Source organism: Morganella psychrotolerans (genome assembly GCF_001676155.1).
Classification (GTDB): domain Bacteria; phylum Pseudomonadota; class Gammaproteobacteria; order Enterobacterales; family Enterobacteriaceae; genus Morganella; species Morganella psychrotolerans.
Genome location: NZ_LZEW01000023.1, coordinates 230,686 through 346,028, shown reverse-complemented (window position 1 = coordinate 346,028; position 115,343 = coordinate 230,686). Strand labels below are relative to the sequence as shown.

The window sequence follows — 115,343 nt, the reverse complement described above, 5'->3', positions numbered from 1 at the left end:
GAAAGAGGCGTGGGTGAATATGGATCAGAAAGAAATTGAAAATGTGGTCAAAGCAGTTCTGGCCAGCATGAGTGCAGGCGCACAACCGGCTGCATCAGCAGCACCACAGCAGGCGTCAGCCTCACAGAATAATGGTTCCGGGGTTTTCGACTCATTAGATGACGCCGTACTTGCCGCAAAAGAAGCACAAAAATCATTAAAAACCGTCGAAATGCGCAAACGTTGCATCGATGCTATCCGTCATGCTGCTGCTGAACATGCCCGTGAACTGGCTGTTATGGCAGTTGAAGAAACCGGCATGGGTCGCGTGGAAGACAAACTGGCAAAAAACTTAGCACAGGCAAGCGGTACACCGGGTGTTGAGTGTCTGCGTCCGGAAGTCTTAACCGGCGACCGTGGCTTGACCCTGATTGAAAATGCACCGTGGGGCGTTATTGCCTCTGTTACGCCGTCAACTAACCCGGCGGCAACCGCAATCAATAATGCGATCAGTATGATCGCGGGCGGTAACAGTGTGGTCTTCGCACCGCATCCGGCAGCAAAGAAAGTATCACAGCGCACTATTACTGTTCTGAATCAGGCGATTGTCGCCGCAGGTGGTCCGAACAACCTGCTGGTTACTGTTGCAAATCCGGACATTGAAACCGCGCAGCGTTTATTCAAATACCCCGGAATTGGTCTGTTAGTCGTGACCGGCGGTGATGCAGTTGTTGAATCTGCCCGTAAACACACGAACAAACGTCTGATCGCAGCCGGTGCCGGTAACCCGCCGGTGGTTGTTGATGAAACGGCTGATATTGAACGTGCGGCAAAAGCTATCGTTCACGGCGCATCATTTGATAACAACATCATCTGTGCTGATGAAAAAGTGCTGATCGCGGTTGACAGTATCGCCGACAAGCTGGTCACAGAAATGCAGCGTAACCACGCGGTATTACTGACCCGTGAGCAGAGCGAAAAACTGATCCCTGTTCTGCTGAAAAATGTGGATGAGAACGGACACGGCACCGTAAGCCGTGACTGGGTTGGTCGTGATGCAGCGAAAATTGCTGCCGCTATCGGCATGACAGTTCCGGCGGATACCCGTCTGCTGATCGCAGAAACGGATTGCAAACATCCGTTTGCCGTCACTGAACTGATGATGCCGGTTCTGCCAATCATCCGTGTGAAAGATGTGGATCAGGCAATCGATCTGGCGGTGAAACTGGAAGGCGGCTGCCATCATACAGCAGCAATGCATTCCAATAACATCAGTAACCTGAACCGCATGGCAAATGCCATCGACACCAGTATTTTCGTGAAAAACGGACCGTGTATTGCGGGGCTGGGTCTGGGCGGTGAAGGCTGGACAACCATGACGATCACCACACCAACCGGTGAAGGTGTGACCTGTGCGCGGACATTTGTTCGTCTGCGCCGCTGCACCATGGTGGATTCGTTCCGCATCGTGTAAGCGACTGCGGTGAGATCTGCGATCTCACCGCCTTTTTTATTAAAACCGGAGGAACCGATGGTTCAACGCAATCAGGAATGGCTGGCATCACGCTTACAGCAGGCAGCGACAATCTGTAATCAGCCGGCAACGGATGAGAAGAAAGATGCGCCGTTATGGCTGGGGATTGATCTCGGCACCTGTGATGTGGTGTCCATGGTGGTCAATGCAGAAGGTCAGCCGGTCGCGGTGTGCCTCGACTGGGCAGATGTTGTCCGTGACGGCGTTGTCTGGGATTTCTTCGGTGCGGTAACTATCGTCAATAAACATCTGGATACGCTGGAAAAACAGTTAGGTTTCCGGTTTGAGGTCGCCACCACTTCTTTTCCGCCGGGAACCGACCCGCGCATTTCAGTCAATGTGCTGGAATCAGCCGGGCTTACTGTTTCAAAAGTGCTGGATGAGCCGTCTGCGGTTGCTGACATGATGGGGCTGGATAAAGCCGCTGTTGTTGATATCGGCGGGGGCACCACCGGCATTGCTATCGTGCAGAACGGGGAGGTTGTCCGTTCCGGTGATGAAGCGACCGGCGGACATCATATTTCTCTGACCCTGGCGGGTAATCAGCGTATTGAACTGGAAGTCGCTGAGCAGATGAAACGTGAGCGCGGTGAAAGTATCTGGCCGGTGATCCGTCCTGTATACGAGAAAATGACGGACATCGTTGAACATCATATTCGCGGTGAAGATGTGACCGAACTCTGGCTGGCGGGCGGCTCTTGTATGCAGCCCGGTGTGCAGCCGTTGTTTCAGGCGCGTTTCCCGCATCTTAATGTAGTACTACCACAGCAATCTATCTTTATGACGCCGCTGGCGATTGCCGTCTGCGGTGTATCTCAGGGGGAAAAGCATCATGCCGGATAATAAATTACCTGCGGACGCGATGCAGTCCGCAATCTATCAGGCACTTGACCTGGTCAATGCCCGTCAGGTGCGCGAATTTTCTGTTCCGCCAACCACATTAATCGGTCCGGGTGCGGTCGGGCGCAGCGGGGATGTTCTCGCTGAGCGCGGTATTAAGCACGTTTTCATTATGGTTGACGGCATGTTATTACAGGCCGGACTGACCGACGTGCTTGAACGTAATCTGACCCGCAGCGGCATAGCCTATGAAATCTGGTCGTGCCCGCCGGGTGAGCCGATGGACAAAGATGTCTTCAATACTGTTGAGCATCTGCTGAAAGTGAAATGTGACGGGATCATCGCCCTCGGCGGCGGTTCTGTTCTCGATGCAGCAAAAGCAGTTGCTGTTCTGGCAGCGAATCCCGGTCTGCCGCTGGCAAATTTAATGCCGGGTGCGGCACTGAATCCGCGTCTGCCGTTTATCGCTATCCCGACCACTGCCGGAACAGGCTCTGAAGCCACCAATGTTTCCGTCATTATTGAAGCACAAAATCATATCAAACAAGTGCTGGCACACAGCCAGTTACTGCCTGATCTTGCCATTATCGATGCCTGTCTGACACTCGGCGTGCCACCGCACATCACTGCGATGACCGGAATCGATGCCTTAACACATGCCATCGAAGCCTATGTTGCCAGCAATGTCACTCCGCTGACACAGGCGCTGGCGTTGCGGGCGATCACTATGATCAGCCACGCCCTGCCGGTGGCGGTTGGTCAGGGTCATGATATTAAAGCACGCGAAGACATGATGCTGGCGTCTTATATGGCCGGTATGGCGTTTTCCAATGCCGGTCTGGGATTGTGTCACGCGATGGCGCACCAGATTGGTGCGGCGTACAACATTCCGCACGGCAAGGCGAACGCCATTCTGCTGCCGTGGGTGATGCGTTTTAACCGCCTGGTGTGCAAACAGGCGTACAGCGAAATTGGTCATGCCCTGACTCAGCGTCAGATGACCGACATAGAGGCCATCGGGGCCGTGGAACAACTGATTAGCGACGTGGAACTTGCGCAAACGCTGCCGGCTCTGGGCGGGAAACGTGAGGATTTTGATGGTTTTGCAAAAGCAGCATTGCAGGATATCTGCATCAAAACCAACCCGCGTGCGGTCACAGCGGCTCAGATAGCGGCGATTTACGAATCTGCCTGAGTCAAATAAGAACAGCCTGCGCGACAGGCACGGAAGGAGTAAGGTATGGGCATTAACGAAATTATCATGTACATCATGATGAGTTTTATGCTGATAGCCGCTGTGGATCGTATCTTTAATCAGTTCGGCGGTTCAGAAGCTATCCTCGGTAAAATTGGTCTGGGTAAAGTCGGGAAAGGCATTGCCGGTTCCGGTGAGCAGTTTGAAGAAGGGTTCATGGCAATGGGTGCGCTGGGTCTGGCAATGGTCGGTATGACTGCGCTGGCACCGGTTATTGCCATGTTGCTGGGGCCGCTCATTATCCCTGTATATGAAATGCTGGGCGCGAACCCGTCAGTATTTGCAGGTAGTATCCTGGCTATCGACATGGGCGGTTTCTTCCTCGCGAAAGAGCTTGCCGGTGGTGACGCCGCAGCATGGTTATATTCCGGTGTGCTGTTAGCCTCCATGATGGGTGCCACTATGGTGTTTTCCATCCCTGTTGCACTCGGCATTATCGATAAAAAAGACCGTCGTTTTCTGGCACTCGGTGTGCTGGCGGGTATTGTCACCATTCCGATTGGCTGTATTGCGGGCGGACTGGTCGCGAAGTTCTCCGGTGTTGAATATAACGGCGAGATTGTTGATTTCAGCATGACCATGTTACTGGTCAATATGATCCCCGTGATCATTGTGGCTGCGCTGGTTTGTCTGGGTCTGAAATTTATCCCTGAAAAAATGATCAACGGCTTCCAGATTTTCGCCAAAATCCTGGTCGGCATCATTACTATCGGCCTGGCGGCTGCGGTGGCTAAATTCACTGTGGGCTGGGATATTATCCCGGGGCTGGACCCAATCTTTATGACAGAAGGGGATGTACCGGGACAAGTGATGCGCGCCATCGAAGTTATCGGTTCTATCTCTGCGGTACTGTTAGGGGCTTACCCAATGGTGCTGCTGCTGACCCGCTGGTTTGACAAATCCTTTATGAAAATCGGCAGCCTGCTGAAAATTAACAATATTGCAGCCGGCGGCATGATCGCGACACTGGCGAACAACATCCCTATGTTCGGCATGATGAAAAACATGGATACCCGCGGCAAAGTCATTAACTGCGCATTCTCTGTTTCAGCGGCGTTCGCACTCGGTGACCACTTAGGTTTCGTGGCAGCGAATATGGCACCGATGATTTTCCCGATGATCGTCGGCAAAATTGTGGGCGGTATTACGGCGATTGTTGTTGCCATCATTATGATGCCGAAAAATATTGAGCAGGAAGATATCGCAGCAGACGCTGAAGCACAGGCTGACAATGCAGCGGAGGAAAGCCGCGCATGAAAACCCTCGAACTCTTAAGTGTCGGTATTGATGTGGGCACGACCACCACTCAGGTGATCTTCTCCCGTCTTGTTCTGGTAAACCGCGCGGCGGTGTCACAGGTGCCGCGCTATGAGTTTGTGGATCGCTCGATTATCTGGCAGAGCCCGATATTATTCACGCCGGTGGACAAAGATGGTCATCTGCGTGAAGAGGAGCTGCTGGCGCTGGTGCTGGCACAATATAACGCCGCCGGAATGGATCCTGCGACGATAGATTCCGGTGCCATCATCATTACCGGTGAAACGGCAAAAACCCGCAATGCGCGTCCTGCTGTGGTGGCGTTATCCCAGAAACTGGGGGATTTCGTGGTAGCTACTGCCGGTCCGCATCTGGAATCGGTGATTGCCGGTTTCGGCTCCGGCGCACAGACACTCTCTGAGCAGAAGATGGCGCGGGTGCTGAACATTGATATCGGCGGCGGCACAGCAAACTATGTGCTGTTCGAAGCCGGTCATGTTATCAGCTCTGCCTGTCTGAATGTCGGCGGGCGTCTGTTTGAAACGGATACCAACGGGCGTGTCAGTTATGTGCATGCGCCCGGTCGTCTGATTGCCCGCGATTGTTTCGGGGAGCAGACAGATCCGATGTCACTGACTGTCGCACAGCTCAATATCATTGCCGATCGCATGAGTGAACTGCTGTATGAAGTGATCAGCGGGAAGTTATCGCCGCTAGGTCGTGAATTACTGATGACGGATGGTTTGCCGGAAAACAGTTCCTATTACGCAGTCACACTTTCCGGCGGTGTCGGTGAGTGCTACAGCAATCCTGAAACCGGTAATGATTTCCGTTTCGGGGATATCGGTCCTCTGCTGGCACAGGCTATCCGCCGCGATGCCAATTTCAATGCATTACCAATGCAGACCCCGGCGCAGACTGTCCGCGCGACAGTTATCGGAGCCGGTGCGCATACCTTATCACTCTCCGGCAGCACTATCTGGCTGGACAGCATCACCTTGCCAATCCGCAATATCCCGGTTGTCCACCCGGCACTCGGTCGTGCGGATGATGAAGATCTGGTCAATACCTGGAGCCGTGCCCTGACGCAGATGGATCTTAATCCGCAGCAGGATCTTTACGCACTCTCTCTGCCGGACTCTCTGCCGACCAGTTACGCCTCGGTGCAGTTCTGCATTGATGCCCTGGAACGCTTTACAAAAATGTACCCGAACACCATGCCGCTGCTGGTGATCGCCGGTCAGGATTTTGGTAAGGCGCTGGGTATGCTGCTGCGCCCGCTGATGAACGGCCGCGAACTGGCTGTCATTGACGAAGTTATTACGCGTACGGGCGATTATATCGATATCGGCTCACCGCTGTTCAGCGGTTCGGTCGTCCCTGTTACTGTTAAATCACTCGCATTTCCTTCCTGAGGGAACGTTATATGAAATTAAAAACAACGCTGTTTGGTCAGACCTATCAGTTCCGGGACGTCAAAGACGTCCTCGCGAAAGCTAACGAACTCCGCTCCGGTGATATCCTGGCGGGTGTTGCGGCAAGTAACTCGCAGGAACGTGTAGCGGCAAAACAAGTGCTCGCTGACCTGACTATTGCAGATGTCCGCAATAATCCGGTTGTTCCGTATGAAGAAGACTGTGTTACCCGTCTTATCCAGGATGATATTAATGAGACGGAATATAACCGTGTCAAAAACTGGACTATCGGCGACCTGCGCGAGCATGTACTGAGCGACACCACGACTCTTGATAACATCAACCTGCTGCGCAAAGGGCTGACGTCTGAAGTTATCGCCGGTGTGGCGAAAATCTGCTCTAACGCTGACCTTATCTACGGCGCGAAGAAGATTCCTGTCGTAAAACGTGCGAATAACACCATGGGTCTGCCGGGTCACTTCAGCGGACGTTTACAGCCGAATGACACCCGTGATGAAGTGCAGAGTATTGTTGCACAAATCTATGAAGGTCTTTCTTATGGTTGTGGTGACGCGGTTATCGGCGTCAACCCGGTCACCGATGATGTGGATAACCTCAGCCGCGTGCTGGATGCTATCTACGGCATCATCGACAAATACGACATTCCGACACAGGGTTGTGTGTTATCACACGTTACTACTCAGATGGAAGCGATCAAGCGCGGTGCGCCGGGCGGTCTGATTTTCCAGAGTATTTGTGGTAGTGAAAAAGGTCTGCGTGAGTTTGGTGTTGAGCTGGAAATGCTGGATGAAGCCCGCCACGTAGGCGCGCAGTATAACCGCATTGCCGGACCTAACTGCCTCTATTTTGAAACCGGACAGGGTTCTGCGCTGTCAGCAGGCGCTCACTACGGCGCTGACCAGGTCACTATGGAAGCCCGTAATTACGGACTGGCGCGTCATTACGATCCGTTTATGGTTAATACCGTTGTTGGTTTTATCGGACCTGAATATCTCTATAACGACCGCCAGATCATCCGTGCCGGTCTTGAAGATCACTTCATGGGTAAACTGAGCGGTATCTCCATGGGTTGTGACTGCTGTTACACCAACCATGCGGATGCAGACCAGAACCTCAACGAGAACCTGATGATCCTGCTGGCGTCTGCGGGCTGTAACTTCATCATCGGGATGCCGCTGGGTGATGACATCATGCTCAACTACCAGACTACCGCGTTCCACGATATCGCCACCGTCCGCCAGTTACTCGGTCTGCGCCCTGCGCCGGAATTCGAAGCCTGGCTGGAAACGATGGGGCTGATGGAAAACGGACGTCTTACCAACCGTGCCGGTGACCCGTCACTGTTCTTCTGATTGTTGAGGTAAATCATCATGGATCAAAAACAAATTAATGACATTGTACGCAGCGTGATGGCTCAGATGGGGCACACGGGTACCAATGCAGAAGCGGTTGCTGCGGCGACACATGCGGCGCTGAATCAGGGTAATACCTCTGTTGAGTCAGTTGCATTAGATCTCGGCTCTCAGGAAGCAAAACAGTGGATCGGGGTTCAGAACCCGCACCGCGCCGAAGTGTTACAGGAACTGCGCAACAGCACCGGTTCACGTGTCTGCTCCGGTCGTGCCGGTGTGCGTCCGCGCACACAAAGTCTGCTGCGTTTCCTGGCAGATCACTCCCGTTCAAAAGATACCGTTCTGAAAGAAGTCCCGGCTGAGTGGGTGAAAAAACAGAATCTGCTGGAACTGCAATCTGAAATTGCTGACAAAAACCAGTATCTGACCCGCCCGGATATGGGGCGTATTCTGAATAAAGAATCCATCGAACTGCTGAAAACCAAGTGTGTGCAGGCGCCGGATGTGCAGGTCATTATCTCTGATGGTCTGTCTACGGATGCTGTCACAGCGAACTATGATGAGATCCTGCCGCCGCTGATGAAAGGTCTGGAGCAGTCCGGTCTGAAAGTCGGCACGCCGTTCTTTGTCCGCTATGGTCGCGTGAAGATTGAAGACCAGGCCGGTGAAATACTCGGCGCGAAAGTGGTTATCCTGCTGGTGGGCGAACGTCCGGGTCTGGGACAGTCTGAAAGTCTTTCCTGCTACGCGGTGTACTCACCGACGGTTGCGGGCACAGTAGAAGCTGACCGCACCTGTATCTCGAATATCCACCGCTCCGGTACACCACCGGTTGAAGCGGCCGCGGTTATCGTGGATTTAGCCAAACGTATGCTGGAGCAGAAAGCATCCGGCATCAACATGAATCGCTAACGGGGAATTTACTATGCCTGTATTAGATCTTATCCGTCCGAACATCACTGCAATGCGTCTGATTGCTAATGTGCAGCAAGATTTCTGCCGTGAACTGAATTTACCGAAACACATCCGCAGTCTGGGTCTTATCACTGTTGACTCTGATGATGTGGCGTATATCGCTGCTGATGAAGCAACCAAGCAAGCGATGGTGGAAGTGGTATTCGGGCGCTCCCTGTATGCAGGAGCGTCAAACTCACCGTCACCGACTTCCGGCGAAGTGATGATTATGCTGGGTGGTCCGAACCCTGCGGAAGTACGCGCGGGTCTGGACTCAATGATGGCAACAATCGAGTCAGGTCCGGCATTCCGCTGGGCAAATGACAAAGAAGATACCGCATTTCTGGCGCATCTGGTGTCCCGTACCGGGTCATATTTATCGGGTGATAAAATCCGTGCCGGTGACCCGATTGCGTATCTGGTGGCTCCGCCGCTGGAAGCGACATTTGGTATTGATGCCGCACTGAAAGCCGCCGATGTACAGTTAGCAACCTATGTGGCACCGCCATCAGAAACTAACTACTCAGCAGCCTTCCTGACCGGCAGCCAGGCTGCATGTCAGGCCGCGTGTAATGCCTTTACCGAAGCGGTTCTGGATATTGCCCGCAACCCGATTCAGCGCGCCTGAGTCCGGGAGTACCCGACGTCATTCAGGATGCAGGCAGGCGGCTGTCTTCACGCCGCCAAAGCACCTGCAGTCTGAATGAATAAGGGTATAGTCAGTTCAGTCATTAATACAGGAGAGAGGTCATGATCGATTCGTTGGGATTACTGGAAGTGTACGGTCTGGTGTCCGGCATTGATGCGGCGGATGCGATGCTCAAGTCGGCCAACGTCCGCATCCTTAATTATGAAATGGTGATCCCGGGGATGGTGACCCTTGTTGTTGAAGGCGATCTGGCGGCATGCCGCGCTGCTGTTGATGCGGGCATTGCCGCCGCGTCACGCACCGGCAAAGTGGTTGGTCATAAAGTGATCGGACGCCCTGACAGTGATACCGAATGGCTGGTCACCGGGTTCAGCGGCGTACCGGTTAAGGTCAAACCGCAGTCTCCGGCACCGGCGGCTGCACCTGTTGCCGCGCCGGTTTCCGCACCTGTGGCTGAAGCCGTAAATGCACCGGATACGGATGCTCTGCTGGCGTTTACCGCGAATGCACAGCATCGTCATGGTGTGACCGCCGGTGAAGCCGCTATGCACTTCAGTTGCCTGATTGAAGAGAGCCGCGATGCGCTGGAAAGCCTGTTTAAACAGGGAAAACTGCGCAAACGCGGCAGTCGCTACCGGATGAAACAGGAAGGAAACCGCGATGAGTAACCTGACTGCGGGTCTGCATGAGTGCGGACCCGACATTATTCGTCAGCGGGTGCAGGATGCAGGTGTCGTCGGCGCAGGCGGAGCGGGGTTCCCGACTCACGTTAAGCTGGCGGCGCAGGCTGAAATTTACCTTGTGAATGCGGCCGAATGTGAGCCGCTTTTGCAGGTGGATCAGCAACTTGCTGTCCGTGAAGCTGATACCCTGATCCGTGGCTTGCTGTATGCCATGCGGGCGACCGGCGCAAAAGAAGGCATTATTGCCATAAAGGGTAAATATCAGGCGGCTATTGATATCCTGAATGCCAGGCTGCCTGATACCCTTCGTCTACATATTTTACCGGATGTCTACCCGGCAGGTGATGAAGTGATCACCATCTGGCTGGCAACCGGACGACGCGTACCACCTGCGGCACTGCCGCTCGCGGTTGGTGTGGTGGTGAGCAACGTCCAGACACTGATCAATGTGGCGTATGCCGTTGAAAAAGAACAGGCAGTGATTTACCGGGTCTTAACCGTCAATGGTGCGGTTCATCATCCGGTCACGCTTTCCGTCCCTGTAGGCACCTCACTGCGTGAAGTGCTGGCGCTGGCAGGTGGCGTAACCATCAGTAACCCTGCTTATATTAACGGCGGGCCGATGATGGGAAAATTACAGACATCACTCGATGATGCTGTGACCAAAACGACCGGCGGGTTATTAGTGCTGCCGGACGATCATATTTTAATTCAGCGCCGTACGCGCTCAGAGCGCACGGTGATTAACCAGGCGCGCACAGTGTGCGAACAGTGCGGAATGTGTACCGAGCTTTGCCCGCGCCATATTATAGGTCACGAACTGCCGCCGCACCTGATTGTCCGCGCGGTGGGTTACGAGCAAATTTCGTCTCCGTCAGCGGTCGTGGCAGCACTGACCTGCTCGGAATGTGCGATTTGTGAAGCCTGGTCCTGCCCGGTTGAAATCTCCCCGATGCGCCTGAATCAGATGCTGAAAGTGAAGCTGCGCGAAGAAGGGATCCGCTACGAAGGCGAATTGCGCCCGGAAGATCCGATGGCACAACACCGGATGCTGCCGGTAAAACGGCTTGTCCGCCGCCTGGAACTGACGCAGTACATGCACAAAGCGCCGATGACAGATGATATTTACGCGCCGCAGCAGGTCATTATTCCGCTGCGCCAGCACATTGGCGCACCGGCAGTACCTGTGGTCAGTGCCGGTGATAAAGTTACCGCCGGTATGCTTATCGCCGCGATCCCGGAAAAAGCGCTGGGCGCACCGGTTCATGCCAGTATCAGTGGTGTAGTCCGCCATATTGACAGCACCGCTGTCACGATAGAGAGAGAATAAATATGCACAGCGCAATTGCGATGGTTGAGCTTTCCAGCATCGCCAAAGGCATGGAAGTGACAGACTTTATGCTGAAAAGTGCCGATGTAAAATTGCTGATGGGCAAAACAGTCTGCCCCGGCAAATATGTTGTCATGGTCGGCGGTGATGTGGCAGCCGCGCAGCAGGCGATGCAGTGCGGTGTTGAAAAAGGTGGCGCACAGGTAGTGGATGAATTTTTGCTCAGCAATATCCATCCTGACGTTCTGCCCGCTATCGGCGGTGTGACAGAGGTAAATGCCCGCGAAGCCGTGGGAGTAGTGGAAACCTTTAGTGTTGCGACCTGCATTGAAGCGGCAGATTTTGCTGTTAAAGCAGCCGGCGTCACGTTAATACGTCTTCACATGGCGTATGGTATTGGCGGTAAGTGTTACTTTGTGATGAGCGGCGATGTGGCAGATGTCGAAACCGCGAAAAAAGCGGCATCACAGGTAGCTTCTGATAAAGGTGCGCTGGTCTACAGCATGGTCGTACCTAACCCTCATCCCGATTTCTGGCAGCAACTGGTCGCAGGTTAATATGATGACGGCCGTTCATTTTGGGGACAAACTGATGAAGAAAATCACGCCTGATTTACATCACCTTAATGATGACGTGCCACAGGACCGCGATCTCAGCCCTATTGTGATCGAGCAGAATTTTACCCAGCGCTACACCCATGATGCCTATGATCAGGCTTGTGCTATCACCGCTTGGCAGCAGTTGTATGATCAGCTTACGCCGGGCCGGTTCGAGGGTGAACTGACAGAAACCCTGTTTGACGGGCTTCAGGTGTTCCATGAATACACAAACCTCTCTTTGCGCCAGTCCTGTATGGTCTGGCCGAACGCGTTCTGGTTTGGTATTCCGGGAGAGCAGCAGAATACCGGTTACATCGGCAATCAGATGCTGTGCAAACAGAAAATCGCCGTGCGTCCCGGTGGTAAAGAATTTGAGCTGAGCACGCCGGATGATTATCATATCCAGGGCCTGGTTATCTCCTACGATATCCTGAAAAAACATTCGGTTGTGCTGCAAAACCCGGAACGGCTGATGAACCTGCTCAGTGAAAATCCGGCAATCGGTGTGAATCCATTCAAAAAAGAAGCGATCTGGCAGTATATCCGCCATGCACTCTGGCACGCAAAAATAGAGCAGGAACGTAACCAGAATGTCAGCCGCGTGCTGAGTCACAATCTGCTGACCTCTTTCCTGGGATTACTGGAAGATGCCAGTACGGTGGCGGATGAACATTACACCAACCGCGTCAACTACCTGAAACTGGTCTCCAAAGCCCGCGAATATCTGTTTGAAAATGCATCAGAGCCGGTCACTGTGCTGGAATTGTGTAATGAGCTTTATGTCAGCCGCCGCACATTGCAGAATGCCTTTCAGCAGGTGCTGGGAATTGGTCCGAATGCGTATCTGAAAACCATCCGCCTGAATGCAGTGCGCCGTGAACTGATAAGCCCGTATTCAAAGCAGACCACAGTCAAAGATGCCGCCATGCAGTGGGGATTCTGGCATTTGGGTCAGTTCGCCACAGATTATCAGCGCTTATTTAATGAAAAACCGTCGGTGACATTAGGTAAGCGATTGATGTAATCAATTATTTTTATACCCTTATTCATTCAAACTGCAGGTTCGTTGGCGAAGCAAAGCCTGCATCCTGAATGACGTTGGGTATAGTCCGTTCTCCGGGATCGGTATTGTTTACTGTGTCCCTGATTTATTTCCTTCCTGATTATTTTCATCACTGGTTTTTTTGCTACCCATCCCATTTTCGATATTTTTTCATGATTATTTACCCTACCTCACATTTTAATATCGCACTTATTGCTTTTTAAGCTAATAATTTATTGGAAAATATTGTTTATTAATGGGGTTTACGGCATGAAAAATAGCAATAAGGCATTATTGGCGACATTGATCTCACTATTTATGGCTCCGGCACTGGCATTACCATCCGTCACCATACTGGCGACCGGCGGTACGATTGCCGGCAGCGGGGATTCTTCAACCTCTTCCGGCTATCAGGCAGGAAAAGTCGGTGTGGATGCACTGATTAATGCCGTGCCTGAAGTGAAGGCGCTGGCGAACCTCAGCGGTGAGCAGGTCGTGAATATCGGGTCACAGGATATGAACGACCGGGTATGGCTGATGCTGGCGGATAAAATCAATCAGACGTGCGATAAGACTGATGGATTTATTATTACCCACGGTACCGATACGCTGGAAGAAACAGCGTATTTTCTTGATTTGACTACGGCGTGTAAAAAACCTGTCGTATTGGTGGGGGCGATGCGTCCGTCGACCGCACTGGGTGCGGATGGTCCGCTCAATCTCTATAACGCGGTTGTCCTTGCCACCGATAAATCGGCAGCGGATCGTGGTGTTCTGATGGTCATGAATGACAGCGTTATCAGCGGGCGCGATGTTGTTAAAATGAATACAACAGAGGTTCAGGCATTTGCTGCTGTTAACGCAGGTGCGCAGGGATTTATTCATGACGGTAAGGTGACTTATTATCACGCTGCCGTCCCGCGTGAGTCCGGCGCGGCATTTGATGTCAGTAAACTCAGTGCATTACCGGATGTCGGGATTGTTTATAACTATGCAAATGCTTCCGCCGCGCCGGTAAAAGCGCTGCGGGAAGAAGGTGTGAAGGGAATTGTCAGTGCCGGTGTGGGTAACGGCAATATGTATAAAAGTATTTTTGATGCACTGGCGACAGCGGCAAAAGAGGATGTTGTTGTTGTCCGCGCCAGCCGTGTGCCGACCGGTTATACAACACGCAATGCCGAAGTGGATGATAACGCTTATGGGTTTGTGGCATCAGAAAGGCTGAATCCGCAAAAAGCACGCGTATTGCTGCAACTGGCGCTGACGCAGACAAAGGATCCGAAAAAGATCCAGTCGTTGTTTGAAAAGTATTAATTGACCAGACCCGGCCGCAGTCATCAGTAATATGATGATTGCGGTTTTTTTTCGGGTGTGAAACAAAATAGTTACTTTTTATGATAGTTAACAAATGAAACAAAAAAAGACACAGATGGCTACAGGAATTTAAAGAAAAACAAGCCTGAATCTGTCTGTATTCACAAAGCAGGAAAAAGAATTGTTCTCATATTTACCCTTTGAATTTGTTCAGTATATTGGCTGACTATAAGTCAGGGATGATTTTTAATCTGCCATATTGATCACGATAAAATAAAAATGAGAAGGGTATGACACCGACTAAATTTGTACTTGCACCATTGGCAGCAATGGTGATTTTACCGCTTTATGTGCAGGCGAAAACACCTGAGAAAAATGACACTATTGTTGTCAATGCATCGACGATTGAATCGACAAAAGTGAATGAACTGGCAGATTACGGTAATAAACTGCATGTCATTACCCGTGATGAAATAGAACGCTCCGGACCCTCTTCCGATTTAAACCAGGTATTACAAAAATATGTTCCCGGCTTATATGTCTCTATGGGACAGGGGGCTTTCGGTTACGGAAAATATTCGTTTATGGGCGGACGCCCGGATGACACCTTAATTTTAATCGATGGTGTCCGTCTTAATAATCGCCTGTTCGGCGGGATCTATCTTGATACTCTGCCGCTGGTCGCCATTGATCGCATTGAAATTCTTCAGGGTGCGCAGAGTCTCTCTTTCGGGACGCAGGCAATCAGCGGTGTGATTAACATCGTGACTAAAAAACCCACCTCTGAAACCTTGTCCGGTGAATTCAGTACGGGTGCGGATACAGACAAAGGTCGCTCCGGGGAAGGTTATGTTCAGAAAGCGTTTGATAATGACATTGGCAAAACCGGGCTGATGGCGTGGGTCAGCCGTCATAAATCTGAGGGCTATCAGCCATACCGTGATCGTGATTATAACGGCAGAATCGGTGATAAAAAACGTGGCTATGACCTGACCTCTGTCGGGATGCAGGTCACACAGGTCTTTACGGATAAAGCACAATTACAGGCATTTTATCAATATACCGATGCGGATCTCGATATGGTGTCTCCGAATAATCACCGCAGCGCGGTAAACAAGCGCGACCATCATCTCGGTACACTCTCTTTCGAGCACTTTCTGACTGCCGACACCAGTTATTCCCTGCGCGCACACATGAATGACTGGAACACCCGCTATGACCGCAGCCGGTATCTGGCGGACGGCTCAGTCGAGGTGCAAAACGATGATTCGTATTGGGGATTCCGTGATTACGGCATCCAGGCGCAGTTAAAAAGCTACCTGTTTGGTGAGAATGAATTTGTCTTAGGCTCTGATAACCAGTGGTATAAGGGCAAAGATGAGGTGATGAAAATTGAGACGGATACAGCAAAAGCCAATGCGCTGTATTTGCAGGTGCGCCCGGCGATTACCGCTCTTCCTGAATTAAAACCGAGCCTGGGTGTGCGCTATGAACGCTTTGAGGGCGGGCAGGACGCAACTGTCTGGATGGCAAGCACGGCTTATGAAGCGAGTGATAACCTGACACTGCGCGGGCAGGTAGGAACCGCCTTCAAACTGCCGAATGCGGAGCAGTTATTTGTCAGTGATGCAAACAAGCAGGTGGTGGGCGACCCTAATCTGAAAGCCGAGAAAAGTAAGAATATTGAAGCCGGTTTTGATTATCTGACACAGTGGGAAAATGGTGGCGCATGGCAGTTTGGTGCCACCGGATATGCCCGTGAAATCAACGATTTGATTACAACTGTTAAAGTCGGGAAAGTCGATCGCTGGGTGAACGGAGAAGGTGAAATCCGCACTAAAGGCGTGGTGCTCGCTACCAAGCTGAATTTCAGTGAAGAGTGGTATGTCTCCGCAGACATGACCCGCAACTGGCTTGATACTAAAAACGGCGCGACACTCAATGATATACCTGATGTCTTTACCCGCGGGCGTGTTGGTTATGATGCCCCGGCGAAACAGTGGGGGGCGGAGTTGTCCACCCGCTATGTCGGTGAGCTGAAATCCGGCGGGGTATCTTATGGTCATTACACTGTGTTTGATGCCGGCGCATATCTGTATGCCGATCACGCGCAGCAGCACAAACTCTCTCTGTTAGTGGAAAACCTGCTTAACCGCGATTATCCGGCAGGGCTGACCAGTAACGGTCTGGTCAAAGTGGATAACCTCGGGCGTCCGTTAACCGCAGAATTGCGCTATACCTACCGTTTCTGAGGAGTTTGAAAAATGGGAAAGAGCATCACACTGTATCTGGATACCTTACAGAACGCAGATTTTTTATCTCCGGATTTCTGGGGTGCACTCAGTGAGAGAGGCTTTCCCGGTAATATAGCCCGCTGCTCTGACAGCGGGGCGGTATTGCATCAGTTAGCAGAGCAGATAACGGAGGATACGCGGCATCTGTTGCTGCTGGTGTTTACCGGCGCGGAACAATCCGGTGAGGCGCTGATATCTCTGACATCGGTGCTGGAGCAGGAAATAACGGCGCAGCACCCGCAATTACGGGTTCACCGGAGTTTGTGTGTACTCACCGGGGCGGATAATGCACTGAATTCAAAACAAGCCGCAGAGCTGCTGGCAGATCTTGAAAAGCAGTCACACAGCCGTGAGCCGAAAGCAGAATCCAATCCTAACTGGGAAAAAACACCGCCGCACCGCTATCACCTTTTCTTCTGTATGGGGCCGCGCTGTGTTTGCCGGGGAGCTAAATCCCTGCTGACACAACTGCGCCATCAGCTTGCGGCGCGTAATCTGTTTGAAAATGAAAAAGGGGTATTACTGACCCGCTCACATTGCCAATATCCCTGTAATCAGGGGCCGCTTGTTACTGTTTATCCTGATAATTTATGGTATCGGCTGACCACACCGGAAGAGATACATCTGTTTGTTTCCGAGCAGATTGAGCAGGGAAGACCGGTGCCGTCTTTGCTGGTGGAGCATAAGTAACATTATGTATATTCAGCATTTTATCAGGATGGTAATCAGTGCGGGGCTTCTGTTTCTCTCTTTCACTGTGGCTGCTGAAAAACAGTGTGAGCCGCTGTGGACAAAAGCCACGCCGCCGCAACATATCATTGCGATGAATCAGCACGCCGCAGATATGCTGCTGGCACTGGATGCCGGAGAGCAAATGCTGGGCGTCAGTTATATTGATGATTCTGCCGAAGCCATTAAAACCGGGTTCTATCATCAACTACCTGTTTTTTCGGTTAAATATCCGGGATCGGAAAAATTAATCGCCTCCGGTGCTGATTTTGTTGTTGCCGGGTTTTCTTCCGCATTTACGGCATCGGTGAGCAGCCGTACTGATTTGCAGCGGGCCGACATCGGCAGCTATTTACTGACCTTTGCCTGTGAGCGTCAGGCATACAGCGGGTTTGACGGGATCAAAATTGATTTACGTAAACTGGGTGGCGTTCTTCACCGGGAAAAAGAGGCTGATGCTGCCATAGCCCGCGTCGATGCAACGCTTGCGCAGGTAAAAGCATTGCCGCCGCTGCCGCGTAAGCCGGTGATTTTTTACCTCGACAGTCAGAGCGACACGCTGATGTCGCAGGGAAAGAAAGGCTTTATGACGGAGATTATCCGGCTGGCGGGCGGTGAAAATTCGTTTATAAACATGCAGATGGCAGGTATTCAGGTGTCCCCGGAGATCCTGCTCAGCAGTCAGCCGGACTATATTATCCTGGCTGATGCGGTTTGGTCGCCGGCAGAGAAGAAAAAAGCCTGGCTGGCAAACCATCCCGCACTTTCTCACCTGGAAGCAGTTAAAGCACAGCGCTACATTGTTATTCCTTTCAGCGCAATCTACCCGAATATCAAAAGCCCGGACGCACTGCTGACAGTGGCAAAGGCTATTCGTCAGTAAGTGGTTACTTACTCTTCATCTGTTTCCAGATTGCGGATAAACCGGTAATCCTTCGAGGCCGGTTTTAAGCGGTACAATGCCGCCGGACGCCCGCGATCAGCCCGTTTTTCTCCGGTTTCAATCAGTAAATCAGCCTGCTCCAGACGACGGCGGAATGATTTTTTCTGAATCGGTTGCCCGATAAGAATTTCATGCACCTGTTGCAGCTCCGGCAGAGTAAAGGTTTCCGGCAACGCAAATCCCGGAACAACGGAATAGAGCGATTTCTGCCTCAGGCGCGCTTTCGCCTGTTGAATCAGCGACTGATGATCAAATGCCAGGCTCAGTTGTTCCGCCTCTTTCAGCGATACCCATTTCACATTACTGACGGTATCAATATGTTTTTCACATAACTGGTGCGCGATCAGCGCGGTATAGCAAACCGTGACTGACCAGCCGCGTTTATCCCGCTGGTCATTGCCGGCGGTGCATAACTGTTCGATATAAGGCGGCAACACACCTGTTTTCTCGCGCAGTTTGCGCATCACGGTATCTTCCAGACTCTTATCCTGTGATTCATCGATAAACCCGCCCGGCAGTCCCCACTTACCTTTATCCGGGTGCTCCGCGCGCTCAACCAGTAATACTTTGAGTGTCTCTTCGTGACAGGTAAAAAGAACGGCATCCACCGTTATCAGCGGGGAGATAAAGTCACGGCGCTGATAGTGCGCAAGGTAAGTTTGTTCATCCATAGGGCTGTCCTGCTCAGGTCTGAGAATTATTTATACCCTTATTCATTCAAACCGCAGGTTCGTTGGCTGCTGTCAGCCAGCCGGGTCACATACTGATGTATGCTCCCCGTCCGTCTTCCCTTGCCGCCTTCCTGCGATTTGAATGACGTTGGGTATATACCTTTGTTTATTCAAACTGCCGGTTCGCTGCCTGCATCCTGAATGATATTGGGTTTATTGTAAGGCGCCTGCGACAGATTGCAAACTAAATGTCATTGAGACACTAATTCTGCTTGACATCAATAGTGTCCATAGGTCACTATTGTATTATTGTCATAAGGACACTTAATGGAGCGATATCATGTTAAATCTCAGATTCTTTAAAGCAGACCCGTCCACGTTTGTTATTAAATCCGTCAACGGCACTATCCGTCAGCAGGGGAAAGGGTTGAGTTTCTGGTACAACACGGCGACAACCTCTGTTTCTGCATTGCCGCTCAATGCACAGGAAACGCCGTTTATCTTTAATTTTCAGACTGCTGATTTTCAGAGCCTGCGCGTGCAGGGACAACTCTCATTTCAGATAAGTTCGCCGGAAAAAACCGCCGCGGTGCTTAATTTCACACTGAATAAGGATGGCAAAACCTATGCCTCAGAAGATCCGATGAAACTGAATGACAGGGTTGTCCGTGCCGCCCAGACCATTATTCAGGCCGAAATCCAGGCAACGCCTCTGCGCCACGCATTGTTACTCAGTCAGTCTCTTGTCGCACTGGTGCAATCGCGTTTATCACAACTGACTGCACTTGAGGCTCAGGGGCTGGCGGTACTGGATTTTTCTGTCACCGCTATTACGCCGACACCGGAAACGGCAAGAGCACTGGAAGCCGAAGCCCGCGAATCCCTGATGAAAGAGGCTGATGACGCTATCTATGCGCGGCGCAAATCCTCTGTAGAGCAGGAGCGTACCATCAAAGAAGCGGAGCTGGAGACGGATCTCTCTATACAGCAAAAAGAGCAGGAGATTGAAGAAGCCCGGCTGGAAAATGAGCGCACATTGTTACGCGAACAGGCAGAAATGGCGCAGGAGCGCCTGGCTGCGGAGATCGGGGAAGAGGAGCAGCGCCGGACACTGGTTTCACTCAGTGCCGAAAATCAGCGCGTTCAGTCAGAGGCTGATGCGTATTCCATTGAAACAAAAATGAAAGCATACCGCGAATTGCCGGTGGAGAATCTCAAAGCGCTGGCATTAAGCCGGATGGCACCGGAGCAACTGATGGCGATGGCATTTGAATCCCTGGCACAGAATGCCGGAAAAATTGGCGAACTGAATATTTCGCCGGATATGTTCAGCCAGATGATGAACAAAGGGAGCAAAGCATGAGTATAAAAGAGGATGTCCGCGTGGTGCTGGTCACCAGGAAAACCCGTTTACAAGAGCTGACCGAACGTTTCAATACCTGGCCGCAGGCAAAGTTTTATCTGGAACACAGCGGGGTATCAGTCAGTGATTATCTCGCGGAGCATGACCGTTATCAGGCGCAACTGACGCAGGCAAAACAGATCCTGCAACCGTTTGGTCACTTTCAGTTACTTGAGCGCGCATTGCTGCCGGGTTATCAGTTTTCTGCCCGTGATCTTGTGGTGGTGATAGGCCAGGACGGGCTGGTCGCCAATACACTGAAATACCTGAACGGACAGCCGGTTATTGCCGTTAATCCTGATCCGCAGCGCTGGGACGGACCATTGCTGCCTTTTGAGCTGGCGCAGTTGCAGGATGTGGTGACGAACACGCTGAACGGAAAAATGGATTGGAAAACCCTGAGTTTTGCACAGGCGACCACCAATGACGGGCAGCAGATGCTGGCGGTAAACGATTTGTTTATCGGACCGAAAAGTCACACCTCCGCGCGCTATGTTCTGAGCTGGTCAGGCGACAGTGAAACACAGTCATCTTCCGGGATTATTATTTCGACGAGTCTCGGATCAACCGGCTGGCTGCAATCCATTCTTGCCGGTGCGCTGGGTGTGACCGGTCAGGTATCTCACCCGTTACAGCAGGGAGTAAGCTGGGCAGATAAGCGGCTGCGCTTCAGTGTGCGTGAGCCGTTTCCCGGACGCACGACCGGCACCAGGCTGGTATTCGGCACAATTGATGATACCGCACCGCTGCAACTGGAATCGCTGATGCCGGAGAACGGCGTGATTTTCTCCGATGGTATCGAATCTGATTTTCTGCACTTTAATGCAGGCTGTATTGTTACTATCGGGACAGCAAAAACAGAAGGGCGGCTGATATGGGGATGAAATTGTCTGCCGCTTCTGTTGTACTACAAATGGAGCGCTATTTTTTTTCCGTCCGGTAAGGTGATATCAAGAGCCAGTTCACCGCCGAGTGCTTTCACATAGCGTCTGAGAGTTGATAATTTAGGATCACTGCCTACCCGCTCCATTTTTGCCACAGCAGGCTGTCTGACACCCAGGCTTATTGCAAGCTGAGTCTGAGAGATCGCCAGTTCTTCGCGTAGTGTTGCCAGAGTCAGTTCACGGCGGATTTCTTCTGTTCTTTTTTCTACCCGCATCCTGCTTTCAGGTGTGCGTTTTGCCAGCATTTCGTCTAACGTTGACATGTTTCCTCCAAATGCGCTTTATACTCTGCCTCAGCCTCTTTTATCAGCTTCTTATAGAAGCGTTTTTCATTCTGACCTTTTTTATTTCCTGCACATAAAATAACTGCTCTGCGGATAGGGTCGAAAGCAAAACAGATCCTTACCGGGTGCCCGGCAACCTGTATTCTGAGCTCTTTTATGTTGCAATAGCAGGAGCCGGTTAGTGTATCAACCAGCGGACGACCAAGATGAGGCCCGTCTTTTCTCAGAATACAAAGGATAGCTAATATTTCTTCCTGTACGGCATTCGGCTGTATTTCAAACCAGTTATCGAAATGCACTCTCGTTATGATAGACCACATCTGAGAAGCCATAACCTCTGAGTTATATATTATAACCCTGAGGTTATAAAATGAGTATCAAAAATAAATCTGATTAACTAACATTATTAATTAATCTAATTTATTAACAATGAGTTAGATTAGATTTCTATTTTAGATTTATTATTTTGGTGAAGCTATACCGGAAAACGTAGTCAGAGGTGGATTTTAACTATCGGGACAGCAAAAACAGAAGGGCGGCTGATATGGGGATAAAATAACAAGAGGGACTTTAATTACGTAAAGTCCCTTTATAAAAGCAGCGGATTAATACGGTATCAATATTATTTACGGCTTGCTTTAACCCATGATGAAATCAGGGAAACAGATTGATCTACGATAGTACCGATAGTTTCACCAAACTGTGAACCAATATCAGCGCTCTGCTCTGTACCTTTGTAGTGACCTACGATAGTACCAACACCGCGACCAATTAACGCACCTGCATCAGAATAGACACCAGCACCGGAAACCATATCAATTTCAACTACGCTTAATTGTTTCATTTTATATCCTTATTAAATGTTTATTATTTAAAATACACTACCCTTTATGTGGTGGGTATATATTAGCGTAACTGTTTTAAATTAATTTCGTTGAGAGGGAGTTGCAAAAAGTGCTAATCTGGATATACGGGATTAAATAAAATATAGACTCTGTTTCTTGTTTTTTTATTTTGTAAATATGAATGTATCATGAAGGTGATACCTTTGTGATAATAAATAATAACCAGGAGCCCTGTCCATGGTGATGTTTTTTTTAGTCATAAAATCATATCGATATGAAGCAATAATATATTGAACAAGCGTGCTGTAAGGAATGAAGTGTGGAATATAAGGTATTTCAGAAAAATCTGTTTTATCAGGAGAGAAATACTGAAAGGGGCCGGAGATATCCGACCCCTGAGATAGCACGGTTATGGAACAACGTTTTTTTAATACGCGGTGCGTATTATTTTTTGACAGATTTAAACCATGAAGAAATCATAGAAATGGATTGGTCAACGACACCACCAATGGTTTTACCAAGATCTAATCCAATCTTTGAACTCTGCTCTTCAGTACCTTTGTAGTGACCAACAATACCACCGATAGCCTGACCAATTAATGTGCCTGCATCAGAGAAAATACCAGCACCGGAAACTGCCTGAATTTCTGCTACGTTTAATTCTTTCATTTTATATCCTTATGAATTTGTCCATTTTTAAAATAAGCTGCTCTGTACGCACGTTGGCGTCACAGACAACACCTTATTGTCTGACTTAAAAAATCACAAATCAATTGGTAAGAGTTGTTAAAGAATTAATAAGAAGATTAAATTTGTCATCGCTATATAATAAAAACCGGTACTTTTCAGCACCGGTTCTTATATAAATAGCTCAGAAAAAGGTTAAATCGCCCAGCCTCCGGCATAGAACGCGACTAACACAATCGCGATAATGACAGTACCGGCATTCAGTTTTCGCCACTCTCTGGCAACCAGACGCCCGATAACCAGGGTGACGTAGCCCAGCATGATCCCGGTGACAATATTACAGGTCAGCACGATAAAAACAGCGCATACCAGTCCGGACATGGCATCCACAGAGTCATCAAAATCCAGTTTTGCCACATTGCTCAGCATCAGCAGCCCGACATACATCAGTGCCGGTGCGGTTGCATAGACCGGGATCAGATAAGACAACGGTGAGAAAAAAAGGATAAGCAGGAACAATACGCCGACAGTGACGGCTGTCAGCCCGGTTTTCCCGCCCGCCGCCGTACCGGCTGCGGATTCAATATAAACCGCCGCAGGCGATGCGCCGACACAGCCTGAAATAATGGAGCTGACGGAGTCCACTGTTAGCGCTTTGCCGCCATTAATTATCTGATTATCTTCATCCAGCAGATTTGCCTGACCGGCAACGGCGCGGATAGTCCCTGTGGCATCAAAGACGGCGGTCATCACCAGCGCAAGGACACTCGGCAGAACAACGGGCTGTAATGCTCCCATAATATCCATACTGAATATCAATGAATTACCATTGTCATCATTCAGCGACGGCATTGCGATCAGACCCTGATAAGTGACATTAGGGTCAACAATCAGCCCGATAACGGAGATCCCGACGATAACCAGCAGGATGCCGCCGGGAACGTGCATTTTTTCAAGGCTGACAATCATCGCCAGCCCGATCAGCGCCATCGCAACCGGGAAAGAGGTAAATGCGCCCATTGCCACCGGAAGACCTTCCAGCGGGTTTTTGATAACCAGTCCGACACCATTGGCAGCGATCAGCAGCAGGAACAAGCCAATTCCTATCCCGGTGCCGTTTGCTATCCCCATCGGGAGATTGCGCAGTATCCATTTTCGCACGCCGGTGACAGAAATCAGGGTAAAAATAACCCCCATCAGAAATACCGCGCCGAGGGCGACAGGGATGCTGATGTGTTGACCAAGTACCAGGCTGAATGCCGTAAAGGCGGTGAGTGAGATAGCACAGCCGATTGCCATCGGCAGATTCGCCCACAGCCCCATCATGATGGAGCCGATACTGGCGACGAGACAGGTTGCGACAAAAATAGCACCCGGCGGAAACCCGGCTTTGCCGAGCATGGAGGGCACGACGATGACAGAATAGACCATGGCGAGGAACGTGGTCACGCCTGCCAGGATCTCCCGTTTGACACTGCTGCCGCGGGAGGAAATTTTAAAGTACGTATCAAGTGCGCCTTTGGCAGCAGCACCTGAACTATCCGGTGTTGTATTATCAGACATAATTGCAGACCCCGAGAATGAAATGAAAAAAAAAGTTTTTTTATTCACTACGCCGGTGTGCGTCAGGTCCGTTCATAGACCAGGCGTCCATCGATATAAGTCCGGTAAATCGTGCGGTCATCACCAAGCGCAATCAGCACAAATAATTTTTCTGCCAGCGTGCGGGAGTTGTCATAACGCAACTGCTGGAGCGGGGTCGCGGTCGGTTCCAGTACCACAAAGTCGGCTTCTTTGCCGATATCAAAGTTACCAATGCAGTTATCCAGTCCCAGTGAATGCGCGCCGCCGAGAGTGGCGAGGTAAAAGGCTTCAAAGGCGGATAAACAGGTTTTCTGCAACTGCATCACTTTGTAAGCTTCACTCAGTGTTTGCAGCATATTGAAGGTCGTTCCGGCACCGACATCAGTACCAATTCCTACTTTTACTTTTTTGGCGAGCGCTTTTTTCAGATTAAACAAGCCACTGCCGAGATACAGGTTTGAGGTCGGGCAAAATGCCACGGCGGAGCCTGTTTCGTGCAGGCAATCCCACTCTTCTTCCTCAAGATGAATACAGTGGGCAAACACACTGCGCTCACCGGTTAAACCATAATGGTGATAAACATCCAGATAGTTTTTACTGTCCGGATAAAGCTCTTTTACCCAGGCGATTTCATCTTTGTTTTCATTAAGATGCGTATGTACCCAAGTATCCGGATATTCTTTGCGCAGGCGCTGACAGACAGCAAGTTGTTCCGGGCTGGAGGTCGGGGCAAAGCGCGGGGTGATGGCATAGAGCAGACGCCCGTTTTTGTGCCAGCGTTCGATAAGCGTTTTGCACTCTTCATAGCTGCTTTCCGGCGTGTCGGTCAGATAATCCGGCGCATTTCTGTCCATCATCACTTTGCCGGTGATCAGCCGCATATTGAGCTGGCTTGCCGCATCAAACAGGGCATTCACCGATTCCGGGTGAACAGTACTGAATACCAGCGCCGTTGTGGTGCCGTTACGTAACAGTTGTTTGATAAAAAACGCAGACATTTCCCGTGCGTAATCAATATCCTGATACAGTTTTTCAGTCGGGAAAACGTGCTTGTTCAGCCACTCAAGCAGTTGTTCGCCGTGGGCGCCGATCATTTCACTTTGCGGATAGTGGACGTGGGTATCGATAAAGCCCGGAATGACCAGTTTTCCGGTGTAATCACGCACGCGGACAGATTCAGGGATAAGGTGTTTTCCCTCTTCCCACTGACCGAACCACTCAATTTTTCCGTGGCGTAGAAGCATTAATCCGTCGTCAATCAGGCGGACTGCGCCGGGCAAATCATCCATTGAGGTTACTACACGGGTGATATCGAGAAACTTCCCGCGTACCGCCTTGACGGTATGTTCCGAAGACATAGCTGACTCCTCTGCTTACAAAAAGCCCTCACCGGAACCGGTGAGGGCGGGTGTTGGCCGGATTACATTTTGCCCATGCCGCGCAGAATTTTTTCCGGTGTGAAGTGCCATTCACGCAGCCAGACACCACAGGCGTCATGGATAGCGGTGGCGATTGCAGGAGAAGCCCCGTTGACGGCAATTTCAGAGATGGATTTCGCACCATACGGACCGACTTTATCATCACTCGGTACCAGGAATGCGCGGAAGTCACGCGGGATATCCCCGATTTTTGGTGCGCCGTAAGTTTTCAGGTCGCGGGTCAGCGGTACGCCTTTCGCGTCGTAGCGGATTTCTTCTGACATACTGTGACCAATGGCACGCATGGATGCGCCGTAAATCTGACCTAATGCCAGATCCGGATTCACCGGGGTACCGCAGTCGAGCAGTGCATAGAATTTATCCAGACGAATTTCACCGGTGCGGGTATTCACTGATACTTCAGCAAAGTTTGCGCCATACGGGAAAGCAAAGTCCGGCGTGATATAACTGGCGTTCGCCACCAGCACACCAAACCCGGTTCCGCCTTCGGCGGCATGTGCCAGATCCCCGAAAGAGATTTCCCCTTTCTTACCACGCACCACACCCGGAGCGGCAAGCGCGACATCTTCCACCGGTTCGCCAAGCTGTGCCGCGGCGTGGAACAGGATTTTTTCACGCAGGTTTTCTGCCGCCATTTTCGCCGCGTTACCGGAGAAGCAGGTCCCGGATGAGGCATACGCGCCTTTATCAAACAGGGCGTGGTCGGTATCCCCTGAAATGACATGGATGTCATCAAGGTCACAGCGCAGTACTTCGGCGGTCAGTTTTTTCACCACAGTATCAAGACCGGTACCGATATCCGCCCCGCCTGAGTGGACGATAAAGGTACCGTCAGATTCCAGTTTCACCATACAGTTTGCCTGGTCGATATCCGGAATACCGGATTTCTGCATGATGATGGCAACGCCGCGTCCGGTTTTCCAGTCACCGTTTTGTTTGCGCGGAGAATCCCAGTTAATCAGTTCGCGACCTTTTTTCAGGATAGGACCGAGGGCGCAGCTTGCCGCACGTGGAACGGAGGTCGGCATTTTCCCTTCCCCGATAGCGCCGAGGATCTTCAGTTCCTGACCTTCATGCACACGGTTTGTTTCGATCAAATCAAGCAGGTCGATATTCAGCTCTTTTGCCAGTTCCGCGAGGATCATGGTCAGCGCAAAGTTACCTTTTGGTGCGCCGTATCCCTGATAAGCCCCGGTCGGGCAGATATTCGAGTAATAGGTGGTTACCTGAAAATCGACGTTATCACACGGATAAAGTGGCAGTGATAATGCAGGGCCGTTACTCGGTACTGTCAGTGAGTGGTTACCGTAAGGACCGGTATTTGCCAGGAATTCCATATTGATGGCAGTGATTTTACCGTCTTTGGTGGCACCGAGCTTAATTTTGACTTTTGCAACGTGGCGGCTGGTATTGGCGATAAACTCTTCTTCGCGGGTGTAGCGGAAAGAGACTGCCCGCCCGGTGACATAAGTCGCCCATGCGCAGACTTCTTCCAGCAGGATATCCTGCTTGGAGCCGAAGCCACCGCCGACGCGCTCTTTGATAACATGCACTTTATTTTGTTTCAGACCGAGGATACGCGCCACCTGGCGGCGTAAGTGCCACGGCACCTGAGTGGAGGCATGAATAACCAGGCGGTCGTCGTTCATATAGGTGTAACAGATGTGCGGCTCGGTCGGACACTGCTGAACCTGGCGGGATTCGTATGTGCGTTCCAGTACAACATCCGCTTCTTTAAAGCCCTTATCCAGGTCGCCGATATGACCATGCACACCTGCGGCGATGTTTTTGCACGGTTTTGCGCCGATAGGGAAGTTAATCTGCATGTGCTCGCCGCGATCAACAGCATTCTTGTTTTGTTCAGCCAGATCAGCGGGTGCGCCGTTAACATAAATAACCGGCTCATCATGCACCAGCGGTGCGCCGTCTGCTTTGGCTTCATCAATATTCAGCACAGGCTTGAGTACATCATATTCCACACTGATCAGAGATAATGCTTTCAGCGCGATAGCTTCATTTTCAGCGACAACAGCAGCAACACGGTCGCCGACGTGACGAACTTTTTTACCGAACATGCGCCGGTCAAGCGGCGACGGCTCCGGCGCACTCTGTCCGCCCGGGGTGTAATAGATATCCGGACAGTTTTTATGTGTAATAACATGTACCACACCCGGCAAGGCTTCTGCCTTGCTGACATCGAGATGGGTTATCAGCGCGTGTGCGTGCGGGCTGCGCAGCATTTTAATGACACAGGTATTGGCAGGAATACGGTCTTCCACATAGCAGGGTTTTGCCTGCACCATAACGGCGGCATCGGTTTTCGGTGTGACTTTCCCGACAACAGTCAGGTCGTCGCGGAATTCCGGTGCAGTATCAGCTTTATAATGAGGGTCTTGGCGGCGTTTGACCAATAATTCGATAACCTGATAAAACTGCTGATAACCGGCATCACGGCTGAATAAACCGGAAAGTGCATCATCTATCTGAGCACGATTAGGTTCCGGAATACGGTTGATAAGATCAGTCAGGATCAGTGCTGCAGCAGGATCGTTATAACCGGACTGGATCACACCGACATCCACCATTGCCTGCTGCACATCACTCAGCTCATTCCATTTACCGAGGGATTCGGCGGTTTCGATTACCGCTCCTTCTAACTGGGCGGCGATCAGCAGTGAGGCATTAACAATATTGCCGTTGAGTAAAATGGCATCAGAGCCGGCGAAACCAAAGCCGTCATCACTGTTACGCACTGAGTGCATTCCTAAACCAAACAGAATATCGCGGACATTTTCGCCCGGGATACAATCAAGTGAATGCGGGGTGCCGTTAAGTATAAAATGGACGTTCATCTGTTATTTCTCCCCCATTTGCCGGCAGTCTGTCAGCAGGTCTGATACTAAAATTCCGGTGATATAGCGTTTGTACTCTTCGCTGCCCGTCAGGTCAGCTTTCGGGTTTATTGCCTGACTGACCGCTTTTTCCAGGGCTTCGCCACTGAGTTGTTTTGCTTCAATTTGTGACAGACGGGAAATCGCGCAACCAACACCATCCACCGCAATTCGTTGCTCATTGTTGCCGGTCAGTGCGACAGCGGCGGTAACAACAGACCAGCCATCGGCGGTTTCACGGATTGTCCGCGTCGCGCAGCGGCGGAACGGATCCTGTAGCACCAGGTGCGTGATCAGGCGCTCATCCGGTTTAGCGAGGTAGCTTTCCAGCGAAATAACATCATTGCTGTTGGCGAGCTGTACCTGTGCATCCAGCACCAGCAGAACCGGCAGCAGCGCATGCTCGCGCTGGCAGGCGGCAATTTCCCCGCCGATAGTTGCCTGGTTGCGGATATGGCGTGAATAAACAAAACCGAGTGCGTCATACAGCGCGCGCGGGATCAGCGGGCTTTCACGCAGTGCTTCCAGTGTGACAGTAGCTCCGATACGCAGAATGCCATCCTGCCATTCAATGGTTTTCAGCGGCAGCAGAGACAGCGAAATCGCGATATTGCGGCTGGTTTTTGTGAGTAAGGCATTCAGTTTACTGCCACCGGCAAGCCAGACTGCACTGTCCTGAAACCGGTTTTTCAGCTCGGTTGCCTGCGATAAAGTGGCAGGACGGAAAAATTGTTCGATCATGGGTTACCCCTACATTGCTCTTCAGGCCTGCGGTATAACCGCAGGCCATGGTTTTATTTATTTCAGTGCGTCCATCCGGGCCCACATTTTCTTCGCGGCTTTGCGCGCATCGGCAAAAATTGGTTCGATATCAAACGGGAACTGTCTGTCTTCATAGACCATCACACCATCCACCATCACACTGTGAACGCTTGACGATCCTAATCCGAACGCCAGATGACCCGGCAGATTGTCACCGACAAACGGGGTCGGCGGCATGTAATCGCAAATGGTTAAATCTGCCTGATAACCGGCTTCCACCCGACCAAACTGTTTACCGAAGTTGCGTGCCAGCAATCTGTTGCCGTTCCACAGGAAGCGGGTAAAGCTATCCGGCCACATAGAACCACCTGCATCGCGGTGTTTGAAGAAGGCGAATTTAAGCTCTTCAAACATATCAGAGCCGATACCGTCTGTGCCGAGCACCACATTGTTGTAATCACCCAGGCGGTGGTTATAGCCGACATGGTTATTCATATTGGAGCGGGCGTTGTGAACAAGGAAGCCATCTTTTTTTATTCAGCAGGTCAATATCTGCGGAAGATAAATACAGTCCGTGTGCGACAAGAGTTTTTTCATCAATAAGATCAAACTCATCCAGGCGGATCAGCAGGTCTTTGCCGTATTTGTCATGACTGAATGAGACATCGTAGCTGTCTTCCGCCGCATGAATGTGCAGCCCGCGCCCGGTCTTTTTAATCGCATCGCGCAGCATTGCCAGACCTTCATCAGCAACGGTGAACGGCGCGTGCGCCCCGATGTGCGCTTCCACCAGATAGCGGGATTTACCGCTTTTGCGCTCACTGTCGATAAGCTCTGCGAAGGCGATATTTTCTGCCACACCGGCTTCCAGTTCTTTCAGTCCGCCGTTGCGATCAGTGGTTTCATAACAGGTTATGCCGCGCAAACCGGCTTTCAGGAAGCCGTCACGCAGGGTTTTCAGGGAACCGGCGATATAATCAGGTGACGCATGGTGATCGACCACCGCGGTACAGCCGCTTTTAATCGCCTCGAGTGAGCAGATAAGCCCGCTGTAATAAAGAGACTCTTCATCCAGCGCGCGATCCAGCCGCCACCACAGATTTTTCAGTGTGGAAATAAAATCCGGGCTTGGTGCGATATTCGCCATGATCCCGCGGGATAAACCGGAATAAAAATGGTTATGGGAGCAGACAATCCCGGGCATCACCAGGCGCCCGTTCATCTCTTTGGTTTCCGACCCCGGATAGCGGGAGCTCAGCCCGCTGCCGGTGGCGACAATTTTGTCGCCGTCGATGGCGATATCTGTCCCTTCGCGGACAGATGTTGGTTCAAACTCAACAATAGTGGCATTTTTCAGGATCAGCATGGTTTATACCTCCACCCGGCCTAACAGATAGTGATAGTGCTTGTTGACGTGACTCATAATGCGGCACATCGCTTCCAGCTCCGGCGGAACATCAGTAAATTCACCATTACCGTTCAGTTTCATCTCGCAGACATTGCCGTCCAGACGCACGGTAAATTTATCGCCGTCAGCCAGGAAACCCGGGTTGGTGCTGTTGGTGAAATCTTCCGGCAGGCTGAAGATAGTGACTTTGTCTTTGTAAGGCTTACCCTGCCACGGACAGAACTGCGCACAGTTGCCGCACTCATTACACATCGCGTCGAGGTGAAGTGTCTGATAACGGTCACGGAAGCCCGGGATTGCCAGTGACATATTGGCGCGGTTCGGGCAGACATCCACACATTTCGCACAAACGTAATTACATTCCAGGCAGCGCTGTGCTTCCTGCTTCACAAAGGCTTCGCGGTCGTCACTGTTTACCATCTGCACGGCTATTGCACCTTTGCGGTCAGTGATTTCCTGCGGGTCAGCATTGAGCCAGTATTTATTACCATAGTGAGAAAGGATGTTTTCGCGCTCAAGAATGGTATCCACCGCATGTCCGGCGTCACCGATAGCGGCAACAATTGAGGACGGACCGCTTTGCACATCACCAATCAGGAACACATTCGCGCGGGTGGTTTCGCCGCTGTTGCGGTATACCGCAGGCCAGCCGTCATCACCCATCGGCACGCCGATTTGTGATAACGCTTCGCAGTCCTGCTGCTCGCCGATGGCGGTTATCACGCTGTCAATTTTCAGAGTGACCGTTTCGTCAGTTGCCACAGGGCGGCGGCGACCTGACTCATCCGGCTCACCGAGTTTCATGGTGCGCACCAGCAGTGTGCCGTCTGCATTAAACTGTTCCGGATTGTGCAGGAACATAAATTTCACATCATCTTCAACCGCTTCTTCATACTCTTCCGGCCAGGCAGGCATTTCAGACTGAGAGCGGCGGTAGATAACCGTCACATCCTGTACACCGGCGATACGTTTGGCTGCGCGGGCGCAGTCCATCGCGGTATTACCGGCACCGATAACCGCAACGTGTTTACCCATCTGTAATGGCGCGTTGTTGTTGTAATCGTGCAGGAACGGCAGAGATTTGTAGACATTGCGGTTATCACCGGCGAGTTTCACGCCGCTGTTTTTATCTGTTCCGATCCCGACCAGCACATAATGGAAACCCTGCTCCAGCAGTTTATCGACAGTCAGTGTCGGGTCGCAGCTGTATTCAAATTTTACACCGTGGTCGGCAACAAACTGAATATCATGTTCGATGGTTTCACGCGGAATACGGAAATGCGGAATAATATTGGCGACGACACCGCCCGCATTGGCTTCTTTTTCAAAAATAGTCACCTGATGACCTGCGCGGGCGAGGAAATACCCTGCAGCCAGACCCGCAGGACCGGCACCAATCACCGCGACAGGGTTTTTATCACCGGTTCCGGCGGGTTTATGCCAGCGCGCTTTATACTCTTTCCAGCCTTTTTCCACGGCGATTTTTTTCAGCTCGCGGATATTCAGCGCACTTTCATAATCCAGGCGGGTACAGTTGTACTGGCACTGGTGATCACAAATATGACCGGTGATGGCAGGCAGGGCATTGCGCTGATAAATCAGCTCCAGTGCATCGGCGTAGCGGCCTTCGCCCAGCAGGCGGATATACTCAGGAATATCCTGCTTAATCGCACAAGCGGTTACGCAAGGAGCGACATAACAGTCTGTCATCGGCAGCGGACCACCGGCATCAATTTCCTGGTCTGATTTCCAGTGTTTCTGGGTATATTCCATGCTGACAGAGCGCTCAGCAAGTGCATTCAGTTTGCCCACATCAACCTGTGTCATGCCCCAGGCATCTGAGTCTTCCAGTGCATTCAGACACTCTGTCTGGCGCATGTAACCACCTGGTTTCAGCAGGTCAGTTGCCATGGTGATCGGACGGATACCGGACTCAAAAATATCGCGGATATTAAATTTACTGGCACCACCTGAATAGGAAATAGGCAGTTTGCCGTCAAAGTGGCGGGAAAGCAGGGCGGCAACATTAATAGAGAGCGGGAACAGAGCACGCCCTGACATATACATCTCTTCACCCGGCAGACGACCTTTGTGATTCACTGTGCCGAGGGTATTGGTCAGCTTCACGCCGAAGCCGCGTTTCACTTCTTTCCCGAGATCCAGCAGACGCTGTAACATTTCCAGGGCGCGATCCAGTTTCAGATCATGTGAAAAAGACTCCTCACTCAGCCCGATATAATCAAATCCGCAGGTATCGAGAATCTCACGCACGCGGGAAAAGCCGAGCAGTGTCGGGTTCAGCTTCACATAAGTATTGATGTGCTTCTCTTCCAGCATATAGCGGCAGATAGCTTCAATTTCATCCGGCGGGCAACCGTGCATGGTGGAAAGTGTCACACCTTTGGATAAATCACCCGGAACCAGGTCGGCGACTGCCAGCAGATCAGCTTTGCGGCTCTCTAATCCCAGTTCTGCCAGGAAACCCGGACGGGAGATAAAGGCTTTCATTTCGTCACGGTACTGCGCGAAAGACGGTAACTGAGAGGAATCCATCATGGCGTGAATATACTGCTGCATGCGCGGCTGTTTAATTCCGTCAAGGTTATACCCGACACTCATATTAAAGATGAAGGATTTGGCTTCGCCTTTGGTGCGCGGGTCAAAAATGGCTTCTAATAAATGAAGGGCAAACCAGGCTTTCAGATATTCATCGTGGGCTTTCGGCAGGGTAAATTCAGTGGACCATTCAGTGTTGAAACATTCATCCTGCGCATCAATGCAGGGTTTTTCCAGCTCCAGGGTATCGATTATCTGAACGGTTTTCACCTCGATAAAGCGACCGCCGGTAAGCCATGACACCACAATATTTTGTGCAAGCTGAGTATGGGGACCGGCTGCGGGGCCGATCGGCGTCTCATAGGTTTCACCAAATACGGACAGAAGTGGGTGCTGCTGTGCTTTCCGGTAAAATTGCCGTTCATTGATCCCAAAAATAGAACGACTTGCCTTATATTCTTCAAAGATCCGGTTCAGAAGTTCACCGAACGGAACGGGACGCATTATATCTCCCATAAATACTCTCCTTGCTGCAATGTGAGGGGGCATGCCGGTGGAGCGGGACATGCAGCTGTATACACTCAACGGTTGCAACAATTACGCCAGATAGCGCAATTCATCATCGGGGAGATAAAAAAAGTGTGAGACAAATCTAATATTAATGACAAAGTGTGAAACAGCTCGCACCATGCTAAATGCGAATATGAATCAATAAAAAACATCTTGATTACTATGGGGTTAACATATGAATGAGATTCTCAAAAAAAAAGAAAATCTGTATCAGATTGATAATGGCAAAAGCATATTAACAGTTAATGTTATTAATGAGACGGATGTAATAGTGTGCAAATGCCTTACACGCGATAATGCTGCTGATAAACATCCCTGGTGTCGATGTCGGTTATCACCGCATCGCTGTCCATATCAAGGAAGTAATGGGGTCCGGCAAGCAGGCGTTTTTTCATATTACTGCCCTCCGGCAATGCCAGAGCATTCAGCAGGCAGTCGCGGGAGAGCAACACGGGATGGCCCGGAACTTGCTTGTATCTGGGGAGCAGCGCGGCATCACTGCGCAGCGCCCATAACTGCTGCCAGATATCAGGGGTGAGAAACGGCACATCACCGTGAGTCAGAAAACAGTAGTGAGTACTCACAGCCTGCGCAGCAAGGCGCTGTGAGGAGAGCAGACCGGTTTCAAAATCCGGATTATGCAAAATCTGAATCCGGCTGACTGACTGATAACGCGCTGCCAGCTCTGTGCCCCGGTAGCCGGTCACCAGGATGATGTGGTGACAAAAATGCAGTGCATTGTACAGACTGGTATCCAGCAATGTATTGGTGCCATCGCCCCACGGCAGCATCATTTTCCACTCACCCATCCGTGAGGAAAGCCCGGCGGCAGTCACAATGCACGTTATTTCCTGCGGACAGAGCGGCGCGGGCAAATCATGCAGCCAGGGTACAGAAGATGATGCAGAAGAGGATAAATAAGACAACGCGGTATCGGCTGAAGCCGTGTGAGACGGCATAATAGGTGTAAACTCCGCTGATGGTTTTTAAAAAGTTACCGACATTCAAAGGCTTAGAGATGACAATGACAAGTGCTCTGAACACCCGGATACCTGCCCGTAGTTGCGCCACTATACCTGAACCGCTGCGCCGGTTATGTGATACACATCCGGGCGGACACGCCATGGTGATAAGTATTGTCGGCGCAGGCGGCAAAACCAGTTGTCTGTTCTGGCTGGCGTGCGCTTTTTCTCAATTAGGGAAAAAGGTGATGATCACCACAACGACCCACATGTTTCTGCCCGACGAGGGCTTTCCCGTCATTTTTGCCTGCCACCCGTCCCGGTTACCGGATTCGGTCATCAAACGGGGATCGTTTGCCTGTTATGCAGGCTGGAGCCCGCAGAATAATAAGGTTTGCGGCTTCTCCCCTGACGAAATTAATGCGCTGGCAGAAAAGAATTCGGTTGATGTTATTTTGACCGAATCTGACGGAGCCCGCGGTTTTGGCATAAAAGCGCCGGGTGAGCATGAACCTTGCATACCTGAATACAGTGATTGCGTTATTGCTGTAACGGACGGGCAGCTCCTGGGCGCGGCCGTCGGGCCTGATAATGTTCACCGGTGGTCACATTTCTCTGCCGTAACCGGCTTAAACAGCGGTGATACACTGGATTTGAGCGCAATAAGCCGCCTGATCCGGCACCCGCAGGGGATGTGGAAATCAGCACCACAGGACGCATTACGGATCTGGCTGATAAACCGTTTTTCTCAAAATGAGAATTTCTCGCCGGATGCGCTGGCAGACTGGATACGCGGCACGTCACTGGATGCTGTCTGGTTCGGTGCCGTCAGGGAAAACCCCGCAATCACACATATTTTGCAGCGACAATAATATCAATGATAAATGCAGGGTATCCATTGAGGTCTGTTTATGAAAATTTTTACCGAAGCAGCGAAATTGGTTGAGAAAAACTGCCCGTTTGCCATGGCAGAAATTATCGAATGTTCAGGTAGTACGCCACGTCACAGTGCACAAATGTTGGTGATGGGGGATGGAAAAACCATCGGGACTATCGGCGGCGGTATGGTTGAGCGCAAAGTTATCGAAGAAGCGGTAGAGGCACTGCACGAAGGCCGCTCACGAATGTTCCACGGGCGCATGGCCCGTAACGGGCAGCATGCGGTTGGTTCTGACTGCGGTGGTGCGATGTCGGTTTATATTGCGGTACACGGCGTGCGTCCGCGACTGATTTTACTTGGCGGCGGGCATGTGAACCGCGCCATTGCCCAGATGGCGGCATTTCTTAATATCGATATTCATGTGGCGGATGTTTATGCGGGCAGCCTGGAGCCGGACTTGTTCCCGCCGTCCACCCGCCTGTGGCATGTCCCTTCCTTTACCGATGCGGTTTCTCAACTTGATCCTCAGCCTGAAGACTATGTGATTATTGCCACCAACAGTCAGGATCTGGAATCCCTCAATTGCCTCATTGATAAGCCGCTGAAATACCTGGGATTACTCGGCAGCCGCCGCAAAGTTCAGACATTCACCAAACAATTAAGTGAATCCGGGGTATCAGAAAATCAGTTAGCGAAACTGTATGCACCGATTGGCTATGATATTGGCGCAGAAACCCCTCATGAGATTGCTGTCAGTATTCTCGCAGAGTTATTGCAGATTATGCATGGCGCACCGGGTGGCGCGATGAAACAGAATCCGGCGGAAAGCCGCAGACCAAAACGGGTGGTTATCCGCGGGGCGGGCGATCTTGCCACCGGCGTGGCGCTGCGCCTTTATCACAGCGGCTTTGATGTGATTATGCTTGATATCAGCAAGCCGACTGTTATCCGCTGCACTGTCTCTTTTGCCCAGGCACTTTACGATGGTGAAAGCTGTGTGGAAGGGGTCTGCGCCCGTTATGCACATGATATTGATGAAGTAACCCGCTATCTGAAAGAGGGTACTATCCCGGTGCTGGCGGACGAAAACGGTGAATTATTACCGGCACTCCAGCCGGATGTCGTGATCGATGCTATTATTGCCAAGCGCAATATCGCCGGGACGCACCGTAAAATGGCACCTTGTACAATTGCACTCGGTCCCGGGTTTGAGGCGGGTGTGGACTGCGATGCTGTAATTGAAACTCAGCGCGGGCATCATTTAGGGCGCGTGATTACCCACGGCTGCGCGGCACCCAATTCCGGTATTCCCGGCAATATCAACGGCAAAACCACAGAGCGTGTACTGCGCGCACCGCACAGCGGCATGATGACCCGGCACATTAATATCGGCGATGTCGTTCATGAAGGTGATGTCATTGCGCGCATAGGCGAAACAGAAATTCTCTCCCCGATGGACGGCATGGTACGCGGTCTGCTTAATGAAGGATTATGTGTTCCGGAAGGTTTTAAAATTGCGGATGTTGACCCGCGCGGCGCACTGGCGGATTTCAATTCTGTCTCTGATAAAGCCCGTGCGATTGCCGGTGGTGTGCTGGAAGCCATAATGACCCGTCTGAATAAGATGGATAATGCAAAGTCCTGCTGACAGACAGCCGTAAAAGAAACAGCCGGGATCTTATCCGTGATCCCGGTTTTTTTATGGCTGTAATCCCTGAACTCTTCAGATTTCAGAGGATGCCGACTTCTGTTTTTTGTGTAATACGCTACCCTCATACACAGTAATATCTGCGTAAGAGATGAATAATGAAAATCGGCAAATATACAGTCTACGCGCCGTTTCTGGCTGATGATAAGCCCAGCGAGGCGGAGATTTGGGGGGCAGCAGTCTGGTTATGGATGCTCTCTCCCCGGCACAGTAAAACGCCGCTGCGTTCATTGGGAAAGCTGCTGTTGCCGCTAGTGAAACAAAAACAGTATGTGCTGGCGCTGGATAATAATCAGCCCTGTTTTTTCCTCAGTTGGGGCGCTTTGAGCGCGGAGGTTGAACAGCGCTATTTAGGCGGCTGTGATGAATCAGACCTGTATCAGCAACTGCGCACAGGTGAGCGCATCTGGTTATTTGACTGGATAGCGCCTTTTGATGATGACAATGAAATGTCCGCTATTTTAATGAACTCTGTTTTTCCGGATCGCTGTTTTCGCATGCTGCGCCTGAATGAAATAGAGAAAAGTATAAAAATCATTGAATTTAAAGGAAATAATCTCAGTGAACAGCAGGCGCTGGCGTGGCGGGCGGCGCATCCGGTTACGTATCCTGATAAAACAAGTCCGGAGAAAATAAAACAGTGAAAAAAATATATCTGATCATTGCACTGTTATCCGCCGGGTGTGCAGATGAATCCATTTACCCTGCCTATACCTCTGATTCGCTGATGATGCATGCTAACGTGGCGATAACAAAAGACTTCTCCGCGAATGATATTTCAGATCTGACCATTACGAATATTGTTGAAAGCCAGCCGTCATTCAGCGGAAAAAGAGAAATCCGTTTTACTGTTTCTTCCGGTATGACAAAGAAAACGTATGACTGTGTCCGCTCCGATTATGCTGTCCGCCGGTTTGGTGAGCAAGCCATGAACCCGGTATCGCCGGGTAACATGGAATGTATACCCTTATTCATTCAAACTGCAGGTTCGTTGGCTGCGCTCAGATAGCCGGGTCACATACTGATGTATGCTCCCCATCTATCTTCCCTTGCCGCCTTCCCGCATCTTGAATGACGTTGGGTATAAAATAAAAAAATAATCAAGGCTGAACACTTTTCAGCCCCGGACGCGATATTTAGTTTATCGTAAAGAAAACCAGTGAAATACCCAGCAGCATCAGCAGAACGCCAATGACTTTATCCATCAGTAACTGGTGATTAAGAATTTTATTACGGATAACCGGATTAGAAAAAAACAGCGCAATCAGACTGAACCACAGCAAATGGACAAACGAAATAAATAATCCGTAACTGAAATTTATCAGCAGGGAATTATGACTGCTGATAACTTGTGTATAAACGGACACCACAAAAAACATAGTTTTCGGGTTCAGGGCATTAACAAAAAAGCCATTGCGGAATGCCCCGACAGCGGACAGCGCAGCACTTTCCGTATTATTCACCGAAATCCGCGTTTTATTGGTGAAGGATTTAAACCCCAGCCAGACCAGATAAATAATCCCGAACGATTTAATGACGGTAAATAAGAGCGGGGATTGCATAATTAACAGCGTGATACCAAAAACAGTGTAAATAACATGAACCTGCACACCAAACGCAATACCCAGCGCGGAGAATAATCCGGTCCGCGTGCCGTACAGATAACTGTTGCGCGTCACAGCGGCAAAATCCGGTCCCGGGCTGATAACAGCCAGCGTGGTAATAACAGCAACTGCAATAATTTCATTCATTCTGACGATCCCTGATAAAAACTAACCTGAAAGATGAAGTGTCAATTCATCATTTTCTGTCTGCAGGAACTATTATCACGGGTTTGTATAAGAGAAAAAAACGATATATCCTGACAGAAACAGGTTAGCTTTTGTGACAGATATGAAACTTCCGCCATTATCATCATTACGCTTTTTTGATGCCGCCGCGCGAACCGGCAGCTTTATGAAAGCCGCGCAGGAACTGCATGTCACTCATGGTGCCGTGAGCAGACAAATCCGCCTGCTGGAAGAGGATTTAGGTGTTTTTCTGTTTGAACGGCGCAACCGGGCTGTATTTCTGACCCCGGCGGGTCAGACATTGTTTCAGACCACCGGGCAGATCTTCAGCCAGCTTGCGCAGACAGTGGAAAAAATACAGCATCAGCAGCAGGACAATGTGGTCAGTATTTCCTGTGAACCGACGATTGCGATGCGCTGGCTTATTCCTCGTCTCAGTGATTTTTATCAGCGTTATCCTGCCATTACTGTGCATCTTATTACTGCCGGCGGGGCTATCGACTTTGCGAAAACCGGTGTCAGTATCGCGTTGCGCCGTAACGATTTTAAATGGCATCATGATATTCATTCAGTGGAATTATGCCCCGAATGGATTGGCAGGGTGCAGCGCCCGATGGTATCGCAGGATACTACCGGTTCCGTCCTGCTGCTTCCGGCGACGCGTCAGGATGTCTGGCAGACGTGGCAGCAATTATCCGGTGATTCAACGGATTGGCAACGCACTGTTTCCTATGAGCATTTTTATATGTGCATTCAGGCGGCGCTTGCCGGGCAGGGTGTCACCGCCGCTTCTTTTCTGATGGTGGCGGATGAATTGCTCTCAGGACAGTTAGAGGCATCTGCCGGATTTATGACAGACAATACCGCGTATTATCTGCTTTTCCCGTCAGTGCCGGAAAAAGAGAGTCCTGCATGGGTTTTCTCTCTCTGGCTGCGTGAAAAAATTAATGAAAGCCTGACAGCATTGCATATCCGCAGTCTCCCGCCGGAGAGTGATACTATCGGGTAAGATATCTGTTTTTCGTCGTATTACCGGAGAAAACCATGACACCACATCTTTTTCATGTTGATGCATTTACCAAAGAGTTGTTCAGAGGAAATTCAGCTGGTGTAGTGCTGAATGCTGATGAGTTAACTGAAGAACAAATGCAATTGATTGCCCGCGAACTGCGCCACTCTGAAACAGCGTTTGTTCTGAAAAGTGAAGAAAGTGATATACGTATCCGTTATTTCACACCATCAGCGGAGGTGCCGATTTGTGGTCATGCGACAGTATCGGTTCACTATGTCCGGGCAAAAATGCTGGGACTGAAAAGTTGCACACTGTATCAGTCCTCTCTGGCAGGTCGCCATCGTGTTGATATTGATTATAAAAATGATGACTACATCATCACGCTGGAGCAGGGGGAGCCTTTATTTGAGCCGCCGCTTGAAGGGGATATCCGTACCCGGATCATCCGTGCGCTTGGTTTAAGTGAAGATAATATTCTGACCGGATTGCCGGTACAGATTGTTTCCACCGGACATTCTAAAGTGATGATCCCGCTGAAATCTGATGTGTCTGTTGATAATATCAATCCTGATTTAGCCGGACTTGCAGCGATCAGCGGCGAAATTGGCTGCAACGGATTTTTTGTTTTTTCCATCCGTCCGGGCATCTGTGAAACTGACGGGCGAATGTTTGCCCCGGCGATTGGGATTGCTGAAGACCCGGTGACCGGCAATGCTAACGGACCGATGGGCGCATGGATTGTCCGCTACGGACTGATGCCGCATGATGGCAAAACATTGCGGATCCGGGGGCATCAGGGACGGGCTATCGGGCGCAGCGGGACTGTGCATGTGACTGTGAATATTAAAGACAATCAGCCGCAGAAAGTCAGTATCTCAGGGGAAGCAGTTATTTTATTTGATGCGCCATTGCCGTTGTTGGGTTGATTTGACTCATCAGCTGATATTTTGATGTATACCCTTATTCATTCAAACTGCAGGTGCGTTGGCCGCACTCAGATAGCCAAGTCACATACTGGTGTATGCTCCCCGTCTATCTTCCTTTGCCGCCTTCCTGCATCTTGAATGACGTTGGGTATATACTGTGGGGTATTATGGAAAAGTTAATTGAGATATATGATTTCATCGCATCAAGCGCCATATTATCGGCGGTATTTTTGTTTGCGGTTTTATTAGTCACCTGGTTTCTCGGGCGGATGATTTTTTTGCGGGTGGCAAAACGTCTGCTGTCATTATTTACCAATCTGACTGATGACGAGACTATCCACAGCGTTGCCAAAAAAAAGTGCCTCTGTCGTTTCTGTCACGCTTGTTCTCTATATTAATAAAATGCTGCCGACATTTTCAGCCGAAATGAATATTCTGTTCAACACGGTATGCAGTGTTTTTCTTATTATCAATCTGGCATCACTGGTTAATGATGGTCTGGATATTTTTATTCTGCGCCATTCCGGACGGGTATCTAACCGAAACAGCTCAATAAAAGGCTATATTGAGATTGCAAAAATCGGGGTATGGGTTGTCACATTCATCTTGATAATAGCCCTGATGACATCTCAGTCACCCCTGATTATTATTTCCGGTTTTGGTGCTATTGCCGCTGTACTGATGTTTGTTTTTCAGCATACGTTATTATCATTTGTGGCAAATATTCTGGTTTCAAACGGTAAAGTATTGAAACTGTATGACTGGATAGAACTGCCCAACAGTAATATCAGCGGGGAAGTGATTGATATTGCACTGCATACTATTACTATCCGTAACTGGGATAATACCATTTCCCGCATTCCGACCAAGGATTTCCTGACGGAGAAATACACCAACTGGCAGCCGATGTTCTCTTCCGGCGGACGCCGTATAAAACGCAGTTTTTATATTGACCAGTCTTCAGTTTCATTTGCCACAGAAGATCTGCTGGCGGAACTGCGGGATTCTGAACCGCTGCGCCGTCCGCTGGAAGCTATGTTAGAAGAGAGCAATCATAGCGGTGATATTAATGAGTGGATGGTAAGCAACGGAGTGACTAATTTACAACTCTTCCGTAAATACATTCTTAACTGGATAAAGGCGCGTGGTGATGTGCGGGCTGATATGTATCTGGTGGTCAGAACGATGCCGCCGACCCCGAACGGGCTACCGGTTGAGATATATTGCTTTACCCGTTCAACAACCTGGGTGGATTATGAGGAAACACAGTCGCAGATTTTTGAGTATGTGAATGCGTCAGCAAAATATTTTAAACTTGATATTTATCAGCATCCGTCAGGAAACGATCTGTCAAATATAAGACGCTATTTGTGATAAATAATATATAACAAGACACCGGCAGATGTACAATATCGTGCCGGTGTTGATTTCAGTCTGCATTAAAAAATAAAACAGACTTAATGTATTAAATGCCGTTGGTTATTTCATCGAATTTAAGGCGGAATACGGATTTCATCTGTACTCTGCATTTAATATCGACTTTGCCATTTCCGGCCTGGCGGATACGGTTAGCCATTTTCCCTAATTGTGATGCGATGTAGCCGATACCTGGCATCGCGCCTGCGGGGGTCGGAACATATGCCATCATATTTGTGCATTTTTCTGCTTCAGACAGCATTTCCCAAATGACAGTAACCGCTTCATCGGTCATCGGCACTCTGCCCGCATAGACCGGGTCGTAGAAATTAGCTAAAATCACGCGTGCATTATTTCTGTCAATATCTGTAAACTGTGACATATTATCAGCTTCCTTTATATATATGATAATAAAAATAATTCATCCATGTTGTATTGCTGTCACATGTTAATTCATTAACTGTAAGTCAGTCAAAATATAAAAATATTATAAGTTATAATTGCAATTGGTAATAACATTTACGTATCCGGTCGTCGGGTTTGTATTATTACTGATAACATACCGTGCATGCCCGGATGATATTCCGGCTCACTGATGATGTATTATTTCCCCCCGGCACCCTGCTGACCTGCGCTATACAGCCGGCGGTATTGTGCGGTATGGTTACGCCATCCGTGCTTACCCTCTGTGAGCCTAAGTTGATAAAGGAACCGTTATGAAATCACGCGCAGCCGTTGCCTTCGGGCCGGGGTTACCCCTTGAAGTTGTTGAAATCGATGTTGCTCCGCCGAAAAAAGGTGAAGTACTGATTAAAATCAGCCACACCGGCGTGTGTCATACGGATGCTTATACCCTTTCCGGTGATGATCCTGAAGGGCTGTTCCCTGTGGTACTGGGTCATGAAGGTGCCGGGGTGGTGGTTGAAGTCGGGGAAGGTGTGACCAGTGTGGTGCCGGGCGACCATGTGATCCCGCTGTATACCGCGGAGTGCGGTGAGTGCGATTTCTGTACCTCCGGCAAAACTAACCTGTGTGTTGCTGTGCGCGAAACTCAGGGGAAAGGGGTGATGCCGGACGGCACCAGCCGTTTTTCTTACAATGGTCAGCCGCTGTATCACTATATGGGCTGCTCCACATTCAGTGAATACACGGTGGTTGCTGAAGTCTCTCTCGCGAAAATTAACCCAAAAGCGAATGCGGAGCAGGTTTGTCTGCTTGGCTGTGGCGTGACCACCGGCATCGGTGCGGTTCACAATACCGCGAAAGTGCAGGAAGGGGAGTCAGTTGCCGTATTCGGTCTTGGTGGTATCGGGCTGGCGGTTGTACAGGGCGCACGTCAGGCAAAAGCCGGACGCATTTTTGCCATTGATACGAATCCGTCAAAATTTGAACTGGCAAAACAGTTCGGCGCAACGGACTGCATCAATCCAAATGATTATGACAAGCCAATCCAGCAGGTGCTGGTTGAGATGACAAAATGGGGCGTTGAGCATACCTTTGAATGTATCGGCAACGTCAATGTGATGCGATCCGCGCTGGAAAGTGCGCACCGTGGCTGGGGACAGTCCGTGATTATTGGTGTGGCAGGGGCAGGGAAAGAGATCTCCACCCGTCCGTTCCAGCTGGTGACCGGGCGTGTCTGGAAAGGCACAGCATTCGGCGGCGTGAAAGGGCGGACACAATTGCCCGGCATGGTCGAAGATGCCATGAGCGGAAAAATTGAGCTGGCACCGTTTGTCACACATACCATGGAACTGGATAAGATTAACGACGCGTTTGACCTGATGCATGAGGGTAAGTCTATCCGCACGGTCATCCATTACTAAGATACCCTTATTCATTCAAACTGCAGGTTTGTTGGCTGCGCTCAGCTAGCCGCCTGCCTGCATCCTGAATGACGTCGGGTATATACGTGTCACAGATATTATTTAAGGGAATATTATGGAACGGATTGAACACCACCAGTGTTTCGGCGGGAGCCAGGAAGTCTGGCGTCATCATTCAGAGACGGTGAATACGCCGATGACGTTTTCTGTGTTTCTGCCACCGCAGGCAAAAACGGAAAAGTGCCCGGTGCTGTACTGGCTCTCCGGGCTGACCTGTGACGAGCAGAATTTTATCACTAAAGCCGGTGCGCAGCGCTACGCCGCCGAACACGGCATTATTATTGTCGCACCTGATACCAGCCCGCGCGGCAGCAATGTTGCGGATGATAAAGAGTATGATCTGGGACAGGGAGCCGGGTTTTATGTGAATGCCACACAAGAACCGTGGAATGAACACTATCACATGTATGATTATGTTCTGAATGAATTACATGAGCTGGTTACTGCACACTTTGGAACATCGCCAAAACGCAGTATCTGCGGGCACTCAATGGGCGGTCACGGCGCATTGGTTCTGGCATTGCGTAATCCGGATGCTTTTTGCTGTGTCTCTGCGTTTGCGCCGATTGTTTCTCCGTCACAGGTGCCGTGGGGGGAGAAAGCATTTTCAGCTTACCTCGGCGCAGATACGGCGGCGTGGGAGCAATACGACGCGGTAAAACTGATCGAATCCGGGCATAAAGTGGCGGATATTTTTGTCGATCAGGGGCTTGCGGATCCTTTTTTCAATAAACAACTGAAAACCGGATTACTGAAGTCTGCCTGTGAAGCCAACGGGATCCCGCACAATATCCGTATTCATGTCGGATACGACCACAGCTATTACTTTATTGCGAGTTTTATCCCGGAGCATATTGCGTATCACGCCGCACGGCTGAACGCATAAATCTGCGCAGTAATCTTAACCCGGCTCAGCCGGGTTTTTTCTATGAGAAGTATTTGATCGGGACATGCGGTGTCTGCCAGACGCCGTCATCCGCCAGATAAAACGGATATCCGGTTTTAAACATTTCACCTGCCGCAATGGTCAGCACAACAGGATCGCCGTGGCGCGCACCGGCTTCCAGTGCCGTGCTTTTGTCAGCACTGAGATGCACATTGTTGCGCTTTCCGGCTATCAGACCTAACTCACAGATATCACTGATAAAGCGGATCGCGGTGCCGTGAAACAGAATGTCCGGCGGGGTCTGCGGCGGATGGTCAATTGCTGTCTGTGTGGCGCAATGCCCCTGTGCCGAGCGGATAAACAGCCCGTCCGATGAAATCGTGAAAGGATCTGTATGGTTATCCTGAACAATTTGCTCAAGCATCTCCCGGCTGAGTGGCGTGCCGTGTATCTGCATCTGACGGAGCAATATGACGATATCAGTCCAGCCGTCATTATCCGGGTGAATATCAATGGATTCAGGTTCATGTCTGAGGACATGGCTTAATAATTTGCTGACTCTTTCGTATTCATTCATCTTATTTTTTCTGTTATTCGTTTTCCGGCAAAATAAGCGGGTATTCATTTAAGGGCGCTATTGTGTGCTGAGTATACCCCTTTGTCGTTGTAACATATTGATGCCGGTCAGATTGAACTCAGCACCCGGTTTTTAGTTTCCTGCCCGAGGAAGATAACCGCGAGGACAGCGATCACGATTGCCAGACTGAAAATCATGAAGATACTGCTGACAGCAAACTGATACTGGATCATATATCCCGCCAGCAACGGGCCGATGATCCCGCCTATCCGCCCGACAGCCGTTGCTGTACCTGTGCCGGTTGCCCTGACGCTGTCCGGATATTGTTCCGGCGTATAGGCGTACAGTGCGCCCCATGCGCCGAGGTTAAAGAAAGAGAGCAGCATTCCGGCTATCACCAGCATGGTGGCAGAGTCCGCACAGCTAAACCAGTAAGCACTCACTGCGGTTCCGGTGAGATAGGTGACTAACACAAATTTTCGTCCGTATCGTTCAATCAGCCAGGCAGCGCTGAAATAGCCCGGTAACTGCGCCAGGGTCATAATCAGAACATACTGGAAACTCTTGATTAAGCTGAACCCTTTGAGCATTGCCACACTCGGCAGCCAGAGAAAAATGCCGTAATAGGAAAAGACCACACAGAACCAGAGGATCCACAGCATCAGGGTGGCACGGCGGTATTGCGGTGACCAGATAAGCGACATGGATTGAGCGATGGTGAGTTTCGGGCGGGTTTGTGCCGCATAACGGGATGTCGGCTCCGGCAGTTTTGCCCGCAGCCACAGGGCATACAGTGCGGGTAGTGCGCTGAGCAGCATGGCGGCGCGCCAGCCGTAATCCGGAATGACGTAATAGGCGATCAGCGCCGCAATCAGCCAGCCGACTGCCCAGAAGCTTTCCAGCAGCACAACAATGCGTCCGCGTTCATGAGGCGCGACACTTTCACTGACCAGTGTCGAGGCAACCGGCAGTTCACCGCCCAGCCCCATCCCGATAAAAAACCGCAGAACCAGGACAACAACAAGCGAGCCGGCAACAGCGGTCAGACCGGATCCCAGACTGAACAGCAGCAGTGTCAGGATAAAAACCGGTTTGCGTCCTTTCCGGTCCGCCATAATGCCGAATACAAACGCGCCGACTGCCATTCCGGCTGCATTCATACTGCCTATCCAGCCGAGTTGTGCCGCACTCAATCCCCAGTCAGCCTGCAACGCCGCCAGCAGGAATGCCAGTAATCCCACATCCATAGCATCAAATGTCCAGCCCATCCCGGCTATCCATAATAGTTTGTTCCGCGAGAGTGTTGCCGGTGCCTCTGGTGTATTTGCCATCGTCATGTGTATTGCCTTTTCCGCCTATCCGGATGAGTGTGTTTAGTATACTAAACAAAAAGTGAGGTGATGTTAATACTAAAATATAGTTTTAAAAAAATCAGTAACATGTTTACAGGTGTGGAAGTGTCACAGGTTGCTTATTTTTAAGGTTATTCCGTTATCTTCCGGCAGGTTGCTGACCTATTATAAAAGGTTATTAACAGTGAACGGATGGTAATTCTGATAACCGGGGAGTCAATGAAATGGCATTAACGTACAGCGTAAAAAGTACGCTTCTGGTGGCCGGTATGGTGATGTCGGCAGGTGCGGTGGCAGAAGCACAAAATGTAATTGTTCAGGATGTAAAACTTAACAGTGCGACGATTTTTCTGCGTGGCGCAGAACTGTTTAACAGTGCCACACTGACACTGCCTGCCGGAGCAAGCGAAATTGTGCTGTCAAATGTGGCAAACAATATTAATCCCGCCAGTCTCTCTGTCATATTAAATAATGATGATGTGACGATTCAGTCAGTCAATTTGCGCAGCGAAGCAAAAGAACCGGTTTATCCGGCAGATATCAATGCTCTGAAAGCACAGATTGACACCGCTGAGCAGGCGGTTGCGCAGCTGAATATGTTTATTCAGGTAAATAATGAACAGCTGGGATTACTGCGGGATCAGGACTTTTTCGGCAGCAGCGGGGCATTATCCACGGAGCAATCCGTGCAGAAGCTGGCGTTTATCCGTGAGCAGATGATAAAAATCTACGGTGAACAACTCAGTTATCAAAAACAAATCAGTGATAAAACAGAAGAAATCACCCGGCTGAAGGCACTGTTTGCAGAAAAAACCGCCCGGTTTGACGGACGACAGCCACAGATTGTCGTCAGTGTGGCGGCGAAAAAAGCGGTTACCGCAGAGCTGGATATTGCTTATATCACCGCCGATGCCGCCTGGGCGCCTGCGTATGATATCCGCACCACCGGGCTGGATAAGCCGGTAACACTGACATATAAGGCAAATGTTATTCAGAATACAGGCATTAACTGGGATCAGGTAAAACTGACATTATCATCGGCAGACCCGGTACAGACTATTGCACCGCCACAGCTTTTCCCTTGGTATCTGGCTCAGGTTCAGGACTATGAAACCCGGAATATGATGGCAGATATGGTCGCTGCACCTGCTCCGATGGTGATGGCGGGGGAGAAGTCAGCGAAAAATAAAAAAGTAAGCCGTGGGATAGCTGACTTTGTCAGCACCGACAGTAATGGTATCAGTCTCAGTTATACCATCGCGCAGCCGTATTCACTGCCATCATCACAAGAGTCGCGTTCGCTGACCATCAAACAGACAGAGTTGACCGGGAAATACCGCTATATCACCAGACCTAAGCTGGATGAGCATGTTTATCTTCAGGCGGATATTGATAATGCCCCGGCACTTAACCTGCTCAGCGGCAACGCGAATATTTACTTTGCAGACCGGTACATCGGTACCTCGTTTATTGATGCTGCTACTCTGACGGATAAACTGGCGGTTCCGTTCGGGATGAATAAAGATATTCAGGTAACGCGCACAGTGAATGCGAAACTGAAAAAACAACCGGGTATTCTCGGCTCTGCCGTTGAGCAATCCGAAGGCTATATTATCCGCCTGAAATCGGTTTACAGTGAACCTGTTACTGTACATGTGTTTGACCAACTGCCTGTCAGCCAGGACAGTAAAATTCTGGTAAAAGATATGGAATTTGGTGATGGAAAACTGGATAAGAAAACCGGTGAGATTGAGTGGGAAGTGACACTAAAACCACAGCAGGAAGTGGAGTTACCGCTGAATTACACCCTTAAGTATCCTAAAGATACCCAAATTTACGGGTTATAATATATATACCCTTATTCATTCAAACTGCAGGTTCGTTGGCTGCGCTCAACCAGCCGGGTCACATAGTTTATCTATGCTCCCCGTCTGTTTTCCCTTGCCGCCTTCCTGCATCTTGAATGACGTTGGGTATATGAAAAGTCGGTTAAAATAACCGGCTTTTTTATGATTAATTAAATGTGATGGCAACTTCTGCGGTCGCATTTACTTTTCCGTAGGGTAACGGATCTGATTTATTCCCTGCGGAGCACAGTCGCCATGTTACAGGTGTATCAACAGATTTAGTCTTTTCGGCTGGTGTGATAGTGGCTATTTTTATTTTACCCTGATTAAATTTGATACCATTAGATAAATTACACTGCCCGTTAAAATTAGCACCGACAGAGTTTTTTATTTCACCGGTAATATATCCGCCACCTTCTTTTAATTTCAACCTGGAGTAGTCACCATTATATATTCCGGATACGGCTCTGAATTCCAGGTTCATATTATAATTAGAGCCCTGGCCATTCTGCGAACAGCTTGCATTAATCACTGAGGTTGTTTTACCCAGTTCTTTACCTGCTTCATTACTGTAGGGAACATCGCCGAAGTTGATGGTTGCCGGTGTACTGACATTACATTCCAGAGTAGATACTTTGATGATAGTTTCAGGGGTGAATAATGATTCAACCTGTGTATTTGCTGCCCATAACGTGGCATACGCCCGGAAGTCGGTGATAGTGGTATTTTTTTGTGTACCATCACCGTGAATAGACCAGCTTCCGACCATCCATACCCGCCGGGTTGGTGAACCATGAAACGGAGATACCGTATTTACATCACCAAAGTTTGCACAGTTTGCATATTTTTGTGAGAGCTGAAGTGGCGGAGAGCTGGCGATGTTGGCTGACAGAAATGGAGTCGGACCAAATTCACCGCCAGCTTCTACTACTCTGCCGGCGGTATTGGTGTAAGTGACCTGAAAACTGGCCTGGGGAACGATAATAATACCGGGAGCCAGCCTGACCCCCTGGGCTCCGTTTACCATGGCAGAATAATTTTTTTCGGCACAAAAAATATAATTACCGCCAAGACCCATTGCAACATTAGGGAAGCCGAGATTAGGTGCCATACTTGTTACGCCAGTTCCCGTCATTGTTATGTTGAACGTCTTACCCGACCAGAGTTGCCCCTTTCCGCCATTAACTGTAATGGTTTCAGCGCGTGCCGCAGAATAAAGTGTTAATGACAGTATGCCTGCCAACATTAAACATTTAGTTATACTTCTTTTTATTGTTGTCATTTTTTCACCTGAAAAATAATAATTACTATTGGCTGCAATCAGATATAGTTTGTTTTTCTGATGGTGTTATCCAGCCACTTTCATCAATTAGTGTCCATTCCGCTTGCTGATGATTTAAATCACTTTGAATTTTATACGGATAATTTTCATGCGGTGGTACCATATGGCGTAATTGCTCTTCGCCGATATTTTCTTTATCTGTTTTAAGAGAACTGAATACCAGCCAGTATGGCGTATTGTTTTTTGCAATCAGTATATTGCCTTTTTTACATAACACCGGTAATGAAGATGATGCATAAATGAAATCCCGGGTTAATTCTTTTGGCCGATAAAATAATTTTAGATTAATAACAGTAGCCAGAACAATACTATTATCAGCAGCATCAGGTTGCTCGGTAACCGGAATTGCTTTTAACGAAATAAAGAAAGCCGATTCATTCTTATCTGACAGAGTAATACTGTTTATCCTGCGAATATGCAGTGTCTTTTCACTGTGTGCAGCAAATTTATCAAGCGGTGGTGTGATGATAAATGGCATCTTTTTACGTTCTGACTGACTTACGCCTCCTGTTTGCGGATCAATATCACGGACAGCAGATTGAAGAAGGTAGTCATTATCTGAGTTATTTATAATGTTGAGCGTAACGCCTTTCCGGTCATCTTCATGAAAAATAACCCGGGTAACATGTAAGGATAATCCGCCGCTATTATCAGGTGCTGCCTGAACATTTGTCAGCGAACTTAATAAAATACATAATGTTATAAAAAGATATTTCATAATAAGTACCATTTTCTGATAAGTTTTACTGACACTGTAGTGAAACTTCTTTAATAAAATGATTATCGTCATCAATTGATGTACTGTCTTTTTTCAGGTTGTAATTGCTGCGACAGGACTGATTAGCCGAATTACCCCATTTTGCCAGTATAGTTCCTTCAGCGGGAAGACCGGAAAGATAAACCTGTCCGCTGTCACCGACAATCCCGCTATTTGTATTATCACCTTCAGCGGAGACAATTGTGCCAAATGGTAATTCACTTCCGTTATGGCTTAATGTAAAGAGTACCTGGTAGCCCTGCTTCGTTTTAAATTTCGCGAGAACAACGGCATCTTTTGTCGGATAAACATTAATAACAGAGCTGTCCACTTCCACATTATCCGGCAGTGTTGTGACATCTAATGCAACTGAATTTTTATTATAGGGATTACCGGCAAAAACTAATGCCTGTCCACGACTATTAATATCGGAAAGCCCGGTATTAATTTTTTGTACCACCGGCGCCGGGTGCATCAATAAGGACTAATGCCGTATTGCCCGCCTGTTTAGAAAAAATCACGCCTTTTTCATGGAGAACAACAGTACCGTTAATGTTGGCATTCAATGAGTTATAATTATTTCCATAACTATAACCAACACTGCTGTTTGTTATGTTTCCGGTATAATTAGCATTTAGGTTTGTATTATTAGTCTGGTCGCTGTTATGTGAGTAGTCCTGATTTAATGACAAACCCACTTTATTATCAAGAAAAGAGGTTCTTAAACCAAGATTGTTCGTTGTCGATGCGTTCCTGCTGCCATTGAGTGAATAGGAAGCTGATGAATTTTTTGCAAATTCATTATTACTCATCACAGATAAAGGGATCTGTATATTGGCAGTCCAGCGCCTGTCTTCCGGCCAGGTATTGTTATCGCCTTTCTTTTTTTTCAATACTGTAAGAAAGCGAGTAATTTATATTATTGAGCGATCCGTTATAACCCATTGATAAATTGTTATTTACGGTTTTATTATCCCAGAAGTCTTCACGGTTACCGGCAACAAAAACAGATCCATATTTACCCAGCTGCTGGCTGACACTCAGGCGTAAACTTGAGCGCTGTTTTCCGTTTGCCCATGCATTATCTGTATACTGAAAATTATTAATTTCATTGAAATCATGATAGTTTTCAGTCGAGTAACGGTACGCCGCCAGGTCAATAGTAGTCCCGGTAGATAACATGTTTTTTGCATATTTTATCCGGTAAGACTGACCTTTTTCCCGCTGATGTGTATTTTCCGGTGTTGTATCTGATGTCGTAATATCAACAGACAGCGCGCCGAATTTACCCAGTGATGTACCAACCCCCATAACAGTGGAGTAATATTTTTCTGAAATCAGGGCGCCACCATATACGGTGATATTTTTTGGTAAACCATAACTGAATGCACCAAGAAGGAATGACTTCTTCTTTGAGTTTTTACTGTTATATTCCCCTGACGACGCTTCATACTTAAATCCGCCTTCCCGCTCCATAACCGGGAGTCCGCTGGATGCATAAAGCTGTTTTCTGACCGTACCGTCGGCTTCTGTTATTGTTATTTCTAACTCACCGGATAACTGCGATTGCCGGATATCATCAATCGAAAAGGGACCGGGAGAAACATAAGTCTGATAAATGACATTATTATTCTGGCTGACCGTGACGGTAGCATTACTGTTGGCATAACCGGTGATAGTCGGCGCAAATCCGCGCAGTGACTCCGGGATCATGTCGTTACTGCTTGATAATGATATTCCTTTGATAGGAAATGACTCAAAAATATCTAAGGAAGGAAAAATTTCACCAATTTTAAGATTGGATTTTAATGATTTAATGTCACGGTATAACCTGACATTATTAATATCATGATTGTTATTGGATGTGGTTTTTCCATCTGAAGTTGATTTATAGTAGCTATTACTGGCATTCATCCTCAGTCGCCATGCCTGAAAATTTAAACCACCATATAGTTGTGTAAATAAATTTTCAGATTTAGTACCATTTGATCCAGTTTTCCCACCCATAATATTATAGTTTAGTATCAGGGCAGGTACTCCGTCATCCCAAAGCAATGGGTCAGTTGATCCATTATCTTTGTTTCTCATTACAATCTGAGGAAAGCTGAACAGCAGATCCAGTTTGTTTTCATTAAATGTAAATTTATAGTCAGGTATTAATTCAGATAAATTGATAACAGGTTTATCTTCGGGTAAATCTTTCAGATAAGGCGTATCTTTTATATTGACACCGAAGCTCATTAACTGTAATGGCGTTAATAGAGGCGCTAGTTTATTTTCTTTATCCTGGTAGAACGTAATTAGTTCTTCACTGTTAAATCTGCTATTAACACTAATATTGACGTAATATTCACCCAGAGGGAGTTGGTCATCTTTTTCATAACTGGATAAATCCAGGTCAGATACGGTATTCTCACCAAAGGATAAAAAGGCAGGATCAAAGAAATCATCTGCAAAAGCCTGGTTTACAGATAAAAACACAGATACCGGTATTATTGTTAATACAAAAAAATGCTTATTTTTCATTTTATATTTTTTCATTTTTAAGTATTCCCTTGTGTTAAAAATAATATCTTTTATTAATTGTGTTTTATCCGGGCATCGCAGTACTCAGAGGAGGTTCCATAGTCATTGATATATCTCCATTTTATTTTTTTGTATTTCCGGAGCTATATTTATTTTGACATTGTCAAAAGGGTAAATCATTACGGGTCTGTCTAATATGTTTTCGTTATCATTAACTATTACTTCACTTATGGTGATGAAATAAGCGGTCGTGTTGGTTGTGGTAACCTGTTTATTCGTTGTTTTCTCAAAGTTCAGGTTGCATACTGAATGATGAGTGAGTTCAGGTAATGACGCGGGTCTTATAAATACTTTAATAACACTTCTTAATCCAACTGAAATATAATCATTATTAATATGACTTTCAGGCGTTGACGGGATCGCAAGAACAGAGAGATAGGCAATATCTTCACGATCTGATACATGATGTTTCTTTTTCCATAGTTTTATGGTCTTTGTTTCATTTCCCTTTATTTTTAGTAACGGAGGCGAAATGATGATGCTATCATTTTTTTTTGTCGTTAATTTCAGGCCCTGTCAATATATCGCTTTTTATAAGATATATATTATCGCTATTATTCTTTATTGATAAGCTATCAGTATCATTGACGATAATGACTCTTGTTTTATTAAGTATTATCCCGTTTGTGTTGTTTTGTGCATGACAATTAAATGCGAATAGGAATAATGTTGTAAAAATAATGTTATTAAATATATGTTTTTTCATTTAGTCATATCTGAAATCAAAATAAACAATGGCTTTCATTTCACCCGGTTCTTTTTGTGCTTTATTACAGGTTATGGGATCTCCACACGTAAGCCCGGCATGAAAATTTATGGACTCACCTATAGGGAAATCCTGTCCATTGTAGTTAAATTCAATTCTGTCTCCGGGCTTTAATTCTTTGTCCTGGTATGTTGGCGACTGGTTTTTATGAAATATCATCGCGCCAATATTTTTGAGTTTCGAATTATCCTGTCTGAAAATCCACTTTCCATCCTGACTTTTAAATCCATTTCCGGAGATAACCACCTGTGGTTTCAACCCGGTTCCGGGTAATCCGGTGCAATTTTTAATATTGACCGAAAATTGTTTTATATCTGACAACTGTGATCCTTTCAGTTGTGACGCTATTACCCGGTTAAATCGTATACTTGAATTTGATACTGATAATTCACAGGATAAACGTAAGATATTTGCTGTAAAGTTTAACTGGGCAGTCGTTGCTGCCTTAGCTTGGAAAAATGGTAATAATATCAATAAACTGATAATTGTTTTTTTTATGTTAACGGGTAAATTCCAGCAAGCCACCAGCATCATTGATAATTGTCCATTTTATTTTTTTGTCAGTGAGCATTTTATTCAGCAGGTATGAATGCTTTTCAAATGGCGCAAGCATTGGTTTTTCTGAAATGACAATATTTTCACTGCCTACTTTTACATTGATTAAATTAATGTAATAAGGTGATGGGTTTGTAATAGTAAGTTTTTTTATCAGTGACGGAAAATGTAAGGTTTTTTTTGTGCGTCATCTACTGTTACCGGAAGGTTAGCTGGTCTGTAAAATAGTTTAATAACAGATGCGATTCCGATATTAATGCCACCACCTACAGCGCTATTCTCATCATTATTTTTATTCGCAGCACTCAGTGCTTTGCTGTTTATATAAAAAAGTGATTCCCTGTCCGCAGGCAAGTTCCTGTTTATCTGGATTATCTTAATCTGATTAGATGATCCCGGTAATACTTTAGTTAATGGCGGAATAACTTTGAAGTCATTTACTGCTTTTCCTTTCGGATCATCAGTAATTATCGTCTGTGTCAGAATAGGCGTATCCGGAGAGTTGTTAATGAGATCCAGCGGAGCACTTTTTTTGCCCCTCATTATAGACAACCCGCAGTGCGCCTAACTGGAATGACATGCCTGCTGTGTTCGCATGAGCAGATAATGTCATAAGTAAAAGAAAAGGGATTAATATATATTTCATTTTTTTTTTCGTATTAAAGAGGGAGGGATATACACAGTCTTCCGGGTAATCCGGACAATGTGTATATCCTCCCTGAAAATTAATTACTGATAAACAAATGAGAACAGAACAGGTGCGTTGAAAGTACCGACTGTCACGTTTTGTGCTGTTGCAGTTGATGCATACGCAGCGGTTAAGGTAACGGTATTATCAGTTAAAGGATTTAAGGCGCCTCCTTCCCCTTCAGTTACTTTACCAATTTCAACGAGTGAACCGTTTTCTACAGGATTTGCACCATTCATCAGCATTACACCGACATTACTGGTTGGGTTTTTAGATTTCTGCAGGAAGATATTATTGGTACCTGATACGGTATCACCGCTCACTTCCAGTGATGCAGTACCTGCGGCAGCAGGTGTGTCACAGCCGGTTAATGCAATCTGAAATTCTTTCTGCCCGGCAGTGATAGCGCTGTTGGCAGTTGCAAAGTCAGATGTTTTTACTGTACCCAGAGAGACCTGGCTCTGACCATTCACGTTAATATCACAGCTGATTGCCTGAACGTTACCTAAAAACTCGACACTTGTCTGGTTTGCAGCCTGAGCAGCGGTAGTACCAAATAAAGCAGCAATAGATAAAACGATTAATTTCTTATGCATAATATACCCCAGTTTGTTTATACAAATAATAAACGGATTGTTGATTTTTATTTCTTTAAGGAAATAAAAATAGATAAATAAATTAAATATATATTTTTACGTGTTTTTAAAATATTTAAATCAATATTTAAAAATAATTAATTTAATGTTTTCGGATGATTTCAGGTATTCGATTATACGTATTAAATTCCCCATTGATATATATTAATTATTTTTACTTATTATTTGTGTGGTTTTGTTTATTGTGTTTCGGTTATTTTTATCATTGCAATCAAGATCTTGACTGTAGTTGTGTTTTTTTTGTTATTATTATCTGGTTTTTTATCTAGAATTTAATCACAAAAAGAATGCAAATAAGTCATTTGTATCTTATATATTGATTTTATTGGTTGCATAAACCACCGTAGCCGTGTTGTTACAATTGGTGCGAGTAATCTGTTTCAATGTGTAATATATTATTGCGATTAATTTTAATTATGTCGTTTATATATTAATGTTTTATTTAGTTGTTTGAATTTAATCAGGTTTTAAATGAAGTTGTTTTTTTATCTGATGGTTTTGTTTTTTTTTCTTTATATGTTTCATTATGTGTCGGATGAACACAATAAAAAACATTAGGTGAAAAAACTTATTGTTTAGTTAAGAATAAAGTAAAGGTCATTATTCAGATGATGAAAAAAAATGACCGGATATCCGGTCATTTAGTTATTAATGATTTTTGTACCATCAATAAAGAGGGAATTTAACGGGAGATCTATTCGTCACTGATAACCGTTCCTGTTTTTCCTTCAATTCCATCTTTTGCTTTGCTCAGCAGGGTGATCAGGGCTTTACGTCCTTTGCGGCTGCGGCTGAATGACAGCGCCGCTTCCACTTTCGGCAGCATCGAACCCGGTGCAAAATGTTTTTCATCGATATAGCGCTGCGCATCGGTGGATGTCAGTTTATCCAGCCACTGTTCATTTGGTTTGCCGAAGTTAATCGCAATTTTTTCAACGGCGGTCAGGATGATCAGCATATCTGCATCAATCATTTCTGCCAGTTTGGCGCTTGCCCAGTCTTTGTCGATAACGGCATTTGCACCGCGCAGGGTATTGCCTTCACGGATAACAGGAATACCGCCGCCGCCGACAGTGATAACCAGTTGATCGGCATCCAGCATGGCTTTGACGGTTTCTTTTTCAATAATATCAACCGGTTTTGGTGAAGAGACAACACGGCGGTAGCCACGTCCCGCATCTTCGCGCATTTCAAATCCTTTTTTGGTCAGCGCATCCGCGTCTTCTTTGCTATAAAACGCGCCGATAGGCTTGGTCGGGTTGAGGAATGACGGGTCGTTTGCATCCACTTCGACCTGGGTCACAAGAGTGGCAACCGGTTTATGGATACCTCTGTTCAGAAGTTCTTCACGCAGCGCATTTTGTAAATCATAGCCGATATAGCCCTGGCTCAGTGCCACACAGACAGACATCGGCAGAACCGGCGATTTGGCTTCGGTCTTGCTCGCGGCTTCAAAGGCCTGAGTTATCATGCCGACCTGTGGTCCGTTACCGTGTGTGACCACAACACGGTATCCCTGTGCGATAAGGTCGGCAATAACAACGGAGGTGGTTCTTACTGCTTCTCTTTGCCCCGGAAGGTCATTTCCCAGTGCGTTGCCGCCCAGTGCTAATACGATTGTTTTTTTCATTCTTACTTACCCGTATTGAATTAGTTGAAACGATAATCGGACAATGATTAATAGTGCCGGAGCGGTGCCTGAAACGGACGCCGTTTCAGGAAACGGCCGCGACCGGGCTCAGCGGTAAATTCGCCATCACGGTAAATAACATCACCGCGTGATAACGTGCAGCGGATGGCACCCTGTAATGTCATGCCCTCGTACGGGCTGTAATCGGCATTATCATGCAGATCCGCGTGGCGGATAGTGGTTATCTGCGCCGGATCGATAATGGTAATGTCGCCGTCAGCACCCGGGCGGATAACGCCTTTTTCCGGCCAGACCCCAAACAGTTTCGCCGGCATGGCACTGGTCAGAGACACGAAGCGCTCCGGTGAAATCCGCCCCTGCATCACACCGGCTGAAAACATCAGTAACATGCGGTTTTCCACGCCGGGCAACCCGTTAGGGCAGCGGGTGAAATCTCCGCCGGAGAGTGCCTGTCGTTGCTGATACGGGAAGGTGCAGTGATCTGTCGCCACAACATCCACAGAACCGTCATTTATCCCGACCCACAGCGCATCAAGTTCCCGCTGATTACGCAGCGGCGGACTTAAAATAAATTTCAGGGCATCACTGCGCTCATAACAGCGCTCATCCAGAAACAGATACTGCGGACAGGTTTCTATCCAGACCGGCTGATGCCGGGCTTTTGCCATTTTCAGATAATCCAGACCCAGCCCGTTGGACAGATGCACAATATAGAGCGGCGCATTGCCGGACAGTTGTGCCAGGTTGATCATTCTGCTTATCGCTTCCGCCTCACATTCGGCAGGGCGGCTCAGGGCATGGAAAATCGGTGCGGTCTGACCTTTTTTCACAAATTCAGCTTTACGCTGTGCGATCACGGCATCATTTTCCGGATGCACAGTGGTCAGTGCGCCTGAGCGGTTAAGCTGTTGCAGTGCGCGTAAAATATCGGGGTCATCCAGTTTGTACTGATAAGTCAGATAGAGCTTAAAACTGCTGATCCCGTCCGCGACCATCAGCGGAATTTCATTGAGGATATCATCATTGATATGCTGAATAACACCATGAAAACTATAATCAATAACAGCGCGACCCCTGGCGTAGCGGTGATAATTCTCAAGCTGATGGTGCAGTGAGCAGCCGGCAGGACCAAATCCCATATGATCGATAATGGTGGTTGTTCCTCCACAGGCCGCCGCACGCGTACCGGTATAAAAATCATCACAGCTGCGGGCAAGTCCGACATCTATATTAAAGTGGGTATGAACATCAATTCCGCCGGGAAAGACATAACATCCCTGCGCATCAATGACCTGACAGTCATCCGGAGGGTTAATTGACGGAGCAAGCTGTGCGATAAGACCATTCTCTATCAGTACATCCTGCCGGTATTGTCCGTCAGCATTGACGACGGTGCCGTTGATAATGAGTGTGCGCATGGGGGGTACTCCGGAAAAAAGCCCCGCACATGAGTGCGGGGCAGAGATTGCTGACACGATTATTTTTTCAGCTCAGCCATGTAACTTAACGGAATGGCAGCGTACATTGCCGCACAGGTAACCAGATGGTCTTTCCAGGTTTTTTCATTTGGTGCGTGAGCTTCAGGCTCTTTACCAGGACCAAAACCGATAACCGGAATACCATGACGACCCATGATAGACACGCCGTTAGTGGAGAATGTCCATTTATCAACAACCGGCTCTTTGTTAAACAGACCACGGAATGCGCGATCCAGCGTTTTCACAGTGAAATGATCTTCTTCCACTTTCCAGGTCGGGAAGTAGCACTCTGTCGGATAGACCAGACCGGTCCAGGACGCGCGCTCATAAGTGTACATAGTCACCACGCCTTTTGCGGCTTTCACTGCCGGTAATGCGCGGATTTCTTCCAGCGCACCTTCCCAGGTTTCGCCCCAGGTCAGACGGCGGTCGATAGACACGGCGCAACTGTCAGCCACGGCACAACGGCTCGGAGAGGTATAGAAAATTTCAGAAACGGTTAATGTCCCCTGACCCAGGAATTCGTCAGTTGCCAGACGTTTACCCAGTTGCTGCAATTCACCCAGGATCGGCCCCATTTTAAAGATAGCATTGTCGCCGCGCTCTGGTGCAGAGCCGTGGCAGCTTATCCCCGGAACATCAATGCGGATTTCCATACGCCCGCGCTGACCACGGTAGATCTGGCAGTCTGTCGGCTCGGTACTGACCACGAACTCAGGTTTGATTTTGTCCTGCTCAATAATATACTGCCAGCACAGACCATCACAGTCTTCTTCCTGAACAGTCCCGGTCACTAACAGGGTGTATTGATCTTCCAGACCTAAATCTTTGATTATTTTACCGGCATATACCATGGAAGCCATACCACCTTCCTGGTCTGATGTACCGCGTCCGCCGATAATTTCGTCGTTTTCCATTCCTTCGTACGGGTCGAATTCCCAGTTTTTGATATTACCGATACCCACGGTATCGATATGCGCATCCATGGCAATCAGGTGCGGACCATGACCGATATAGCCGAGGATATTACCCATCGGGTCGATATCCACTTTATCAAAGCCAACTTTTTCCATTTCTTCTTTGATGCGGTGGATCACGCGTTTTTCATCACAACTTTCGCTGGGAATTGCCACCATATCGCGCAGAAAGCGGGTCATGTCTTTTTTATAGTGTTCTGCTTTTTCGACAATTTTATCAAACGGGATTTGCTTAGCCATCTTTCAATTCTCCAATCAGTTAAATTCGCAATCAGTTAAATTCGTCACGACGGATACACGCGGCACCGCCGTAAGATGCTTATTTCTGCGCCGGGTTTTTACCTTCCCAGACCACTTCGCGGTAATGTTTTGTATCTGTGTCACCTTCGGTGTTGATAACGAGGATGACGGAATCACTGTTAAGACCGAGTTTTGCCATCAGTTCCGCGCGTTTCGGGTGATGATGAACCGCTGCCAGTACGCCCAGACCCACCGCACCGGACTCACCGGAAATCACACGGGTATCACTGCCGTACGGGTTACCGAGAACACGCATACCGAGGGCGGCAACCGCATCTTCACAGGAGATAAACTGCGTCGCACAGTTGCGCATCAGTTCCCAGCCAATCGGGTTTGGTTCGCCACAGGCAAGACCTGCCATAATGGTTGCCATATCCCCGCCGACATTGACGATTTCGCCTTTCAGGCTTGAACGGTAGAGGCAGTCTGCCAGTTCCGGCTCAACAATAATGGAGTGCAGATCTTTTGCGCCGAACTCATCAACCAGATAGCCCAGCACGCCGCCTGCCATCGCGCCCACACCCGCCTGTAACAGAACGTGGGTCGGGCGTGTGATCTTCATTTCTTTCATCTGGGCGACGGCTTCGGCAGCCAGCGTTGTGTAGCCCTGCATAATCCAGGTCGGGATCTTGGTATAGCCTTCACAGGCGGTATCCTGCACCACGAGCCAGCCATGTTTTTTGGCATTTTCCATGGTGAGACGAACGGTATCGTCATAGTTCATATCGGTGACGATACACTCAGCGCCAAGACCGGTGATGTGATCCACGCGCTCCTGTGCGGAGCCTTTCGGCATATAAACAACAGCTTTCTGACCTAATGCACGGGCAGCCCATGCCACACCGCGTCCGTGGTTACCATCAGTTGTGGTGGCAAACGTCATTTTTTCGGTCAGCGTGCTTTTGAGTTTCTCAAAGGAGAAATCATCAATATTCATGTTGTACTTTTCGCACAACAGGTGGGCGATAGCATAAGAGCCGCCCAAAATTTTGAAGGCATTGAGTTCAAAACGCTGTGATTCATCCTTTACCAGGATGTTGCCCACACCGAGTAATCCGGCGAGATCTTTCATGTCATACAGCGGGGTAGGATGGTATCCCGTAATTTTCTCATGAAATTTCAGCGCTTTGTGAGCTTCAGCGCGGGAGAAAAGCGGAGAATGTTTTCCGTTAAAGAAACGGTTATCTGAAATATCTAACTTTAGTGAGAAGACAGACATATTGCCTCACCTCATATCATCGGGAAAACGACCCGGCCGTTACCGGCCGGGTTCCGGATTACAAAATACGTTTACGTGCGTTTTTCAGCAGTTGCTCAAGCACAACGGCAGGCTGCGGGAATTTGCGGGCCAGGATCATGGCGGAGATAATGTATGGCTTCCAGCTTGCTTCTTTGTAAGTGGCGATACGGTATTTCTCAAATACAGCCTCTTCCACTTCGCCCTCTTTACAGGAAACACCGGAGATATCCGCAGGCAGACAGTGCATATAAAGCGCTTCGCCACCTTTGGTCAGCTTCATCATCTCTTCAGTACAGTGCCAGTCTTTGTGATTCGCATTCTGTGCCAGGCAGCGTTGTTCCAGGGCTTTCAGTCCGTCATGGTCATCAGCACGCAGCAGACCGGTACGGGCTTCCATCACTTTGTAAGGTGCCCAGGATTTCGGATACACGATATCCGCATCTTTGAACGCTTCAGCCATAGACGTTACTTGTTTAAAGCTGCCGCCGGATTGTTTGGCATTATTTTTTGCCACATCGATGACATCAGGGATCAGGTCATAACCTTCCGGATGCGCCAGAGTCACATCCATGCCGTAGCGGGTCATCAGACCGATAATGCCCTGCGGAACAGACAGTGGTTTGCCGTAGCTTGGTGAGTACGCCCAGGTCATGGCGATTTTTTTGCCTTTCAGATTTTCCAGTGACCCGAAGTGCTCACGTAACCAGGCCAGATCCGCCATTGATTGTGTCGGGTGGTCGATATCACATTGCAGATTAACCAGCGCAGGGCGCTGTGGCAGAACGCCTTCTTCAAAACCTTCATCCAGCGCGGCACCGACTTCACGCATATAAGCATTACCGGCACCGAGATACATATCGTCACGGATACCAATCGCATCTGCGCAGAAAGAGATCATATTTGCGGTTTCACGCACGGTTTCACCGTGGGCAATCTGCGATTTTCCTTCATCAAGATCCTGCTGTGCCAGACCGAGCATATTCAGTGCGGATGCATAGGAAAAACGGGTGCGGGTGGAGTTATCACGGAAAACAGAAATACCAAGGCCATTTGTAAACACATTGGTTGCGATATTATCGGCACGCAATCCTTTCAGCGTCGCCGCAATATCAAGCACCATCGTCAATTCATCCTGACTTTGCTCCCAGGTGAGTAAAAAGTCTTTCTGATGAAGATTCGATTTCAGTCTGGCGATATCTTTCAATAATTCATTAACGTTTTTCATCTTTAAGTCCTATGTGAAATGGCCGGTGACAATTGAATATGCAGTGAGACGAAGGCATTTCTGCATCTGTACTCTGACTATTAACAATAAGCATGCCAGGTAAGCCGGGAAGGCTGTTTTTGGTCTGAATGCAGGGTGAAGTTGGGATAATGATCACAAATGTAAGGGGGGTTAAGGTGGCTTATGTCAGACAAATGCGAATAAAAGTTATTTTCAGTAACCGCAGAACAGGGTCAGAATCAGACAGGTGAGAGGGCAAAACAGAGGGAACGGGGCCAGAATGATAAAGTCAGCGCGGTGATTATCATATTGATAAAATAAAGTGACCGCGCTTCCATTTTCATTATCAAAGCTAAAGAAAAGTGTGATTTTCGTACATGTGTTGGAGTTTCGGCGGGAGATATCTGGCAATGTGCAGTCACTATACCCTTATTCATTCAAACTGCCGCCAGTCTGCATCCTGAATGACATTGGGCATACAATATATAACTATAATAAAATTAATAATTTATCGCGTTATGTACTTTCTTTCATATATGTCATTTGAAGAGCATAGGAAGTCGTAAGCATGATCACTGAAAAATCACTGTCTGTGCTGATGCAGATACAACCGACGATCGTTCATTTCAGCAAGATGCTCGCCAGCGTGCTGCAACTTGATGTGGAAATCGTTGATGACAAACTGACAAGGATTGCCGGAACCGGGCTGTTTAATCAGCATCTGGGGCATCGTCTGACGAACAATTCGCAGCTTCTGCGCTATGTGCTGGAGACAAAAAAGGAAAAAATTGTCACCCATTCCTGTTTTGATCCCCTGTGCCTGAATTGTGAGGATAAAGATAATTGTAAGGAGAAAGCCTTTATCGGTACGCCGATCATTTTCCAGGATCGCTGTATCGGTGTGATTAGCCTGGTGGCGGTCACGTCAGAACAACAGGAGCGGATCCGCGATAATATTCATGATTTCTCGGATTATGTGCAGCATATTTCGAATATCTTTGTCGCTAAATTGCTGGATGAACAAGAAGGCCGCAGCGGGGCGCAAAAAGTCTTACTGAGCCTGATTGAATTTATGGATCAGGGCGTATTGATCCTTGATGATTCTAATCATCTGAAGTTTGCCAATCCTCATGCACTGAAAATTCTCCATATTCCGTATGAAAAAATCTCAGGAAAAATCGTGACCATCCGTCCGCTGACTTACTTCAAGAGCCTGAACAGCGGGCATTTACAGCACATTGTGTCATACGATGGTGAGAGCAATATTATTATCGGTCAGTTGCATGTGGTGAACGGCTGTCAGATGTTCCTGATGGCATTTCATCAGTCCCATGCGGCGATTGATATGAGTGAGGCACGCGCGGGTGAGAACGGATTGTTTATTGAACATCTGGTCGGAAAATCCGAACCTGTCCGCCAGCTTAAACACCTGATTTCCCGTGTGGCACCCAGCCCGTCGAGCATTCTTATTACCGGCGAAAGCGGCACGGGGAAAGAAGTGGTGGCGCGCGCTATCCACAAGCTGAGCAACCGCAGCGAAAAGCCGTTTATTGCAATTAACTGTGCCGCCATTCCTGAGCAGTTACTGGAAAGTGAGCTGTTTGGTTATGTGAAAGGCGCATTTACCGGGGCATCCGCCAACGGGAAACAAGGGCTGATTCAGGCGGCAGACAAAGGCACCTTATTTCTTGATGAAATAGGGGATATGCCGCTGCTTGTTCAGGCGAAATTGTTACGGGCAATCGAATCCCGCGAAGTGCAGCCAATCGGGTCAAGCCGGACCATTCCGGTGGATATCCGCATTGTGTCCGCAACTAATCAGAATCTGGAGCAGTTTGTCAGTGAAGGTAAATTCCGGGAAGATCTCTATTACCGCCTCAATGTTATCCCGATTGCCCTGCCGCCGCTGCGTGAGCGCTATGGTGATGTGGAACTGCTGGTGCATCATTTCCTCAATGTGCATACCAAGCGCCTCGGATTGGTCTATCCGGGTATTTCGGATGAGGTGATGGCGGTGATTAACGCCTGGCCGTGGCCGGGTAACTTGCGGGAACTGAGTAACCTGATGGAATATCTGGTGAATGTGGTGCCGCCGGGCGAAGTGATTGATATCTCACTGCTACCGCCGAACTTTGCGAAACATGCCGGACAAACAATAAATGCACCGGCGTTGCCGGGTCAGACCGGCGGGGATGTGTATCAAAGCGACATAACTATTCCTGTTAAAAGCATTCCGGTAAAAAGCATTCCTGTTAAAACGATTCCGAACAGCGCGGTGCCACTCAGAGGCATTCCGCCGCTGCCGGCAGATGACCCTGTATTACACGGGGAAACCATGCTGGAAGAGATGGAAAAGCAGATGATCCGCGAAGCACTGCAACGTTATGATAATAAACGTCAGGCGGCGGAAGAGCTGGGAATAGGCATTGCCACACTGTACCGGAAGATTAAAAAATACGAATTATCAGCAGACTAATTATGATTATGTCAGCCTGATACAAAAAAGCCGCCGGGGTAATTTTACTTCCCGGTGGCTTTTTTTCTGTTAAATTATGCTGTTAAATCATGGAGATAATCTGCTCTTCCGGAAAACGGGATTTTGGCAGGGCGGCATTGAAATCATCCGCACTGCGGTAGCCGAGAGACACGACGGCAACCGGGGCTAACCCTTTGGCAGACAAACCAAATTCATTATCCAGCGTATCAAAATCCATACCTTCCATCGGCACTGCATCCACTCCCAGAGCACCGGCACCCAGTAACAGCGCGCCAAGGTTCAGAAAGGTTTGCTTTTCCAGCCAGTGCGGCAGGTCACCGAGTTTTTCTTTATGAAGATTGACAAAGAATGTCCGTCCGCCGTTATTCATTGCTTTGTGCTCTGGCGTGGCAAAACGTCCGTCTTTGTCTTCCTGCTCCAGCACGGCATTTATATGGGCGTCATCAATATCTGTTTTTGCGCACAGCAATACAACATGGGAAGCCTGTGTAATTTTCGCTGTATTAAATTCATAGCCCGGCTGAGTGGATGTCGCAATACGCTGCTTGCCTTCCTCAGTTTGCGCAATAATAAAATGCCATGGCTGAATATTGACGCTGGACGGGCTGTAGCGCAGCAGGGTTTTGATCTCTTCCATAACGTCCGCGCTGATTTTCTTTGCAGGATCAAATGATTTGGTGGAGTAGCGGTGCATTACAGCCTGTGTGATTGTCATAACGGAGTCCTTGTTGATTAATATGTGCTGATTAATTTGTATTGCTGATTTTTCAATGGTGCTTATCATAAGCCATGATGTATTTTTAACAAGTACGCACATTTTTGGTATATAGGTACAAAATGGATACTGTAAAAAAGACCCGCTACGAGTCATACGCTTATGAAGCCTGTCCGGTGGAAGCATCACTGGAACTGATGGGCGGAAAAGGAAAAGGGATGATCCTTTATCATCTGATCAGTGGAACAAAACGGTTTAATGAACTGCGGCGGCATCTGGTATTTATTACGCCGCGTATGCTGACAAAGCAGTTACGTGAGCTGGAAGCCGCTGAACTGATCCACCGGGAAGTGTATCCGCAAGTGCCGCCGAAAGTGGAATACAGCTTGACGGCAGCAGGTGAATCACTGACGCCGATATTACTGATGCTCAAAAGCTGGGGAGAAGCGCACGCGCTGCCGGTACTGATGAAAAGACAGATGCCACAGCCCTGAAACCGGCTGCGGTTTTTATACCCTTATTCATTCAAACTGCAGGTTCGTTGGCCGCACTACGCCCGCCGGGTCACATACTTATGTATGCTCCCCGTCTGTCTTCCCTTGCCGCCTGCCTGCATCCTGAATGACGTCGGGTATCACTTATTTTATTTATTTTACTGATTTTTCTGAAGTTTATCGGCTGCATCTGCGACCATCTGATAACCGGTACAGCGGCACAGGTTACCGGCAAGTCCGTGGCGGATCTGGCGGATAGTCAGGGGATGCCCCTTATGTTTCTCCAGAAGTCCGGTGGTCATCATAATCAGTCCCGGTGTACAGAACCCGCACTGTACGGCACCGCTTTCAGCGTATGCCTGCTGCACTGCGGACGGTTTGCCGTTTTTCATTTCGCCTTCTGCTGTGCGGATCTGTTTTCCGTCTGCCCAGACAGCGAGATACAGGCAGGTATCAATAGCCACATCATCAATCAATACCGTACAGGCACCGCATTCGCCCACGGAACAGCCGTGTTTCACGCTGATCAATCCCTGCTCCCGCAGAATATCAGACAGCCTTGCTGCCGGAGAGACTGTCAGCTCGCGTAATTGCCCGTTCAGTGTGCAGTTGATAGTTATCCACTCTTTCATATTCATGCGATTTTTTCTCCCAGGCGTTCAGCCGCCGCGCGGATCACCCGTTCACTCAGAACACGGATGAGATGTAAGCGGAACTCTTTTTCGGCGCGCCATGAGGTGCGCGGTGCAACATCCTGCTCAATGGCCTGGCTGACGGCTTTCAGTGTTGCTAATGTGACCGGTTTCCCGACAGCTGCCGCTTCAGCGTGCTCACAGCGTACCGGTGTGGGTGCGGCAACACCAAAGGCAAGGCGCAGTTCTTCAAAGCGTCCGTCGCGGATATCACACAGTGCCGCACAGTTGATTGTGGCAATATCCATCGCACCACGCATGGCGTATTTATAGCTCGCCGCACCTTTGTTTTGGTAATTTTCCGGCGAGAAATGGAATGCAACCAGCAGTTCGCCCGGCTCAAAGGCTACTTTACCCGGACCGGTATGGAAGCCGCGCAGTGGTCTGCGGCGGATGCCGTCCGGTGTGGCAATTTCCAGCTCTGCCTGATAAATCAGGGAAGGGCAGGCGGAGTCGCCGCTGGTGGCGCCGTTACAGATATTTCCGCCGTAAGTTGCCACATTGCGGATTTGTGGTCCGGCAATGGTTGCCGCCGCTTCGCTCAGTGCGGGAAGGCACTGATTAATCAGCGGGCTGTCAATCAGTTCGGAGAATGTTGTGGCAGAGCCTATCCGGATATGACCGTTATCATCAGCGCTTATTCCGCGCAGTGCCGGTAAGTCATGGATATCCACAATATGACGGAAGCGCTCATTCAGATGATGTAACTGAATTAAGACATCTGTTCCGCCTGCCAGTAGTTTTGCCTGCGGGTTTTCAGCAAGCAGGGCGACGGCATGAGTGATGCTCTCAGCGCGTTTGTAAGTTTCAAAATCATACATCGTCATTATCCCCTGATTAGCCCGGCGTTGACAAATTCCCGGAACAGCCGTTTTGGTGTCATCGGAATTTCATTGATGGAAATACCTGTCGCCATCCGGATAGCATTACGGATAGCGGCAGCCGGGGAAATAATCGGCGGCTCTCCCAGTGATTTATGACCATAGGCAGATTGCGGCTCGTACGTCTCGACAAAACCGCATTCCAGATCCGGCAGATCAACCATTGTCGGCATTTTGTAGTCGAGCAGATTAGGGTTATGGACAACACCGGATTTTTCGTTGATCAGCATCTCTTCAAACAGCGCCCAGCCGATCCCCATTCCCATCCCGCCGTGAACCTGACCGGTGGCCAGTTGCGGGTTCAGGATCTGACCTGAATCATGCATATTAATAATGCGGTTTATTGTCACCTGACACATCGGGATATCGACCGTGACATCAACAAACGTACAGCCGAATGCCGGCGGATTGGTTTGTGTCTTATAAGAAGATTCAGCTGAGAGCTGCCCGCCGATTTCCTGATGATAAAAACTGTGCATTGCGACTTCGGCAACCGTGGTAATGACGATTTCCGGTTGTGCCTCCAGAACAACATCCCCGTTGAGGATCGTCATATTAAAGGCGGCCTGGTGAGTCATCTGCGAGGCATGAGCCAGGATCTTCTGCCGTAATGTCAGAGCTGCCTCTTTCAGTGCGGGAGCCGTAACATAACTCTGACGTGACGCAAATGCGCCCGGGTCAAACGGTGAGATATCGGTATCCTGTGTGGAGATCAACTGAATGGTGCTGACGGGCACGCCGAGGGTTTCAGCGACCATCTGGGAAAATACCGTGTCAGATCCCTGCCCGATTTCGGTTGCACCGACCTGCACATTGATGGTGCCGTCCTGGTTCATCAGCAGGCGCGCACTGGCAATTTCCACACCGACTGGGTAGGTGTTGGAGGAATAACTGAAGCAGGCAACACCGACACCCCTGCGGATATCGCCTCTGGTTGCCAGCGCCAGCGCCTTGCGTTCATCCCAGCCGAACAGTTCTCTTCCCTGTTTCAGGCACTCAATTAAGCCCGCGCTGTAAATCGTTTTTTTTATTGACCGGGTTGCAGTCTCCGGTTTGTGCTGCATTACGCAGGCGGATCTCAACCGGGTCGATATTCAGCTGAGCGGCGGCATCATCCATCAGGCATTCAAGTGCAAACGTGACCTGCGGCGCACCATAACCTCGCATAGCACCGGCTGCCGGGAAATTGGTATACACAGTTGCGGCAGAATAACCGTAGTCGCAGCGGGGATAAAGGTACGGGATTTTATTTCCCCCGGCGGAGGCAATGGAGTGTCCGTGAGAGGCGTACGCACCGGTATTGGAAATCACATCCAGATGATAACCATTAAGCGTGCCTTCTGCGGTCAGCCCCATTTGCGCATCGATATGGAAAGCATGGCGTGTGCGCGTGGCAAAAAAGCACTCTTCGCGGCTCAGTTCCACTTTGACAGGAATGCCGCCGAGTTTGAGTGTCAGCCAGGCTGCCATCGGCTCTTCCAGCACATCCTGCTTGTTACCGAAGCCGCCGCCGATATACGGCTTAATCACACGAATGTGTGACCAGGGCACATCCAGCGCCTGTGCGACGACCCGGCGGACAATATGCGGGATCTGTGTGCTGGATACGATAGAAATTTTATGATCATTTTCCTGCCATGCGTAGCAGGTAACGCCTTCCATGTGGCAATGCTGGACAACCGGCGTATCAAAATGACCACGGAACTGGTACGGCGAACGGCTGACCGTCGCTTTTGCGCTCTCTGCATTGATGGACGTGCGTTTGAGCAGATTGCCGCAGGCATGGATCGGTGGCGCATCAGCGGCGAGTGCCGCTTGTGGTGAGGTAATCACCGGCAGTTCGTCATAAGTGACTTTCACCCGCGCTGCCGCTTTTTCTGCGCTCAGTTCATCACGGGCAACCACAATAGCCACACCGTCGCCATGGTGGCGAACATGGCGGTTGAGCAGCAGGCGGTCAGCCACATCGCGTTTGGCAGGCTCCAGTGACCAGGCGTGTCCGGCGGTCGCAAACGGAATTGGCGGCACATCGTCACACGTAAAGACGGCCACCACGCCCGGCATCGCGAGCGCCTCTGCGGTATCAACGGAGGTGACTATACCGTGTGCAATAGTGCTGCGGACATATTTGGCGTAATGCATACCCGGCATGGGCATATCATCGGTATAGCGGGCACGCCCTGACGTTTTACTCAGAGCATCGACGCGCAGGTAAGGTGTACCCACGGCGTGTTTTCCGACTGCTTCAGACATTATTGTTTCTCCGGCTTTCAGGAAAAGAGTGCATACCTGAAAACAAGCAATAAATACGCCAGCAGGGAGAAATAGCGTAATTTACAGAGGAATTTGTGACTGAGGTAAAAAAAATAAAGCGGAGTGCGGCAAAACGCCATTTTATTTTCCGGTGCTCTCTCATATTGAGAGAGAAAATACCGTCATTATTGATAATCCGGCACTAAGCAGAGACATAATGATAATCTATTCCCTGAATAATTCGGGCTTTGAGTAGTCAACGACCAGGCATCCTGAAGTATGACGGGTATATCGTTTGATAGGGATATCAGTCGTATTAAGCGTAATAAACCTGATAAATCCTGCTAATTTTAAATTATGTACGGATAATGGCTTTATCATTAAATAATAAGGAAAATAAGCAGGTAAGGCGGAACACAAGCGCTGTCGCATAATTAAGAAAAAAAGAGATAACACACACAAAATATTCATTTATACTCCGGCTGAGAACTCAGGATAACATCAGGTTGCGCACTTATCCTGTAATCATCGTAATGCTTTCAGATTTACAGCAGAGTTGTCTGTGGCGGTTAATCGATTTTATTCGTGGATAAGATATAATAGCCCATCAGGGATAGTTTCATTTTGTATGTTCTTTTTTTGGACGTATACACATACCCTGATACATGTTTTGATTAATTATTACAGAATTTCCGGCAATTATCCGGAACGTATCCTGTAAAATAAATTGGCTGATTTATGTTCTCGGTCTGCAACAACAGACCTGCAGAGCAGAATAATAACGAAGAAAAATTGTTAGCGCGATAAGCATGAAAATTCAGATTGTGCGGCTGTGGTAAGGTGTTCGGATAACAAAAAACGAATAGTTAAGACTCACCCGCGGCGTAATGTATGTTATATAAGCCTGAGTTGTGACAGGTTAGAGTTTATTTTCAGAAGCTCTGGCTATACAATTGGTGCCTATTTTTGCACAACGCAGCAGTGGCCAAATTATTTCTCTAAGGTGAAACTATGTTATCCAAGACAGCACTGAACAAAATGACGGGGATACTCCTGTTAGGAGGCGTGGTAACCCTGTCAGGTTGTTCATTATATACTCCGCCTGCCCCGGCACCAGTGGCACAACCGGTTCAGCCGGTTCAGCCTGAGCCGGTGAGAACATCAGCACCTTTGCCAAGACCTGAATTGCAGCACTCTTCCGGACCGATCTCCCCTGAGCTGAGTATGTGTGTAAAAGAACTCGATTCACTGAAAACGATTTCACCGAAAGACTATAGTCAGATGGTGTCTGCGTTCAGTGAAATCAGCCAGATCAACGGACTGTATCGTCAGCTTGAAAAAACTGCCAGCCCGGATACGCTTAAACTGTTGAAAATGACCGTTGAAGCGAAAACCAAAGTCCTGTGCGCGCAGGTTCGTTATTACTCTGTTCTGTCTATTGAGAATACCCTGGAGAAGGTTAACGGGTTATGAGACTGAACATTAGGTTGTGTATTACGGTAGCATTGTTTGCGGTAGTACAACCGGCAACGGCATCTGAATTTAATCAGGTTATAGAAGATTTTGATCGTTATATTCAGACTGAGAAAGATTCAGGCAGTTTTCCTGCTTCCGTTCAGCAACCTAACAAGTATCCCGCTCAGCGGGTTGACCGGGCTCCGGCAGTAAAATCTGCGGGAAAAACCACCGGGTCGTCACGCAAAGGCACACAAAAAGTGTCCCGCGCAGAAAGAAATTCTGTCCCGCCTGCGTCTGAACGCGCAACACGGACAGTGAGTACTCAGAAAGCGGAAACAACAGCCCCGGCAATCTCTGTGCCGGCACAATGTGAAACCATTGTGGTTAAGGAACCGGTTGTTGTAACCAACCCTATTCCTGTCGGATACCCTCAGTGGTCACCGGCTTATCTGGTTCGCGACAGCCAGAAATGGAGCGGAAAACACAAGGGATTTGTTTTCTCACCAATCCCCGGACGTCAATCCTCCTCACTCATTCTCACACCGGAAATTATGTTCTCCATGTTGGGTGAACCTTTCCGTTCAATGACTTATTTCTCCGAACTGCCGCTGACTGTGGCCCGTGTGCTGGAACCTGAAAACTGGTTTAAGCCGACGGATACACAGAAACAGCTGCGTCTCACCCGTATAAAACTACAGGATGTGAGCCGTGAACTGGCGGCATTGAACGAAAAGTACCAGCAGGTTAAGCGCGACTATGACGATTCCCTCATTGAGATTGCGAAAAATGAGATGACGTTAAAATCGCTGACTCTGGCAAACAATCAGCTTAAAGCCGCCGCAGAGGGTGGTAATGCACAGTTAGCCGCTGAACTGGATCAAAACAGAAAAACGATTGATTCACTGAATCAGCAGATAAGTGAAAATTTATCACGCTATGGTCAGTCAGAAAGTCAGATTACGGCACTGACCGGTGAAAAAACAGAGCTGGAAAAACAGATTTTATCTCTTAATAAAGAGAAAGAACTGTCGGATAAAAATATTGCATTGCTGGAAGATAAAAATGCCGATGTGGCAAAAATATCACAGCAGCTTATTGAATTAGAAAAACAATTAGCTATCCGCGATACTGAGAAATCAGCACTGACTGAACAACTTTCACAGAAGAATGCGGATAACAGCAAACAAACTGAGTTGCTGAAAAAAGAGTTACTGGCGCTTGCCACAGAAAAAAAATGCGTTAGATAAACAGATAGCCACACTGACGGCTGATAACCTTTTGTCAGAGAAAAATCTGGCGCTGTTGCAGGACAAAAATGCCGACATGGCAAAAGTGTCACAGAAACTGACCGGGCTTGAGAAACAGCTTGCGGTTCGTGATGCAGAGAAAGAAAGCCTGACGGCTCAGTTACGTCAGCAGGCGGCAGATAACAGCAAACAGAGCGAACAGCTGAAAAAGGATTTGCTGGTACTGACCACAGATAAGACGTTGTTAGTAAAACAGATTGCGCAACTTAATACAGATAAAGTCCTGTCAGAGAAAAATATGGCTCTGTTACAGGACAAAAATACTGATATGGCGGCTGTTACGCAAAAACTGACCTCGCTGGAAAAACAGTTACAGCAGCGGGAAGCGGATAAGCAGCAACTGACTGAAAAAATGCTGGCGCTGACAACGGATAAAACAAAAGAAAGTGATGTCCTGAAACGGGATTTACTGGCACTGACGGCAGATAAAGCCGGGCTGGAAAAACAAATTACCAAACTGACATCAGACAGCGCTGTAGCAGAAAAAAAATATTGCTCTGTTGCAGGATAAAAATGCGGATATGGCAAAGGTGTCGCAAAAGCTGACGGAGCTTGAAAAACAATTACAGGCACAAGACGCTGAAAAACAGCGGCTTACTGCAAAACTGCAATTACAGGATACCGAAAGCAGCAAACAGAATGCGCAGCTGAAAACCCGTATTGCAGCATTAACGACAGAAAAAGCAACACTTGAAAAACAGGTTGCACAGATGAGTACGGATCAAAATCTGTCGGAAAAAAAATATTGCCTTACTCAGCAGCAAGAATGCAGATATTGCAAAAATATCACAGCAACTGGCCGCGACTGAAGACAAATTAAAACAAAGTGATACGGAAAAATCGTCGCTGACGGCTCAACTGGCCAGCCGCGGAACAGACAGTGATAAACAGAGTGCTCAACTGAGAAAAGAGCTGACTGCCCTGACAGCGGATAAAGCCGGGCTGGAAAAACAGATTGCAACGCTGATGGCAGATAACGCGGCATCAGCAAAAAATGCCGGATTGCTGAATAATAAAAATGCAGATATGCAGAAAATGACACAGCAACTGGCGGATTTAAATAAACAACTTCAGGCAAGAGATGCTGAAAAGCAGGTGCTTGCTATGCAGTTGTTACAAAAAACGACAGATAGTCAGCAACAAAATTCGCAATTGAAGAAAGATGTGTCAACGCTGACAGCAGATAAAGCCGTTCTGGCTGAGCAGATTGCCCGTCTGACCGAAGAACAGGCTCAGGCCGGTAAAAATATCACGCAGCTGAATAACAAAAATGCGGATATGGCTGTAGTCACTCAAAAACTGAGTGCGCTGGAACTGCAACTGAAACAGCGTGATGCTGAAAAACAGGTACTGGCGGCACAACTGTCCGATCGCGGTAACGACAGTGATAAACAGAGCGCACAGCTGAAAAAAGAGCTGGTGGCACTGAGTGCAGATAAAGCCGGGCTGGAAAAACAGATTGCTCAGCTGACGGCAGATAAAGAACGTTCTCAGAAAAGTATCGCTCTGCTGAGTTCTGAAAAGACTGATATGACCAATGTTTCCGGTCAGTTACAGGTGCTGGAAAAAGAATTACAGCAGCGTGATGCCGATAAACTCAAGCTGATGGCGCAGTTACAGAGCAGAGAAGTTGAAAATGTCCGTCAGAGCGACAATCTGAAAAAAGACCTGGCTGCACTGGCTGTTGATAAAGCGACACTTGAGCAAAAAATTGCTCAGTTGACCGCCGATAAAAAAAATGTTATCAGCAAAAGTCTCCGGTTCAGAAAAAGAGAGCGGAACAATACAGACAGATAATGCTGACCTGAATAAGAAACTTGCTGCCGAGCAGCAGCGGGTTGCCCAACTGGATAAAGAGTTAAAAGAAAAAGCGCAGCAGGTTGAAGCCCTGGCTAAATCTGATGTAGCCTTAGCGAAGTTGAATACGCAACTGGATAATCAGAAAAAACAACTGGCAGATAAAGATGCCGAGCTGGTAAAAGCTACAGCGAAGCTGAAAGAGAATGCAGATATTGCCGCTAAATATACTGCATTACAGAAAGAAATGGATAAACAGAAAGCGGCTGTCGACACGCAGCGTACGGTTAATAACACGCTGAATACGAAGATAGCGAAAGAAGAAGAAAAAAATAAAGCGGTTACTGCGTATACGTTCCAACAGGTTGGTGAGCTGAATAAACGAAAAAATAAAGAGCTGATAACCCGGTTGGAAAGTCAGAAGTACGAAAAAATGTCACCGGATGTCTATTTCCGTGTGACAAAACAGGGACAGAAAAATAAAGCCCTGAAAGGTAAAACAATTACATTTGCTATGCGTGAAGAGCTGACAGATGGCTCAGTAACGGTTTCTCATGGCAAAGATGCACCTGCGGTGGTTCCGTTTAACGAGCTGCCGGGAGATTTAGCGAAATTTGTGTCTCTTGCCGGTGTCGGCGGACAGGTTGATGTTTATATTAAACCTGAGGGTGGTTACGGTGTTGAAGGAATTGAAGGTCAGATCCCGCCAAACTCAATGTCGATGATTACGCTGAACGTACTGAAAATTGAATAACGTATGTATATACCCAACGTCATTCAAGATGCAGCCAACGAACCTGCAGTTTGAATGAATAAGGGTATACAGATATAAAAAAAGCATCCAATGGATGCTTTTTTTATATCTGTAACGAGTCACTGATGATCCGGAAGGTTGAGAGTCTCTGCAAAAATGAAAAAATTAACACGGCATTATTGAGTTACTGAATACGTTCTCAGAAGAGAGCAATATTATCTTGATATGATAAATAAGCAGAAGGTTTGAAGGCGGGATTTGGCAAACAGCCATCCTTTGTTACGCACAGCAGGCGTAACAAGGCCAAGTGTCAAAATTGTAACAAAATACTAAAATGCGTAATTGAATATAAATTTATCATCTTAGGTTTTTATTTATTTAAGGTAAAAGCGGTATCATAAAATTAGTTTTTCAGACTATATCACTATTACAGTATGTACTAACAGCGCATACATACCGCAAATACGTTTAGTATGTTATTTCGTTACGAATTGTTGTAATAAGTAAAATAGTAAATTTTAGGTGGGATCACGGGTGATATACCTGATCCCACATTGACGGAAATATGCCAAAGACAGTTAAGTGAATTAGACAAGAGTAAAAATATAAAATCATCGGTATGTTATTTTCTTATAAATAACGGAATATAAATAATAATATCAATCTGAATCAGATAGAATCGGAATAATTTTTGTAGAAATCGTATTCCTGCACAAGCTGAGGTAATGATTTAATACGTAATTTGGTATACATATTAGAACGATGAACTTCAACGGTACGCGGAGACAGAGACAGTTTCTGTGCTGCTTCTTTACTGGTATTTCCATCCAGGATCATATCCATAACTTCTTTTTCGCGTGCGGATAACTTACTGAATTTATCTTTTAGCCGTTGATAAGTATGGTATTTACTAAGGCTTTTTTCATATTGACCAAATGCATCATGAATTGCATTAACTAACAATTCAGAATTAATTGGTTTTTTAAAGAACTCCAGTACACCGGCTTTGAAGGCACGGCGGCAGGTTTCAAAAGAGGGATATGCGGTAATAACAATCGTCGGAATAATACTTTTCAGGCGTTTAAGTTCATCAATCAGATAAAATGCTTCTGCTGAAGATTCACCGACTTCCAGAATAATACATTCGCGGGCGTGCTCTTTTGGTGTATTGACATAGTATTTAAGAAAAGCCTGCTCAGATGAGTAGGATTTTACTTCACAGTTCATATCGTCGAGCATGAAGTTGATATTGTTGCTTGGCAGGTCCGCACAGTTGATCAAATGAATAACGGCATCCATAAATAACTCCTTTATTAAAATAGGATACTGAAATAAAAAGGTATTTGCTGATAAAAATACACGGTTGTTAAATTTACCTAAGTTTATCTACGCACTACCTGTATTGTAGACAAGATAACTTCAATAAAATGTTTAAATAGATAAGAAAATTTCATTTCCTAATCAGTGTGCAGTCTTGAATAAAAGTGATGATAATATGGTGTTTTTTCTTATTTTAAAGATAAAAAACAATGTGTTATATCTGGTCTGATTTCTTTTAATTATAGGTCATTACGCTGTTTTTGTGAAACAAATGTTTACATTTACTCTTGGGGTTATAGTGCTGATATGTTATAAATGATTGCTCATACTTTTCTTTATCTTTCTTACTACAGAAACTTACACTTATTTTCTACTGATAATAATATGGCATCACTTAAAGATGTTGCCCGGCTGGCATCAGTATCTCTGATGACAGTATCGAGAGCGATAAATAATCCTGAGTTATTGAAACCTGACACTCTGAAACAGGTTCAGCATGCTATTGACGTTCTGAATTACGTACCTGATTTATCAGCCCGTAAAATCAGGGGAAAGAGTACAAAGCTGTCAGGGTTCGGCGTCCTGGCTTTTGATACCGCGTCGGCCCCTTTTTCTGTTGAACTTCTTCTTTCTGTTGAACAATGCGCCAGAAAATATGGGTGGAGCAGTTTTGTTGTCAATGTTTCATCACAAGATGATTTAACTAACGCAGCCAGACAAATACTGTCTCAAAGACCTGACGGCATTATTATCACCAGCATGAAGCTGCGCGAAATCGAAATCCCTGAATTATTACGGGATAAAAATCTGGTATTAACGAATTGCTTTGATTCATCTGATGATTCATTACCGGCTTATATTCCGGACGATTATCATGGTCAGTACAATGCAACTAAATACCTTATTGCGCAGGGATACCGTCATCCGCTCTGTCTCTGGCTGCCCGCAGAGTCTGTTTCTGCCGCTGTCCGCCGTGATGCTGTTCAGGATGCCTGGCAGGATGCACAATTATGTCCGGATAATCTTATCCAACACAATATCAGACACCCTGATACACAATACCGCGATGCTATTTCGCTGATTGAACGGTATTGCCCTGATAATAAGCCAATGTTCGACAGCATTATTTGCGGAAATGACCGCATTGCATTTATCACCTACCAGGTCTTATTAACCCGCGGGATACGCATTCCTCAGCAGATAGGTATCCTTGGATTCGACAATATGGCGGGTATCGGTGAGTTATTTTATCCGCCACTGACAACAATTCAGTCACCTTATTACCAGTTAGGTGAAGCAGCTGCATTACATCTTATTGAAGAACGCCAGTCACAGGGGCGTGTTTATGTGCCTTGCCGCGTTCTGAACCGGGATTCACTCTGAAACCCGGTTAAGCTCAAAAATATTACTTTCTTTACTGCATTCCGGTTAATTTTATTTATTAACCGGCGGAGATCTGTCCGGATGCTGTTTATAAGATGTTCATTTGTTCACTGGCGGATTTATCTGTCAATCTGAGTAAAAAAATAAGCCAATCTTACGGAATAACTAAACATAAAACTTTCAATTACGTTTTTTTTATGCTGTATGATCTGTTTATGTATCATAATGATAATTAATCATACTGTTCTTATAATGTTAACGTTAAATTTTTGAATTTAAAAAAAAATAGCCACATTTTTTTAAGGACAAAGCTACCGCACGGATGATTTGTCAATCTCCGGAGGGGGAAGTCTGAGTTGTTACTCTGATTATCATGAAAATGAACATTAAATGATTATTTATCTTTTATCATCAACGCATTAACAGTAATAATGATTTTCAGGGTATAAAAAAATCAGGGGATCTATCTAGCTATAACTACGTTAAGTTAACGTTAACATCCAATATTAGGAATAATACCCAAAATTGATTTGTTAATGATACTTATTATGTTAACGTTACCAGTGAAAAAATCAAGTTAAATTGATGTTTTGTAGTTATATGCACGTAATCCACTGACTGTTTTTCATGAACATATTTTGAACGTCATGCAGTGAATTATAAATACGTATTTCCCCTGTAATTCACTGACAGATTTAATTCTTTTTTGTGATAGTAAAAAACGCGCCCCGGTAATCATTTCCCCACTTTATCGCAGATATTTAAATTGAGCTGGCTCATGGGATTTCCGGAGCAGAGGGGTATGATAGACGTCAGGATAATAATGAACAGGACTGACTGAATTATGTTTTTACGATCTGGCGCGATGCTGGCGATTTTTTTCTTATTTTTTTATGGGGAATAACACCGCTGTTTTATCGTCTTTTGCCGGGCGTACAACCTCTGGAGTTATTATCTCAGCGGGTTCTCTGGTCAATTCCGTTATTACTGTTTGTCCGTGTGTTCTTGAAAAATCGTACCCGTTTTCGTGGGGTATGGGCAGATAAGCGCTCGTTATTTCTCTGTTTTTTCAGTACCGGTGTCATGGCGGTGTCATGGTGTACCTTCACCTATTCGATGACACATGATTTAGTGCTTGAAGCCAGCATGGGCTATTTTATTACGCCGCTGTTTTCTATTGTGCTCGGTGTGGTTTTTTTACATGAACGCCTGAAACCGGCTGAAAAAATTGCCTTGTTATTTGTCTGTGCCGGGGTGGGTTATCAGCTGATTCAATACGGCAGATTGCCCGGGCTGGCGCTTATGATGGGCTCTGCATTTGCATTTTACGGGTTCATCCGTAAATTTATCCGCTATGACCTGACCACATCACTGTTGGTTGAAAGTTTGTGGCTGCTTCCGCTCGCGGTTGTGCTCTATTTCTGGCTGGAAAGCACCGGGCAAAGCACATTTGCCACAGCAGATGATTTTACCCGCCTCTGCTTTGTCCTGACCGCACCGGTGACCTTGCTGCCGTTGCTCTTTTTTACCGCCGCCGTGCGTTCAACCACACTGACAACCATCGGGCTGGCACAATATCTGGAACCGACGATTCAGTTCCTGCTCGCTGTATTCCTCTTTAATGAACATTTTGATTCGGTAAAAGGCGTGAGTTTCTCACTTATCTGGCTGGGATTATTGTTCTGTATCCTCTCACTTATCTGCCATCATTGGAAAAATACCGCAAAAATCGGTCTGGGCATGAAACCGCGTTAAGTATTCACATTAATTTACCGCCCGGTCGCTTAGTAAGTGACTAAAGCAAACGATTGCGTTTATACCCTTATTCATTCAAACTACAGGTTCGTTGGCTGCACTCAGATAGCCGCCTGCCTGCAGCTTGAATGACGTTGGGTATATAATAAAGCCGCTATTTTCCGGTATTTTCTGAACAGGTGACAGTAATGACAATCTTAGGCACGGCGTTACGTCCGGGAGCAACAAAGGTGATGCTGCTCGGGGCGGGGGAATTAGGTAAAGAGGTGGCCATTGAGTGCCAGCGTCTGGGAATCGAAGTGATTGCCGTTGACCGTTATGATAATGCACCGGCTATGCATATTGCGCATCGCCGTTATGTTATCAATATGCTGGATGGTGCTGAATTAGAGTCTGTAATCCGTAAAGAGCAACCGGATTACGTCGTACCGGAAATTGAAGCGATTGCGACAGACACCCTGTACCGCCTGGAGCAGGAAGGGCTGAATGTTGTTCCGTGCGCCAATGCTGTGAGGCTGACAATGAACCGGGAAGGTATCCGCCGTCTGGCAGCAGAAGAGCTGGGCTTGCTGACATCGGAATACCGGTTTGTTGATGATGAAGCGGCGTTTGTCCGTGCTGCCGGTGAGATTGGTTTTCCCTGTATTATCAAACCGGTGATGAGTTCATCGGGTAAAGGACAGAGTGTTATCCGCAGTGAAGCCGGACTGAGCGCGGCCTGGCAGGCGTCCCAGGATGCCGGTCGCGCGGGAAAAGGGCGGGTGATTGTCGAGCGGATGATCCCGTTTGATTATGAAATTACCCTGCTGACTGTCCGCGCCGTTGATGGTGTGCATTTTTGCGCCCCTGTCGGACATCGTCAGGAAAACGGGGATTACCGTGAGTCATGGCAGCCGCAGGCAATGTCAGACACCACACTGGCACGGGCACAGCAGGTGGCAGAGACGGTTGTTAACGGGCTGGGGGGCTATGGTCTGTTCGGCGTGGAACTGTTTGTGCGCGGTGACGATATTATCTTTAATGAAGTCTCACCACGACCGCACGATACCGGGCTTGTGACCTTGGTTTCGCAGAATATCTCTGAATTTGCACTGCATGTGCGGGCATTTCTCGGATTGCCGGCGGGGGATATTATTCAGTATGCACCGGCGGCATCAGCCGTTATTTTACCTTCTCTGACCAGTGATAATGTGTGTTACAGCGGGCTGGAAAATGCACTGCACGGAACGGTTCAGTTGCGTTTGTTCGCCAAACCGGCAATTGACGGCTCCCGCCGGATGGGGGTTGCGCTGGCAACGGCATCCGATACAGACAAGGCAGTATCTGTGGCAAAACAGGCGGCTGCTGCCGTGGTGGTTACCGGTTAATCCTGTTTGCTGATACAGCAGAAACAGTAGAGTGATTTTTTTCTGCTGTTTCTGTTTTAACTGATTTTATAATATCAGTCCTTCTTTATTCATTATGCCGGATTTTAATGATTAATTAATTTATGACGGACAATAGTGTCATAGTCTCTTTCCAACGAAAAATTAAGGGCTCTGATATCGCGCTGACTTTTGAATTGACACATTCTTTGGTTATGGAACAATACCGCGCAATAAATACCAGAATAAATTTCCCATATTATCTGTCAGGTTATGCATAAAAAAATCCGATTCTCAGCACTTTTGCCTACGGCATCATTAATTCTTTTTGTCTGTCTTCTGCATATCAGTTTTGGTTATCCGCTAAAGCTGGTGTATGTCTTTAATGCGCTGGCATTTTTCGCCTTTATTGCTTCCGTGAGCCGCAAGGTATATCTGGTTGTGGTATTACTCTATGCGCTGACCGGTATATTTTATGCGCCGGTAGGAATTAATTACGGTTTTCCGGATGTGAATTCAATCGGCTCACTGATTTATACTAACAGCCGTGAGTCTGCCGAGTTCTTTATGGGAATATCTCTGCGGATTTACCTGTTTATGGCGGCATTGCTCGGCTGTGCAATAGCAGCAATGCGGTTAAAGGTGAATGTCAGAAAACCGGCACGCTACTGGTTGTTTGCTCTTTTCTTTATTCCGGCGTTCTGGTCACCGGTCAAAAATGTGGTTAAAGCAGGCTGGAATTCTGAATTCAGCATTGTGGATTCCGGTCTGCCTGAATTACGTTTTTTTTTATGATATTGCTCAGAGTTATAATGAAGTAATGGCATCCAACAGCCATTTCGCAAAAATAATTCAGATCCCGGATAACTGGAAACCCGTTACTGTTCCCGGAAAGTATGACACTTATATTCTGGTCATCGGTGAAAGCGTCCGTAAAGACTTTATGCAGGCGTATGGTTTTTCTTATGCGGAAAATACCCCCTGGATGAGCCGGGCAAACGGCACATTATTTACTGATTTCATTTCAGCCGCCGGAGCCACTCAGCCCTCTCTGACCAATGCCTTTACCTTGCATGAAAATACTAAACGGGATCTGAATAACAGTCTGATTACCCTGGCAAAACGCGCCGGGTTTGAAACATACTGGCTCTCTAATCAGGGATTGCGCGGCAAATATGATTCTCCGGTTGCCATGATAGGAAAACAGGCGGGTAACACTGTCTTTCTGAAAGAGGGGAATGCGGGGGATCGCGATTATTTACCGGATGAAAATCTCCGTCCGGATATCCTGCGTCTCCTCGCAGAACCGTCGGGTAACCGTAAGCGGCTGATTGTTATTCATCTTATGGGCTCACACCCACAGCCTTGTGCACGAACCAATAATCAGTTTGATAAATTTATTACGTCTGACAATATCTCCTGCTATGTGCAAAGCATTGCGAATACGGATAAATTTCTGTCAGAGATAGCGACGGACGCAGATAAGCACCATGTAAACTGGACGATGATCTATTTCTCTGACCATGGTCTGCGTGTGACGGACAATGGTCTTGATACAATGAACCTGGTGCATTCTGATGAATTTAAACAAAATTATCAGGTGCCGTTCTTTCTGACTGCCTATGATGCAACGGAACAAAAAACGGTTCAGTCACGCCGCAGCGGGCTTTCTATGTTGCCGTTCCTGGCGCAGTGGATGGGGATCAGCGAACTGCGCCTGTCTCAGCAGTGCGCCTGGCGTGATGATGTTCCCTGTGAGGATCAATCCGGCTATATTTCGTTTCATAACAAAGTACAATCTTATGATGATTTACCGGATGATTTACCAACATTGATAACGGACGATAATAAAACAGGGGAGTAACAGAATAATGCGCAGGTTTCTGAGTGTGGTGCTTTTGTCGGCAGTGCCGTTGTCTGCGGCGGCGTATTCTGAGGCTCAGGCGGTGAAAGCCCGTGAATGGGTACAGGCGAAATCAGCAACTCCGTCAGATGCAGATGAGTGCTTTAAACCGGATAACCCGTATCAGGTCTGTCTCTATCAGGACAAAAAAACCTACAGTTTTCATTTTGTGGATATAAATTTGCAGGAACCTTACGCGCCTTATTATTTTGATAACGGGCCTGATTATCCGTCAGAGGGACGTTACCGCGTCAAAATCGGGGATAAAATCGGCTTTGCTGACAGTGTCACCGGAAAATTAGTGATCCCTGCCATTTATGACTGTGCGCATCCGTATAGCGGAGGAATGGCGCAGGTAGGTGTGGGGTGTGGCACTGAAGGCGATGGTGAGCACCACTGGTGGGTCAATGGCTACTGGCTGCGCATCGACCCTTACGGACTGATTACCGGGTTTGAATCGCCTCCCCGCCGGTAATGCTTAATTATAAAGTGCCGATTACAATGTGCCGTGACGGCGGCGCATCAGAATACGCAGACGCCAACTGTACAGGATATAGGTACACAGCAGCACAAAGGCGATAACTCCCCAGACAATTATTTCACCATAGCGGGCGCCGAAGTCCGCAATCTGTGCTTTCACCGGATTATCTTTCTGATAATAAACACCGGTCGGGCCGGTCTGGCATTCTGACCGACAGACCAGGCTATCCGGCGAGGTGAATGTCACAATTTTATTATCCGGTGTGACAAATTTAATCAGCGGCCAGCCGACAAGTTGTTGCCCGGAGCGGGTATCACGCACTTCTGTCCGGGAGTATCCGGTTATCTGCCCGTCAACATAGGCTTCATTTTTTTGCGTCTGCCAGGTCTGATAAATCATAAAACCGGCAAGAAAAAGCACGCAGAAAGTAAGCAGGCGGAGAAAACGCTGTATCAGCATACCGCGCTGGGTGTGTTTGTCGGTACAGGCAGGGTGGCGCATGTGATGAGAGTCAGATTTTTTGGTCATATCCGTTGCTGTCTTCTGTCGGTTTCAGGTTCGTTGGGTAAAAAATAATACTTTTATACCCTTATTCATTCAAACTGCAGGTTCGTTGGCCGCACTCAGCTAGCCGGGTCACATACTAATGTATGCTCTCCATCTGTTTTCCCTTGCCGCCTTCCTGCATCTTGAATGACGTTGGGTATATAAAAAAAAATGATAAAAATTGCAAAAAAATTTAAAAATCATAACGTTAACCCGATCACAGAATTCAGTGCCTTTGGTACAGTATAAAACCGCCCGGCAGCAAATTGTGACCGCTTAATCCGCTATATTACCGCTTACGGGATAATTCCCGTTTCCTGCCTTGATTTTTCTATCATAAAACACACTTGCAGAAAGTTTCTATTTTCTTTTGCCGGAACACTTTTTTCCGCACGGAAGCGGGTCAATTGCTTATCACAGTCATACTTAAGGTGTGTTATGAACTCTAATCGCTTATTTAAGCACATTCCCTGGGTAATATTAGGGATAATTGGTGCTTCCTGTCTCGGCGTAGTTGCATTACGCCGTGGCGAGCACGTCAGTGCATTATGGATCATTGCTGCATCGGTATCAGTCTATCTGGTGGCTTATCGCTACTACAGCCTGTATATCGCAACAAAGGTCATGAAACTCGATCCGACCCGGTCAACACCGGCGGTTATTAATAATGATGGTCTGAACTATGTTCCGACTAACCGTAACGTTCTGTTTGGTCACCACTTTGCCGCGATCGCAGGGGCAGGTCCGTTAGTCGGACCGGTACTTGCCGCGCAGATGGGGTATCTGCCGGGCACACTCTGGCTGCTGGCGGGTGTGGTACTGGCGGGTGCGGTACAGGACTTTATGGTGCTGTTTATCTCCTCACGCCGTAATGGTGCTTCTCTTGGTGAAATCATTAAAGAAGAGATGGGCACCGTTCCCGGGACTATTGCACTTTTCGGCTGCTTCCTCATCATGATCATCATCCTTGCGGTGCTGGCACTGATTGTGGTTAAAGCGCTGGCAGAAAGTCCGTGGGGTGTGTTTACTGTCGTATCCACTGTGCCGATTGCCCTGTTTATGGGGATCTACATGCGGTATATCCGGCCGGGACGCATTGGTGAAATCTCCGTTATGGGGGTGATTTTACTGATCGCTGCTATCTGGTTCGGTGGCGTGATCGCGGCTGACCCGTACTGGGGTCCGGCGCTGACCTTTAAAGATACCACTATCACCTATGCTCTGATTGGCTATGCGTTTGTTTCCGCACTGCTGCCGGTCTGGCTGATTCTGGCACCGCGTGACTATCTGGCAACTTTCCTGAAAATCGGGGTTATCGTCGGTCTGGCTGTGGGTATTGTGATCCTGAATCCGGATCTGAAAATGCCTGCCATGACACAGTTCGTTGACGGTACTGGTCCGGTCTGGAAAGGGGCGCTGTTCCCGTTCCTGTTTATTACCATTGCCTGTGGTGCTGTTTCCGGCTTCCACGCACTGATTGCATCCGGTACTACGCCGAAACTGCTGGCCTGTGAAACAGATGCCCGCTATATCGGTTACGGCGCAATGCTGATGGAGTCCTTCGTGGCGATTATGGCACTGGTTGCCGCATCGATTATCGAACCGGGTCTTTATTTTGCGATGAACACCCCGCCGGCAGCATTAGGTATCACTATGCCTGATCTGCATAATCTGGGGACAGCTGATGCGCCGATGATCATGGCTCAGCTGAAAGATGTTACCGTGCATGCTGCGGCGACTGTCAGTTCCTGGGGCTTTGTGATTACACCGGAAGAAATTTTGCAGACTGCAAAAGATATCGGTGAGCCTTCCGTGCTGAACCGTGCAGGTGGTGCGCCGACACTGGCTGTGGGTATCGCGCATGTCTTCCACCAAATCATTCCTGCTGCCAATATGGGCTTCTGGTATCACTTCGGGATCCTGTTTGAAGCGATGTTTATCCTGACTGCTCTGGATGCAGGTACACGCTCCGGCCGCTTTATGTTGCAGGATCTGCTGGGTAACTTTGTTCCGTTCCTGAAAAAAACCGATTCTCTGGTTGCCGGTATCATAGGTACAGCGGGTTGCGTGGGTCTGTGGGGCTATCTGTTATACCAGGGCGTGGTCGATCCGCTGGGTGGTGTTAAGAGCCTGTGGCCGCTGTTCGGTATCTCCAACCAGATGCTCGCCGCTGTCGCGTTAGTCCTTGCCACTGTTGTTCTGATTAAAATGAAGCGTACCAGGTATATCTGGGTGACAACCATCCCTGCGGTGTGGTTACTTATTTGTACAACATGGGCGTTAGGTCTGAAATTGTTCAGTGACAATCCGCAACTGGAAGGTTTCTTCTGGCTGGCGAATGAATACAAACGCCGTATCGCAGAAGGGACGGATTTAACTCCTGACCAGATTGCGAACATGCAGCACATCGTGGTGAATAACTACACCAACGCCGGTCTGAGTATTATCTTCCTGGTCGTTGTTTACAGCATCATTTTCTACGGTGTCCGCACCGCGATGAATGCGCGTAAAAACCCGGAACGTACAGACTGCGAAACACCGTATGTGGCAGTGCCGGAAGAAGGGATTAAAACCGTCTCTTCACACTGATAACAGCATGTTTTACAGCCGATGTTTTACTGCTGAGTAATCCCGTCCCCCGCATGATGTGAGTCACATTGTACGGGGGATGTTTTTTATCTGCGCTATTATTTGTTACTCTGTATTCCTGTCTGTCAGTAAGAAGGATCTGATGATGCAACCTATTTCTGTGACTATTCTGACCGGTTTTCTGGGCGCCGGAAAAACGACGCTGCTGCGCCATATCCTGCATGAAGATCACGGGCAAAAAATTGCAGTGATTGAAAATGAATTTGGTGAAGTGCCGATTGATAATGAAATTATCGGCGATCGCGCTACACAAATAAAAACCCTGAGCAATGGCTGTATTTGTTGCAGCCGTTCAGATGAGCTGGAAGATGCACTGCTTGACCTGTGTGATAACCTGGATAAAGGCAATATTGATTTTGACCGCCTGGTGATTGAATGCACAGGCATGGCCGATCCCGGTCCGATTACACAAACTTTTTTCTCCAATGAAAAGCTGTGTGAGCGTTATGTTCTGGACGGTATTATCACGCTGGTGGATGCGGTTCATGCGCCGCAGCAACTGGATCAGTTTACTATCGCGCAGGCACAGATTGGCTATGCGGATCGCATTCTGCTGACCAAAACGGATGTTAATCCTGATAATGAAGCACTTATCACCCGCTTACAGCGTATTAATGCCAAAGCGCCGATCCATAAAGTGCTGAACGGTGATATCAGCCCGGATCTGTTGTTTAACGTGGGCGGTTTTATGCTGGATGACAATGTTGCTGTCAGTCAGCCGGTATTCCGCTTTGCTCCTAAGCAGCAAAATGACATTCAGTCTCTGGTGATAACCATGGACAAGCCCGTTGAAATCAGTGCTATTTCCCGTGCAATGGAGACATTGCTGCTCAGTTATGCAGATAATCTGTTGCGTTACAAAGGGCTGCTGTGGATTGAAAATGAGCCGCGCCGCTTATTATTCCAGGGTGTTCAGCGCCTGTATAGTGCGGATTTTGACCGCGAATGGCGGGAAAGTGATACCAAACAGAGCGTGCTGATTTTTATCGGAATGCAACTGCCGGAGCAGGAAATCCGTAATGCATTTGCGACCCTGACGGCGTAAAATAATGCCCGGAAAATGACACTGGTATCTGTTTGTATGGCATCAGCGGTACGGTTTGTTATGCCCGCTGATGACTGCCGGTTCATCCGGGTGTGACTGCCAACATCGCAGGCAGGCGGGCCGCCAGAAAATCAATGAAAACACGGACGGCGGGCAGCATTCCCCGCCGCGTGGGAAAGACCATATGTACAATCAACGGATGCCGGCTCCACCGGGGAAGTACCCGGATAAGCTTACCGGAGTGCAGTGCGTCACCACAGATCATATCAGGCAACAGTGCGATCCCCTGGTGAGAAAATAATGCAGTTTGTACTATGTCCCATTCACTGCAGGACAGATGAGGATCTGCTGATAATGTTGCCGTATTCTCTTCCTTATCAATAAACTCCCATATTTGTTCATGTTCATTATCTATCAGGCTTAATAAGGCGTGACCGGCTAAATCCGTCAGGGTGACAGGATGACCTTTTCTTTCGAGGTACTCCGGTGTTGCAACGAGGATCCTGATACTTTTCCCCAGTTCCCGCGCTATAAAACCCTTTTCCATGTTCTTTCTTTCCCTTAGCCGGATAGCAATATCTATTTTTTCAGTAATAGGATCACAGCGCTTATCCGTTGCTAATAACTGAATATTTATCTTCGGATATTGCTTCATGCATTCGGCAATACATTCAGCCAGTAATAAACGGCTTGCCAGTGACGGGCAGCTGATTCTGACCAGTCCGGAGGGTTCCGACAAGCTGTTGGTAATCATCTCCTGGGCAGCCTCAACTTCGGAAAGTACAGCTAATCCGTGTGCCATAAGCCGGTGTCCTGTTTCGGTCAGTGTGACATTCCGGTTTGTGCGTTGCAGCAGGCGCACATTTAAGCGTTCTTCCAGGGCGGTGACCCGCCGGCTCAGCTTATTTTTTGCGATCCCTGTTGCCCGGCTTGCTGCTGCATAACCGCCGTGCCGCGCCACCAGTGTGAAATAATATAAATCACCAAGACCTTCTTCCAACCCACTCATCAGACATTAACCCTATTTTTGTAACACTGTGTCTTATTTTATCCCATTTTAAGTATGTCCCTTAGTATTTATACTCTCAGTTAATCAATTGGTACTTGGTATTCACAGAATGGATGTTGATGTGAATGCGGTCATTGCTGAGCACATTGGTGATTTGCCGTACATAGCAGATATTCCGATCCGGATAAAAATGTCTGCAGTAAGTATTAATCCGACGGAATAGCGGGTATTAATGCCGCCGGAAATTTATTAAAGCCATTGTAAAAATGTAATTTCAATAAACAGGTGATTATAGTGAAAATAAAATACCATGCAGTATGGTTACTTTGTCTTTCTTCGGCGGCATTTGCCGGACCAGGTAATGAGGATTATATTCAGGAAAGAGAAGGTTACTATTATCTGCAACAGGGATACTCTGACCGTGATGCTGCCGAGTTCTACTGGCGCAGCCTGGAGGGATGGTCGGAATTCCCTGATAACGTTGAAAAATACTTTACTAAAGACGGACGGTTTGAATTACCTTATGCACCTGAATATGATTTTCCTGTTCTGTTTTCTTCAGTATCCCGAAACAGGAAAGAAATAACCCGTTATTTTACGAATATGAGTCAGTATCTCGGAAAATTAAAATATTCAGCGCCGGAAACATGGGTAATTATTCCGGCAAAAGAACCAGGGCTTTATACATTTGAATATACCAGTCGCGGAAAATTACGGCAGACGGGGGCGGATTATCGTCAGAAATTTATTGCGACAGTAAAAATAGAGAAAGGACAAATTTCAGTAGCCCGCGAGTTTTGGGATCCCTATGTTGCATTACGGGATTTTAATTTAATAAAAAAAAACTAATTAATAATGTTTTCGGCAGACGACATACAGCAATATTTTATTATTGGCGCATTTTAAAAAATGAAAAAACCGGCCGTTATGGCCGGTTAAGGAAAGGGGGCTTCCTCAAAAGCTAAACCCGGAAAAATCAGACTGATTTTGCCTTGTTTGCCATGATTTCGATAATCTGTACATCAGTGTGCTGCATTGAAAGGCTTGCCAGCGCACATAAATTCGCAATAGAGCCATCCACATCTGCGCAGACGATGCCGTCGTTACCACCGACACATTGTCTGTCCATTGCCATCAACACTGCTTTGTAGGCGGCGCTGACGCCACTGGAGACTTTCATCGCACAACTGTTGGATGCACCATCACAGATAATCCCGCTGATATCGCCGATCATACTGCTGATTGCCATCGCAACCGGCTCATATTTTCCTTCAAATAACCAGGCGATACCGGCAGCCGCGCCCATTGAGGCGGTTGTTGCCGCGCATAACGCAGAAAGCGGCGGAAACTGGCTGTGAATATAGATAGCCATCAGATGTGACAATGTCAGTGCGCGGATAAGTTTTTCATCATCCGCCTGTAAATACTCAGCAACGACAACTACCGGCTGTGTGGCGGCAATTCCCTGATTACCGGAGCCTGAGTTGCTCATTGCAGGCAATTGCGCGCCGCCCATACGTGCATCAGAGGCTGATGAGGTGCGGATCATAATGTCGGACAGTAAATCTTTTGCCAGCAGCCCGCGGTTGCGTTGCTTTTCCAGCGTACGCCCGATTTGTAATCCGTACGGGTTTGTCATGCCTTCACGGGCGAGCGCGTCATTCAGAACGGCAGCCTCACGCATAAAATTGAGCATCGCGACGGGGGCTTGTGTGGCGAAATCATAGATATCCTGCGCGCAGGCATCAGCAAACGGATTATCGCTGCCGCCCTGATGAGCAACCGCATCATCCTGATAAATGACGTTACCATTGTGACTAATTTCAGTGACATGCGTGTGATCGCCGCAAATAATGGCGGTTGCCTGCTCATCACCGCTGTATACGGTTGCTTCGGAGTAGAGTACATGGCTGCAGGGCGCTTTGATTTCCACTGATACTGCGCCGGATGCGAGAAAGGCTTTTCCTGCCGCAATATCATCCGGTGTCACGCCGCACAGAACATTCAGTCCGGCATCCGGCTGACCGCCGATAGCCCCGAGGGCTGCGGCAACGGGTAAGCCGGTCATGCCTGTTCCCGGAACCGTTACGCCCAACCCGTTTTTCATCAGGTTAGGTGAAACAAAGCAGCGGATTTGTGTCGGCGCGCTGCTCAGACAGGCCGCGGCTTTCGCTGCTGCCAGTGCCAGCGAAATAGGTTCGGTACAACCGGTCGCCGGTTTTACTGACTGACGCAGTACCGTGACAAAATTATTCCATTGGGAAGGGGTGTGGTGTGTTGCCATTTTTCAGCCTCAGTACGCTAATCCGTTATGCTGCACAGTGTAACGAAAGGGAAGCAGAAAAATCCTTTCAAAGTTCAGGGGTATTTTCAGAATCGGGAGAAAATCTTTCTCCGGATAATAAAAAATAGGGTAAAAAGGGGTAAAGGGAGCAAAAAATCAGACCACAGCAAAAAACCACAGGCTGGCCATACTAATTATTTGATTTAAAAGAATTAATGAATGTGATCGGGCGGCATTTGGTTATGCACAAAATAAAAAGTGTGATATTCCCCTGTGATGCATATCACGAATAGCTATGAATAAAATGGTTTTTTTGGAATATATCACTTTATTTTTGTTTTTTTTATGAATCATTTCAGTGTTATTAACCAGATAATCTGATTTTTTTAAAATAGAGCAGCTCGTAACCGATTACCGGTGGGGCGGATCACACAAAAAACGGGACAGCGCCGGGCTGCCCCGCAATACTCAATAGAAAAGACCGATAATCGTACAGTGAATGACAAACCCGACCATCAGCGGAATGGCTGTGCGTTTAACGACATCAAACGGCTGGAGTTTTGCACCGCTGGACACGGCAATGATGACTCCGGAAACCGGAGACATACCACGACCCATATGAGACGCCTGCTGCATCGGCAGGATCATCGCAACTGCACTTGCTCCCATGCTGTGTGCGATTTGCGGAATAAGCTCAACAAAGGCGAGGAACGGCGCATTACCTGAACCCATAATAATAGCGGCAGCCAGTGTGATCAGTGCAAATACCAGCGCCATGGCAAATGGCGGTAAACCGACGGATTCCGCCATCACAATCAGGTGATCAATCGCTCCGCTGACTTTGATACCATGGGCAAATACCCCGGCGGCAACCAGCAGCCCGACAACATTACTGAAGGCATGTCCCATCCCGTTAAGGAAATGCTGGAATCCGTTACAGACCGCTTTGAAATTACGCACCCTCAGTGTTTCAACCACCATACAAATGGCCATCGCGATCAGAACGATGGTCACCACATCAAGATGAATACCTTCAAAAAACAGGTTTGATGTTCCCACCGCCATGATAATCGGCAGCATCGGCAGCAGGGCGTAATAACCCGGCACACTTTTGGTTTTTTCCTTCTCATGAGCAATAACGGATTTGCCGATTTCAGGAATAAATCCCTGTTTGCGGTCACAGTGGCGCTGCCAGAAGATATGGGTTACCCCGACAGCCAGAACCGTGGCGAGAGCAGCAGGTCCCTGGTAATAAAGCACATAATCAACGACTGACATATCCACGGCTTTTGCCCCGCGGATTGCATCAATCGCCGTCGGGGTATATGCCACACCCAGTGATGTGGCGATAACCCCGGCGGCAGATGCCGGTGATAATCCCAGCCCGATCATAATCGGGAACATGGTTCCCATCAGCAGAACGGCAAGCCCGGTCGCGGACGGGATAGCCAGTTGCAGAATACTGGCGAGCAGGAAGGAGAAAAACAGCAGTACATAAGGCGAACGCATGTTTTTCAGCGGCTTAGTGGCAACATTGACCACCGCGTCATTGGCACCGATATGATCCATATAGTGAGCAAAGCCCATCAGCGCCATGATCATCAGACCAAGATCGGCGGCACGGCTGCTGAAGAGATCACGCATTACTTCAAACGGATCAAGCCAGGTTATCCCGGTTGTGGCAAGGTTTTTCGGTAAAATCGAGCCCCAGCCAAAAAGCAGCGTGCAGCTCATCAGTGCCAGACCGGCGATAAACAATACCGGCTCGGCTTTGTAACCCTTCAGGATAAAACGGGCAACAAGGATAATGACGACAAGAACAGCCAGAATCGGGAGCATACTCAGACCCCCGGCTTAAAGCGGGAAGCGGTCAGTGTCACGACGTTTTTCAGTACATCGCTTGCGGCATACAGTGATTTTACCGGCAGGTATTCATAAATTGAATGGAAGTTATGAGCGCCGGTAAAAATATTCGGGCACGGCAGACCATTTTGTGACAGCGCTGCGCCATCGTAACCACCGCGCATCGGGATAACTTTCGGCTCAATACCGCAGGCGCGGTAAGCCGCTTTGGCAATATCCACAGGATAACCATTTTCGCCCTGCAGGCTGTTGAATACATTGGAATAGCGATCAGCCAGTGAAATCGCCACACTGCCTTCACCCCAGAGTGCATCACACTGCTCAGCTAACTGTTTCAGAAAGGCCATCCGGCTCTGATAACCGGTTTCGGTAAAGTCACGCACATCCATTTTCAGTACGGTACGCGCGCTGTTTCCGGATAGTTGTTTTACCCAGTAATAACCCTCACGACCTTCTGTATACTCAGGTGCTTCGCCGCCCGGCAGCATAGCAATGAATTTATGCGCCATCAGCAGTGAATTCTTCAGTTTGCCTTTTGCGGACATCGGGTGTGCGGACTTTCCGGTGAAAACGATTTCAGCATCACCGGCATTCCAGTTTTCATATACCAGTTCGCCGATACCGCAGCAGTCGAGGGTATACGCAAAATCGGCACCGAACTCTTTAACATCAAACACTTTCGCACCGCGCAGACCTTGTTCTTCATCTGGAACAAAGCCGACTTTTACTGTACCGTGTTTTATCTGAGGATTCTGTTTAAAGTATTGAAGCATGTCCATAATGGATGCAATGGCGGCTTTATCATCTGCGCCAAGCAGACTGGTGCCGTCGGTCACAATAATATCGTCGCCCAGATAATCCGCCAGTTCCGGGAATTCACTTTTACGCAGATAAATACCCAGCTCTTTATTCATGCAGATATCATCACCGGTATACGGCAAAATTTGTGCGTGTGTATCATTAGTTTGTTCTGCACTGGTATCCAGATGTCCGAAAAACGCGACCGCAGGCACGTCATAATCCAGATTTGACGGCAGTGTTGCAGTGACAATAGCAGTATCACGCAGTTTGATGTCGGTGAGTCCCAGCCCTTCCAGTTCCTGCACTAATTGCTTTGCCAGTACGCGCTGGCCCTCAGAAGACGGCATAATACCCGCTGCGCCTTTTTCCCTGTCTGTCGTTGTATTAATTTTTGTGTAGGCAATAAAGCGGTCAACGATGTTCATTATTGTTATTCTCCGGCTGCGTAATGTGATGTATACCCTTATTCATTCAAACTGCAGGTTCGTTGGCTTCGCTCAGCTAGCCAGGTCACATACTGATGTATGCTCCCCGTCTATCTTCCCTTGCCGCCTGCCTGCATCTTGAATGACGTTGGGTATGTGTGTGTTTTTGTTTATTTTATTGATGTATTTAATTGGGCAATTTTTATATGCCCCTTATTGTTTAACACATATTTCACCGGTTCGGATATCCGACCTGTTTATTTTTCCTGATTTTTCTCACTGAGATGTGTTTTATCAAATATAAATAAGTAATATTGCATTGAGTAATGAGGAGAGGAAAAGGGAATGAAATTAATGTGTTGATAATTAATAGTATTATTTATTTTATATTTCTGTGGTAATAGCTGATTTGTTATTAATATTTATTTTTCGGAATGTTTATTGTGTGATTCAGGGAAGGGCAGAATAAACAGAGGGATATTCCCCTCCGGATCAGTATAAACCGGAGGGAAATAACAGAACTGATCAGCTTTCAAGATCAAGACGTTTTGACTGCCATCTTTTCGAGCGCCAGCGCCAGGTATTAACCAGCCCGCGCAGCCACTCATCACACAGAAAACCCATCCAGATACCGAGAATACCCATTTCCAGTTTGATCCCCAGCACGTAACCTACCGGCAGTGCAACGCCCCACATAAAGATAAGGGCAGTACAGAGCGGGAAGCGGGCATCGCCTGCGGCACGCAGGGCATTGACCATGATGATATTCAGGGTGCGTCCGGGCTCTAAAAAGACAGAGAGCAGGAACAGCGGCAGCAGCAGTTTGATGACGGATTGATCATCACTCAGCCCGTATGCCAGATGGTCGCGGAACAGCCAGAACAAAAAGACGATAGGAATGGTGCTGAAAAACCCGGTTTTCAGGCTTTTCATTCCGCGCTGATAGGCATCCTCAAAGCGTTTTGCACCAACGAGGTGCCCGACAATAATCTCATTACCGATACTGATGGTTATTCCGAACAGCATAATAAATAATGATAACTGGAAGTAGATTGTCTGTGCGGCCAGCGCGGTTTCGCCCATCAGCCCGATAAAGGCGATGGCAACCATATAATGCAGCATCCAGACCAGGTTTTCACCGGCAGACGGCAGACCGACATGCAGGATCTGGCGCAGCATATTTTTAGACCAGTGAAACAACATGCGCGGCACAAATTTGATCCGCAGGCCATAAAAGAGCAGGGCGCACAGCAGTGCAACCGCTATCAGACGTCCGGCGACAGTTGACCATGCCACGCCGACCAGCCCGTACTCCGGCAGTCCGAACAAGCCATACAGTACAATACAGTTCCCGATGACGGTCACAACGTTGGCAACGAGAGTCACATACATGGCGGGCTTGGCTTTGCCGTATACGCGCAGACAGGCGGCAAGAATAATGGTAATTGCTTCCGGAATTAAGCAAATTCCCAGAATATGCAGATAGTTAAAGGCATCTTCCATCAGATGCGCCGGCGTATTCATCAGTTCCAGAATTTTATAGCCGAAAACGATGGTAAACCCGGCGGACACTAATCCGAGTAACAAATTGAATGCAATGGAAATATGAATCGCCTGGCTGGCTTTATCGCGCCTTCCTGCACCGATGTACTGGGCGATTACCACACTGCATCCGACACTGATAAAGTTAAAAATAGTAATAAACAGGTCAAATGCCTGATTACCGACTGCCATTGCCGCCAGATATTTTGACGAGACGTGGCTGACCATCCAGGTATTAATCAGGAAAGTGGAAAAGTGTAATAACAGGTCGATAAAAATCGGCCAACTTAATGAAAAGAGCCCGCGCTCTGTAACATCAGACTGATGCATGACAACCTTCTTGTTGTGAGTGATTTTCTTCCGTGATGGGATCCGGGGAGGCGGATTTTACCAGGATAATATTGCTAAGAATAGCGAAAGGTGAAAAATAAAACATTTTTTTCATAACTATACCCAACGTCATTCAGGATGCAGGCAGGCGGCAAAGGAAGATAGATGGGGAGCATACATCAGTATGTGACCTGGCTATCTGAGTGCGGCCAACGAACCTGCAGTTTGAATGAATAAGGGTATATTTAAGAAATCAGTATTTCCTTTCATAAATAAGTGTGATTTGCTGGAGTTAATAATCAATAGTAACAGAGAGAATCCCGTGAAAAAAATACGTGCAGCCGTCGTCGGTTACGGCAATATTGGTCAGTATGCGATTGAGGCTCTGGAAGCCGCTGATGATTTTGAAATAGCCGGTGTTGTCCGCCGTAATCCGTCTGCTTCTGATGCACAGATTGCGTATCCGGTCGTGGCGGATATCCGCGAACTCGGACAGGTGGATGTGGCGTTGCTGTGTTCGCCGACCAGGGCTATCCGTGTGGTTGCCGCAGAAATATTGGCGCTGGGCATTAATACGGTGGACAGTTTTGATGTCCACAGTGAAATTGTGTCGCTGAAACAATATCTTGATCCGATTGCCTGTGCAGGAAAGAGCACGGCGATTATCTCCGCCGGATGGGATCCCGGATCTGACTCGATTGTCCGCACACTGATGCAGGCGATGGCACCGAAAGGGCTGACGTACACCAATTTCGGACCGGGTATGAGCATGGGGCACAGTGTGGCGGCTAAAGCTATCCCGGGTGTAAAAGACGCGCTCTCCATGACCATTCCGATGGGCACCGGGGTTCACCGCCGTATGGTGTATGTTGAGTTATCAGAAGGTTATGATATCGACACCGTCACGGCAGCACTTAAAGCAGACAGTTACTTTTCTTCTGATGAAACTCACGTCCGTCAGGTTGACAGTGTTGATGCACTGAAAGATGTCGGACACGGCGTGTCGATGATCCACAAAGGTGTGTCCGGCAAAACGCATAATCAGTTATTTGAATATACAATGCGTATTAATAACCCGGCATTAACCTCTCAGTTTATGGTGTCTGCTGCGCGTGCTGCATGTCGCCAGCAGCCGGGGGCTTACAGTGTGATTGAAATTCCGCCGGTGAATTTTCTGGCTGGTGATGTGAATAGCTGGATCCATAAACTGGTGTAACTATTCTGAGTATCTATCGATGTCACAGAATAAAAATAAAAAAGTGGTGAAAGCCACTTTTTTTTATTTTCCCGGAAACAGATAATTAACTTAACTGTTATATGCACAGTGTTATCGGGTCTTCTTTCTTTTCCGGATATAAAAATACACAATAAAGTGAGTGGCGATTAATGAAACCGCACCACTCACAGAATAGCGTTAAATACAGAACAAGAACGGAGAATTGCAATAACAGCTGCAATTGATTAAATTTGCTAATGGTATTGGTTTTAGATGGAAATAATATCATTTATTTAATCATTTCATATATTAATTATGAGACATTCATCATGGACAAAAGGATTATTCAATGTAATTTTGTGCATTACTTATCCACTGCAGGGGGCTTGTGTATGAATTTCTTATCCATTCAAAGTCGTCTTACTGATGCCTGTCATGCACAGGCGTGGTTCAATATTGATCATCGTATCTCCAACTTCTTCCCGAACTAATTTTCCTTTCGCGTATTTATTATAATGAATAATTAAAAAAACACACGAATAAATACCGTGGCTGTTTCTGTATCTCCTGTATTTTATTTTTAATAAAACAGGGGCGGAATAATAAACAGCTGCCTGACGGAGAATTAAATAATGAAACGTATTCCTGAGCCGTTCCGTATTAAAATGGTAGAAAATATCCGTATGACCACCCGTAATGAGCGCGACGTTGCGCTGAAGGAGGCCGGATATAACCCGTTTTTATTACCCGGGGATGTGGTTTTTATCGATCTGCTGACAGACTCAGGTACCGGTGCAATGAGTGATCGCCAGTGGGCGGGTCTGATGATGGGGGATGAGGCGTATGCCGGTTCCCGTAACTATTATCATCTGTGTGATCAGGTGAAAAAGTTGATTGGTTATCCGTTTACTATTCCGACTCACCAGGGACGCGGCGCTGAGCAGATTCTGTTCCCGTCACTGATCGCCCGCCGCCGTAAAACCGGGGCGGATAAACCGGTCTTTATCTCAAATTTCCACTTTGATACAACGGCAGCTCACGTAGAGCTGAACGGCGCAAAAGCGATTAACGTCGTGACACCGAAAGCTTTTGATACCACGACGTATTATGACTGGAAAGGGGATTTTGATTTAGATCTTCTCAATGCTGCGATTGCAGAGCACGGCGCGAAAAACGTGGCCGCTATTATCACTACGGTGACCTGTAACAGCTCCGGCGGACAGCCGGTTTCGCTCGCCAATATGAAAGCGGTGTACGACATCGCGAAGAAACATGATATCCCGGTGGTTATCGATTCCGCCCGTTTCTGTGAAAACGCCTGGTTTATTAAACAGCGCGAAAAAGGGTATGCAGACAAAACCGTCAAAGAAATCGTCAAAGAGATGTATAAATACGGCGATATGCTGACAATGTCGGCGAAAAAAGATTCTCTCGTTAATATCGGCGGGCTGTGTTGCTTCCGTGATGATGAAGACCTGTTTAATGAAGTGCGCATCCGTTGTGTGCCGATGGAAGGCTTTGTGACATACGGCGGTCTGGCCGGACGTGATATGGAAGCGCTGGCAATCGGGCTGGAAGAGGGGATGGATGAAGATTATCTCCGCTACCGGATTTCTCAGGTTGAATATCTGGGTGAGCGCCTGCGCGAAGCCGGTATTCCGATCCAGTTCCCGGTCGGCGGACACGCGGTATTTGTCGATGCGAAAAAAATGCTGCCGCATATTCCGGGCGATCAGTTCCCGGCGCATGCCCTGAATAACGCACTGTACCTGGAGTCCGGCATACGCGGCGTGGAAATCGGCTCGCTGCTGTTAGGGCGTGATCCTGAAACCGGCATTCAGAAACCGTCTCCGATGGAGTTACTGCGTCTGACTATTCCCCGTCGTGTGTATACCAACGATCATATGGACTATATTGCAGATGCATTTATTCGCCTGATGGATAACGCATCGGCGATCAAAGGGCTGACATTCACTTATGAACCCCCGGTTCTGCGTCACTTTGTCGCCCGCCTGAAACCTGTCATGTAGCTCTGTTACGTAAACCTGTCGTCTTACAGGAGGATGTTACGGCATCCTCCTGAATTCAAAAAATAATCATAACGTTAAGCCACCAGAGGTACTCTTATGGCTACTGTTCCTGCGTCTTCTGTTTCGCCGTCGGTATTTGGCGGAGCAATGATTATCGGCGGAACTATCATCGGAGCGGGGATGTTTTCCCTGCCGGTGGTAATGTCCGGCGCATGGTTTTTCTGGTCGGTTGTGGCGCTGGTATTCACCTGGTTTTGTATGCTGCATTCAGGGTTAATGATTTTAGAGGCTAATCTTAATTACCGGGTCGGTTCGAGTTTTGACACTATCACCCGTGATCTTCTGGGAAATGGCTGGAATATTATTAACGGAATAACGATTGCCTTTGTTCTCTATATTCTGACCTATGCCTATATTTCAGCCAGCGGATCTATTTTGGGGCATACATTCTCTCAAATGGGGATTCATCTGCCCGGGCGGATGGGCGGATTCTTATTTGCGCTGGTGGTGGCGTTTATTGTCTGGCTGAGCACAAAAGCGGTCAGCCGGATGACGACCATTGTGCTGGGGGCAAAAATTCTGACCTTTTTTATGACATTCGGCGGCCTGCTGTGGAATGTCAAACCGGCGGTATTACTGAATGTCGCTCAGCCGGATGCCTCTTATCTGCCCTATGTTCTGTTCACACTGCCGTTTTGTCTGGCGTCTTTTGGTTTCCACGGCAATGTGCCGAGTCTGATGAAATATTATGGTAAAGATCCGGGTAAGATCCGCCGGTGTCTGACTATCGGCACACTGATGGCGCTGGTGCTTTATATCATCTGGATGCTCGGTACGATGGGAAATATTCCGCGCCCGGATTTTATTCCGATTGCGGAAAAAGGCGGAAATATTGATGTTCTTGTTCAGGCGCTGAGTGGTGTGCTGCACAGTCGCGGACTGGAGCTTCTGCTGATTGTGTTTTCAAACTTTGCCGTTGCCAGTTCGTTCCTCGGGGTGACATTGGGACTGTTTGATTATCTGGCGGACTTATTTAAATTTGATGACAGCAAATCCGGGCGGCTGAAAACAGCCGGGGTAACTTTTATTCCGCCGATGCTGGGCGGGCTGATTTACCCGGATGGTTTTATTTATGCCATCGGCTTTGCCGGTCTTGCAGCCACTGTCTGGGCGGCAATTGTGCCTGCACTGCTTGCCCGTGAATCACGTAAACGTTTCGGCAGTCCGCAGTTCCGTGTCTGGGGCGGAGAGGCGATGATTTGGCTTATTCTGAGCTTCGGGGTACTTAACGCGGTAGTTCATATATTGTCGGGTTTCAATCTGCTGCCTATATACAGATAAAGAAATCCCGCCGTCATTCGTAAGACGGCGGGATTTATATACCCTTATTCATTCAAACTGCAGGTTCGTTGGCTGCATCCTGAATGACGTTGGGTATACATCTATTTATTTATTCATTCACTCAGAAGGCTGACTCAGATTGATGACCCGGTCTGCCGACTCAATGGTTGACTCGCGGTGAGCAATAATCAGGCGGGTTATCGGCAACTGGCGGATAGCCTGGTTAACATAGGATTCGCTGTCTTTATCCAGCGCACTCGTGGCTTCATCCATAAACAGAATACGCGGCTTACGGTACAGGGCGCGGGCGATAAATACCCGCTGTTTTTGCCCGCCGGACAGACCTTCGCCCAGCTCACCTATCAGTGTTTCATAACCCATCGGCATCTGCGTGATAACATCATGAATAAAGGCCGCCTGTGCGCAGGCTATCATCAGCGGTTCATCCGGATTTTCGGTAAAGCCACAGATGTTTTCACGGATGGAGCCGGAGAACAGTTTGTCATCCTGCATAACGCAGGCGATCATTTTGTGATAGTTATTTACACCAAGCTGGCGGATATCAATATTATCAAGGAAGACCTTGCCCTCTGTCGGCTCAAACAGCCCGCACAGCACTTTCATCAGTGTGGTTTTCCCTGAACCGGATGTACCGACAATCGCAACACTCTCTCCGGGCTTTATCGAGATATTAATATTGTGGAAAATCGGTGGTGACTGGCTGTCATAACTGTAGGCCAGATCCTTGGTTTCCAGTCCGGCGGCTTTCATATGCGCCTCATACGGGATATCCGGTTTTTTATTTTCCGGCTCATTCAGGGCGATATCTGAAATACGCTCGTTGTGCAGGCTCATCATCCGTAGTTGCAACAGGAATTCAATAACAGATGCGGCCCTGTCCGAGAATTGCTCGCGGTAAGCACCAAACGCGACAAACATACCGATAGTCATCTCGTTATCAATAACCAGACTGGCACCAACCAATAAGATAGCTATCTGATCACACGCCATAATAAAGGTATTGACCCCGCCGAACAGCAGGTTCATTTTTGTCAGGCGGATACCGGTATTGATGGAATCCACTTTCAGATTCAGCCAGTGATTACCCCGGCGCTCACTCATTCCCTGGGTTTTCACTGTGGTGATGCCGTACAGGGACTCCATAAAATAGGAGCCGGCACGTGCTTCTTTGATCAGGGACTCTTCTGAGAGCTGGCGGTAATAACCATAGGTTGCCAGACGCAATGCAATATATGCGGTGGTAAATCCCAGTACAATCCAGGTCAGATGTCCGCCGTAGAGGATCATCATGATAAACACGCCGATCAGCATGATACCGTCCATGATCGCCCCGACCACACTGGTGGTAAAGGTTGATCGCAGAGCATCAAGGGAGGCAAAACGGGACTGGATATCCCCGAGTTTTCTTCGCTCGAAATAGCCCAGTGGCAGGCGCAGCATGTGGGTGAACAGCCCGGATTGCCACTGAACATTAATCAGCGTTTCCATGATCAGTGTGGCCCAGGCCCGGCACATACTGACGGCGGCGCGCAGCAGGATAAAGAAGAGCAGGCCGATGGCTATCAATGACAACAGCCCTTTATCCCCGGCGGGTATTGCATGGTCCATTACCAACTGGGTACCTATCGGCATAATCAGCCCGATGGCTTCAATCACCACAGAGAAAGCAAAGATTTTCAGCAGGGCTTTTTTCAGCCCGTGAATATTCCCGATAAGCTTGCGCAGGCTCAGTTTTTTAACCACTTCCTGCTTGGTAAAGGTACTGCCCGGCCAGGCTTCCAGCGCAACCCCGGTAAAGTTGCGGGACATCTCTTCCATCCCGACCACGCGGCGGCCGTATGCCGGGTCGTGCAGGACAAAACGATTGCCTTTTATTTTCACCAGCACCAGGAAGTGATTGAAATCCCAGTGTAAAATACACGGCAGGCGCAGGTTCGGCAGATCTTCCATATCCAGTGACAATGCACGGGTCGTCATACCCAGTTCTGAAGCAATACCTGTCAGACCGGCGAGTGTTGCACCACGGGCTGACAGGTTAAACTGCTGGCGCAGAGAGATAAGGTCGATACTCTTACCGTAATGCGCGGAAATCATTGCCAGGCTGGCAAGCCCGCACTCGGAAGATTCCGTCTGGTGAATAACCGGAATGCGCTGACGAATATTAATGTCGAGCTTTTCAATGATGCCTTTGATTGACAAACGGCTCATGAAGCCTCCCGGTCAACAGGCAGGCCGGAGATTAGTGTCCGTTGTGTCATGTTTTATCCGCTCCCTTTCCGTGGGCTGACGATGATGGTGGTGTGCCGAAGGCACCCAGTGACGGCCCGCCGGTTTCCGGTGGTGATCCCGCGTTATTCTCCGGTCCCGTATCCTGAGATAAATACTCCGGATTAACGGGTTCAGACAGGCTGAGTGCGGGTTGTACCGCTGACAGACTGGTTAATTTCTGTGTTTCCTGAACCACGCCGGACAGTGGGTTTTCGTTTGCAAACTCAACCGGACCGGAAGCACTTTGTTTCATATCGTAGAACGGTGACACCATCCATTGATAAATCTTCCGCTTTTCCAGGAAGAGGGAAGTGTTGGCTTTCATCCCGTTTTGCAGACTCAGTTCGCGTCCGTCATAAGCAATCATCTGTTTTTCCGGGCGCACAATGACTTTGTAGTAAGGTATTGATTGCACCTGGTTATTTTTCGGCGCGCCCGCATAAGTCATCATCTCTTGTTGTGATGCCGGTGTTTTGGAGATAACTTCAATTACGGCAGCGAACTGACCGAATTTTTCAGCCGGAAATGCTTCATAGCGGATATTGACGGCATCGCCGATATTCAGATACGGCAGGGCATCATTGGGAACCCAGAGTACCAGCCAGTATTGGGTAATATTCTCAGGAAGAATTTGCAGCAATGTGTCACCCGGGTTGACCATCTGCCCGACGGTCACACCCAGTGAATCAACGCGCCCGTCTGTCAGGGCGCGGACAATGATTTCACCGCCGACGTCGGTATTAACCAACTCTTTCTGTAACTCGTAGCGCTGTAACTCCATCTGATAAATCCGGTTATCAAATTCAGCTGCCTGAGTGTAGATCTGACTTTCCAGAGAGGTAATTTGCAACGCATTCTGTTCATTTTGTCCGCTGAGACCTAACAGACTGTTTTGCTGAGAATAGTAAGTCACTACCTGGTTAAGCAACTGATCTTTGTTAATCAGTCCTTTTTCCTGGTAACCGCGATAGTTTTCCATATTCTGCTTCATTATCGAAATCCCTTCTTCGGCACGTTTAACGATGCCGGTCGAACGCCGGAATGCGTCGACATAAAGGCTTTTCTGTTTTTCCAGGGCATCCAGCGTTGCACGTTTATTATCTTCCAACCGGGCGATAATTGTATCTATACGCTGTAACTGATTTTCAATCTCACGGCGCTGGTTTTCATTTACAACCCCGCTGGAGGTTGCTTTACTTACATCGATGACATAAACCGGGTCGCCTTTTTTTAATATGCTGGCCTTCACGGACATGTTGTTTTGTGACAAAGCCCTGAACATTCGCGTAGATGGTAACAGCACGCGGGTAAGTGGTAACTTCTCCGGTCGCAACCACCTGACGGGTGTAGGATCCGAAAATAATAAAAAGAAGAAAAATAAATAAAAATGCTGAGCAACCAGCCGTAATTATCCAAAGCGGAATACCGGGTAAAAGCATTGCTTTTCCCCGCCATTTCATTTTTCTGTTATCGAGAGCTTCCTGCCGGAACAATATGGACTCCAATCCTTAATCAGGAGGTGAGTAAATAAAATTACTGAAGTGTTCAATCCCTTTGATGTGATTATTTTAATCATCAGGAACGTTTTATCGTATCCGAAAATATACGTATTTATAGGGAAGGAACAGAGTAAAGGCATAAATAATTAGTATTATCAGAATTATCGTATCCGGGTAAATAAGAATTTTTACCTCTCATGCTCATTATTGTGTGTGTTTTATACGGTATTGTTTTTCTGTGGTAATAATTTTAACGACCTCAGTTATGGTTAGTTTACTTATACATATGAATGTTTTAAAAAACAGGTTAAATATGAACATAATCCTTTCATGCTAAGTGAAAAGCATTAATTAAGATTATTATTAATTTTAAAGAAAAATACATAACGTGACTTTTTATTGGAAGTTAAGGGTGTATACTCCGCATCCGTTACAGTGAGTATATTAGCTTGCAGTAATGTATGCCAGACCCGGAATGACGGGCGACTGGTTAGGGATAACATTTCCGAACGGAAAATAAAGGAATAAAAAATGAAAGAATTAACAACTCAACAAACCAATGACGTAAATGGCGGCCTGTTAGGTCTGGGTCTGGTATTCGGTGGTATCGGTGCAGTAATGGGTACAGCTATCGGCGGGATCGTTGATGCAGGTTGTAAAGCGGGTGGTTACACCACTAACTTTAAACAGTCTGGCGCAATGTTAGGTGGTGGTATCGGTGCTGCTGTAGGCCTGAGCCCAATCTTAGCAACAGCAGGTATCGGTTTTGGCGTGACCAGCATTGTTGGTAATGCAAAAAGCATCAAAGCACAGAAAGGCCTGTAATTTATAATATGTTATCCCGCTGATTCGGTGTAACGCTGTTATTCGGAATAAAGCGGGTAATAATATTATTGCCTTATTATAAATCCGCTTCTCTCTGAGGGCGGATTTTTGTTTTCTACTTTATTTAAATCATATTATATTCATTTGTACGTACTTTTATCTACTGTTCAATTGATTATATAGTCATTTTGTTTACTTGACTTGTTATTAATGAGCTATTAGTGCTGAATATTTCCTGATTCATGATGATTTTTTTTGTTTTATGTATAATGGCGACTTCTGAAGAAGTGTTGGTTATTTTATTTCTTCAGGTAAAGACTCTTTCTGTTTTATTACGGATATCTCTCTGCTTAATATGATAAGGAAATACAAAATGAAAGAATTAAATATGAATGAAGTTAGCAATGTTTCCGGCGGTCTGATTTTAGGCGCTGCAATCGGTAGCATCGGTGCAGTTATGGGCACAGCGATCGGCGGAATTGTTGATGCGGGTTGTGCAGCTGGTGGTTACCAGACTAACTTTAAAGCATCCGGCGCAATGTTAGGTGGTGGTATTGGTGCTGCGGTTGGTTTAAGCCCGACTTTAGCAACAGCCGGCATTGGCCAGGGTGTTGTCAGCATCGTAAATAATGCAAACAGCATTAAAGCACAGAAACGCCGCTAGTCGTCATATAAGTAATATCCTCATTATCAGGAATAATCAGAATTAATATCTGGTTTATCTGATTACTGATATTATCTTTGTTATAAGAAAGATCTGATATTAAATTTTTAATTTAATCAGGTCTTTTTTTATATCTGCTATTTATACTCATATTTTAATTGGTGGGAATTCTCCTATTATTCTTACTCCATTTTTATTTCTTTAATAAAATAAACGTACTTGTTTTTATTTAAGAATATTCCGTTTGATTTTTATGGCATTTGCTTTTTTTGTTTATATTCATGTAGTTGTGATATTTTTTTGTTTTATTGTCACACAAGTAAATTAAATTGTAATTTACTATTTTTTATTATCTGATGTTAACTATGTATTGTGTTTATGTGAATTTTAATATTGAGATAATTTGTTTTAACTTATTTTATGACTATACTCAGAACAACTGAAAGGAAGCATACCTCTCAGTTTATATTGCATAGTGTGGCGCTTATTAGTTAACAGTGACGCACAATCAAAGGATTTGATTTACGTGTATTTTCACAAGGAGATCACAATGAAAGAATTAACTAAAAGCGAACTTAATGAAGTCAATGGCGGCCTGTTAGGTCTGGGTCTGGTATTTGGTGGTATCGGTGCAGCACTGGGTACAGCTATCGGCGGGATCGTTGATGCAGGTACAGCAGCTGGTGGTTATAAAACCAACTTCAAACAGTCTGGTGCTTTATTAGGTGGTGGTATCGGTGCAGCAGTTGGTTTAAGCCCGATTTTAGCAACCACCGGTATTGGTATGGGTGTTGTCAGTATTGTTGATAACGCCAGAAGCATCCGTGGTCAGAAAAAAAAGCTTTATTTAATTTAGTCATGTAAGCGTTGATACTTTCATTTATTCAGTAAGTAAATTTATTTCTTTCGGTTCTGTATTGTGAGTAAGCATTTATCATATTTACTCATAGTAACGACCCTGTTTCTGTATGGTATAGCATAAGGAAATCACTATGAAAGAATTATCAAAACGTGAAATTAATGAAGTCAATGGCGGTCTGTTAGGTCTGGGTATCGTATTTGGTGGTGTTGGTGCTGCATTAGGCACTGCTATCGGTGGGATCGTTGATGCCGGTACTGCTGCCGGTGGTTATAAAACTAACTTCAAACAATCCGGTGCCTTATTAGGTGGCGGGATTGGTGCTGCGGTTGGTTTAAGCCCGATCCTGGCAACAGCCGGTATTGGTATGGGTGTTGTCAGTATCGTTGAGAACGCCAGAAGTATCCGTGGCCAGAAATTAGCTTAGTAATTAAAGTAAAGATTGATATTTTTATTTTTTAGTAAGCTATCAGATAAATACGATTATGTATTTAATCTGAGTATTTAATTGCTATTTAATATTTAAACCCGGTGCTCTTTTATAGCTCGCCGGGTTTTTTAATATCATGGTTAACTTTCTATAACTATTATTACTCTATTTTTAAAATAATCATTAAGATTTGTTTATTTACTTTGTGTTATGAGTATAATAATCACGTTCCTGAATGGAACAACAAAGTCTCTCTTATCTTGGTGAAACAACAAAAACAATTATTCAATATAAAGATGTGTTGTTGTTATATAATTTTATAAGGAAATAAAAATGAAAGTATTATCTGCAAATGAAGTTAACAATGTATCTGGTGGTTTGATCCTGGGCAGTATCTTTGGTGCTGTTGGTTCAGCAATGGGTTCTGCTATTGGCGGGATCGTTGATGCAGGTTGCGCGTCCGGCGGCTACCAGACTAACTTTAAAGAGTCTGGTTCTCAGTTAGGTCGCGGTATTGGTGCGATTGTCGGTTTAAGCCCAATCATGGCAACTAAAAACATTGGTGCCGGCGTTACAGGTATTGTAAATAACGCACGTAGCATCCGTGCTCAGAAAAGCGGTTTATAATTTAATTATTCTTCCTCATTACTCTGAATATTTTTAAATAAATATCTGGTGTATTGACTCAGTATAATTTTGGAAAAAGCCTGAATGAATATAATATATTCTTCGGGCTTTTTTTTATCGCCTTAATGAATGCATTGTGTTCATTATTATTTATTGTAACGTAAGAAAATAATAACAAATTAAAATCAATATTTAATAATAATCTGTATTTATTTTGTAATGATTTTCTTTTTTTGAATTTTGTAATGTGTATAATATTTTTTATTACAATGCAGGATATATTGTAATAAGCATATTACCATGTCAATTGGTGGTATAAATAGTAAGTATTTTAGTATATAGGGAAATAAAAATGAAAGCGTTATCACAAACAGAATTAAATGAAGTCAGCGGTGGTTTGATTCTTCTTTCTGCACTGACTTCATCTTATGGTGCTTCTATGGGTCAGGCTATCGGTTCAATTGTTGACGTGTCTTATAAAGTTGCCGGTAAAAACACCAACTTTGCGCTGGCTGGTGCAACATTAGGCTCTGGTATTGGTGCTGCGGTTGGTTTAAGCCCGGTTAAAGCCATTGCCGGTATTGGTCAGGGCGTTAACCTGATCATTGATAACGCACGTATCCTGAAAGCATAATAATACATTTCATGGTCAGGTTGATTCTGATGACATCATTCTGATCATTATTGTTTATTGTATGCAATTAAGATCTGACTTGCTAAGTCAGATCTTTTTGTTTTTTTATTTATGTTGAAAAACAAGCTGAAAACCATGCTGAAAAATCGCAGATAAAAAAATGCCTGCAACAAAAATTGCAGGCACCCGGTGTAGGCTTTTGCCTGCGAATACAGGCGCAATAATGAAACAGTGATAACTATCTTTTTATATTTTTAAAGGCTTCAGTGGTGGCTTTCAGTGCTGTTTCTGCCGGTAAACGCTCCATAGAGCTGGCTCCGTAAAAACCGTGGCACTCAGGACAGTGTTCTAAAATATACTGTGCATCTTCCGGTGTGGCGATAGGTCCGCCGTGGCACAGGACAATCACATCCGGACGGATGGCTTTCGCCGCTTTCGTCCAGTCATTAATCATGTCAATGCAATCATCCAGGGTCGTTGCTGTTTCGGCACCAATATTACCGCCGGTCGTCAGCCCCATGTGCGGAACCAAAATATCCGCCCCCGCCTGTGTCATAGCAATCGCATCTTCGCGGCTGAAAATATACGGGGTGGTGAGCAGCCCTTTTTCATGGGCTTTGCGGATCATATCGACTTCAAGCGCATAACCCATGCCGGTTTCTTCGAGATTGGCACGGAATTTCCCGTCAATCAGCCCGACCGTCGGGAAGTTTTGTACCCCGGAAAAACCGGTCGCTTTGATCTCATCAAGGAATTTGTCAAACTGACAGAATGGATCTGTCCCGTTTACCCCGGCTAAAACAGGGGTATGTTTTACCACCGGGAGGACTTCCTTTGCCATATCCATCACGATTTCATTCGCATTGCCGTAAGCCAGCAGCCCTGCCAGTGAACCACGCCCGGCCATACGGTAACGTCCTGAATTATAAATTACGATAAGATCGATACCACCGGCTTCCTCGCATTTTGCGGACAACCCTGTACCGGCACCGCCACCGATAATCGGCTCACCGCGTGCGATCATATCATTGAATTTTTTAAGTAGTGCGTCACGGGAAAGTGGCATGGTGTGTCTCCTTATTTTGCCCGTAGTATCTGGTGTTGGTTAATGACAAATCGGGTAAATTCCGGGTCATTAATATGATACGGGCATTTGTGTAAAATACGTTTTTCTGTTTGTTTATAATGAGTTTCAAAAGCATCAATAAAAGCGCGGTCAGCTTGTGGTGACCAGAACGGTGCACCTTCGGCATCCAGCGCGGAAAAGCCACCTTCAGGAATGATAAAAATGACGTCACCGTTACAGCGGTTGAGTTTTTCAGCTATCCAGCGTCCCATTTCTGCATTTTCTGCAGGGGTGGTCCGCATCAGCGTGACCTGGGCATTATGATGATAAAACTGCCGGTCTGTGTACTTCTCCGGTACGGTAGACGGACGGCCGAAATTCACCATATCAAGTGCGCCGCAGGAGCCGATATACGGCGTTTCTGAGCGGGCAATGGCACCAAAACGGTCTTCATCACAGGCAAGAACGCCGCCAAAAAGATAATCACACACTTCTGTCGTGGTCAGATCCAGGATGCTGTCGAATAATTTATCATCCGCCAGTTTTTCCATTGCCTTACCGCCGCTGCCGGTTGCGTGAAAGACCAGACAATCATAATCCGTATCCAGCTCTTTACTGAGTTGCTGAATACAGGGTGTGGTGACACCAAACATCGTCAGCGCAATGGCAGGTTTATCAGTTACCTGCTCTTCCTGACAAAAGTAAACCGCCCCGGCAATTTGATTTGCCGCGTTACGGAGAACTTTACGTGAAATTCGGTTCAGGCCGGAGACATCAGTGACAGAGTAAAGCATGGCAATATCGCTTGCGCCTATATAGCCGGAAATGTCGCCGGATGCCATGGTGGAAACCATGAGTTTGGGAATGCCGATTGGCAGGGATTGCATTGCTGGTGTAATCAGTGCCGTTCCACCGGATCCGCCTAAACCGAGAAGTGCTGCTATATCATGTTGTTTTGCAATAAAGCACTCAAATGCGACAGCCATCGCCGCAATAGCCTGACCGCGGTCGCCGCAAAACACAGCACTTTCACCATCAGGGTGGCATGCTGCAACATCGCGGGCGCAAACATCCGCTTCCCGTGCTAACTGACCGGGTTTGGTGGTTAAATCTACCGTCCGTACGGTTAAGCCGGTGCGCTGAATTAACCCGCTGATGTAAAAAATTTCATCACTTTTCGTATCAAGCGTTGTGGCGATATAGATAGCGCCTTTATTGTTAGTCATTGTTAACCTCAAAGGTATACCGGATGTCTGATAACGCATGATAACAAAAGTGAGACTGTAGTATTATTTTGCTTGGCTGATTTTGAGACATCAGTCTCAATTTGTCTATCTTTAAATCATATTTATAATAAAAAAATAGTCACAATGGTGTTGCAGGCGGGGATGTTGTGTAAGATAGCGACGCAAAAACTTACAAAAAGCTTGTTTAAAGGATAAATCAGTTATGGTCTGTACTGATGATGGTGTGCCTTATTCCGGCACCCGGAGAAGGACATTTAATTTACTTATTAACACGGCTCTGACCCTTTTCGAGCAGGGCGCTATCCCGTCAGTGTCTGAACTGGCAGCAGATGCCGGTGTTTCCCGTGCGACGGCATACCGTTATTTTCCGACACAGAGTGACCTTATTTCTGCCACTGTAAATGCCAGCCTCGGTCCTATTCTGACCTGGCGTTCGGACAGCCCTGAGACACAAACCCGTATGGAACAGTTGCTTGCATTTGCGTATCCGCAAATGTTTAAACATGAAGGCGCATTACGTGCCGCGCTGTATGTGTCGTTAGAGCAGTGGGCGCAGGATCGCTCAGCCTCTGCCAAATCACTGGTTAATGATGAGAAAAAAACTGGTCAGAGGGCACCGCAAAGCGATTCTGGCAAATGTGGTGGAGCCGCTGAAAAATCAGGTGGATAACGACACGCTGGACAAAGTTATCCGCGCGTTTTCATTGGTGTATGGCTCAGAAGTCTTCCTGGTGATGAAAGATATCTGGAAGATGGATGATGGCGGAGTCATCGATATTACACAGTGGATGGCAAAAGCAATTATCAACCAGGCACTGGCCGACAACCGGGCGCATCAGGATGAGCAGCCGTAACCTGATCATTCTTTGATAGTCAGGCGCAGGGAATAGACCGGATCAGAGGTACCGCACATTGTGCGGTAGGATACGCCTTTTATATTTACCCGAACCTTTCCGCGCTCAGGCGGTGTGCCCTGCAGGCGGGCGGCGATCAACGGACGTGTATCCGCCTTCATCACCCTGGTCTGCCACTCTTCTTCTGTAATAAGCGGTATCCATTCACCGGCATCATTTTTTGATAAAAGCGTGACTGTCATCCATTCCGGCTTACCGGTGACATCAAAGGGGATCATCCCGGAGTGAGGGGCAACCTCAATGAGGTGATCATAAGGCTGAGCCACTGTTGCATCCGGAACCGTGATTTTTGTTACAGACTCCGAAGGTGTGAACAGGATAGAACTGCCGCACATCGCACCATAAAATATCCCGCATCCGCTCAACATCCCGCACAGAATCAGAATAGATATTCTTTTGATAAATCCGTTAATTACCTGCGGTATTATCATTTTATCCCTGATATTGATACAAAAAATACAGTCATCAGTATAAAGAAATATCATAGTAAAAACTGTGTGCGGTATCGGCCTGTACCCTTATTTATTCAAACTGCAGGTTCGTTGGCCGCGCTCAGCCAGCCGGGGAACATAGCTTATCTATGTTCCCCGTCTATCTTCCTTTGCCGCCTGCCTGCATCTTGAATGACGTTGGGTATATATATTAAATAACACAATATGTACTGGAGAATACGAATCACTCTTGTTAGAATCCCGTTGTGTACTGGTGAGTACAAACTTACTTGTGCGTTGATAACTAACAGTGCGATAAGCGGAGTAATAACGAAATGACAGATAAAGCGCAGGATCCTTCAAGACGATCTTTTCTGAAAAATGCCGGGATCGGGACGATGGGGCTGGCAGCCGGGGCTATCGGCAGTCACTCAGCGTTGGCCGGTGGTAACCCGGTATTGACAGGCGCGGATGATAAAAACAAAACCTATATTAAGACTGATAAACGTAAAAAGCTGATTTATAACGGCTATCTCATCACTATGGATGAGGAATACGGGGATATTGAAGACGGCGCAGTGCTGGTTGATGGCGACAAAATTATTGATGTGGGTCCGGTTTCAAAATTTGCCGGTGTGGATGCTGAACTGATTGATGCTGATGGCGGCATTATTCTGCCGGGTGTTATCGACAGTCACCGCCACACCTGGATGTCTCTGCTGCGTGGGATCTCGGCAGATATGTCACTGGCGGGCTTTCTTGGCTCCACGTTTTATGGTATCGGCTCCGTGATGGAAGCAGAAGATATTCGTATGGCGGCATTGGTTGGCTCAGTGGAAGCACTGAATGCCGGTGTAACAACTATTCTCGACTGCTGCGACTGTGTGAACTCACCTGATCACGCACCGGCGGCAATTGAATCCCTGCGCGCATCCGGGATCCGCAGTATCTATGCCTACGGTATGCAGGCGTATGACTTTAAAGGTCCGAACCGTTTCCGCAGCCATCAGCAGCGCCTGGATGTGATGAAACAGATGCATCAGCAATATTATGGCTCCGGCAATAAAACCCTGAACCAGATGGGTGTCCTGCTGAGTGATTTCGGGACACTGCCGTTTGCAGATACCGCAAAAGAGATCGAACTGGCAAATGAACTGGGTATTTTTGTAGCATCTCACACCGGGGCGGCAGAAAAATCAATCCTGCTCAAAGGCCTGCATGAGCTGCAACACAATAACCTGCTGAAACCGGGACATTTACATATCCACTGTACTTCTCTGGATAACAGCGAGTGGAAAATCCTCAAAGATACCGGCGGTAAAGTCTCTATCGCGCCGGAAACCGAAATGCAGATGGGGATGGGGCGTCCGCCGTTCCGTGCCAGTATCGATCACGGCTTCAAACCGGGTCTGAGCAGTGACATCGTGTGTGTTGGTTCAGGCGACCTCTTCTCGCAGATGCGTCTGGGGCTGCAATTCCAGCGCTGCATGGATTCTGAGGCAGAAGCAAACCGTACCGGAAAAACCACGACAAAAATTAGTTTAGGCGTACGCGATGCGCTGACCTGGGCAACACACGGCAGTGCGGAAGCGATGGGGATGGAGAAAGAGATCGGCTCAATTACCAAAGGTAAAAAAGCCGATATCGTGATTGTTTCTCAGAAAGAAGCCTTTGTACCATCGAGCTATCCGGCGGGCTCTGTTGTATTACAGACCACGGCGTCCGGGGTGGATACCGTTATTGTGAATGGTGATGTGAAAAAACGCTTTGGTAAACTGACACAGCAGAACACGGATAAAATCCGTTCTGATGCGACAGAAGCACTGGGTCGTATTCAGCACGCCGCGAAAAAATTGCCGAAACAAACCGCAGAAGAAGTGGCAAAATTCTTTGATGCCGCGCAGGATCAGGCACGCGAGAACTTCTCAGCCGGTTACAGTTATAAAAAATAAATAAACGTAAGCAGTGGCTAAAAGAACCGCACCATTTTGGTGCGGTTTTTTCATTGGTGAAGTATAACTTACTGT

At 47.6% G+C, this 115,343-nt stretch carries 99 protein-coding genes and 6 pseudogenes (1 of these 105 running past the window's edge); 57 read left to right on the top strand and 48 right to left on the bottom strand.

Going from position 1 to position 115,343, the window contains the following annotated elements:
• The first annotated feature begins 19 nt into the window (after positions 1 to 19).
• The 16 genes from AYY16_RS14640 to AYY16_RS14565 all read left to right on the top strand — a co-directional run bounded on the left by AYY16_RS14640 (position 20) and on the right by AYY16_RS14565 (position 18,130).
• A complete protein-coding gene (locus tag AYY16_RS14640; protein ID WP_067368091.1) occupies positions 20 to 1,453 on the top strand; it encodes an aldehyde dehydrogenase family protein in 1,434 nt (477 codons plus the stop codon).
• Between the two features lie 57 nt (positions 1,454 to 1,510).
• Positions 1,511 to 2,356 (top strand): ethanolamine utilization protein EutJ, encoded by an 846-nt coding sequence (gene eutJ, locus AYY16_RS14635; RefSeq protein ID WP_067368088.1) that lies wholly within the window; start codon positions 1,511 to 1,513, stop codon positions 2,354 to 2,356.
• On the top strand, positions 2,346 to 3,548 hold the full coding sequence (locus AYY16_RS14630; protein WP_067368085.1) for an iron-containing alcohol dehydrogenase: 1,203 nt from the start codon (positions 2,346 to 2,348) through the stop codon (positions 3,546 to 3,548). The genes eutJ and AYY16_RS14630 overlap by 11 nt, the downstream gene beginning before the upstream one ends.
• A 45-nt stretch (positions 3,549 to 3,593) precedes the next feature.
• On the top strand, positions 3,594 to 4,865 hold the full coding sequence (gene eutH / locus AYY16_RS14625; RefSeq protein WP_067368083.1) for an ethanolamine utilization protein EutH: 1,272 nt from the start codon (positions 3,594 to 3,596) through the stop codon (positions 4,863 to 4,865).
• Complete coding sequence (gene eutA / locus AYY16_RS14620; protein ID WP_067368078.1) at positions 4,862 to 6,280, top strand: ethanolamine ammonia-lyase reactivating factor EutA; 1,419 nt, start codon at positions 4,862 to 4,864, stop codon at positions 6,278 to 6,280. The genes eutH and eutA overlap by 4 nt, the downstream gene beginning before the upstream one ends.
• 11 nt (positions 6,281 to 6,291) lie before the next feature.
• Complete coding sequence (locus AYY16_RS14615; RefSeq protein WP_067368075.1) at positions 6,292 to 7,653, top strand: ethanolamine ammonia-lyase subunit EutB; 1,362 nt, start codon at positions 6,292 to 6,294, stop codon at positions 7,651 to 7,653.
• 18 nt (positions 7,654 to 7,671) lie between these two features.
• Complete coding sequence (gene eutC / locus AYY16_RS14610) at positions 7,672 to 8,565, top strand: ethanolamine ammonia-lyase subunit EutC (RefSeq protein ID WP_067368074.1); 894 nt, start codon at positions 7,672 to 7,674, stop codon at positions 8,563 to 8,565.
• Between the two features lie 13 nt (positions 8,566 to 8,578).
• On the top strand, positions 8,579 to 9,235 hold the full coding sequence (gene eutL, locus AYY16_RS14605) for an ethanolamine utilization microcompartment protein EutL (protein ID WP_067368068.1): 657 nt from the start codon (positions 8,579 to 8,581) through the stop codon (positions 9,233 to 9,235).
• Positions 9,236 to 9,357: 122 nt separating this feature from the next.
• Positions 9,358 to 9,924, top strand: coding sequence for a BMC domain-containing protein (locus AYY16_RS14600; RefSeq protein ID WP_067368065.1), 567 nt, complete (start codon positions 9,358 to 9,360; stop codon positions 9,922 to 9,924).
• The gene (locus tag AYY16_RS14595) at positions 9,917 to 11,269 is read left to right on the top strand and encodes a 4Fe-4S dicluster domain-containing protein (RefSeq protein WP_067368060.1); all 1,353 of its coding nucleotides are present in this window, start codon (positions 9,917 to 9,919) and stop codon (positions 11,267 to 11,269) included. The genes AYY16_RS14600 and AYY16_RS14595 overlap by 8 nt, the downstream gene beginning before the upstream one ends.
• Positions 11,270 to 11,271: 2 nt before the next feature.
• A complete protein-coding gene (locus AYY16_RS14590) occupies positions 11,272 to 11,826 on the top strand; it encodes a BMC domain-containing protein (protein ID WP_067368057.1) in 555 nt (184 codons plus the stop codon).
• A 34-nt stretch (positions 11,827 to 11,860) separates the two neighbouring features.
• Complete coding sequence (eutR, locus tag AYY16_RS14585; RefSeq protein WP_223861234.1) at positions 11,861 to 12,892, top strand: HTH-type transcriptional regulator EutR; 1,032 nt, start codon at positions 11,861 to 11,863, stop codon at positions 12,890 to 12,892.
• Positions 12,893 to 13,180: 288 nt separating this feature from the next.
• Positions 13,181 to 14,224 (top strand): L-asparaginase 2, encoded by a 1,044-nt coding sequence (gene ansB, locus AYY16_RS14580; protein ID WP_067368054.1) that lies wholly within the window; start codon positions 13,181 to 13,183, stop codon positions 14,222 to 14,224.
• 290 nt (positions 14,225 to 14,514) lie between these two features.
• The gene (locus AYY16_RS14575) at positions 14,515 to 16,476 is read left to right on the top strand and encodes a TonB-dependent receptor plug domain-containing protein (RefSeq protein ID WP_067368050.1); all 1,962 of its coding nucleotides are present in this window, start codon (positions 14,515 to 14,517) and stop codon (positions 16,474 to 16,476) included.
• Positions 16,477 to 16,488: 12 nt separating this feature from the next.
• Complete coding sequence (locus tag AYY16_RS14570) at positions 16,489 to 17,208, top strand: (2Fe-2S) ferredoxin domain-containing protein (RefSeq protein ID WP_067368047.1); 720 nt, start codon at positions 16,489 to 16,491, stop codon at positions 17,206 to 17,208.
• A 28-nt stretch (positions 17,209 to 17,236) separates the two neighbouring features.
• Positions 17,237 to 18,130, top strand: coding sequence for an ABC transporter substrate-binding protein (locus AYY16_RS14565; protein WP_067368385.1), 894 nt, complete (start codon positions 17,237 to 17,239; stop codon positions 18,128 to 18,130).
• Between the two features lie 8 nt (positions 18,131 to 18,138).
• Here the strand turns inward: AYY16_RS14565 and AYY16_RS14560 are convergent, their stop codons facing one another.
• Positions 18,139 to 18,861 (bottom strand): NUDIX hydrolase, encoded by a 723-nt coding sequence (locus AYY16_RS14560; RefSeq protein WP_067368044.1) that lies wholly within the window; start codon positions 18,859 to 18,861, stop codon positions 18,139 to 18,141.
• A 340-nt stretch (positions 18,862 to 19,201) separates the two neighbouring features.
• On the opposite strand from AYY16_RS14560, the gene AYY16_RS14555 reads away from it, so the two are divergent.
• Positions 19,202 to 20,224, top strand: a complete 1,023-nt coding sequence (locus tag AYY16_RS14555) for an SPFH domain-containing protein (RefSeq protein ID WP_067368042.1) — start codon at positions 19,202 to 19,204, stop codon at positions 20,222 to 20,224.
• Entirely contained in the window at positions 20,221 to 21,147 is a 927-nt protein-coding gene (locus AYY16_RS14550) for a diacylglycerol kinase catalytic domain-containing protein (protein ID WP_067368040.1), read from the top strand. The genes AYY16_RS14555 and AYY16_RS14550 overlap by 4 nt, the downstream gene beginning before the upstream one ends.
• A 23-nt stretch (positions 21,148 to 21,170) precedes the next feature.
• Here the strand turns inward: AYY16_RS14550 and AYY16_RS14545 are convergent, their stop codons facing one another.
• The 11 genes and pseudogenes from AYY16_RS14545 to AYY16_RS14495 all read right to left on the bottom strand — a co-directional run bounded on the left by AYY16_RS14545 (position 21,171) and on the right by AYY16_RS14495 (position 35,192).
• Positions 21,171 to 21,470 carry a helix-turn-helix domain-containing protein gene (locus tag AYY16_RS14545; protein WP_067368039.1) on the bottom strand — a complete coding sequence of 100 codons (300 nt, stop codon included), beginning with the start codon at positions 21,468 to 21,470 and terminating at the stop codon, positions 21,171 to 21,173.
• Positions 21,458 to 21,811, bottom strand: a complete 354-nt coding sequence (locus AYY16_RS14540) for a type II toxin-antitoxin system RelE/ParE family toxin (protein ID WP_067368382.1) — start codon at positions 21,809 to 21,811, stop codon at positions 21,458 to 21,460. Before AYY16_RS14540 ends, AYY16_RS14545 begins: the two co-directional genes overlap by 13 nt.
• 302 nt (positions 21,812 to 22,113) lie before the next feature.
• Positions 22,114 to 22,335 (bottom strand): hypothetical protein, encoded by a 222-nt coding sequence (locus tag AYY16_RS14535; protein ID WP_067368038.1) that lies wholly within the window; start codon positions 22,333 to 22,335, stop codon positions 22,114 to 22,116.
• A 445-nt stretch (positions 22,336 to 22,780) separates the two neighbouring features.
• Entirely contained in the window at positions 22,781 to 23,005 is a 225-nt protein-coding gene (locus tag AYY16_RS14530; RefSeq protein WP_067368035.1) for a hypothetical protein, read from the bottom strand.
• A 213-nt stretch (positions 23,006 to 23,218) separates the two neighbouring features.
• Positions 23,219 to 24,586: an NCS2 family permease gene (locus AYY16_RS14525; protein ID WP_067368379.1), complete on the bottom strand. Its 1,368-nt coding sequence runs from the start codon at positions 24,584 to 24,586 to the stop codon at positions 23,219 to 23,221.
• Positions 24,587 to 24,648: 62 nt separating this feature from the next.
• On the bottom strand, positions 24,649 to 25,965 hold the full coding sequence (gene guaD, locus AYY16_RS14520; RefSeq protein WP_067368033.1) for a guanine deaminase: 1,317 nt from the start codon (positions 25,963 to 25,965) through the stop codon (positions 24,649 to 24,651).
• 62 nt (positions 25,966 to 26,027) lie between these two features.
• Complete coding sequence (locus tag AYY16_RS14515; RefSeq protein WP_067368031.1) at positions 26,028 to 28,898, bottom strand: molybdopterin-dependent oxidoreductase Mo/Fe-S-binding subunit; 2,871 nt, start codon at positions 28,896 to 28,898, stop codon at positions 26,028 to 26,030.
• Positions 28,899 to 28,901: 3 nt separating this feature from the next.
• Positions 28,902 to 29,678 carry a molybdopterin-dependent oxidoreductase FAD-binding subunit gene (ygfM, locus tag AYY16_RS14510; RefSeq protein ID WP_067368028.1) on the bottom strand — a complete coding sequence of 259 codons (777 nt, stop codon included), beginning with the start codon at positions 29,676 to 29,678 and terminating at the stop codon, positions 28,902 to 28,904.
• 57 nt (positions 29,679 to 29,735) lie between these two features.
• Positions 29,736 to 31,065 (bottom strand): annotated as a pseudogene (gene ssnA / locus AYY16_RS14505) (putative aminohydrolase SsnA).
• Positions 31,066 to 31,068: 3 nt separating this feature from the next.
• A complete protein-coding gene (ygfK, locus tag AYY16_RS14500) occupies positions 31,069 to 34,179 on the bottom strand; it encodes a putative selenate reductase subunit YgfK (RefSeq protein ID WP_067368025.1) in 3,111 nt (1,036 codons plus the stop codon).
• A 338-nt stretch (positions 34,180 to 34,517) separates the two neighbouring features.
• On the bottom strand, positions 34,518 to 35,192 hold the full coding sequence (locus AYY16_RS14495) for an NTP transferase domain-containing protein (RefSeq protein ID WP_082970757.1): 675 nt from the start codon (positions 35,190 to 35,192) through the stop codon (positions 34,518 to 34,520).
• 59 nt (positions 35,193 to 35,251) lie between these two features.
• Here AYY16_RS14495 and yqeC point away from each other — a divergent pair, with 59 nt between their 5' ends.
• From yqeC to AYY16_RS14475, 4 genes are all read left to right on the top strand, one after another.
• Complete coding sequence (gene yqeC, locus AYY16_RS14490; RefSeq protein WP_067368374.1) at positions 35,252 to 36,067, top strand: selenium cofactor biosynthesis protein YqeC; 816 nt, start codon at positions 35,252 to 35,254, stop codon at positions 36,065 to 36,067.
• A gap of 39 nt (positions 36,068 to 36,106) precedes the next feature.
• On the top strand, positions 36,107 to 37,723 hold the full coding sequence (gene yqeB, locus AYY16_RS14485; protein WP_067368021.1) for a selenium-dependent molybdenum cofactor biosynthesis protein YqeB: 1,617 nt from the start codon (positions 36,107 to 36,109) through the stop codon (positions 37,721 to 37,723).
• A gap of 158 nt (positions 37,724 to 37,881) precedes the next feature.
• Positions 37,882 to 38,427, top strand: coding sequence for a toxin-activating lysine-acyltransferase (locus AYY16_RS14480; RefSeq protein ID WP_067368016.1), 546 nt, complete (start codon positions 37,882 to 37,884; stop codon positions 38,425 to 38,427).
• Entirely contained in the window at positions 38,424 to 38,792 is a 369-nt protein-coding gene (locus tag AYY16_RS14475) for a hypothetical protein (RefSeq protein ID WP_223861233.1), read from the top strand. The genes AYY16_RS14480 and AYY16_RS14475 overlap by 4 nt, the downstream gene beginning before the upstream one ends.
• Positions 38,793 to 38,919: 127 nt before the next feature.
• Here the strand turns inward: AYY16_RS14475 and AYY16_RS14470 are convergent, their stop codons facing one another.
• On the bottom strand, positions 38,920 to 39,534 hold the full coding sequence (locus AYY16_RS14470; protein ID WP_067368013.1) for a LysE family translocator: 615 nt from the start codon (positions 39,532 to 39,534) through the stop codon (positions 38,920 to 38,922).
• Between the two features lie 142 nt (positions 39,535 to 39,676).
• Here AYY16_RS14470 and AYY16_RS14465 point away from each other — a divergent pair, with 142 nt between their 5' ends.
• The 3 genes from AYY16_RS14465 (at position 39,677) to AYY16_RS14455 (ending at position 42,885) form a co-directional block, all read left to right on the top strand.
• The gene (locus tag AYY16_RS14465) at positions 39,677 to 40,582 is read left to right on the top strand and encodes a LysR family transcriptional regulator (RefSeq protein ID WP_067368368.1); all 906 of its coding nucleotides are present in this window, start codon (positions 39,677 to 39,679) and stop codon (positions 40,580 to 40,582) included.
• 35 nt (positions 40,583 to 40,617) lie between these two features.
• A complete protein-coding gene (locus AYY16_RS14460; RefSeq protein ID WP_067368011.1) occupies positions 40,618 to 41,511 on the top strand; it encodes a PhzF family isomerase in 894 nt (297 codons plus the stop codon).
• A gap of 324 nt (positions 41,512 to 41,835) precedes the next feature.
• Positions 41,836 to 42,885, top strand: coding sequence for a mechanosensitive ion channel family protein (locus tag AYY16_RS14455; RefSeq protein ID WP_235846319.1), 1,050 nt, complete (start codon positions 41,836 to 41,838; stop codon positions 42,883 to 42,885).
• Between the two features lie 91 nt (positions 42,886 to 42,976).
• Here AYY16_RS14455 and AYY16_RS14450 read toward each other — a convergent pair whose 3' ends face one another.
• Positions 42,977 to 43,309, bottom strand: coding sequence for a hypothetical protein (locus AYY16_RS14450; RefSeq protein ID WP_067368007.1), 333 nt, complete (start codon positions 43,307 to 43,309; stop codon positions 42,977 to 42,979).
• 334 nt (positions 43,310 to 43,643) lie between these two features.
• Here AYY16_RS14450 and AYY16_RS14445 point away from each other — a divergent pair, with 334 nt between their 5' ends.
• Positions 43,644 to 44,753, top strand: coding sequence for an S-(hydroxymethyl)glutathione dehydrogenase/class III alcohol dehydrogenase (locus AYY16_RS14445; RefSeq protein WP_067368004.1), 1,110 nt, complete (start codon positions 43,644 to 43,646; stop codon positions 44,751 to 44,753).
• A 115-nt stretch (positions 44,754 to 44,868) separates the two neighbouring features.
• Complete coding sequence (gene fghA / locus AYY16_RS14440; RefSeq protein ID WP_067368002.1) at positions 44,869 to 45,699, top strand: S-formylglutathione hydrolase; 831 nt, start codon at positions 44,869 to 44,871, stop codon at positions 45,697 to 45,699.
• A gap of 40 nt (positions 45,700 to 45,739) precedes the next feature.
• Here the strand turns inward: fghA and AYY16_RS14435 are convergent, their stop codons facing one another.
• Together AYY16_RS14435 and AYY16_RS14430 are read right to left on the bottom strand one after the other, a co-directional pair.
• Positions 45,740 to 46,276: an RNA 2'-phosphotransferase gene (locus AYY16_RS14435; protein WP_067368365.1), complete on the bottom strand. Its 537-nt coding sequence runs from the start codon at positions 46,274 to 46,276 to the stop codon at positions 45,740 to 45,742.
• 107 nt (positions 46,277 to 46,383) lie between these two features.
• A complete protein-coding gene (locus AYY16_RS14430) occupies positions 46,384 to 47,613 on the bottom strand; it encodes an MFS transporter (RefSeq protein ID WP_082970756.1) in 1,230 nt (409 codons plus the stop codon).
• A gap of 239 nt (positions 47,614 to 47,852) precedes the next feature.
• On the opposite strand from AYY16_RS14430, the gene AYY16_RS14425 reads away from it, so the two are divergent.
• Positions 47,853 to 49,475 carry a DUF4139 domain-containing protein gene (locus AYY16_RS14425; RefSeq protein ID WP_067368000.1) on the top strand — a complete coding sequence of 541 codons (1,623 nt, stop codon included), beginning with the start codon at positions 47,853 to 47,855 and terminating at the stop codon, positions 49,473 to 49,475.
• A gap of 166 nt (positions 49,476 to 49,641) precedes the next feature.
• On the opposite strand, the gene AYY16_RS14420 is transcribed toward AYY16_RS14425, so the two are convergent.
• The 15 genes from AYY16_RS14420 to ygeW all read right to left on the bottom strand — a co-directional run bounded on the left by AYY16_RS14420 (position 49,642) and on the right by ygeW (position 63,696).
• Positions 49,642 to 50,586 (bottom strand): hypothetical protein, encoded by a 945-nt coding sequence (locus AYY16_RS14420; protein WP_067367998.1) that lies wholly within the window; start codon positions 50,584 to 50,586, stop codon positions 49,642 to 49,644.
• Between the two features lie 196 nt (positions 50,587 to 50,782).
• On the bottom strand, positions 50,783 to 51,535 hold the full coding sequence (locus AYY16_RS14415) for a fimbrial biogenesis chaperone (RefSeq protein WP_067368358.1): 753 nt from the start codon (positions 51,533 to 51,535) through the stop codon (positions 50,783 to 50,785).
• A 25-nt stretch (positions 51,536 to 51,560) separates the two neighbouring features.
• The gene (locus AYY16_RS19890) at positions 51,561 to 52,034 is read right to left on the bottom strand and encodes a FimD/PapC C-terminal domain-containing protein (protein WP_162271063.1); all 474 of its coding nucleotides are present in this window, start codon (positions 52,032 to 52,034) and stop codon (positions 51,561 to 51,563) included.
• Positions 52,018 to 52,467 carry a fimbria/pilus outer membrane usher protein gene (locus tag AYY16_RS21460; RefSeq protein ID WP_162271062.1) on the bottom strand — a complete coding sequence of 150 codons (450 nt, stop codon included), beginning with the start codon at positions 52,465 to 52,467 and terminating at the stop codon, positions 52,018 to 52,020. The genes AYY16_RS19890 and AYY16_RS21460 overlap by 17 nt, the downstream gene beginning before the upstream one ends.
• Complete coding sequence (locus AYY16_RS21750) at positions 52,445 to 54,100, bottom strand: fimbria/pilus outer membrane usher protein (protein ID WP_412778968.1); 1,656 nt, start codon at positions 54,098 to 54,100, stop codon at positions 52,445 to 52,447. Before AYY16_RS21750 ends, AYY16_RS21460 begins: the two co-directional genes overlap by 23 nt.
• 102 nt (positions 54,101 to 54,202) lie before the next feature.
• Positions 54,203 to 54,670, bottom strand: coding sequence for a fimbrial biogenesis chaperone (locus AYY16_RS21745; protein ID WP_082970762.1), 468 nt, complete (start codon positions 54,668 to 54,670; stop codon positions 54,203 to 54,205).
• Between the two features lie 196 nt (positions 54,671 to 54,866).
• Complete coding sequence (locus AYY16_RS19875; protein ID WP_082970751.1) at positions 54,867 to 55,460, bottom strand: fimbrial protein; 594 nt, start codon at positions 55,458 to 55,460, stop codon at positions 54,867 to 54,869.
• The gene (locus AYY16_RS21740; protein ID WP_412778967.1) at positions 55,426 to 55,560 is read right to left on the bottom strand and encodes a fimbrial biogenesis chaperone; all 135 of its coding nucleotides are present in this window, start codon (positions 55,558 to 55,560) and stop codon (positions 55,426 to 55,428) included. The genes AYY16_RS19875 and AYY16_RS21740 overlap by 35 nt, the downstream gene beginning before the upstream one ends.
• A 74-nt stretch (positions 55,561 to 55,634) precedes the next feature.
• Positions 55,635 to 56,024 (bottom strand): fimbrial biogenesis chaperone, encoded by a 390-nt coding sequence (locus AYY16_RS14390; RefSeq protein WP_067367988.1) that lies wholly within the window; start codon positions 56,022 to 56,024, stop codon positions 55,635 to 55,637.
• A gap of 186 nt (positions 56,025 to 56,210) precedes the next feature.
• Positions 56,211 to 56,765, bottom strand: coding sequence for a fimbrial protein (locus AYY16_RS14385; protein WP_067367985.1), 555 nt, complete (start codon positions 56,763 to 56,765; stop codon positions 56,211 to 56,213).
• A gap of 754 nt (positions 56,766 to 57,519) precedes the next feature.
• Entirely contained in the window at positions 57,520 to 58,455 is a 936-nt protein-coding gene (gene arcC / locus AYY16_RS14380; RefSeq protein WP_067367981.1) for a carbamate kinase, read from the bottom strand.
• 47 nt (positions 58,456 to 58,502) lie between these two features.
• Positions 58,503 to 59,894 (bottom strand): dihydropyrimidinase, encoded by a 1,392-nt coding sequence (gene hydA / locus AYY16_RS14375; RefSeq protein ID WP_067367977.1) that lies wholly within the window; start codon positions 59,892 to 59,894, stop codon positions 58,503 to 58,505.
• Positions 59,895 to 59,953: 59 nt separating this feature from the next.
• On the bottom strand, positions 59,954 to 61,171 hold the full coding sequence (locus AYY16_RS14370; protein WP_067367972.1) for a YgeY family selenium metabolism-linked hydrolase: 1,218 nt from the start codon (positions 61,169 to 61,171) through the stop codon (positions 59,954 to 59,956).
• A 79-nt stretch (positions 61,172 to 61,250) separates the two neighbouring features.
• Positions 61,251 to 62,450 carry a diaminopropionate ammonia-lyase gene (dpaL, locus tag AYY16_RS14365; protein ID WP_067367970.1) on the bottom strand — a complete coding sequence of 400 codons (1,200 nt, stop codon included), beginning with the start codon at positions 62,448 to 62,450 and terminating at the stop codon, positions 61,251 to 61,253.
• Positions 62,451 to 62,508: 58 nt separating this feature from the next.
• Positions 62,509 to 63,696 carry a knotted carbamoyltransferase YgeW gene (gene ygeW, locus AYY16_RS14360; RefSeq protein ID WP_067367968.1) on the bottom strand — a complete coding sequence of 396 codons (1,188 nt, stop codon included), beginning with the start codon at positions 63,694 to 63,696 and terminating at the stop codon, positions 62,509 to 62,511.
• Between the two features lie 568 nt (positions 63,697 to 64,264).
• Between ygeW and AYY16_RS14350 the strand changes: the two genes are divergently transcribed.
• Complete coding sequence (locus AYY16_RS14350) at positions 64,265 to 66,172, top strand: sigma 54-interacting transcriptional regulator (protein ID WP_067367964.1); 1,908 nt, start codon at positions 64,265 to 64,267, stop codon at positions 66,170 to 66,172.
• Positions 66,173 to 66,254: 82 nt separating this feature from the next.
• On the opposite strand, the gene nfsB is transcribed toward AYY16_RS14350, so the two are convergent.
• Positions 66,255 to 66,908, bottom strand: coding sequence for an oxygen-insensitive NAD(P)H nitroreductase (gene nfsB, locus AYY16_RS14345; RefSeq protein WP_067367962.1), 654 nt, complete (start codon positions 66,906 to 66,908; stop codon positions 66,255 to 66,257).
• 122 nt (positions 66,909 to 67,030) lie between these two features.
• Between nfsB and AYY16_RS14340 the strand changes: the two genes are divergently transcribed.
• A complete protein-coding gene (locus tag AYY16_RS14340) occupies positions 67,031 to 67,402 on the top strand; it encodes a winged helix-turn-helix transcriptional regulator (RefSeq protein WP_067367960.1) in 372 nt (123 codons plus the stop codon).
• Between the two features lie 158 nt (positions 67,403 to 67,560).
• Here AYY16_RS14340 and xdhC read toward each other — a convergent pair whose 3' ends face one another.
• The 3 genes and pseudogenes from xdhC to xdhA form a co-directional block, all read right to left on the bottom strand.
• Positions 67,561 to 68,040 carry a xanthine dehydrogenase iron sulfur-binding subunit XdhC gene (gene xdhC / locus AYY16_RS14335; RefSeq protein ID WP_067367956.1) on the bottom strand — a complete coding sequence of 160 codons (480 nt, stop codon included), beginning with the start codon at positions 68,038 to 68,040 and terminating at the stop codon, positions 67,561 to 67,563.
• The gene (gene xdhB, locus AYY16_RS14330) at positions 68,037 to 68,915 is read right to left on the bottom strand and encodes a xanthine dehydrogenase FAD-binding subunit XdhB (RefSeq protein ID WP_067368355.1); all 879 of its coding nucleotides are present in this window, start codon (positions 68,913 to 68,915) and stop codon (positions 68,037 to 68,039) included. The genes xdhC and xdhB overlap by 4 nt, the downstream gene beginning before the upstream one ends.
• 5 nt (positions 68,916 to 68,920) lie before the next feature.
• Positions 68,921 to 71,228, bottom strand: a pseudogene (gene xdhA / locus AYY16_RS14325) (xanthine dehydrogenase molybdenum-binding subunit XdhA).
• Between the two features lie 1,011 nt (positions 71,229 to 72,239).
• On the opposite strand from xdhA, the gene AYY16_RS14320 reads away from it, so the two are divergent.
• The 6 genes from AYY16_RS14320 to AYY16_RS21190 all read left to right on the top strand — a co-directional run bounded on the left by AYY16_RS14320 (position 72,240) and on the right by AYY16_RS21190 (position 76,544).
• Entirely contained in the window at positions 72,240 to 72,701 is a 462-nt protein-coding gene (locus tag AYY16_RS14320; protein WP_067367953.1) for a hypothetical protein, read from the top strand.
• Positions 72,698 to 73,933 (top strand): hypothetical protein, encoded by a 1,236-nt coding sequence (locus AYY16_RS20315; protein ID WP_156665013.1) that lies wholly within the window; start codon positions 72,698 to 72,700, stop codon positions 73,931 to 73,933. The genes AYY16_RS14320 and AYY16_RS20315 overlap by 4 nt, the downstream gene beginning before the upstream one ends.
• The gene (locus AYY16_RS20310; protein WP_067367947.1) at positions 73,905 to 74,504 is read left to right on the top strand and encodes a coiled-coil domain-containing protein; all 600 of its coding nucleotides are present in this window, start codon (positions 73,905 to 73,907) and stop codon (positions 74,502 to 74,504) included. The genes AYY16_RS20315 and AYY16_RS20310 overlap by 29 nt, the downstream gene beginning before the upstream one ends.
• Positions 74,505 to 74,514: 10 nt before the next feature.
• Positions 74,515 to 74,802, top strand: a complete 288-nt coding sequence (locus AYY16_RS20305; RefSeq protein ID WP_156665012.1) for a hypothetical protein — start codon at positions 74,515 to 74,517, stop codon at positions 74,800 to 74,802.
• 157 nt (positions 74,803 to 74,959) lie between these two features.
• Positions 74,960 to 75,790, top strand: a complete 831-nt coding sequence (locus AYY16_RS21195) for a coiled-coil domain-containing protein (RefSeq protein WP_067367937.1) — start codon at positions 74,960 to 74,962, stop codon at positions 75,788 to 75,790.
• Positions 75,732 to 76,544, top strand: coding sequence for an FKBP-type peptidyl-prolyl cis-trans isomerase (locus tag AYY16_RS21190; RefSeq protein WP_067367932.1), 813 nt, complete (start codon positions 75,732 to 75,734; stop codon positions 76,542 to 76,544). Before AYY16_RS21195 ends, AYY16_RS21190 begins: the two co-directional genes overlap by 59 nt.
• A 669-nt stretch (positions 76,545 to 77,213) precedes the next feature.
• On the opposite strand, the gene AYY16_RS14290 is transcribed toward AYY16_RS21190, so the two are convergent.
• Positions 77,214 to 77,843, bottom strand: coding sequence for a response regulator transcription factor (locus AYY16_RS14290; protein ID WP_067367930.1), 630 nt, complete (start codon positions 77,841 to 77,843; stop codon positions 77,214 to 77,216).
• Positions 77,844 to 78,248: 405 nt separating this feature from the next.
• Here AYY16_RS14290 and AYY16_RS14285 point away from each other — a divergent pair, with 405 nt between their 5' ends.
• The 6 genes and pseudogenes from AYY16_RS14285 to AYY16_RS14265 all read left to right on the top strand — a co-directional run bounded on the left by AYY16_RS14285 (position 78,249) and on the right by AYY16_RS14265 (position 84,744).
• Positions 78,249 to 79,247 (top strand): LacI family DNA-binding transcriptional regulator, encoded by a 999-nt coding sequence (locus AYY16_RS14285; protein ID WP_067367929.1) that lies wholly within the window; start codon positions 78,249 to 78,251, stop codon positions 79,245 to 79,247.
• An 844-nt stretch (positions 79,248 to 80,091) separates the two neighbouring features.
• Positions 80,092 to 81,002 (top strand): annotated as a pseudogene (gene rarD / locus AYY16_RS14280) (EamA family transporter RarD).
• Positions 81,003 to 81,190: 188 nt separating this feature from the next.
• Positions 81,191 to 82,369 carry a formate-dependent phosphoribosylglycinamide formyltransferase gene (purT, locus tag AYY16_RS14275; protein ID WP_067367927.1) on the top strand — a complete coding sequence of 393 codons (1,179 nt, stop codon included), beginning with the start codon at positions 81,191 to 81,193 and terminating at the stop codon, positions 82,367 to 82,369.
• Positions 82,370 to 82,639: 270 nt separating this feature from the next.
• Positions 82,640 to 83,161 (top strand): hypothetical protein, encoded by a 522-nt coding sequence (locus AYY16_RS21185; RefSeq protein WP_235846318.1) that lies wholly within the window; start codon positions 82,640 to 82,642, stop codon positions 83,159 to 83,161.
• A gap of 25 nt (positions 83,162 to 83,186) precedes the next feature.
• Positions 83,187 to 84,230, top strand: a complete 1,044-nt coding sequence (locus tag AYY16_RS14270) for a phosphoethanolamine transferase (protein WP_235846317.1) — start codon at positions 83,187 to 83,189, stop codon at positions 84,228 to 84,230.
• 7 nt (positions 84,231 to 84,237) lie between these two features.
• Positions 84,238 to 84,744, top strand: coding sequence for a WG repeat-containing protein (locus AYY16_RS14265; protein WP_067367926.1), 507 nt, complete (start codon positions 84,238 to 84,240; stop codon positions 84,742 to 84,744).
• Between the two features lie 21 nt (positions 84,745 to 84,765).
• Here the strand turns inward: AYY16_RS14265 and AYY16_RS14260 are convergent, their stop codons facing one another.
• Positions 84,766 to 85,278 carry a DUF3592 domain-containing protein gene (locus tag AYY16_RS14260; protein WP_067367924.1) on the bottom strand — a complete coding sequence of 171 codons (513 nt, stop codon included), beginning with the start codon at positions 85,276 to 85,278 and terminating at the stop codon, positions 84,766 to 84,768.
• A 456-nt stretch (positions 85,279 to 85,734) separates the two neighbouring features.
• Here AYY16_RS14260 and AYY16_RS14255 point away from each other — a divergent pair, with 456 nt between their 5' ends.
• Together AYY16_RS14255 and yjiA are read left to right on the top strand one after the other, a co-directional pair.
• Positions 85,735 to 87,885 carry a carbon starvation CstA family protein gene (locus tag AYY16_RS14255; RefSeq protein WP_067367921.1) on the top strand — a complete coding sequence of 717 codons (2,151 nt, stop codon included), beginning with the start codon at positions 85,735 to 85,737 and terminating at the stop codon, positions 87,883 to 87,885.
• A 145-nt stretch (positions 87,886 to 88,030) separates the two neighbouring features.
• Complete coding sequence (yjiA, locus tag AYY16_RS14250) at positions 88,031 to 88,990, top strand: GTPase (RefSeq protein WP_067368352.1); 960 nt, start codon at positions 88,031 to 88,033, stop codon at positions 88,988 to 88,990.
• 82 nt (positions 88,991 to 89,072) lie between these two features.
• Here the strand turns inward: yjiA and AYY16_RS14245 are convergent, their stop codons facing one another.
• On the bottom strand, positions 89,073 to 89,999 hold the full coding sequence (locus AYY16_RS14245; protein ID WP_067367919.1) for a LysR family transcriptional regulator: 927 nt from the start codon (positions 89,997 to 89,999) through the stop codon (positions 89,073 to 89,075).
• Positions 90,000 to 90,293: 294 nt separating this feature from the next.
• Here AYY16_RS14245 and AYY16_RS14240 point away from each other — a divergent pair, with 294 nt between their 5' ends.
• Entirely contained in the window at positions 90,294 to 90,848 is a 555-nt protein-coding gene (locus AYY16_RS14240) for a nuclear transport factor 2 family protein (RefSeq protein WP_067367916.1), read from the top strand.
• Between the two features lie 127 nt (positions 90,849 to 90,975).
• Here AYY16_RS14240 and AYY16_RS14235 read toward each other — a convergent pair whose 3' ends face one another.
• The 4 genes from AYY16_RS14235 to AYY16_RS14215 all read right to left on the bottom strand — a co-directional run bounded on the left by AYY16_RS14235 (position 90,976) and on the right by AYY16_RS14215 (position 97,244).
• Positions 90,976 to 92,283: an L-cysteine desulfidase family protein gene (locus tag AYY16_RS14235; protein WP_067367914.1), complete on the bottom strand. Its 1,308-nt coding sequence runs from the start codon at positions 92,281 to 92,283 to the stop codon at positions 90,976 to 90,978.
• 468 nt (positions 92,284 to 92,751) lie between these two features.
• Entirely contained in the window at positions 92,752 to 94,122 is a 1,371-nt protein-coding gene (dcuC, locus tag AYY16_RS14225) for a C4-dicarboxylate transporter DcuC (protein ID WP_067367907.1), read from the bottom strand.
• 2 nt (positions 94,123 to 94,124) lie between these two features.
• Entirely contained in the window at positions 94,125 to 95,372 is a 1,248-nt protein-coding gene (gene pepT / locus AYY16_RS14220) for a peptidase T (protein WP_067367905.1), read from the bottom strand.
• A gap of 525 nt (positions 95,373 to 95,897) precedes the next feature.
• The gene (locus tag AYY16_RS14215) at positions 95,898 to 97,244 is read right to left on the bottom strand and encodes an MATE family efflux transporter (protein ID WP_067367902.1); all 1,347 of its coding nucleotides are present in this window, start codon (positions 97,242 to 97,244) and stop codon (positions 95,898 to 95,900) included.
• A 322-nt stretch (positions 97,245 to 97,566) separates the two neighbouring features.
• On the opposite strand from AYY16_RS14215, the gene AYY16_RS14210 reads away from it, so the two are divergent.
• The 4 genes from AYY16_RS14210 to mtr all read left to right on the top strand — a co-directional run bounded on the left by AYY16_RS14210 (position 97,567) and on the right by mtr (position 101,831).
• Entirely contained in the window at positions 97,567 to 98,460 is an 894-nt protein-coding gene (locus AYY16_RS14210) for a diaminopimelate dehydrogenase (protein WP_067367900.1), read from the top strand.
• A gap of 392 nt (positions 98,461 to 98,852) precedes the next feature.
• Positions 98,853 to 98,951 (top strand): tryptophanase leader peptide, encoded by a 99-nt coding sequence (tnaC, locus tag AYY16_RS20480; protein WP_074401133.1) that lies wholly within the window; start codon positions 98,853 to 98,855, stop codon positions 98,949 to 98,951.
• Between the two features lie 141 nt (positions 98,952 to 99,092).
• Positions 99,093 to 100,490 carry a tryptophanase gene (gene tnaA / locus AYY16_RS14205; protein WP_067367897.1) on the top strand — a complete coding sequence of 466 codons (1,398 nt, stop codon included), beginning with the start codon at positions 99,093 to 99,095 and terminating at the stop codon, positions 100,488 to 100,490.
• Positions 100,491 to 100,586: 96 nt separating this feature from the next.
• Complete coding sequence (gene mtr / locus AYY16_RS14200) at positions 100,587 to 101,831, top strand: tryptophan permease (RefSeq protein WP_067367896.1); 1,245 nt, start codon at positions 100,587 to 100,589, stop codon at positions 101,829 to 101,831.
• A gap of 117 nt (positions 101,832 to 101,948) precedes the next feature.
• Here the strand turns inward: mtr and AYY16_RS14195 are convergent, their stop codons facing one another.
• Both AYY16_RS14195 and AYY16_RS14190 read right to left on the bottom strand, forming a co-directional pair.
• Positions 101,949 to 104,060: a peptidase domain-containing ABC transporter gene (locus tag AYY16_RS14195; RefSeq protein ID WP_067367893.1), complete on the bottom strand. Its 2,112-nt coding sequence runs from the start codon at positions 104,058 to 104,060 to the stop codon at positions 101,949 to 101,951.
• Positions 104,061 to 104,346: 286 nt separating this feature from the next.
• Positions 104,347 to 105,613: pseudogene (locus AYY16_RS14190) on the bottom strand (HlyD family secretion protein); the annotation flags it as partial.
• A gap of 537 nt (positions 105,614 to 106,150) precedes the next feature.
• Between AYY16_RS14190 and AYY16_RS14185 the strand changes: the two are divergent.
• The 6 genes from AYY16_RS14185 to AYY16_RS14160 all read left to right on the top strand — a co-directional run bounded on the left by AYY16_RS14185 (position 106,151) and on the right by AYY16_RS14160 (position 109,658).
• Entirely contained in the window at positions 106,151 to 106,444 is a 294-nt protein-coding gene (locus AYY16_RS14185) for a hypothetical protein (RefSeq protein ID WP_067367890.1), read from the top strand.
• A 373-nt stretch (positions 106,445 to 106,817) separates the two neighbouring features.
• Positions 106,818 to 107,108 (top strand): class IIb bacteriocin, lactobin A/cerein 7B family, encoded by a 291-nt coding sequence (locus AYY16_RS14180; protein ID WP_067367888.1) that lies wholly within the window; start codon positions 106,818 to 106,820, stop codon positions 107,106 to 107,108.
• Between the two features lie 550 nt (positions 107,109 to 107,658).
• Positions 107,659 to 107,964 carry a class IIb bacteriocin, lactobin A/cerein 7B family gene (locus AYY16_RS14175; RefSeq protein ID WP_067367885.1) on the top strand — a complete coding sequence of 102 codons (306 nt, stop codon included), beginning with the start codon at positions 107,659 to 107,661 and terminating at the stop codon, positions 107,962 to 107,964.
• Positions 107,965 to 108,100: 136 nt separating this feature from the next.
• The gene (locus tag AYY16_RS14170) at positions 108,101 to 108,394 is read left to right on the top strand and encodes a class IIb bacteriocin, lactobin A/cerein 7B family (RefSeq protein ID WP_067367883.1); all 294 of its coding nucleotides are present in this window, start codon (positions 108,101 to 108,103) and stop codon (positions 108,392 to 108,394) included.
• Between the two features lie 336 nt (positions 108,395 to 108,730).
• A complete protein-coding gene (locus AYY16_RS14165; protein ID WP_067367880.1) occupies positions 108,731 to 109,024 on the top strand; it encodes a class IIb bacteriocin, lactobin A/cerein 7B family in 294 nt (97 codons plus the stop codon).
• A 352-nt stretch (positions 109,025 to 109,376) separates the two neighbouring features.
• Positions 109,377 to 109,658, top strand: a complete 282-nt coding sequence (locus AYY16_RS14160) for a hypothetical protein (protein WP_067367877.1) — start codon at positions 109,377 to 109,379, stop codon at positions 109,656 to 109,658.
• A gap of 238 nt (positions 109,659 to 109,896) precedes the next feature.
• On the opposite strand, the gene AYY16_RS14155 is transcribed toward AYY16_RS14160, so the two are convergent.
• Entirely contained in the window at positions 109,897 to 110,724 is an 828-nt protein-coding gene (locus tag AYY16_RS14155) for a phosphoenolpyruvate hydrolase family protein (RefSeq protein WP_067367872.1), read from the bottom strand.
• Positions 110,725 to 110,735: 11 nt separating this feature from the next.
• Entirely contained in the window at positions 110,736 to 111,950 is a 1,215-nt protein-coding gene (locus AYY16_RS14150; RefSeq protein ID WP_067367865.1) for a Tm-1-like ATP-binding domain-containing protein, read from the bottom strand.
• A 223-nt stretch (positions 111,951 to 112,173) separates the two neighbouring features.
• Here AYY16_RS14150 and AYY16_RS14145 point away from each other — a divergent pair.
• Positions 112,174 to 112,825 (top strand): annotated as a pseudogene (locus AYY16_RS14145) (TetR/AcrR family transcriptional regulator).
• A 5-nt stretch (positions 112,826 to 112,830) separates the two neighbouring features.
• Here AYY16_RS14145 and AYY16_RS14140 read toward each other — a convergent pair.
• Positions 112,831 to 113,316, bottom strand: coding sequence for a hypothetical protein (locus AYY16_RS14140; RefSeq protein ID WP_067368349.1), 486 nt, complete (start codon positions 113,314 to 113,316; stop codon positions 112,831 to 112,833).
• Positions 113,317 to 113,651: 335 nt separating this feature from the next.
• Here AYY16_RS14140 and AYY16_RS14135 point away from each other — a divergent pair, with 335 nt between their 5' ends.
• Complete coding sequence (locus AYY16_RS14135) at positions 113,652 to 115,268, top strand: amidohydrolase family protein (protein ID WP_082970747.1); 1,617 nt, start codon at positions 113,652 to 113,654, stop codon at positions 115,266 to 115,268.
• 68 nt (positions 115,269 to 115,336) lie between these two features.
• Here AYY16_RS14135 and fbpC read toward each other — a convergent pair.
• Positions 115,337 to 115,343 (bottom strand): annotated as a pseudogene (gene fbpC, locus AYY16_RS14130) (ferric ABC transporter ATP-binding protein) (it continues 1,044 nt past the right edge of the window).

What these genes read in the sequence shown, in the direction of transcription:
- eutC (WP_067368074.1), top strand. Translation starts at nt 7,672, where the DNA reads ATGGATCAAAAACAAATTAATGACATTGTACGCAGCGTGATGGCTCAG.
- AYY16_RS14320 (WP_067367953.1), top strand. Translation starts at nt 72,240, where the DNA reads ATGTTATCCAAGACAGCACTGAACAAAATGACGGGGATACTCCTGTTA.
- nfsB (WP_067367962.1), bottom strand. Translation starts at nt 66,908, where the DNA reads ATGACAATCACACAGGCTGTAATGCACCGCTACTCCACCAAATCATTT.
- AYY16_RS14425 (WP_067368000.1), top strand. Translation starts at nt 47,853, where the DNA reads ATGGCATTAACGTACAGCGTAAAAAGTACGCTTCTGGTGGCCGGTATG.
- AYY16_RS14370 (WP_067367972.1), bottom strand. Translation starts at nt 61,171, where the DNA reads ATGGCTAAGCAAATCCCGTTTGATAAAATTGTCGAAAAAGCAGAACAC.
- AYY16_RS14260 (WP_067367924.1), bottom strand. Translation starts at nt 85,278, where the DNA reads ATGACCAAAAAATCTGACTCTCATCACATGCGCCACCCTGCCTGTACC.
- AYY16_RS14465 (WP_067368368.1), top strand. Translation starts at nt 39,677, where the DNA reads ATGAAACTTCCGCCATTATCATCATTACGCTTTTTTGATGCCGCCGCG.
- AYY16_RS14215 (WP_067367902.1), bottom strand. Translation starts at nt 97,244, where the DNA reads ATGCATCAGTCTGATGTTACAGAGCGCGGGCTCTTTTCATTAAGTTGG.
- AYY16_RS20315 (WP_156665013.1), top strand. Translation starts at nt 72,698, where the DNA reads ATGAGACTGAACATTAGGTTGTGTATTACGGTAGCATTGTTTGCGGTA.
- yjiA (WP_067368352.1), top strand. Translation starts at nt 88,031, where the DNA reads ATGCAACCTATTTCTGTGACTATTCTGACCGGTTTTCTGGGCGCCGGA.
- xdhB (WP_067368355.1), bottom strand. Translation starts at nt 68,915, where the DNA reads ATGTATGATTTTGAAACTTACAAACGCGCTGAGAGCATCACTCATGCC.
- AYY16_RS14170 (WP_067367883.1), top strand. Translation starts at nt 108,101, where the DNA reads ATGAAAGAATTATCAAAACGTGAAATTAATGAAGTCAATGGCGGTCTG.
- AYY16_RS14470 (WP_067368013.1), bottom strand. Translation starts at nt 39,534, where the DNA reads ATGAATGAAATTATTGCAGTTGCTGTTATTACCACGCTGGCTGTTATC.
- tnaA (WP_067367897.1), top strand. Translation starts at nt 99,093, where the DNA reads ATGAAACGTATTCCTGAGCCGTTCCGTATTAAAATGGTAGAAAATATC.
- AYY16_RS14140 (WP_067368349.1), bottom strand. Translation starts at nt 113,316, where the DNA reads ATGATAATACCGCAGGTAATTAACGGATTTATCAAAAGAATATCTATT.
- AYY16_RS14540 (WP_067368382.1), bottom strand. Translation starts at nt 21,811, where the DNA reads ATGTGGTCTATCATAACGAGAGTGCATTTCGATAACTGGTTTGAAATA.
- AYY16_RS14450 (WP_067368007.1), bottom strand. Translation starts at nt 43,309, where the DNA reads ATGTCACAGTTTACAGATATTGACAGAAATAATGCACGCGTGATTTTA.
- AYY16_RS14535 (WP_067368038.1), bottom strand. Translation starts at nt 22,335, where the DNA reads ATGAAACAATTAAGCGTAGTTGAAATTGATATGGTTTCCGGTGCTGGT.
- ygfM (WP_067368028.1), bottom strand. Translation starts at nt 29,678, where the DNA reads ATGATCGAACAATTTTTCCGTCCTGCCACTTTATCGCAGGCAACCGAG.
- AYY16_RS14385 (WP_067367985.1), bottom strand. Translation starts at nt 56,765, where the DNA reads ATGCATAAGAAATTAATCGTTTTATCTATTGCTGCTTTATTTGGTACT.
- dcuC (WP_067367907.1), bottom strand. Translation starts at nt 94,122, where the DNA reads ATGCTCCCGATTCTGGCTGTTCTTGTCGTCATTATCCTTGTTGCCCGT.
- AYY16_RS14570 (WP_067368047.1), top strand. Translation starts at nt 16,489, where the DNA reads ATGGGAAAGAGCATCACACTGTATCTGGATACCTTACAGAACGCAGAT.
- purT (WP_067367927.1), top strand. Translation starts at nt 81,191, where the DNA reads ATGACAATCTTAGGCACGGCGTTACGTCCGGGAGCAACAAAGGTGATG.
- AYY16_RS14565 (WP_067368385.1), top strand. Translation starts at nt 17,237, where the DNA reads ATGGTAATCAGTGCGGGGCTTCTGTTTCTCTCTTTCACTGTGGCTGCT.
- AYY16_RS14165 (WP_067367880.1), top strand. Translation starts at nt 108,731, where the DNA reads ATGAAAGTATTATCTGCAAATGAAGTTAACAATGTATCTGGTGGTTTG.
- AYY16_RS14390 (WP_067367988.1), bottom strand. Translation starts at nt 56,024, where the DNA reads ATGAGGGGCAAAAAAAGTGCTCCGCTGGATCTCATTAACAACTCTCCG.
- AYY16_RS14290 (WP_067367930.1), bottom strand. Translation starts at nt 77,843, where the DNA reads ATGGATGCCGTTATTCATTTGATCAACTGTGCGGACCTGCCAAGCAAC.
- AYY16_RS14435 (WP_067368365.1), bottom strand. Translation starts at nt 46,276, where the DNA reads ATGAATGAATACGAAAGAGTCAGCAAATTATTAAGCCATGTCCTCAGA.
- AYY16_RS14415 (WP_067368358.1), bottom strand. Translation starts at nt 51,535, where the DNA reads ATGAAATATCTTTTTATAACATTATGTATTTTATTAAGTTCGCTGACA.
- AYY16_RS14175 (WP_067367885.1), top strand. Translation starts at nt 107,659, where the DNA reads ATGAAAGAATTAACTAAAAGCGAACTTAATGAAGTCAATGGCGGCCTG.
- AYY16_RS14515 (WP_067368031.1), bottom strand. Translation starts at nt 28,898, where the DNA reads ATGAACGTCCATTTTATACTTAACGGCACCCCGCATTCACTTGATTGT.
- AYY16_RS14235 (WP_067367914.1), bottom strand. Translation starts at nt 92,283, where the DNA reads ATGGCAACACACCACACCCCTTCCCAATGGAATAATTTTGTCACGGTA.
- AYY16_RS14285 (WP_067367929.1), top strand. Translation starts at nt 78,249, where the DNA reads ATGGCATCACTTAAAGATGTTGCCCGGCTGGCATCAGTATCTCTGATG.
- eutL (WP_067368068.1), top strand. Translation starts at nt 8,579, where the DNA reads ATGCCTGTATTAGATCTTATCCGTCCGAACATCACTGCAATGCGTCTG.
- AYY16_RS14160 (WP_067367877.1), top strand. Translation starts at nt 109,377, where the DNA reads ATGAAAGCGTTATCACAAACAGAATTAAATGAAGTCAGCGGTGGTTTG.
- guaD (WP_067368033.1), bottom strand. Translation starts at nt 25,965, where the DNA reads ATGTCTTCGGAACATACCGTCAAGGCGGTACGCGGGAAGTTTCTCGAT.
- tnaC (WP_074401133.1), top strand. Translation starts at nt 98,853, where the DNA reads ATGAATTTCTTATCCATTCAAAGTCGTCTTACTGATGCCTGTCATGCA.
- AYY16_RS14600 (WP_067368065.1), top strand. Translation starts at nt 9,358, where the DNA reads ATGATCGATTCGTTGGGATTACTGGAAGTGTACGGTCTGGTGTCCGGC.
- AYY16_RS14595 (WP_067368060.1), top strand. Translation starts at nt 9,917, where the DNA reads ATGAGTAACCTGACTGCGGGTCTGCATGAGTGCGGACCCGACATTATT.
- AYY16_RS14255 (WP_067367921.1), top strand. Translation starts at nt 85,735, where the DNA reads ATGAACTCTAATCGCTTATTTAAGCACATTCCCTGGGTAATATTAGGG.
- AYY16_RS14615 (WP_067368075.1), top strand. Translation starts at nt 6,292, where the DNA reads ATGAAATTAAAAACAACGCTGTTTGGTCAGACCTATCAGTTCCGGGAC.
- AYY16_RS14460 (WP_067368011.1), top strand. Translation starts at nt 40,618, where the DNA reads ATGACACCACATCTTTTTCATGTTGATGCATTTACCAAAGAGTTGTTC.
- AYY16_RS14575 (WP_067368050.1), top strand. Translation starts at nt 14,515, where the DNA reads ATGACACCGACTAAATTTGTACTTGCACCATTGGCAGCAATGGTGATT.
- AYY16_RS14445 (WP_067368004.1), top strand. Translation starts at nt 43,644, where the DNA reads ATGAAATCACGCGCAGCCGTTGCCTTCGGGCCGGGGTTACCCCTTGAA.
- eutH (WP_067368083.1), top strand. Translation starts at nt 3,594, where the DNA reads ATGGGCATTAACGAAATTATCATGTACATCATGATGAGTTTTATGCTG.
- AYY16_RS14135 (WP_082970747.1), top strand. Translation starts at nt 113,652, where the DNA reads ATGACAGATAAAGCGCAGGATCCTTCAAGACGATCTTTTCTGAAAAAT.
- eutJ (WP_067368088.1), top strand. Translation starts at nt 1,511, where the DNA reads ATGGTTCAACGCAATCAGGAATGGCTGGCATCACGCTTACAGCAGGCA.
- AYY16_RS14350 (WP_067367964.1), top strand. Translation starts at nt 64,265, where the DNA reads ATGATCACTGAAAAATCACTGTCTGTGCTGATGCAGATACAACCGACG.
- AYY16_RS14640 (WP_067368091.1), top strand. Translation starts at nt 20, where the DNA reads ATGGATCAGAAAGAAATTGAAAATGTGGTCAAAGCAGTTCTGGCCAGC.
- AYY16_RS14525 (WP_067368379.1), bottom strand. Translation starts at nt 24,586, where the DNA reads ATGTCTGATAATACAACACCGGATAGTTCAGGTGCTGCTGCCAAAGGC.
- ansB (WP_067368054.1), top strand. Translation starts at nt 13,181, where the DNA reads ATGAAAAATAGCAATAAGGCATTATTGGCGACATTGATCTCACTATTT.
- AYY16_RS14265 (WP_067367926.1), top strand. Translation starts at nt 84,238, where the DNA reads ATGCGCAGGTTTCTGAGTGTGGTGCTTTTGTCGGCAGTGCCGTTGTCT.
- AYY16_RS21195 (WP_067367937.1), top strand. Translation starts at nt 74,960, where the DNA reads ATGGCAGATAACGCGGCATCAGCAAAAAATGCCGGATTGCTGAATAAT.
- AYY16_RS14455 (WP_235846319.1), top strand. Translation starts at nt 41,836, where the DNA reads ATGACGAGACTATCCACAGCGTTGCCAAAAAAAAGTGCCTCTGTCGTT.
- AYY16_RS14555 (WP_067368042.1), top strand. Translation starts at nt 19,202, where the DNA reads ATGTTAAATCTCAGATTCTTTAAAGCAGACCCGTCCACGTTTGTTATT.
- AYY16_RS14180 (WP_067367888.1), top strand. Translation starts at nt 106,818, where the DNA reads ATGAAAGAATTAAATATGAATGAAGTTAGCAATGTTTCCGGCGGTCTG.
- eutA (WP_067368078.1), top strand. Translation starts at nt 4,862, where the DNA reads ATGAAAACCCTCGAACTCTTAAGTGTCGGTATTGATGTGGGCACGACC.
- ygfK (WP_067368025.1), bottom strand. Translation starts at nt 34,179, where the DNA reads ATGGGAGATATAATGCGTCCCGTTCCGTTCGGTGAACTTCTGAACCGG.
- AYY16_RS21190 (WP_067367932.1), top strand. Translation starts at nt 75,732, where the DNA reads ATGTTATCAGCAAAAGTCTCCGGTTCAGAAAAAGAGAGCGGAACAATA.
- dpaL (WP_067367970.1), bottom strand. Translation starts at nt 62,450, where the DNA reads ATGTCTGTCTTCTCACTAAAGTTAGATATTTCAGATAACCGTTTCTTT.
- AYY16_RS14560 (WP_067368044.1), bottom strand. Translation starts at nt 18,861, where the DNA reads ATGGATGAACAAACTTACCTTGCGCACTATCAGCGCCGTGACTTTATC.
- AYY16_RS14590 (WP_067368057.1), top strand. Translation starts at nt 11,272, where the DNA reads ATGCACAGCGCAATTGCGATGGTTGAGCTTTCCAGCATCGCCAAAGGC.
- AYY16_RS14340 (WP_067367960.1), top strand. Translation starts at nt 67,031, where the DNA reads ATGGATACTGTAAAAAAGACCCGCTACGAGTCATACGCTTATGAAGCC.
- AYY16_RS14430 (WP_082970756.1), bottom strand. Translation starts at nt 47,613, where the DNA reads ATGACGATGGCAAATACACCAGAGGCACCGGCAACACTCTCGCGGAAC.
- AYY16_RS14480 (WP_067368016.1), top strand. Translation starts at nt 37,882, where the DNA reads ATGAAAATCGGCAAATATACAGTCTACGCGCCGTTTCTGGCTGATGAT.
- mtr (WP_067367896.1), top strand. Translation starts at nt 100,587, where the DNA reads ATGGCTACTGTTCCTGCGTCTTCTGTTTCGCCGTCGGTATTTGGCGGA.
- hydA (WP_067367977.1), bottom strand. Translation starts at nt 59,894, where the DNA reads ATGCGCACACTCATTATCAACGGCACCGTCGTCAATGCTGACGGACAA.
- pepT (WP_067367905.1), bottom strand. Translation starts at nt 95,372, where the DNA reads ATGAACATCGTTGACCGCTTTATTGCCTACACAAAAATTAATACAACG.
- AYY16_RS19875 (WP_082970751.1), bottom strand. Translation starts at nt 55,460, where the DNA reads ATGATGCTGGTGGCTTGCTGGAATTTACCCGTTAACATAAAAAAAACA.
- AYY16_RS14550 (WP_067368040.1), top strand. Translation starts at nt 20,221, where the DNA reads ATGAGTATAAAAGAGGATGTCCGCGTGGTGCTGGTCACCAGGAAAACC.
- AYY16_RS21185 (WP_235846318.1), top strand. Translation starts at nt 82,640, where the DNA reads ATGCATAAAAAAATCCGATTCTCAGCACTTTTGCCTACGGCATCATTA.
- eutR (WP_223861234.1), top strand. Translation starts at nt 11,861, where the DNA reads ATGAAGAAAATCACGCCTGATTTACATCACCTTAATGATGACGTGCCA.
- AYY16_RS21750 (WP_412778968.1), bottom strand. Translation starts at nt 54,100, where the DNA reads ATGAAAAATAAGCATTTTTTTGTATTAACAATAATACCGGTATCTGTG.
- AYY16_RS14245 (WP_067367919.1), bottom strand. Translation starts at nt 89,999, where the DNA reads ATGAGTGGGTTGGAAGAAGGTCTTGGTGATTTATATTATTTCACACTG.
- yqeB (WP_067368021.1), top strand. Translation starts at nt 36,107, where the DNA reads ATGAAAATTTTTACCGAAGCAGCGAAATTGGTTGAGAAAAACTGCCCG.
- AYY16_RS14545 (WP_067368039.1), bottom strand. Translation starts at nt 21,470, where the DNA reads ATGTCAACGTTAGACGAAATGCTGGCAAAACGCACACCTGAAAGCAGG.
- AYY16_RS14630 (WP_067368085.1), top strand. Translation starts at nt 2,346, where the DNA reads ATGCCGGATAATAAATTACCTGCGGACGCGATGCAGTCCGCAATCTAT.
- AYY16_RS14185 (WP_067367890.1), top strand. Translation starts at nt 106,151, where the DNA reads ATGAAAGAATTAACAACTCAACAAACCAATGACGTAAATGGCGGCCTG.
- AYY16_RS14420 (WP_067367998.1), bottom strand. Translation starts at nt 50,586, where the DNA reads ATGGCACCTAATCTCGGCTTCCCTAATGTTGCAATGGGTCTTGGCGGT.
- ygeW (WP_067367968.1), bottom strand. Translation starts at nt 63,696, where the DNA reads ATGAAAAACGTTAATGAATTATTGAAAGATATCGCCAGACTGAAATCG.
- fghA (WP_067368002.1), top strand. Translation starts at nt 44,869, where the DNA reads ATGGAACGGATTGAACACCACCAGTGTTTCGGCGGGAGCCAGGAAGTC.
- AYY16_RS14150 (WP_067367865.1), bottom strand. Translation starts at nt 111,950, where the DNA reads ATGACTAACAATAAAGGCGCTATCTATATCGCCACAACGCTTGATACG.
- AYY16_RS14495 (WP_082970757.1), bottom strand. Translation starts at nt 35,192, where the DNA reads ATGCCGTCTCACACGGCTTCAGCCGATACCGCGTTGTCTTATTTATCC.
- xdhC (WP_067367956.1), bottom strand. Translation starts at nt 68,040, where the DNA reads ATGAATATGAAAGAGTGGATAACTATCAACTGCACACTGAACGGGCAA.
- AYY16_RS20305 (WP_156665012.1), top strand. Translation starts at nt 74,515, where the DNA reads ATGGCAAAGGTGTCGCAAAAGCTGACGGAGCTTGAAAAACAATTACAG.
- arcC (WP_067367981.1), bottom strand. Translation starts at nt 58,455, where the DNA reads ATGAAAAAAACAATCGTATTAGCACTGGGCGGCAACGCACTGGGAAAT.
- AYY16_RS14155 (WP_067367872.1), bottom strand. Translation starts at nt 110,724, where the DNA reads ATGCCACTTTCCCGTGACGCACTACTTAAAAAATTCAATGATATGATC.
- AYY16_RS14270 (WP_235846317.1), top strand. Translation starts at nt 83,187, where the DNA reads ATGGCATCCAACAGCCATTTCGCAAAAATAATTCAGATCCCGGATAAC.
- AYY16_RS14195 (WP_067367893.1), bottom strand. Translation starts at nt 104,060, where the DNA reads ATGAGCCGTTTGTCAATCAAAGGCATCATTGAAAAGCTCGACATTAAT.
- yqeC (WP_067368374.1), top strand. Translation starts at nt 35,252, where the DNA reads ATGACAATGACAAGTGCTCTGAACACCCGGATACCTGCCCGTAGTTGC.
- AYY16_RS14530 (WP_067368035.1), bottom strand. Translation starts at nt 23,005, where the DNA reads ATGAAAGAATTAAACGTAGCAGAAATTCAGGCAGTTTCCGGTGCTGGT.